The following is a 115343-nucleotide window of genomic DNA, read 5'->3' as shown; positions in this document are numbered from 1 at the left end:
AATTTAGGTAAAGACCAGCGCTACAGGTCTTGTTTATAAAAGCGACAAATGGTCGTCGAGTTATAAGCAAAAGTAAGTTAAAATATTCGTTTAAATTAAGTGTTTTCTCGCACTATCAATCAAATTTTGAGGTAATCAAAACTACCATGGATACATTACGTCCAATTCGTCGCGCTTTATTAAGCGTTTCAGACAAAACCGGTATTGTAGAATTTGCTCGCGCGCTTTCAGAGAAAGGCGTTGAACTTCTTTCAACTGGCGGCACATGTAAGCTACTTGCAGACAACGGCATCGCGGTAACAGAAGTTTCAGACCACACAGGTCACCCTGAGATCATGGATGGTCGTGTTAAAACATTACACCCAAAAATTCACGGCGGCATTTTAGCACGTCGCGGTACTGACGAAGGTGTAATGGAAGCAAATAATATTTCTGCAATCGACATGGTAGTTGTTAACCTTTACCCATTCGCACAAACCGTTGCAAAAGAAGGCTGTTCACTTGAAGACGCTATCGAAAACATCGATATCGGCGGCCCAACAATGGTACGCGCTGCGGCTAAAAACAATAAAGACGTAACTATTATTGTAAATGCCGGCGATTACGAGCGCGTTATCGCTGAAATGAATGCAAACAACGGTGCAACAACGTATGAAACACGTTTTGACCTAGCGATTGCTGCATTTGAGCATACTGCACAGTACGATGGCATGATCGCGAACTACTTCGGTACACAAGTACCTGATTACAGCGAAAATGCAGCGGAAACTGAAGAGTCTAAGTTCCCACGCACTATCAACTTCCAATTCACTAAAAAGCAAGATATGCGTTACGGTGAAAACTCGCACCAAGATGCTGCATTTTATGTTGAAAACGACATTGAAGAAGCATCAGTTGCCACGGCAAAACAGTTACAAGGCAAAGCCCTTTCGTACAATAACATTGCAGACACAGACGCAGCACTTGAATGTGTTAAAGAATTTGACGCGCCAGCATGTGTAATCGTTAAACACGCTAACCCGTGTGGTGTGTCAATTGGCGACAACCTGCTTGACGCATACGACCGTGCTTTCAAAACTGATCCAACGTCAGCGTTTGGTGGCATCATTGCATTCAACCGTGAACTCGATGCTGATACAGCTGAAGCAATCGTATCTCGACAATTTGTTGAAGTTATTATCGCACCAAGCGTATCAGATGCTGCGGCACAAATTGTGTCAGCAAAACAAAACGTACGTTTACTTGAGTGTGGCCAGTGGTCAAACAAAACAACGGGCGTTGATATCAAACGTGTTAACGGCGGTATCTTAGTACAAGACCGTGACCAAGGCATGGTTGATATGGGCGACCTACGCGTAGTATCTAAAAAACAGCCTACTGAGCAAGAATTAAAAGATTTAATGTTCTGCTGGAAAGTGGCTAAGTTTGTTAAATCAAATGCCATTGTATATGCAAAAGACGGCATGACAATTGGTGTAGGCGCAGGCCAAATGAGCCGCGTTTACTCAGCGAAAATTGCAGGCATTAAAGCTGCCGACGAAAACCTAGAAGTTGCAGGTTCTGTAATGGCATCTGACGCTTTCTTCCCATTCCGTGACGGTATCGACGCGGCTGCTGAAGCGGGTATTACTGCGGTAATTCAGCCAGGTGGTTCAATGCGCGATGAAGAAGTTATCGCTGCTGCGGATGAACACGGCATGGCAATGGTATTTACTGGCATGCGTCATTTCCGCCATTAATATTTACTTGCAAACTTATTAGTGCAAGCACTTTGCTCGCTTGCACTAAGCTGTTAATTTTACTTAATGTTGCTTAATAAAAATAAAAACTAGGAAGAAAATGAAATTCACAGTAAAAGCCTTAGTAACTGCCCTGTCGCTTACTTTAGCTGGATGTGCATCGACCGATATCGATACATTGCTTACCAAAACTGCGACTGCTGAAAATCGTTCAAACGACAATAAAGCGCGCGATCAATACCGTCACCCAAAAGAAACATTGGAATTTTTTGGCCTACAGCCAGAGATGACCGTTGTTGAAGTATGGCCTGGCGGCGGTTGGTATACTGAAATACTGGCACCAGTATTACAGCAAAATGGTCAATATTTCGCAGCTCATTTTCCTTCCGATTCAGAAGTGAAATACTACCAACGCTCGCTTAATCAATTCCAAGATAAATTAGCAAGCGATGATGTATATGAAAACGTTACACTTTCTGAGTTTTATCCTGGTACTCACCATAACATTGCGCCTGCCGAAAGCGCTGATATGGTACTGACCTTTCGCAATTTACATAACTGGTATATGCAAAAAGACATTGAAGGCATTAACGAAGCCTTTAAAGCATTTTACAGCGCATTAAAACCAGGCGGCATTCTTGGCGTTGTTGATCATCGCCTACCAGAAAACCGCGATAGCGCAAAAGCCAAGCGTTCTGGTTATGTAAAACAAAGCTGGGTTATTGAGTATGCCGAAAAAGCAGGGTTTGTTTTAGAAGCTGTAAGTGAAGTTAACGCCAATCCATTAGATACAGCCGATCACGAAAAAGGTGTTTGGACCTTACCACCACGCTTAGCCTTGGGCGAAAAAGATATCGCCAAGTACCAAGTTATTGGTGAAAGTGATCGTATGACATTAAAGTTTAGAAAACCTCAATAGGTAGGATAGTCCAATGAACGTATTAGTAATTGGTAGTGGTGGTCGCGAACACGCTCTTGCGTTTAAAGCGGCGCAGTCAGCGAAAGTAAGCACGGTATTTGTAGCACCAGGTAACGCAGGTACTGCGCTTGAACCTAAGCTTGAGAACATCGCAATTGGCGTTGAAGACATTGATGCACTTGTGGCATTTGCTAAAGAGAACAATGTTGAGCTGACCATTGTTGGTCCGGAAGCACCGCTTGTAATTGGTGTAGTTGATAAGTTCCGTGAAGAAGGTCTTGCGATCTTCGGCCCAACAGCCGCAGCTGCACAGCTTGAAGGTTCTAAGTCTTTCACTAAAGATTTCTTAGCACGCCATAAAATCCCAACAGCGGATTATCAAACGTTTGAACAAATCGAGCCAGCACTTGTTTACCTAAAAGAAAAAGGCGCGCCAATTGTTGTTAAAGCCGACGGCTTAGCAGCTGGTAAAGGCGTAATCGTTGCCATGACTGAGCAAGAAGCAGAAGATGCAATTCGCGATATGCTTGCAGGCAATGCGTTTGGCGATGCAGGTAGCCGCGTAGTAATTGAAGAATTCTTAGAAGGTGAAGAAGCATCATTTATCGTAATGGTAGATGGCGAAAACGTACTTCCGTTTGCTACCTCTCAAGATCATAAACGCGCATATAACGAAGATAAAGGCCCAAATACTGGCGGTATGGGTGCATATTCACCAGCACCAGTTGTTACCGCTGACATCCACCAGCGTATTATGGACGAAGTAATCTACCCTACTGTTAAAGGTATGAGTGATGAAGGCCACCCTTACACAGGTTTCTTATACGCAGGTTTAATGATTACTGCTGATGGCACACCTAAAGTAATTGAATATAACTGCCGTTTTGGCGATCCTGAAACACAACCAATTATGCTTCGCTTGCAGTCAGATTTAGTTGAGTTGATTGAAGCGGCCAACCGTGTTGAACTTGATAAAACTGACATTCAGTTTGATTCTCGCGCAGCTGTGGGTGTCGTACTAGCAGCTGCTGGTTACCCTGGTTCTTACCCGAAAGGTGATGCTATCTCTGGTTTACGTGTTGATTACGCAGAAGGCACAAAAGTATTCCACGCAGGCACTAAGCAAGATGGCGACAATGTCGTTACAGCAGGTGGTCGCGTATTATGCGCAACAGCACTTGGCAACACAGTAACTGAAGCGCAGCAAAACGCTTATAAACTGGTTGATGAAATTAACTGGCAAGGTGTTGAGTTCCGTACCGATATCGCTTATCGCGCTATTGCTCGCGAAAATAACAGCTAATAGCCACTATAAACCAGTTCAAAAAATCAACCTACGCTGAGTAGGTTGATTTTTTTTGTCTTAAACGCACACAGCAGCCATACTAAATTGGTATTATTCGCTACCTATTTATTAAAAATTCATCTAACCTTTAAAAACCCTTAAATATCAAGGAAGCCCATGAATCAGTTAAAGCCTATTTTTTTATTTATAGCATGTTTGCTATTTATGGCTTTATCCTTGGTAATAGGCTCATTGCTATTTAATATTGGCGATCCAACAACCAACTCAATTGAACGCACCCATGCGATTTATTTAAACTCATCATATTGGATTGATGAGCAAAGCAACGCCACGTTTGATGATGCTTTAAAACAAAAGTTTCAAAATTCAGAAATTGCCGATATTCCATGGCAATTTGGTACGCAAAGCTACTGGGTAAAAGTAGCCGTAACCAATCGTACCGATGCAACAGAGATCCTCACTGCACATTTTGACAACCCGATGCTTGACCAACTTGAGGTTTGGCAGCTTGATGAAAATAATCGGGTGATAAGTCATAAGCAACTGGGTGATACGGTTGCCAATTTAAATATTCACCAACAAGCTTTCCCACACCTTGAATTTTCCCTTGCTGCGAAAGGCAATACCAGCATCCTGGCGCGTATTAAAACCAGCGGAATTAGCAAAACGCCCATTTACATCTATCAAGTAGATAACTTTCAAAGCGTACGAAAGTTTAGCTATTTGATCTGGGGGTTATTTATCGGCGTTGCCGTGATGATTGCGCTGTATAACCTAATTCTGTTTATCAGTATTCGCGACAGTGTTTATCTCGCGTATATTGGCTATATCATTTCTACCTTGATGATGATGGGTTCTGTGTTAGGCTTTGGCTATTATATTTGGCCGACTTCCATGCAATACCTATTGCAAAAATACGTAGTAACCAGCAACTTTAGTGTGGCTATCTGCGCGTTGATTTTCGGCTCGTTATTTTTGCGCTATGCCACCATTAAAACAAAATTCAATACACTGATCCGTGGCACCTTAGTTATTTTATGTCTTGGTGCACTGGCCAGTTTAGTATTACCTGAATACCAAGCCGCACCGGTATTTTTTGTTTGCATGGTACCGCTTTATATCACTATCGTACTTATCGTGTTCAACCGCTTGCTTACCGACTTTGTGTGGGCTAAGTACTACTTCTTTTCTTGGTTACCACTAATAATTAGCGGTGCAATGCAACCTCTTGTTTTAGTAGGCGTGCTCGAACACACCTTCTTAACACGTCATGCATTCTTAATCGGCGTGCTACTTGAAGTACTGTTAATGGCAATGGCGTTAGCTGATAAGTTTTCACACCAACAGCGTGAAAGTTACTTTAAAGCCACTCACGATTCGAGCTCGCAGCTGCCTAATGAAACCCTATACAAATACAAAATCACCCAGTTGATTGAACAGCAACACAACTTTATTACCTGCTTTATTGAGCTGAAAAACTTTGGCCAATTTATTCCTTATATGGCCCCTAAAGCGAAGAAAGATTTAGTTAATCAGGTGTGTTCTTCGCTGCAACCCATTTTAAAAAATCAATCCAGTGTTTTAACCATTGAAGAGCAAGGGCTAAACACCGTAAAGCTCGCCTACTTACGTGACGGTGTATTCGCGCTACTACTCAACCATGGCACTAACCGAGAAGCGCTAAATAAACACTTACAGACGATTCAAGCGCATATCCCGTCATCGCTTATGATTGATGGTATTTTGCTTAATTTATCGAGCCATATTGTCACGTGTTCGAGTATTTATAGCAACCAACGTAGCGGTTTATTGCTACGTAAAACATGGCAAACGCTGTTTCAGGCGAAGCAGCAAGGCGTTGCACTATTGCATTATAAAAAAGAAAGCGGCACGGATATTGGGCAACAATTCAATCTTGCCTCAGAGTTACACAACGCCATCGAACAAAAACAGCTAACATTAAGTTTCACCCCGGTCTATCACGTAAAAAATAAAAAACTAGTGTCAGTAAGTTGTCAGTTTGCTTGGCCGCATGAAGAATTTGGCGAAATTAGCCAACAAGAAATTATAAAACTCGCGATTGATACAGGTTTAAATGTGCACCTTAATCGCTGGTTATTTTCAGAGCTGTTTGATGCGATATCAACATTAAAAGACAGCCATTTAAACTGTCAGTTGTCGCTTACTCTGTCACTCAGTCAACTAAACCATAGTGGCTTTGTCGGTTGGTTATCTGAAAAGGTAACGCATATTGATACTGAAGATATCATGATCTACACCCAACAACCGATCAACAGTGAAATGAGCCAGTTAAAAGAGACACTGCAAAAGCTCACTGATTTAGGCTTCAAATTCGGTTTAGACAATTTCCACGGTGACCTAGATCGCTTGTTCGAAGCGCCAGATTCAGGCTTTAGTGACGTCAGAATTGGCCACTTATTTACCAAAGGTAATATGCAAGGCCATAAGCTTACCTTATTACTTAGCGCAATGGTTGAAGTTGCCAAAGGGCTAGATCTAACCGTAACCGCCATCGATGTTGATAACCAAGAATTTGCCGATATTGTCAATCAGTGTCAATGCGACTTTATGCAAGGTGAGTTGCTTGCACCAACTATGAACTTTAGAGTTTTAAACTCATTTCTGCTGGCGCAACAATCTCGCATTGGTAATCTCAGCGAGCTTTGATACGATAGCCTTTTTTGCTTGATTAGGGGCTATAAATGCAAGCAACACCAATAACCGGCACTTTGCGTAAAATGCAAAGCAGTCTTACTTCGCCGATCAGTTACCAATTACCGGTGGGCGATCAAACCGTTGACTTAAACGCCTTAATTGGCAAGTCCATCACCCTGACTTACAGCGGTAATATCTTTTGTAGCAACTGCGGCAAAAAAACCAAGAAGAGTTATTCACAAGGCCATTGCTTTGTTTGTATGCGCAAGCTCGCTAGTTGCGATATGTGTATTATGAAGCCAGAAACCTGCCACTTCGACCAAGGCACCTGTCGCGAGCCAGAGTGGGGCGAAGAAAACTGCATGATCCCGCACTATGTGTATCTTGCAAATACGACCGCAATTAAAGTAGGTATTACGCGCCATACGCAAATCCCAACGCGTTGGATTGACCAAGGTGCAACTCAAGCTTTACCTATTTTTAAAGTGGCAACACGTCATCAATCAGGTTTATTAGAAGTTGCTTTAGCTGAGTTTATCGCCGATAAAACCAATTGGCGCAATATGCTTAAAGGGAATGGCGAAGTAATCGACTTAAAAAGCCAAGGCGCTGCGCTTATCGAGCAAATTAGGCCAAAGCTAACAGAGTTAAGCGAACTCTTTGGTGCAACGGCCATCACAGAACTAGACGAAGAGGTAGTTGAACTGGATTTCCCTATCTCAGAGTTCCCAAGCAAAATCAGCTCGTTTAATTTCGACAAGACCCCTGAAGTAACAGGTGTGTTAAAAGGCATTAAAGGCCAATACCTGATTTTCGATACTGGCGTGATTAATATTCGAAAGTTTACCTCATACGAAGTGACTGTGAGTTATTAGAACTCAAATCCATTTGCTGTTTTGCTGGGCGATGCGCCTCGCAAAACAGCTCAAATTGCTGTGCCGTAAGCGGTTTACTAAAGAAATACCCCTGAATTGCATGGCAATCTAGCTCTTGTAAAAAAGCCAGCTGATGGGCTTGTTCCACACCTTCTGCGACAAGGCTTAATTCTAAACTATGCGCCATTGCCACAATCGCTTTCACTATTTGGCTATTGCCGTATTCGTCTGGAACTTTGGCAATAAAACTGGCATCTATTTTTAACGTATCAATCGGTAAACGAGCTAAATAACTCAGCGCCGAATAACCTGTACCAAAGTCATCCAGCGATAAGCTCACACCAAGTTTTTTGAGTGCTTTAAGCACTTTTTTCGCGTCTTCTAACGAGCGAATAAAGCTACTTTCGGTTATTTCAATTTCAAGAAAACGCCCATCCACCTGCCAGATACTCAGAGCATTTTGCACTGTTTGTGCTAAATCACCTTGCGTAAAGTGAAGTGCCGATACGTTGACGGAAATACGTTTATCAAAAAGGCCATTTTTTTGCCAAATTTGAATTTGTTTACACGCAGCATTAATTACCCAAATATCAATATCCACAATTAAACCTAGCTCTTCCGCTAAAGGGATAAAGTTTGCAGGCGAGATAAACCCTAACTCGTTATCATGCCAACGCAATAGGGCTTCTGCGCCTACTACATGATGAGTAAAACTATCTATTTTAGGTTGGTAATAGAGACTGAATTCATTATTAATTAAGGCATGCTTTAGTTTGCTCTCAATTGCCATACGCTCTAATGAGCGCGCATTCATCGCTGGTTTATACAGTTGAAATGAGTTGCGACCAATTTCTTTTGAGCGATACATGGCAATATCAGCGTGCTTTAATAGCGTTTCTGCGTCTTCACCATCGTCGGGATACACCGCCCCACCAATAGAGGTAGTGATTACAATTTCCGTATTACCCACTTGAATTGGCGCTTTTAATGCTTCAATTAAGTTGGCTGCACAGCGATGGATGTTTTTCACCTCATCAATTTCAGTAAGTAATAAAGTGAACTCATCACCACCTAAGCGCGCCAGCGTATCGCCTTCATGCATGCAACTTTGTAAACGTTTTGCCACTTGTTTAAGTAATAAGTCACCAGCGCTGTGGCCTAATGTATCGTTTACTTGCTTAAAATGATCTAGATCGAGAAACATCACCGCTATTTTTGTGTCATCACGATGTGCCGTTGCCAACGCCATCTCTAAGCGGTCATTAAACAAGCGTCGGTTGGGTAAGTGAGTTAACTCATCAAAATAAGCGAGCGTTTTAATGCGTTTTTCATTGCGCTTTCGCTCGGTAATATCACTAAAAATTGCCGCGTATAGCGCCTCTTCTTCATCGCTTTCGCGAATGCAGATAATTGTTAGCCATTCTAAATAGGTTTCACCATTGCGCTTACGATTGTAAATCTCTCCTTGCCACACCCCTTTTTGCCTTAATTGCGCCCACATTTTATCGTAAAAGCTCTTATCATGACGGCCAGAGCTCAACATTGACGGTTTTTGGCCAAGTACTTCCTGCTCGCTGTAACCAGTAAGTTGGGTGAAAGCTGGATTGACTTGCAAAATGGTATTGTGCGAATCCGTAATCATAATGCCATCAGGCGATGCGTTGATGATTTGCTCGGCTAAGTACAAGTTCTTTTGTGACTTTTGCAACGCTCTGTCGCGTTGATGTAATACCGTTTCTAGCTCCTGCATATACGCAGATTCAATTTCGCTGAGAATATTACGAAGCGCTAATACCCCCAGTATTTTGCCATTGTCATCTTCTACAATTAGATGCCGTATTTGCTTTAGCTTGAGAATTTGATAAGCCTTATAAAGGCTTGTTTGATAATGTACCGTTAAAAGAGGCCAGCTCGCGTAATGCCAAGCTTGCTGGTCAACTTGTTGACGGCTAAGCATAGTAAGCAAATCGCGCTCAGTAATAATGCCGGTTTGACCTACCGCAGGATTATCCAGTAAAACAAAGTTAGAATGACGCTGACGCATAATTTCGCTAATCTGGGCAATTGGTAAATCACTCTTCGCAATAGGTACTTCTGATACGTAGCTGCTTTCTATGGTTTTAAAGTGAAGATAATGCTCAAGACCCTGACTGCGCACAACATCACTTAAACTAATAACACCTACAGGTTCACTTCCCCCGTCTTTCATCACTAATAAATGGCGAAAACCATAACTATGGAACAGAACAGTTACTTCAGATAACTGAGTTAGATGATCAACCGTTTTAACTGGCGATGTCATATGCGCTTTAACTGGCTGATGAAAAATGCTTGGATCCGAAAAATCAACTTTAGCGCAATCCCCTTCGGTCCACACCCCAATGATCTTGCCATCGTGTTTAACAAAAATAGAGCTTACATTATCGTTTCGCATGCGGCATGCACAATCGGCGAGACTTTGCTCGGGGTCGCATACCAGGAGCTCAGTTGACATAACATCTTCAACACGCAGCTTTTTGCTTGATTGGGGCATAGTAGAAACCAATTAAACTTTGTCAGGTAATGGGATTCTACGTGGATTTACTGAAATTAATTTTGATACAGAACAAGTAACGCCAATTTTATAAATTATACAGCGATTGCGTAATAGAAGTGTGTACCTAACTAGGGACTATAAGTTGAGAAATTAGAGTTCAGCCAACGCCTTAACATGCGTGGCAACAGAACGCCCAAGTGCTGAATTATTGTAGCCGCCTTCCAACATCGAAATAATCCCTTTGCAGTTTACTTGCTTACATAACGATACCACTTGTTCGGTAAACCAAGCGTAGTCACTTTCAACAAGCTGCAAGCCGCCCATATCATCTTCGTAATGGGCATCAAACCCTGCGCTGATAAAAATAAGCTCAGGCTCAAACTGCTTTAACTTTGGAAACCACGTATGCAAAAGTGCACGTTCAAAATCATCCCCCGCCATACCGGCAGTCATGGGGGTATTAATCACATGCTCATTACTGTCAATTGCGGTATTAGGGTAAAATGGGTGCTGGAAAATAGAACAAAACAACACATCCATATCGTCGATAAAAATATCTTGAGTGCCATTGCCGTGGTGTACATCAATATCTAGTATCGCAATGCGCTTAATACCCTGTTGCTGAGCATAACGTACCGCAACCGCAACATTATTGAAGATGCAAAAGCCTGAAGAGGTTGTTTTTGTCGCATGATGACCAGGTGGTCTTACCGCACAAAATGCCGCATCTAACTCACCTGCTAAAATCTTATCAACTGCTAACAAACCAGAGCCCGCAGCTCGTTTTGCCGCAAGTAAACTGTCAGGGCAGAGCCAAGTATCACCATCAAGATCAACCAACCCTTGCTCTGGAATTTTATCTTCAACAGATTTAATCAAGCTTTCACTGTGTGCCATTAATAATTGTTGACGCTCAACCAGTGGTGCATCTAAGTGCGTTAAAGCGATATCTATACCAGCAGCTAAAATACGGTCATTGATTGCATCAAGGCGTGAAGCACACTCTGGGTGGTCTTCAATCATCTTATGCTTTCGACAGTCTGTATGTGAAATTATCGCGGTGCGCATGCTGGTCTCCAAACCTTATGTCGCGGCTCAGTGTAGCAAAGTCAGGTTATCCCGACTTTGCTACTTTGGTCGGTTAAGACTTATCGCTTTTGACTGGCGTAAGGTGCAGATTATGAAAATCAAAACTGAAGTCAGTTACGCTTGGTGCAACAGCACGCATTTTTGCGCTACGCACTTGATTTGTTGGGCTCATTTCAAACTCAATAAATGCATCAGCTTCAAGTAATTTTTCCTGCCAACGTATAATAAAGGTATTACCGTTAAAGTGTTCTAGCGTACCTTTTAAACGTGCTGAATGGGTAAAGTCGATTGTCAGCTTGCCATTTTGCTCTGCAATCACAATATCGCCATACCAATTATCGTTGTACCTTGTGGCATACACTGACAATGGCAAGACTTTTTGAATCTGCTTTGGCTGTTCTACTTCCGCTTTTTCGTACGCTTTCTTTTTACGTTCAAAATGCTTTTTAGCAAGATCTTCAACCCAGTCTTTATTTGGTAAATCGAGCGCATCTTCTAGTACTTCGTGAGTAATTGCACTTAAGGCACTAAACGCTTGTTGGTTCGACAACACAACAATACCTAATTGCTTCTCTGGTACTAACGTCACTTGTGACACCATACCTAAAATACCGCCGCCATGGCCGACTTTTTTATAGCCTTGATAGTCTTCAATTGACCAACCTAAGCCGTAACCACGAAATTGTTGACGATAATCATTAAACGCATTTTTTGATGCCATGCTCGTAATATGCGGATGCCACATTTGTGCTTGCTGTTTTTCAGTAAAAAGCACATTACCAGATGGCATTTCACCACCCGCTAATTGTGTTTTTAGCCAATTAGCCATTTCATCAACATTTGATGCAATCGCCCCTGCCCCTCTAAAATCTTCAAGGTAATTAACAAAAAATGGGTGTAGCTTTCCGTCCATCGGAATATGACCGGTTGCCCAATTTTTATTAGATTTTGGAATACGTGAAAAGCCCGCTTTTGAAAGCGGCATACCAAGCGGGGCTAGCATTTCTTGCTCAATAAATTCTTGCCACGATTTTCCCGATACACGTGCGACAACTTCACCCGCAGTTACAAACATTAAGTTGTTATAGGTATACTTACTGCGAAAGCTTGACACTGGCTTTAAATAGCGAATGCCATGAATTACATCTTCCACGGGTTTGTCGGTATCAGGCCAAATGGTTAAATCACCCGCTCCTAAACCTAGTCCGGCACGATGACTTAACAAATCGCGAATAGTCACTTCACGTGTTGCATATGGGTCGTACATACGAAATTCAGGTAGGTGATCAATTACTTTGTCATCCCAGTTTAATTTCCCTTGATCAACAAGCATTGCAAGTGCTGCAGCGGTAAATGCTTTGGTATTTGACGCTATACCAAACAACGTATGCTTATTTACTTTTTCACCTGACGCTAGGTGTCTAACACCAAACCCTTTAGAAAATACCACTTCACCATTTTCTACAACAGCAACCGCCATACCCGGTACATCAAAGCGCGTCATTGACTGCGTAATGGTCTGTTCAAGTTGCTTACTATCAATTGTTGCATACACCTGACTCGACGCGATTACGCTAAGAGCTAGGGTTAATTTACTCACTAATTTTTTCATAATGTTCTTATTTATATATTGAAAATTCACGTTCTGCGCGCGCTAAATCGGTATCTGTTTGTGTTGCTTGCGCGCGAATATTGTCGATGTATTGCTGCGGTAGTTTTGCCTCTAAGGCTCCGGTTAATACATGTTTTAAATACCAGTCATACGGTAAATGTTGCTGGCACAGCGTATTGGCAACATAGCAGTATGCATTAAATTGCTTACCACATTCATTGGTTACAACGATTTGCTGGTTGTCGTAACGCGGCCCTTCTATTTCATCAAGAATCGCTTTTTCATCACTGTTAATTTGATACAGCACACCGTATAACACATCATCGTGATTATCGGTTTTCAGCGCATTACATTTACCCGAGCCGTCAAACCCTTGCTTATCAAATGTTAAGGTAAACCCTGTTACAGTAGATACACCAATACGGGTAGCGTTAGGCAGCCTTGCTAATAGTCGGTTCAGCGACATATTTGAACCATACGCTAGGTTGTAATAAATCATACCCACACCACTCTAATTGCTAACCCAATTAACACCACACCGATGCCGCGATCAAACCAATGTCCGGCACGCAAGAAAAACGCACGTACCTTTGAACGACTCAAAACGACAGATAAAAAGCTAAACCACACTAAAGTTGCAACAGCCATATATAATCCATAGCCCACTTGCACTGTAATCGGTGTTTCGACACTAATAACCAAGGTAAATAAACTTAAGAAAAACAAGGTTGCTTTAGGGTTAAGTGCATTAACTAAAAAGCCACGACTAAACGCTTTAACCATGGATTCGGCCTGTGTATTACTTGGTACCTGCTGCGCTTGCTGATCTGCAGGCTTCGCTCGCAACGCCATGACACCAATATACGCTAAGTACGCCGCCGCCAAATATTTAAGTGCTGCAAACACGGTAGGTGATTGCGAAATCACAATCGCCACACCGAGCACACAATAACTTACATGTACTAAAATCCCTGTTGCGATGCCCGCACTTGTTACAAGCGCATTGTTTCGCCCCTTTTGAATGCTCTGCTTGAGCACTAGCGCAAAATCAGGGCCTGGACTTGCGACTGCAAAAAAGTGACTAATTGCAATTAATAAAAATTCGTCGAGATAGTTCACTTAACCTCCGTTAATGCGATCAGAATTGGATTTGCCGATTGCTCTATGGTGTTCTCTAATTGTTTATTTGCACGCTTTAACATGGTACGAAGATGCGGTTTCAAGTGCGATGAAATATGCGATAACGGTAATTTTTTGGCCTTTAACAACAAAGCCAAAATGTAAATTAGCTCAGATTCATTCAAGGTCGCACTGCGATTGGCGTATGGGTTGTAACACGAACCACAGCCACCGCGAAATTGATACGCCGTATTTGCCATCATCACACCAAAGCCCATAAAGCACGACAACAAATCAACGGCTTGTGGCACAAATTCCTGACCGCCTGGTGGCAAGCTTCGATTTTGCAACACATTGATATGCGCTAACGATTGTGAAAAAGACGCGATTAAGTCTTGCGGCTGATTTATTTGATTGGGATTGAAAGATATATTTAATGAACCGCTCGCAGCGATCAACTCTGCGCTTTCACCGCGTTTAACATTGGCAAATTCTAAACGTGGAAAACTCTGTTCTGATATTTGATGTGGCGCCACCAGCTGAATGGGCCAAGCCTGCATACCAGCATACTGTTTTACCTGAGTAAACACATAGCTGGCCATTTGCTCAATACTACTGACCTGCTCGGGGAAAAACTCAGCATTTGGTAAAACAAAACGCATATCGTTTAACAGCACATCACCATCAAATTCTTGATATACCCATAAAAATGTATCCAAGATCCATGCTTCGCTTTGCTGATCCACCACAGGTTGGGTTTTGATAATATTGAGTAGTGTATTTTTGAATCCAGAAATCATAGCGTACAACGTTTAAAAACCTAGTTATTCATATTAATCCAGCCTCACCGCGAAAATAAACCTTTTACGACAAACAGGCTGAAATTTTATTCAAAAGCGTATACTCTTCATTACGTTGAGTATTTTTAGGAATAGGAAATCAGATGCGCGCTAAGCTTTCACTCGCAACTATTTTGCTCACTTTGAGTTTTTCGAGCACCGCCGACATTGCCATAGCGGGTTACTATGGACAATCGTTAAACCAAGAATTAGAAACCGAAAACGGCACAAAAATAGACATTAAAGACGATGCTAACTTTGGCTTTAGCCTTGATAAACATGATGGTATTTCTAAATACGGTTTGTATTACTCGCGCATGTCGAGTAGTCAGCGAAATGCAGCTAACTATGAGCTAGACCTAAATTATTTATTATTTCAAAGCGCAGTTGTTTTACCTGTTAATAAACAGCTTTCAAGCTATCTTGGTGCGCAAGTAGGTGTTAATCATATTTCATCTAACTTTTCCGATTCAGATAGTTTTTTTGCCACCGGTTTATACGGTGGCTTAGAGTATAAAATTACCGACAATATCATTGCATTAGGTGAAGCCCGTTGGTTAGCCACTATTTTAAAAAATGATTCAACCACCGTATGCCAAATCGACCCTAACGGCACGCAATGTGATTGGTATTTTGATGGTGAGGTGCTAAACCAATTCCAGTTTAATTTAGGCGTGATGTATCGCTTCTAAAAATATACAAAAAAGGGGCTTAGGCCCCTTTTCTTTTACTCATAGTCTTTGCGCATTCGTTTAATATCGACTTGCGGCGATTCATAACCCGTAAACAACAACCACTGTTTGCTTGGCACAAAACTCATACCGCGCGAGCGCGAGAATGCACGTTCAGGCACACGCAATACGTCTTTATCTTGATTATTAGCAAAATCATAAAAACTCAAACGATAGTCATGGCCACGTACTTTAAAGTAATAAATCCCTCGTTCAGTAACGTGCCAACCTGTGCTATTTGCCAACTTTAAATTCTTAATTAATGGCTGTTCGTCAATTAACTCGCCATTAATTGATACCTGCCAAAGTCCTTTACCTTCTTTATAAACAATCAACTGATTTTCTTTTACTTCTATTGCATGCGCCCCACGAGTAATTCGTGTCGTAATACCAGACTCAATTTCAATGCGATAGATGTCTCCAACCGATGCCGAATACAGCGCACGACCATCTTGCGACCAACGTGCTTTACCATAATAATTAAGCTCTGTTTTAATTTGCTTTAGCTGACTGGTTAGCGCATCAAGTACATACAACCGGCTTTCTTGACCATTATTTGCGGTAAATGCTATTTGTTTACCATCGGGCGACCAAATAGGGTTACGAGCATGAAATTTTAACTGAGTTAACTGCTTGCGCCGGGTACCATCAAGACTTGATGTCCACACTTCATCAAAACCCGACTCATTAGAAATAAACGTTAACTTGTCTGCAGCCTGAGAGTAATCGGGATAACGAAAATTAAATTCAGATTGAATTAGCGGAAATGGAGAGGCAGCCACATCACTATCAAGCTCCAAGCGCATAATTGAGGTGTCTATTTTCCAATCGTGATAATACAGGTTACCTGCTCTATCAAATGCCGGATAGCTAAACCCTTCAACATTTAAATTGGTTTGGTGTTTATTATTTAAGTCCAACTCAAAGCCATGGCGGTTGCCATGCTTTATGGCTGAAAATACAATTTTTTCAGCATCAGGTTGCCATGCTAAACCACGAATATCAGGCATCCCGGTCACTACTCGCTGCTCTGTTTTACTCTGTATATCGTAAATAAAAATATCTTCGTTACCATTTGCCAAATTACGTGAAATAGCTAATCGTTTACTATCGGGGCTAAAATCAATTGCTTCGCTTTCCCCCGGTTCACAATTGTTACAACGAATACGTCTTGCGGGCTCATTTAAATCAAGCTGTTTAATATAAACACCACGCGTGGTGTTTTCAGGATCAACCCCCACATAAGCGAGCAATTTACCATCTGGCGATACCGCCACATCATTCGATGAATTTGAACATTCACCATGTTTTTCAATGGCAAAATCATTCATATTTACGCTTAATACTTCGCAACGTGAACTTAGTCTTCGATAATAATAGAGTTTTGAATCATCATGAGCCCATACAGAACGAGATTCACTGCCGGGGGTATGTGTTATTTTTGTGTGTTTAAGATCTGGCTGTTGTAGATCTTTACGATACAGATCTATTTTTCGGTCCATTTGTCGCCAAGAATAAACCAAGTAACGGCCATCATTTGATACGCTTGGAAATAGCTCTCGCCCGGGATACTGAGTTATCAACTCAGGTTGTTGATAGACTTTTTGTTGTGGCTCTGGCCAAAGTAGCCACGCAAAAACGATACTCAGTACAAAACCAAAAAATAAGCCTAGCTGCTTAATATTGCGAGAAGATATTTGCAGAAAAACAGTATCTTGCTGCTCAGCAAATACTGGCGCTACTAGCAGTCGATAACCTGACTTTCGCACTGTTTCAATAAACTCTTGTTCGCTATCGAGTTCTTTCAAAGCTTTTCGCAGGTGCCAAATCGCATTGGTAAGCGCTTTTTCGCCAACATAATTATTACCATCCCACACATGATCAATAATTTGCTGACGCGTCAATAGCTCAGGCTGTTGCTCTGTCAAATAACAAAGTAACTCTATAAACTTTGGTTGCAATGAAATGGTTCGTTCATCACGCACTAAAGTGTGTTCTAACGGGTTAACTTCTACCCGACCTAAAAAATATGGCGCAGCGCTATTCATTATCGATTTAATCTTCATTTTTATGCGTTCAAGCTTACCTAAAAACATGGTTTAGTTGCAAAATTATTGCGTCTAACTGCATATTTCATGTCTGTTTCCAAATCAATTACACACCTCAAAAACAAAACTAAATATCTGTTATAAATAGAAAATATTAAAATAGATATTAAATAGACATTAAAAAGTGGAAGAATAGAGAGCCTGAGTATTGAGCTCAGATAACCACTGCTTTAAAACCATGATAGGCCTCCTTGGCTCACTCAAATCATTTATGTAGCGCAAATGCTTTGAGCTGACTAGTAACAGCAGTATCACAGTTAACAGCAACGATGTGCTGTTACTAGTCAAATTTTACAATAACTAAAATGATTGCTCTGGCAAACAGGGCGAACAAATCCTCAAGGGGAAATCAACGTGGGAATTAATACTAAAAAATGCTCAATTGCAGCAGCAATTGCATTTGCTATTTCTGGCAATGCATGGGCTGATGCAGAGGTCGAGCGTCAAGCTGTTGCACAATCAAATAACGTGCCACAACAAACCAGCGAAAAAGACGCACCAGAAAAAATTACCGTTACTGGTTCACGTATTAAACGTGATAGTTTTTCAGTTGCAACACCATTGGTAACAATGGATAAAGCAGCTATTGAAGACACAGGTCTTGGTAGCTTAGCTGAAATTCTTGTTGAGAATATGCCAGCGATTAACGCCACATTAAGTAATACTACGACTCAATCAAGCGTAACAGGAACAGGTTTATCAACCATTGACTTACGTGATCTAGGTACCGACCGTACACTAACATTGATTGATGGACGCCGAGTAGTTTCAAATAGTTACAATGGTAACTACGTTAGTTTAAGCACCATACCAAGTAGTATGGTTGAGCGAGTCGAAGTAATTACTGGTGGCGCCTCAGCAACATATGGTTCGGATGCTATCGCAGGTGTTGTTAACATCATTACCGAAAAAGACAAAGTTGGGACCTCATTTTCTGTAAAATCAGGTCAATCTACTGACGGTGGCGCAGAAGAATTATCATTCGACTTCGACCACGGCAGCACATTCGCCAATGAAAAAGGTTACGTATTCTTTAGTTCATCTTACGACCGTGATTTTGGTTTATCGTTCTATGACCGTAAACGTGCACAAGTAGAAGATTCATATTTATACGATTTCGATGAAATGTGTAATACCATGTTAACTGCCGATGGTCGTCAATGTATGCGCGATATTACGCAAGCTGATTGGGTGAGCAAAAGCGATGGTACATTAGGTGGCGTGTTCTTAGAAAATAGCCGCAACGACAAACAGTTTTGGTATGACGGTCAAACATTACGTGATGACTGGAAAGGCAATGAAGAAATTTATGGTTTAAATACACAACAATACGTTCAACTAAAAGTGCCACAAGATAACTTATCGGCGGCAGTGAAAGTTGATTTTGAACTAACCGATGAAACAAAAGCCTACGCACAAGTTCATTACAGCCGCAGCGAAACATTCAATCTAAAATCACCAGAAGATGATTACGAAGGCGCCGCCGTTTCAGTATTAGATCCTGAAACAGGTGACCCTGCAGGTTTTGTGCGCCCAGGTTATATTCCAATTGATAACCCTTATGTACCGCAAGAAATTCTTGATAGTAACCCTTACCGAGACCGTATCTATTGGGACCGTCGCTTTGCTGAAGTTGGCCCTGTATCAACCGATAATACCCGTGAAACTATCCGTACTTGGGCTGGTTTACAAGGCTATGCGTTTAATGGCGAATGGGAATGGGATATTTCGGTAGGTTACGGTAAATTCCACCAAAACCAAGTGCGATTAAATGAACTTGATATCTTCAAAGTAAAAGAAGCGCTAAATGCAGAGCAACTTGCTGACGGCACAATTCAATGTAAAAACCCAGACGCACGCGCTGATGGATGTGTTGCACTGAATCTATTTGGTGAAGGTTCAATTACTCCAGAAATGGCAGACTACATTCGCGTAAATCCAACGCTTGATAACTACAACGAGCAAATGAACGCTATGGGTTATATCACAGGTGATTTATTTGAGTTACCTGCTGGTGCAGTTTCTGCAGTATTTGGTGCTGAATATAGAAAAGACACCCAAGAAATGAAAACTGACGCAACAATGAAGCGCGGCGGTATCACTTGGAACGTTGTACCTGCGTTTAAAGGCAGTGTTGATGTGCGAGAAGCATTTGCAGAATTCTCTGTACCGCTTTTACGTGACCAATTTGCAGCTAAAAACCTATCTGCTGATGTATCAGCTCGTTTTGCTGATTACAACTGGTCAAATACAGGGTTAGTACAAAGTTATAAAGTTGGCTTAATCTATGAGCCGTTCGATGGTTATATGTTACGTGCAAATTGGGCAACAGCTCAACGCGCTCCGTCAATTACTGAATTGCTTTCACCTGAACGTGGTGACTATGACTCGTTTGACGATATCTGTGAGGGATTAACAGCAACATCAACTGCACCAGGTCACGATGCATGTCGTCAAGAACCTACTATTGCAGCACAGTTAGCTGAAAACCCTGATTTTGAATTTGAAGATGAAAATAGTGGTTATTCACCAAACGTGGGTAACGACCAATTAAAAGAAGAAAGTGCGACAACCATTACTTATGGTTTAACACTGAGCCCTGAGTTTTTAGGTGGCGTTCGCTTAGCTGTTGATTACTACGACATTACCGTTGAAGACGTAATTTCAGTATTAAGTAATGAGCGCATTCTAGAGCTTTGCTACGACTCAAGCATTCCTTGGGGTGGCGACAACACCTATTGTAACGATGTAAGTCGAGACTCTGAGGGTCAAATTCAGAAAATAGTACAGCGTGAATATAACCTCAATGAGTTAACTTCTCGCGGTGTTGATTTCTCAGCAGCTTATAAGTTTGATTTGAATGATTTCGGCTCACTATCATTTAAAGCAGATTACACTCAAGTTATTGAAAATGCTTTAACTAATGAAACATCAGCGGGTATTGTAACTGACCATTATGCCGGTTACGGTTCACCAGACAAAAAAGGCTCAGCATCACTAACTTGGCGCTACAATGACTTACGTATTCGTTGGAGTACAAAGTACCTTGGCGAGTTCAAAATGAGCCAGTCTCTCGAAGAGGATTACCAAGAAGCGTTACTAGAAAACACAGAGGCATGCGCAAACCAAGCTGACTCATGTATTTCTAACCCTGAAGCACTCGCTTTCCAAGATTATGGTTCGTACGTTCGTCACGATCTATCAGTATCATATAAGTTGGATTTAGGTGGTTCAGAAGTACGTGTATACGGCGGTGTAAATAACTTAGCGAATAACTATGGCCGCTTTACACCAGGCGGACGTGGTAACTACTACAGCCAATACGGTGGTGGTCGCGGTCGCTACGTTTATTTAGGTGCACAATACAGCTTCTAATTTAACATTTCCCAATGTTTGTTGCTTAAAAGCCAGTAAAGCTAAGCTTTACTGGCTTTTTTTATATCTCTGCGTATACTCCCGCTATTATTTTTGGTTCCGTAATAAGCACTGCCATGACGATTAAATTTCCTTGCCGCCTTGATAAATTTTTAAGCCATTTTGCTGAAGTACCGCGCTCAAAAGCAAAAATTGGCATTAAAAGAAAACACGCAACAATTAATGGCGAGGTGATAATCAAAGCCGATAAACAAGTAACCCGCGATGACGCTGTTACTTGGTATGGTGAAGAGATCACCGCTGTAGGTGAGCGCTATTACATGCTAAATAAACCCGAAGACTTTATTTGCGCCAATAGCGATGAAATGCATCAAACCGTATTTGATCTACTTGATGAACCTATGATGGATAAACTCCATGTTGCAGGGCGACTCGATATCGATACGACAGGGCTTGTGTTAATTACATCAGACGGCGATTGGAGCCACAAAATCACTTCACCGCGCCATCAAAAATACAAAGTGTATTTAATTGAAACAGAACAGCCAATTACAGACGAAATGTGCGAGCAACTAACTGATGGCGTGATGTTGCATGGTGAAAAAAGTGCAACAAAGCCAGCTATCGTTGAAAAAATCGCTGATTATTCTATGCGCCTTTCAATTTATGAAGGTAAATATCACCAAGTTAAACGCATGCTAGCTGCTGTTGATAACCGTGTAGTAGCGCTTCATCGTGAAAAAATTGGCACTGTGGCGCTTGATCCAAACTTAGCCCCCGGTGAATACCGCCCACTAACTCAGCACGAAGTTGAAACAATTGCCAGTTAGTAACACTACTTTGGGAACATGAAATTTAACCAACGATTAACGCTTGATTAAACATTAATGAGCAGTTAGTGTTTAATCAAACGGTATCTAAGAATTGACTAAATAAAAATTAAACTTCAACAAAATTAATCAATTCCTCTCTCACTTTGCATACCACAACAGGATGGCGCTAGCAGCTTAGCAACAGCGCTATGATGTACCACTTATAAAGGTAGATGTGAGGAAACGCCTATGAATTCACTAACCTTAAAGAATAAAATAGTCATTTTTACGGTTGTTTTATTTCTCTCGCTAATTTCACTTGCAGGGCTTGGTTTAAAAGCCTTACGACAAGCCAGTGAAATGGACAATATTGCCCGTATTAACCAACTGATGAAAAGTACAGTTAATATCGTCAACCAATTTGAACTTGCTAGCAAAAATGGTTCGCTCAACGAAGAGCAAGCAAAGCAACTCGCCACACAAATGCTCAGAGAAAACAAATACCACGACTCTGAATACGTTTATGTGGTAGATAAACAACTCAATTTCGTAGCCACGCCTCACGACCCTCAACTACATGGTACAAGCTTCAACGACTTTAAAGATGCCAGTGGTGGCAGTATTGGCGCTATGGTGGAACGTTTAGTTGGCAATAAAACCGGACAAATCATTACCTATCATTGGGATTCTGAGCGCGAAGGCGAAGTGGTCGATTTAACGTCTGTAGTACAAAAAACAAAAGATTGGGGCTGGTACATAGGTACGGGCATTAGCTACAAAGAAGTAGACGAGCGATACTGGCAAACGGCAAGTTGGCTACTTACACTGTCAATTTTCATAGCCGTTGTGCTATCAGTCGTACTTGCCAAATTTGGCCTAAATTTAAATAAATCCTTGGGTGGTGAAATTAACCATGTTCAATCCGCCGTAATGAGCGCTTCTCGCGGTAACTTAAAAACCACCCATGCATTTCAAAGCGCAGATGAAAACAGTGTTGCCGGCGCAATTAACTATATGCAACTCGGTTTGCAAGAAGTGGTTGGTGGTATCAAAAATGTATCTGATGCGCTGCAAGATGAAGTACGCGCTTCTGAAACACGTTCGCAAGAACTCGATCAGCTCACTAATTCACTGAGTAAAGAAACCCATGTGGTTGCCTCTGCAATTACCGAACTAACCGCATCAGCCGCAACGGTCGCCGACCACGCTGAGCAAGCTGCGTATTCAGTAAAAGAAGCTGAAGAACAAGGCAAAAGCGCGAATATTCTTACTAAAGAAGCGGCCAAAACAATTGAGCTGCTCGAAAAGCAAATTGAAAATGCAGGCGATAATATTCAAACCTTAGATGACGAAGTAAATAATATCGAAAGCGTGTTAAGCGTTATCCAAGGCATTGCCGAGCAAACCAACTTGCTTGCCCTTAATGCCGCAATTGAGGCAGCCCGTGCAGGCGACCAAGGACGCGGTTTTGCGGTTGTTGCCGACGAAGTACGTCAGCTAGCCCAGCGTACTCAGGCCAGCACCGAAGAAATTCAACACATGATTGCTAAACTACAATCGGCAACCAAAGATGCCAAATCATCAGTAACGCAAAGTATTAGCACCAGCGAAGAAACCGTTACCAAATCGCAAAAAGCCGCCGAAGAACTTACGCGTATTGCCGAGTCGCTCTCGGCGATTACGGAAATGAGCCATCAGATCTCTGTTGCAGCAAAAGAGCAGCTGCAAGCAGGTGAAGATACAGCGCAGCGAGTAGTGCATATTTCTGATACCGCTGAAAATACCGCGCGCGTTTCTCTCGATGCGCATAAAGCCACAGATCAAATTAAATCATTTACTAAAAATCTGGAAAAAGAAATCGCCAAATTTGAAGTATGACGTTAATTCAAAGCCGAAAGCACTAATTGCTTTCGGCTTGTAATGAGGTAATCAGATTATACAAACCCGTTAAGCAGTTCACTTGATAGGTAGCACCTACCGTATCTAATTCTTTATCACCTGCATGATTAATCCAGCAAGTATCAAGGCCTGCATTTTTACCACCTAAAATATCTGAACTCAACGTATCACCAACCATTAATACGTTTGATTTATCTGGATTGCCAAACAGCTGCAGCGCATGGTCGAAAATTGCGATATTCGGTTTTGCCACACCCACTTGCTCAGAAATAATCACATGCTCAAAAAAGTGGGTTAAATCAGTGCGAGCTAGACGCACCTGCTGCAGTGCGGTAAAGCCGTTCGTGATAATCGCAAGCTTTGCTTTACCATGCAGTAACTCAAGTAATTTACGCGCACCCGGCAAACACTGACAAATATCAGCCATGGCTGCAATAAATTGTTGATTAAGTAATTCAGGTGCCACATCTAACGTTTCACCCCAACGTGTAAAACGCTTTATTTGTAATTCTTTAGCGGTAATTGTGCCATTTTGATAATCCACCCAAAGCGGCTTATTAACGGCTTGAAACGCATCAAAATCAGATTTTTCAAATACGATATCGTAGTTTGAAAATAGCTGCTTTAAACCTGAAAATGCATCAAAATGAAACAAGGTTTCATCGGCATCAAAAACGATCCATTGGTACTTCATTAATTATCCATTTTACAAATTAAACAGTTGTTGATTAACAAATGGTGCAAGCGCGGTAGTAATGGCCATGGTATAAACGCTCTCTCGGGTGACTAAGTTATTTGTTAATAACGCCATTGCCCCGCCCTTTTGTTTAATATTCTCAGTGTCAAATAACCTATCCATTACATGACCCAGCTCTTCACCGTCGCAAAGCGCACGATAAACCACGTTTGGCATAGGTAAATTGCTACTGCGGCCAACCTGAGCTTGTTGTTTGTTATCAATCACAATGTAAGCAAAAGTCGCAGGACCATAACTAAAGTTATCTACACCGCCTTCTATCGCAACATACCAATCCGCCTGAAAATGCGCTTTTGTGTAAGCAACTCGGTTTTTTGCACCTAGCAAGGTTTCTTCTGCGGTCATTGGTTGGTCTGCCACCTCGGATGGTGCAAATACACCTTCACAGGTAAATTCAATGTTTGGAAACATGGCAGAAAATGCATTGCTTACTGCATTTATTTTTACGGGATTAGTCGACCCAACAATAATTTTTTGGCTTTCTTTACTCATTTCTTACAATTCTTTGTCAATTAAAAGTCGCCTATCGCTTTCTAAATGCGCTGCGAGTTTTTATAATATCGCCATTGTGCTGACTGCCTACTGAATTAGCAAGTCGGTGGTTTAGCGAAACTTATGTTTTAGGAAAGTTTATGAGCCAAGCTCGTGGTAATTTGTTTATTTTGTCAGCACCTTCTGGTGCAGGTAAATCAAGCCTTATCAACGCACTATTAGAACGCCATAGCGATATGAAAGTATCGGTATCACACACCACACGCTCACCTCGTCCGGGTGAAGAAAACGGCGTGCACTACCATTTTGTAACGCAAGATGAATTTAAACAAGTCATTGCTGACGATGGCTTTTTTGAATGGGCACAAGTGTTTGATAACTACTATGGCACGTCAAAACAAAGTATTGAAACGCAATTAGCGAATGGTATTGATGTATTTTTAGATATTGATTGGCAAGGCGCGCGTCAAGTAAGAGAGCTTGTTTCAGATGTACGCACTATTTTTATTTTGCCACCATCAAAGCAAGAACTTGAAGCGCGTTTAAATAGCCGAGGTCAAGACAGCGCCGAAGTCATCGCGAGCCGTATGGCAAAAGCACAATCAGAAACCTCTCATTACAATGAATACGATTATCTCATTGTGAATGATGATTTTGATACCGCACTTTACCAGCTGGAATCCATTGTCTTTGCCTCGCGCTTGGCACAAACCAATCAAGCGCATAAACACCAGCAACTGCTGAACGACTTATTAGCGGATTAAATTAATCCAAGTATTGGCTATTTTCTTCGCATCAAGTAAACTACGCTTTTGCGAATAATAAATTTTTGGAGTGCCTGATGGCTCGAGTAACTGTTGAAGATGCAGTAGATAAGATTGGTAACCGTTTTGACCTTATTTTAGTTGCGGCTCGCCGTGCGCGCCAAATCGCAACTGGTGGCAAAGATCCTATGGTTGATGCTGAAAACGACAAGCCAACTGTAATCGCACTACGTGAAATTGAAAAAGGTTTCATCACCAATGATTCTTTAGATTCACTAGAGCGTGAAGATCAGCAAAACCAAGAAGCGGCTGAGCTAGCTGCGGTTGCTGCTATTGTTGGTGGTGGTCACCAATAAGCAATAATTATTGCTCCCTACTCACGCTTTCCTTGGCGGAGTAGCTTTTCCAGCGACTGTTCGACTTTTTAATAAGAAACAGTCGTTGGCAATCCCTTCCAATTCATCGTATATTGTTATCAATTCCCCTCTATAGCTAGTATTGGAGCATCAATGTATCTTTTTGAAGGTCTTAAAAAGAACATCTCAGAATATTTAACGCCAGAGCAAGTTGAACTTGTGCAAAAGGCCTATGTGGTTGCGCGTGACGCACACGAAGGTCAAACACGTTCAAGTGGTGAACCCTACATCACCCACCCTGTAGAGGTGACACAAATACTTGCCAATATGCGCTTAGATCACGAAACCTTAATGGCTGCATTAATGCATGACGTGATTGAAGATACCGATTTCAGCCAACAAGACCTTGCTGAAATTTTTGGCGATACCGTAGCCGAACTGGTTGAGGGTGTATCAAAGCTCGATAAACTTAGCTTTAAAGACCAAAAAGAATTCCAAGCAGAAAACTATCGCAAAATGATTATGGCAATGACGCAAGATATTCGCGTTATTCTTATCAAACTTGCAGACCGCACGCACAATATGCGAACACTTGGCGCACTGCGTCCTGAAAAACGTCGCCGCATTGCCCGTGAAACACTCGAGATTTTTGCCCCAATAGCCAACCGCCTTGGTATTCATGACATTAAAAATGAGTTGGAAGATTTAGGTTTTCAAGCACTTTACCCTATGCGTCACCGCGCGCTAAAAAATGAAGTCACTAAAGCACGTGGCAACCGTAAAGAGATTATTCATAATATTCAAAATGAAATTATCTCGCGCATTGAAGAATCTGGCATTGAAGTTGACGTATCTGGCCGCGAAAAACACCTGTACAGCATCTACCGTAAAATGCTTAATAAAGAGTTAATGTTCAATGAAGTAATGGACATTTACGCGTTTCGCATCGTTGTTGACTCAATGGACACCTGCTACCGGGTCCTCGGTGTAGTACACAATTTATTCAAGCCGATAGAAACACGTTTTAAAGATTACATTGCGGTACCTAAAACCAATGGCTACCAGTCTTTGCATACCTCGCTTGTAGGTCCACACGGCATTCCCGTTGAAATTCAAATTCGCACGAACGAAATGGACCAAATGGCTGATAAAGGGGTTGCTGCCCATTGGCTTTACAAAAAAGCAGGCGATAGTGCTGGTAATACAGCGCAGCAACGTGCTCGCCAGTGGATGCAAAGCTTGCTTGAACTGCAACAAAGCGCAGGTTCATCATTCGAATTTGTTGAAAACGTTAAAACCGAACTCTTCCCTGAAGAGATTTATGTATTCACGCCAGATGGTCGCATTATTGAATTACCAATGGGCGCCACAGCGGTCGATTTTGCCTACGCAGTACATACAGATGTTGGTAACACCTGTGTTGGCGTGCGGGTTAACAGAAAGCCTTATCCACTAAGCGCAGCGCTTGATACCGGCCAAACGGTTGAGGTTATTACTAGCTCAGGTGCTCACCCTAACGCGACTTGGCTTAATTTTATTGTTACCGCAAAAGCGCGTATGGGCGTGCAAAAATACCTTAAGAAGCAAGAGCACGAAGAAGCACTGCAATTAGGCCGTCGCCTTTTAGATTCAGCACTTGGCGAGCACCATTTAAGCGATGTAAGTGAAGAAGCGCTGGCACGCACAGTGGAAGAACATAATGTTGATTCACTAGATAAATTATTAATAGAAATTGGTTCAGGTAACATTTTAAGCCTACTGGTCGCAAAGCGTTTGCTACAAGAACAAGGCGAAGATGTCGGCGAACTAAACCACAACAAAAAAGCGGCCATTATAGGTACTGAAGGGATGTTAATTAACTACTCTAAGTGCTGCCGCCCAGTTCCTGGTGATGAGATTGTTGCGCATATTAGTCAAGGTAAAGGCCTTACGGTTCATCGCCAAGAATGTAAGAACATTCGCGGTTGGCAGCAAGAACGCTCTAAATATTTTGTTGTGAAATGGGAAGACAACCCAGAAAAAGAATATATTGCAGCACTACGTGTTGAAATTATAAACCACCAAGGCGCACTCGCTAAATTAACGAATTTAGTATCAACGACCGCGGCAAACATTGTTGAAATCAGTACCGAAGAAAAAGAGAGTAACTTATACCTAATCGATCTAGGTATCACAGTGAAAGACCGCATCCATGTCGCTAACATAATGCGCCGAATTCGAGTAATGCCAGATGTACAAAAAGTATATCGCCGAAAATAATTAAGAAGATAAATTATGACAAAATCAATTATTAGCACTGATACAGCACCCGCAGCAATTGGCACATATAGCCAAGCAGTAAAAGTAGGTACTACGGTTTACCTTTCAGGCCAAATTCCACTTGTTCCTGAAACAATGGAAATGGTATCAGACGATTTCACTGAGCAAACACACCAAGTATTTAAAAACCTCGTGTCTGTATGTCAGGCTGCTGGCGGCGAAATTCAAAACATGGTTAAAGTGAATATTTTCTTAACTGACTTATCTAACTTCGCAACCGTAAATGAAGTGATGAGCCAGTATTTTAACGAGCCATATCCAGCGCGTGCTGCGATTGGTGTTGCGCAGCTGCCAAAAGGTTCACAAATCGAAATTGATGGTATTTTAGAGTTACCATCAACTAATTAATTTAATTCATTAATAAAATAATGAAAAAATTAAATATAAAGGGCTGTTATGCCCTTTTTTTTATGCTAAAAAAACATGTATAGTTTGTTAATCATAATGGCCTAGGAGCTTAAGTGTTTACTCTTAATAACGAAAATCAAGTTGTACTGACAGTTTCTGAGCAAACGCCCATGCCGCCGAGTGCTGACTTTGTCTTTCAAGCACTCGCTAACTCTGAATTCGCCGATTGTTATGTTTTAACAAAAGAAGTGAAAGAGGCTTTTCGCGATCCTGATTTTGACGAATTGATTGTTGCGGAAAAGCACGATGCAACACTTACAGTATCGGTCAGTGAAGACAAAATGGCTGCAACCGCTGTGTTAACCACTGCCTATGGCGGTGAATTGATGAGCATGGAGCAGGCTGTTGAAATCATTAAACAAACCAATATCACCCGTGGTTACAAGCAAGTATGGTTAGAGTCGTTACTAGGTAAGCAATTTGAGGCAATGCCAGGCAAAGAGCTTTCGGGCGTAATTGCCAAAGGGCAAATTCCTGTTGCCGGTAAAAACGGTTCGCTTGAAAAGAATGTACAAACCCTTGCCGACCGCGTTCGTCAACCGAAGCGCCGCGAAGATGGTTCGGTTGATATGCGCGACTTTGGCGCACTCGCCAGTGTAAAACCTGGTGATACCCTAATGACGCACCACTTTGCTACATTAGGCAAAGACGGATTTAACGTACTTGGTGAAACACTAAAAGCCAAACCCGGCGATGAAGTAAAATTAATTGCGGGTGACGGCACTGAACTTAGTGGCACCGACGATAAGTACCTGGTTGCTACTATTGCCGGCGTTCCTGTTGATGACAAATACGGTATGCGTGTTGACGATGTATTTACCATTCCTAATGTCGATGTAAAATCAGGCCATATTGATTTTGACGGTTCAGTGATCATTACTGAGAATATTGAACCGGGTATGAAAGTAACCGCAAAAGGCGATATTACCGTATTTGGCAGCGTTGAATCTGCGGAGCTAAACGCCACAGGCAGCATAGAAATTAAAGAAGGCTGTTTAGGCCACCACAAAGAGAACGATGAGCTTTCGAATAAAATTAGCTGTGAAGGCAACTTAACCATCAGCTACGCACAATATACATACTTATCTGGCAATCAGGTTAAAATTAAAAGCCAGGCAAGCCACTGCCACATTAAAGCGAAAAATGAGCTAATGATCGGCAACCCTGAAAAAGGGGATGGCAAACTCATTGGCGGTAAAGTGCTTGATGCTAAAACCATGATCTGTGGTGAAGTGGGCACCGATAAAGGTGCGCATACAGAAATTCACTTAGGTCATGCAGCTGTATTACTGAAAAACCGCACCGATGAGATTTTTGAACAAGTGCGCTTATGTAATCAGCAGCTAGAAGCGCTCGAGTCTGAGTTTGATAAAGCACTGTCGATCGAAGATGCCGATAAACAACAAAACCTGTTAATTGAAATCTCTGATAAGCAAAACCTTAACGAACAGTTAATTGAGTTACTGCCAAATAAAGCCGCCAAGCTAGAACGTGCCATTCATATGCTCCGTGATTACTGCTATCTCGAAGTACAAAAAGCACTACACTCAAACGTAGAGCTGCGTATTTTTAACAAAGTACTCAAAACGGCGCGCACTTACCCACCCCTTACGGCACGTATCGATAAAAACAAAATCGAATTAGAGTTTAAAACAACCTAGCCAAAATTATGACCCAATACAAAATGGATAATCTCGACAAATCGATTCTGCACGCGTTGATGGACAACGCGCGCGTGCCTTATGCTGAGCTAGCAAAAAAGTTTGAAGTCAGTGCCGGCACAATTCACGTACGTGTTGAGAAAATGAAACAAGCCAATATTATTACGGGCACAAAAGTTTCTATTAACGAAAAAAATCTAGGTTACGACGTATGTTGTTTTATTGGTATTAACTTAAAAAATGCTAAAGATTACCCTGACACCATCAAACGCTTAGAAGCGTTAGAAGAAGTGGTAGAAGCCTATTACACCACAGGTAATTACAGTATTTTTATTAAGGTTGTGACACGTTCAATTGATCACCTGCAAGACGTGCTAATCAATAAAATACAAGCTATTGACGTAATCCAATCAACCGAGACCTTAATCTCCCTACAAAACCCAATAAACCGAGATGTAACGCCATAACATTTCACTGCGGTGCAGAATAATTGCGAGAGACACATCAGCTAGGTATAATCGCCGCGAATTTTCCGGAGAATAACCATGGCCGATAACCGCTACAAACGCGTAAAATCTGTACTCGATAAACGTCAACTTGATTTAACTGTGTGCTTAGACGAAGTGCACAAACATCATAACTTATCAGCAATTGTTAGAACCGCTGACGCCGTTGGTTGTCACCATGTTCATGCAGTTTGGCCAAGAGAACAGCGTCGTTTAACTAATAATACATCGGGTGGTAGTAAAAACTGGGTGGAAACCCATATGCACGATGATATTGATGATGCGGTAAAAGCACTTCGTGAACAAATTCCAGGCGTGCAAATTTTGGCAACAAACCTATCAGATAGCGCCGTTGATTTTCGTGAAATTGATTACACTAAGCCAACTGCCGTTATTGTTGGCCAAGAACGCGATGGTATTTCCGACAAAGCACTCGCTCATGCGGACCAGCATATTATCATTCCAATGGAAGGCATGGTGCAGTCATTGAATGTATCCGTTGCTGCAGCGTTAATTCTTTACGAAGCCCAGCGCCAGCGCGAAAATGCAGACATGTATCAGCCTAATGACCACTTAGATAAAAACACCAAGCACACCCTGCTATTTGAAGGCTGTCACCCTATTATCGCGCAACAGTGCCGCTTAAAAGGCCTGCCATACCCTGAACTTGATGACGAGGGTGAAATTGTGGCTGATGAAGCATTTTGGAATACCCTACGTTTCGTTAAAAAAGCCTAAGCTAAACACTGGTTATTTTTACAGTTATCTATTGCAACTTTAAACTTAACCTGTTAAAAACCAAGGACGGTAAAAACGAAAGGACAGCTATGGCAATTGATCTTGCCTCATACCCCATCACTGAACTGAAAGGTGCTGGGCCTAAAATTGCAGAGCGTTTAGCAAAGCTGCATATTTTTACCGTACAAGACTTACTCTTTCATTTACCGCTGCGCTATGAAGATCGCACTCGCATTTATCCTATTTGCGAGCTGCAAGCGCACTATCATGTCAGCATTGAAGCGACTATTGAAAATACCAATATCAGCTTTGGTAAACGCCGCATGCTTAATTGCCAAGTTAACGATGGCACTGGCAGACTAACCTTACGCTTTTTCACTTTTACCGCTGCACAAAAAAATAATTTAACTGCGGGTAGTAGAATACGCTGTTTTGGTGAAATTCGCCGCGGTAGGAACGGCTACGAAATGGCTCATCCCGAGTATAAAATCATCGATGAGAATGTCACAAGCCAAGTTGAAGAATCACTTACGCCCGTTTACCCAACAACGGAAGGCTTAAAGCAGCTTTCGTTACGCAAACTGAGCAGCCAGGCCGTAGCCTTACTAGAGCGCTATGATATTCAAGAACTCTTGCCAGCTCAGTACCAACCACAAGGGTACAGCTTAAAAAAAGCCTTGCTAACGCTTCACAAACCGAGTCCTGAAGAAAGTACACTACTGCTTGAGCAAGGGCTTCACCCTGCTCAGCAACGACTCGCATTTGAAGAAATACTGGCGCAAAATTTAAGCCTCTTAAAACTGCGTGCCAAAGGACAAGTGCATCAGGCGGTAACCTTGCCACCAACCAATTCTCTTGAGCCACAACTACTTGCCCAGCTACCTTTCAAACCAACTAATGCGCAACAGCGTGTAGTGGCAGAAATTAAACACGATCTGACTCAGCCCTACCCTATGATGCGATTAGTGCAAGGCGATGTTGGTTCGGGAAAAACGTTGGTAGCGGCAATGTCAGCACTTACGGCAATTAGCCAAGGTTATCAAGTTGCCTTAATGGCACCTACCGAGATTTTAGCCGAGCAGCACGCTAACGCTTTTCGAGCTTGGTTTGAGCCATTAGGCGTTAAAATTGCGTGGTTAGCGGGTAAAACTAAAGGTAAAGAACGCACTGTAGTACTTGAGCAAATAGCCTCCGGCGAAGCACAAATGATTGTCGGCACCCATGCGTTATTCCAAGAACAAGTGAGCTTTAATAATCTCGCACTGATTATTATTGATGAACAACACCGCTTTGGCGTACACCAACGTTTAGAATTACGTGAAAAAGGCCGTAATGGCAATTGCTATCCACACCAGTTAGTTATGACCGCAACCCCTATTCCACGCACCTTAGCAATGACCGCCTATGCCGATTTAGAAACATCGATTATTGACGAATTACCACCTGGCAGAACACCTATTACAACGGTGGCTATTCCTGATACCCGCCGCCAAGACATTATTAACCGTGTACAGCAGTCGGTACTGCAAGACAAGCGTCAGGTTTATTGGGTTTGTACGCTAATAGAAGAATCAGAAGCATTGCAATGCCAAGCTGCGGAGGATAGCGCAAAAGAATTAGCTAAAGCACTACCTGATGTTGCTATCGAATTGGTACACGGCCGCATGAAACCAAGTGAAAAGCAGTTCATCATGTCGGAGTTTAAAGCGGGCAAAATAGACGTACTGGTTGCTACAACCGTAATAGAAGTCGGGGTAGATGTACCTAACGCTAGCTTAATTATTATTGAAAACCCAGAACGTTTAGGGCTTGCCCAATTACACCAGTTACGCGGTCGTGTTGGCCGTGGCTCAGTCGCATCGCACTGCGTACTACTATATCACCCTCCACTATCTAACACAGGTCAAAAACGCTTAGGAGTGCTGCGCGATAGCAATGACGGATTTGTCATTGCAGAGCGAGATTTGGAGATCCGTGGGCCCGGCGAAGTGCTTGGTACAAAGCAGACGGGACTTGCGGAATTTAGAATTGCTGACCTTGTGCGAGACAAAGCACTAGTAGAACAAGTTAGGCCCGTCGCTAAACGCTTTTTAACTGAACATAGCGATCTTGCGGAACATATTATTGCCCGTTGGCTGCCCGATAAAGAGCAGTTCGCACAGGCATAATCATTAAGCTAAATGACATTCTATTTTTTAGCACGGGCTAACGCACTCGGTGGCATTTTTTCAGCAAGTAATGCGAGCTTTTTCGCGACTTCTTGATGGCGCTTTTTGTCGTAAATTAAAGCGCCATTGAGCCAGCGGTATGCATCTTCAAAATCGCGAGGGCTACCAAGCCCCGCGTTAAACAAATCAACAAGCCTAATTTGTGCATTTAGATTACCAAGCGATGCGGCCTCGCGTAGATAAATAATGGCTTTATTGATATCGCGCTGCACTAATTGGCCAACATGGTAATAGCGACCAAGTTGCTCTAGTGCCGCCGCTAAGCCTTGATCTGCCGCTTCACGCATGTAATACACGCCAAGGTCAACATCACGTTCTACACATACTGCGTATGCCAACATATCGCCATATAAAAACTGATATGCAGGGACTTTCATTTTACTTGCACGCGCTTCGATATCTTGCACAAGTTGGCAATCGTCGAGCTTTACTCGTGTTAAATGTTCATTTTTATTTATGAGTTTAATGAGTTCATCTTGGCTGTAGATTTGCACTGCTTGCAGCTCAGGGTTTTCGGCAAGCACATTTGCAGAGCTAAAAATTAACCCTGTTGCAGCAAAGGTTTGACACAGTGTTCGCATAAATAAACGCATAATAATTCTCAGATATTCGAAGCCAATTAAGTCAATTCACTTAACTCGTTAATCATTCAGTGAGCTAACTACCGCACTACACTTATAGCTAGCGCGATAAACGTGTTCAACTATTTAACACAACTAGAGCTCATACCAATTTAAAATAATTGATACAAAATATATACCAACCTTTGAATTTTAGGCATAAAAAAAGCTGCAAACTGCAGCTTTTTTCTAGAAACTAAATTTACTCACCGAATGGGTTACGTACAATCATTGTTTCTACACGATCTGGGCCAGTCGAGATGATATCGATTGGTACACCAGTGATTTCTTCTAAACGCTTGATGTAGTTACGTGCAGCTTGTGGTAAGCCTTCGTAAGTTGTTACACCGAACGTATTTTCGCTCCAACCTGGCATCTCTTCGTATACTGGTGTTACTTTCTCGTAACCTTCAGCAGCAAGTGGTGTTACGTTTGTAACTGTACCATCTTCAAGCTGGTAACCAGTACAGATTTTGATTGTTTCTAAACCGTCTAATACATCTAGTTTAGTTAAACAGAAGCCTGTAATAGAGTTAATTTGTACCGCACGACGCATTGCAACAGCATCGAACCAACCTGTACGACGTAAACGACCAGTTGTTGCGCCAAACTCGTGACCTTTGTCACCTAAGTGTTTACCAACAGGGTCTTGCTTATCTAGACCGTCATAAAGTTCAGTTGGGAAAGGACCTGAACCAACACGTGTTGTGTATGCTTTCACGATACCTAATACGTAATCTAGGTTTAATGGACCAAAACCAGCACCCGTAGCAACACCGCCAGCCGTTGTATTTGAAGACGTAACGTATGGGTATGTACCGTGGTCGATATCAAGCAGCGTACCTTGCGCACCTTCAAATAAGATGTGCTCGCCATTAGTACGTGCTTGGTCAAGTAACTCAGTAACGTCAACAACCATAGACTTAAGAATGTCAGCAACAGCCATTGCTGCGTCTAATGTTTCTTGGTAATCAACTGGATCCACTTTGTAGTAATTAACTAGTGTAAAGTTATGATACTCAAGTACTTCTTTTAGTTTTTCAGCGAATAACTCTGGGTTAAATAAATCGCCAACACGTAAGCCACGACGCGCCACTTTATCTTCGTAAGCTGGACCAATACCACGACCTGTAGTACCGATAGCTTTAGCGCCACGTGCTTCTTCACGAGCCATGTCTAATGCTACGTGATACGGTAGGATTAGTGGACATGCTTCAGAAATTAATAAACGCTCTCTAACCGGAACGCCACGCTCTTCAAGCATGCCGATTTCGCGCATAAGTGCATCTGGTGCTAATACTACACCGTTACCGATTACACATTTAACATTGTCACGTAGAACACCTGATGGGATAAGGTGAAGAACTGTTTTCTCACCGTTAATAACGAGTGTGTGACCTGCGTTGTGACCACCTTGATAACGTACAACTAAAGACGCTTTATCTGTTAGTAGGTCAACAACCTTACCTTTACCTTCGTCACCCCATTGGGTGCCTAATACAACGACGTTTTTACCCATTGTAACTTCACTTAAAGAAAATTAGGCGCAGATTCTATCAAAAAATGGGGGCAAAGATCACCCCGTTTAGCAGCTTTTTTCATCATTTTATCTAAATAACTTCAATTAAATTGGTATATACAAGCTCATTAAGCACTGTTGTTTTTAGATAATTTACTAATAAATTTAATTTTTATTTTATCTCTTGGTTGTTTTTTATTTTATGGTTTTAACCACATAAAAAGCAGCCAACCAATCAAGATTAAAGCAACGCCTATCATCCGCAATTGCGGATCAGCTAATTGCGCTATTTCGCGTAAATACTCGCGCCATTTCGCTGGAAATAAAGCAGGCCCAAGCCCTTCAAAAATTAACAACACAGCAAACGCCAATAACAATACATCAAAGCTCATTATTTTCTCCATAAAAAAGCCCTGCAAGTGCAGGGCTTTCAATATTATATTGCAACTGGGTAATTTACTTACCGGTTTGCTTCATATACTTAAAGAAGTCACTATCAGGGCTCAGCACCATAACGTCTTCTTTATTTTTAAAGGTTGCTTTGTAAGCATCTAAGCTGCGTAAAAAGCTATAGAATTCAGCGTCTTTGTTGTACGCATCAGCATAAATTTTTGCTGCTAACGCATCACCTTCACCACGTACACTTCGTGCATTACGCTCTGCATCAGCAAGCATAACCGTTACACGACGGTCTACGTCAGCGCGAATTTCCTCGGCCTTCTCCATACCTTCAGAACGGTGTTCTTTCGCTACAGCAGAACGCTCAGCGCGCATACGTTGGAAAATTGAGTTACTTACTTCTGTCGGTAAATTAATTTTCTTCACTCGTACGTCAAGTACTTCAATACCTAACTCAGCAGCACTTTCAGAAGCTTGCGATAATGCCTCTTCCATTAGTGCACTACGCTCACCTGACACAATCTCGCGAATTGTGCGCGAACCAAAGTTAGTTCTTAAACCATTGTTCACCTTTTGCTTAAGTAGTGTTTCAGCATATTGCTTATCACCACGTGCACGCAGGTAAAACTTACTGAAGTCTTTAACACGCCATTTAACATACGAATCAACAATTAAGTCTTTCTTTTCGCTTGTTACAAAGCGATCTGGTGAACCGTCCAGTGTTTGAATACGCGAATCTAGCTTACGTACTTGAGAGATAAACGGCATTTTAAATTGCAGACCTGGCTCATACACAACCGGGTTACCTTCGCTATCTTTCTTGACTTTACTAAACTCTAATACAATTGCCTTTTGACCTTCTGGCACCACAAACAGGCCAGAAAAACTAAGCATCGCTAGAATAACAACAATAACTAAACCAAAGTTTTTCATTGATTGTATCTCCCAGAGTTGTAACGGTCGCTAGAGTAGCGGTCATTCGCTGAATTTAGCTGACTGTTTTTCGTTGTACCTAGTTGCTGTCTTAAGTTATCAACATCATTGCGTTGACGAGCAGGCATTGCGTTTTCTTTCGATTGCTGAATAATTTTATCGAGCGGTAAATACATCATATTATTACCACCTTCTACATCAACAATTACCTTTGACGTATTACCTAATACTTCTTCCATCGCATCGATATAAAGACGCTGACGCGTTACTTCTTTAGCAGCTTGGTATTCTGGTAATAGGCGTTCAAAACGTGCGATTTCACCCTGCGCTTCAAGCGTTACACGCTCTTTATACGCTTCTGCTTCTTGCGTCATACGTGTTACACGACCACGCGCAGTTGGTTCAATCTCACGTTGATATGCTTCAGCTTCACGAATAAAACGCTCTTCATCTTCTTGTGCTGCAATTGCATCATCAAACGCATCTTTTACTTCTGCCGGTGGACGCGCATCTTTAAAGTTAACGTCTGTCAGTACGATACCTAAATTATATGGCGTGATAATTTTCTCAAGTTCCTGCCAAGTGTCTTGACGCACCTGCTCACGACCTTTCGTTAATACATCATCCATTTTTGCGTGACCAACAACATAACGCAGTGCACTATCAAGCGCTTGCTGTAAGCTGTGATCTGCATCCGTTACGCTGAAGCGGTATAAATATGCATCGGTAACACGGTACTGAACCACAAACTCAACACTTACCACGTTTTCATCTTCGGTAAGCATAAAGCCTGACGCAGAAAGTGAACGCACTGCTTCAATATCAACAGGGATGACACGATCAACAAACGTCATTTTCCAACGCAAACCAGGTAAGGCTATGTCGTGAAACTGACCGAAGCGTAATACAACACCACGCTCTGCTTCTTTCACCGTGTAAAAACCACTAATAGCCCAAACGGTAATAGCGATAATTAAAACAAATACCAGTGCAGGGCCACTTAAACCGCCGTTGCTTGATCCTTTTTTGCCGCCAAATAAGCCACCAAAGCGGTCGCCGTATTTACGAAATACTTCATCTAAATCAGGTGGACCCTGATCTCGACCGCCCTTGTTATTCCATGGGTCTTTGTCGTTGCCATTGTTACCCGGCTCGTTCCAGGCCATAGCGTCACTCCAATATTAATAATTAAAATTAAACTTTGGTAAATTTACCAAAACCTTAGGGGATTTTCTAATTTTTACGGTAAACAAATATTTTTGAAAAGTTAAACCACTAATTCTTGTATTTGCTCACCGAACTCTTTTTTCAAGCGCTGCCAGTCTGACATAGGTAACCTGACATCTAATAGCCAATTACCCAACTCATCAAAGTTTTCAGCTTGCACCGCATTTAATCGATAAAGCGCACCTTGTAAGCGACCTAATTGCGGCGGAATGCGCATATTTTCATGGAACATTTGTTCCGCCAAGCATTCGCCAATCGCTTCAAGCAATAGTTCACAACCTACCCCAGTTTGTGCCGATAACCAAACGCGAATAGGTCGACCTTCATCGTTGCGATCAATACGTGGAGACACCTCTTCCACTAAATCGATTTTGTTGTAAACCAATAGCTGCGGTACTTCATCAGCATCGATTTCTCTCAGTACATCTTGTACTTGTTCGATATTTTCTTGACGCCTTGCATCTGCGACATCAATTACGTGAAGTTGTAAATCAGCTTCACGGGTCTCAGCTAACGTTGATTTAAACGCAGCGACTAAGTCATGGGGTAAATGCCTAATAAAACCAACAGTATCAGCAAGAATTGTTGGCCCCAAATCTGGCACCTCAATTTTTCTAAGCGTTGGATCAAGCGTTGCAAACAACTGATCCGCCGCATATACATCGCTATCGGTGATGCGATTAAACAAGGTTGATTTACCCGCATTGGTATAGCCAACTAATGATACGGTTGGAATTTCATTTCGGTTTCGTGCGCGGCGTCCTTGTTCACGTTGCTTAGCTACTTTTTCTAAGCGTTTTAAAATATTTTTAATTTTACCACGAATTAAACGACGGTCGGTTTCAAGCTGGGTTTCACCCGGACCTCGTAAACCTATGCCCCCTTTTTGCCTCTCAAGGTGCGTCCAACCTCGAATCAATCGGGTAGAAATATGGCGTAATTGCGCAAGTTCTACTTGTAGCTTACCTTCATGAGTACGCGCTCTTTGCGCAAAGATATCAAGAATCAAACTAGTTCTATCAAGCACGCGACATTTACATATCGCCTCTAAGTTGCGTTCTTGTGAGGGGGATAATTCGTGATTAAAGATGATTACATCTGCATCATGGATTTTGACAATCTCAGCAATTTCCTCAGCCTTACCGCTTCCGACGAAGTATTTGGCATGCGGTGATTGACGACTGCCTTGCACAATCGTCAATGCATTTACACCAGCTGAAGAAACGAGCATTTCCAATTCTTGCAAATCTTCACGATCGCCTTCATTTGGAAATTCGATATGAACTAAGACTGCCTGTTCACCGGCTTCATAACGGTCAAACAAGCATTAAACTCCTATTAATTAGTAGTTACCGCTCTCGTCTTCTGCACCGCCCTGAGTTGCTTGGAAATTAACAGCTCGCGCAGGTACAACAGTTGAAATAGCGTGTTTGTAAACCATTTGGTTTACAGTGTTTTCTAGTAAAATTACAAATTGGTCAAATGACTGAATTTTGCCTTGTAGCTTGATGCCGTTAACTAAATAAATTGCTACAGGAATACGTTCACGGCGTAACGCGTTCAAAAATGGGTCTTGTAATGATTGGCCTTTTGCCATTGTTATTTTCCTTAGTTCTAGGTGTTCTTATAAAATTCGATAACTCTAACGAATTCAATTATTTTTACTGCACCACTTTACTAGCTTAGCGAACTTAACACGCGTTGCAAGTTTTCTTCATCGCCTGATTCTAGCCAAGTAATATTTTGCCAGCCACGTAACCAAGTCAACTGACGTTTAGCAAGCTGACGCGTAGCAGCTATGCCCTTAAAAACCATTTCATCATAATCATCCTCGCCAGCGAGATAATCCCACATTTGACGATAACCTACACAGCGAATAGACGGTAGGTCTGGATGTAAGTCCTTTCTTGTATATAAGGCCAGAACTTCTTTTTCAAACCCCATATCGAGCATTATTTTAAATCTTTTTTCAATACGTTGGTGTAACACAGCGCGATCGCTCGGTGCAATCGCAAACTGTAAAACATCAAAAGGTAAGGGTTCTGACTTAACCTTTTGTAGCTCACTCATTGGTTTACCCGTTAAGCGGTATACCTCTAAAGCGCGATTAATACGCTGTGAGTCATTTTCATTAATTTTTGCAGCTGCAACTGGGTCGACATGTGTCAGCTCTTGATGCAGTAGAGGCCAGCCCTTCACCTGCGCTTCTTGCTCAAGTTCTGCACGAATTGCTTGGTCTGCATTTGGTAATGGTGACAAGCCTTCAAGTAACGCTTTGAAATACATCATGGTGCCACCCACCAAGAGCGGAATTTTACCTTGGCTATGCAACTGGGCAATATTATCTAGCGCATCACGGCGAAAGTCAGCTGCAGAATAACTATCAGCAGGATCGATTAAATCGATGAGTCGGTGCGGTGCTAATGCCAACTCTTCAGAATTAGGCTTCGCGGAACCAATATCCATGCCTTTGTATACCAACGCAGAATCGACACTAATCACTTCGGTATTTAAATGCTGACAAAGCTGAATCGCTAAATCGGTTTTACCGGAAGCAGTCGGTCCCATTAAGCAAATAATTGGCAATTGTTGCAACGTTTTTCCTTGCTAAACTAAAAATTAATCGGTTAGTCAAAAAGACTGTTTTCTATGTCAATTTTAACAGTTTTCGTTTTAAAACTGGCAATTAATTCAGGCTTTTTTACCACTAACTCGACTAATTGCTTAGTAATTGTGTAGCCCAGAGGCTGAACTAAGGCAATATTTTTCAGCCAAGTCAGCCAAAACGTCAGATCGGTTTTTTCATTTTTTTCCAATACATGGTCAAACAAGTTATCTAAGATTTGATTAACATCCACTGAATATAAAACCTCAGGTAATTTTTTCACTAACAAAAACTGAGAGTTGACGGCAATATCAAAACCAAGAATTCCTAACCATGAAAGGTTGTCTTGCACTTTATCAAGCAAGTCTGAGGATAAATTGATACGTACAGGTAACAGCAGACTTTTACTTTCAAGTTGCCCTTGTTGTTCAACATGCGTTTGCCAAAGGGTAAGGATTGCTGGCGTAAGATCGACCAACTGCGGTTCACCATTTACACTGCGCAGTGCTTTGCCTTGGCGTAGCGGCAACAATTCAATGCACTCAGCGCTATTAGTTGATTGCGGTATATCATTAATCGTGTGATGAACCGCTGATTCAATGACCTGGTCAGCAACCCCCTGATAAAATGCATTTACCGAATGCTGTTTTGCGCTATCTGGTACTTTATGATGCTGCATTAGCGGCTTTTTGTAACCTGAACCACCACTAGACGCGGAAAAAGAAGCACTTTGTTCACGCACTTGCGGCATAGTCACCTTGCTAGGTTCATGCCCAGCATCAAATTGATGCATTTGCTGTAGTGCATAATCACTAGTCTCATTGCTTGGCGCGAGATCGAGCGGCTGTTCAAAGCTAATCGCTTGCCTCACTGCTTGTACAATAAAGTCATGAACTAAACGCCCCTGATGAAAGCGTACTTCGTGTTTCGCTGGGTGTACGTTCACATCGACTTGGCGCGGCTCTATTTCAAGGTAAATAACAAAACCCGGAATATCATAGCCTGAAGCATATTCTTCAAATGTTTGACGAATAGCGTGAAAAATTAACTTATCACGCATCATTCGACCATTAACATAGGTGTACTGCGGCTCTGTTTTATCGCCAACGGGTAATACCCAGCCATACAGGCGTAAGCGCTCATCACCAGAATCGACATACACAGCCTGCTGTTCAAAGACTTTTCCCGCAACTTGGGCAACACGCTTGACGTAATTTTCTTGCTGCATTTGCGCACGATATTGACGTACTGTTTTGCCGTTATGCTTAAGCGTAATTGCCACATCAAAACGCGACAATGCAATGCGCTTCAGTAGTTCATCAATATGGTGAAATTCAGTTTTCTCGGTGCGTAAAAACTTACGGCGAGCCGGCGTGTTAAAAAATAAATCAACGACTTCAATGGTTGTGCCATTGGGATGAGAGGCTGGCGTAATTTGTACCGCCATATCTCGCCCTTCAGCATAAGCTTGCCACGCTTCGTTTTGTGCCTCAGTTTTAGAGGTTAATGTTAAGCGCGATACTGAGCTAATTGACGCCAAGGCTTCGCCACGAAAGCCTAGTGATGCGATTTGCTCTAAGTCATCGAGTGATTTTATTTTGCTGGTTGCATGGCGTGACAACGCTAAAGTAAGTTGGTCTTTGTCGATACCAAAGCCATTATCGCGAATACGTATTAGTTTGTGACCACCGCGTTCAATATCAATTTGAATGCGCGTTGCTCCCGCATCTAAACTGTTTTCCACCAGCTCTTTAACCACTGATGCGGGGCGTTCTACTACTTCACCAGCAGCTATTTGGTTGGCAAGGCGAGCGGGTAATATTTGTATAGACATAATTACAAATTCAAAAATCGAGGCACTATTAGCTACGTGGAATAGCTAAATTTTGCCCGATATATAACGTATTCGACGATAACTTATTAGCCTTTTTCAAAGAGCTAACCGTTACCCCATAACGACTCGCAAGCACACTGAGGGACTCGCCTGAGCGTACCTTATGAAAACGCGGTTGATCTTTTTTCAACTTGGCAAAATATGAATCTTCAGGAGGGTTATTTCTAAAATACGCCTTTACCGATTTAAAAATTGCCGTCGCGAGCTTTTCTTGGTGGTCTCTAGTTTTTAGTAAGCGCTCTTCTGTTGGATTAGATATAAAGCCCGTCTCAACCAAAATAGAGGGAATATCAGGTGATTTTAATACAGCCAAACTCGCCGCCTGCGGCACTTTTTTATGCATGCGTGTGACTTTTCGCATTTCACTAATTACATCTTCAGCCACTTCAAAGCCGGTTTTCATTGAATGATCCATCGACATATCGAGTAATGCTTGCGCCAAGTAACGTTCTTGCTGGGTATCTTTTAAAACGTCTGCCGCACCACCTAATAACTCAGAGTGTTGCTCACGATTCTCTATCCATTTACCAATTTCTGAATTTGCACGTCTTAACGAAAGCACCCAAACAGAGCCACCGCGCGGTTGCGGCGACGTAAATGCGTCTGCGTGAATTGAAATTAAGAAATCCGCTTTTTTGGTTCGAGCTCGCTCGGTGCGTGTATTTAATTTTACATAGTAATCACCGGTACGCGGCAAGACAGCAGACATTCCTTTTTCTGCATTAATCTTAGCTGCCAAACGCTTTGCAATTTGCAGCGTGATAGTTTTTTCATAGGTACCTGAAGGGCCGATAGAGCCAGGGTCTTCACCACCATGCCCCGCTACAACAGCAACGACAATGTCTCTATCACTGCTAATATCGCGACTTTTAACAACGGTTTGTGCTTTCGGTTTTTCTTTACTGTATAAATCAAATACAAGTCGGTCGCTATACGGGCCTGTTGGTGCGAGCGAAAAGATAACCGGTTTAACAGGTGCTAGTAGTTCAAATACTAAGCGCGTATCGGATTTTCGCTTTGGTGTACTATAGCGAATTTTTTTAATTAATTGATGTTTTTTATCAATTTTTGGAAATGTAGCTGCGCGTCCTGGTGTTGATTTTATATCAACTACCAAGCGCAATGGATTTTTCAAAAAGAAATAGCTGTATTCAGGCTTCTCTTTCATATCGAGTACCACGCGGGTGCTCTCAGGAGACGGCCAAACACGTACACTGTCAATTTTGTTTGCAGCGTACAAGTTAACACTCACAAACATCATGACAATAATCATTACTCGAAATAGAGATTTAATATTGTACCAATCGCTAGTCATTCTTCAGCTTATTTATTATTGTTTTGCCACTTTGACTGTTCGCCATTATGGTTATTCTACGCGCATTATCGACATATTCCATTGTAATCTCTAGATCTGCCTGTGCAAGCATTCCAGCGCCTTTTTCTGGCCATTCAATTAAACACACTGAATTATTTTCAAAGTAGTCTCGAATGCCCATAAACTCCAATTCTTCGGGATCTGCAAGGCGATATAAATCGAAGTGATAAACATTTTGTGAAGCTAACTCGTAGGGCTCAACCAAGGTATAGGTTGGACTTTTTACTTTACCGGTATGACCAAAACCTTGCACAACGCCGCGTGTAAGCGTCGTTTTGCCCGCACCTAAGTCGCCATGTAAAAAGATAACAGCACCTTCATGTATGCATGAAGACAATTTACTGCCCATGGCAACTGTTTCAGTTTCATCGGCCAAAAAGCAATTAAAAACCCCATCTTGCTGATCCATTTACTTCTCCACTAATCAACCAGTTTTCTAATTAAAGGGTACAGATCTGAGACTAACATGCCACGCTTACCCTGTTGCTCTGCAATTTCCGCTGCGCGGCCGTGAATATTAACAGCCAATTGAACAGCTTCAAAATTCGGCATGCCCTGCGCAATTAAGCCAGCAATTATACCAGATAAACAATCGCCCATCCCAGCACTTGCCATACTAGCGCTGCCCGACGTATTAATTACCGTATAATGACTATTAGAAACTAAGCTGCCCGCCCCTTTTAATAAGGCTATTGCGTTAAATTGCTTTGCTAATTTAGAGACTGAATCAAAACGATTAAGTTCAATTTCATGGCTTGGGATACCCAGTAATCTTGAAGCCTCTCCGCTGTGAGGGGTAATAATCATTTGCGCTAGGTTAATTGGTTTATGAGCTAACAAGTTAAGCCCATCCGCATCAATAATAATTGGTTTATTGACCTGCTCGATTGCCTGCCATACGGTCTTACTCCAATTTGATTGACCAAGGCCTGGACCAATCACACACACATCAGCTTTTTCAATTAGTGGTTCCAACTCTGTTGTATGCTCTATGGCGTGTACCATCAGTTCATAACGCCCTTGCACCACAATGGCGCGATTTTCTGGATGCGTAGCGACACTTACAAGTCCAGCTCCGGCACGTAGACAAGACTCAGCCGCAATGCGAATAGCCCCCGGCATAGGTTTATCGCCACCAATTAATAAAACATGGCCAAGTTGTTGTTTATAACTATTGCTATGACGAGTAGGTAGTGATGCTTTTAATGCGTCATAATTTACTAACTGAGAGAGTGGTTTGACATATTCTATAAAAGCATCGGCTAACCCAAGTCCTGCAAAGTATAAATTGCCAACATGCTGCTTAGCATTACCACTTAATAATCCTTGCTTAAGAGCGATAAAGCTCACTGTATAATTAGCATTGATACAGGCCTTTGCCACTTCGCCTGTTGTCGCATTCAGACCTGAAGGTAAATCTACCGCAATAATAGGTTTACTCTGTTGGTTAATGTGATTGATAACATCTGAATATTCACCACTTAACTCACCGCAAAAACCGATGCCCAACAGTGCATCAATATAAACGTCGGCACTGGTATCTAAGCTATCAACTACTTCGCCGCCTTGCTTTATGTAATCTAAGTAAGCGCGCTTAGCGTCACCGGCTAACTGATTTACATCCTTAACACTAAATACTGTAACATCAAGCTCATACTGCAAAGCATAATTAGCCACCCAGTAACCATCACCTCCATTGTTACCACCACCAGCAATCACGTGAACTTTATCGCAATTACCATATTTCAACATCAGTAACTGAAAAACCGATGCGGCAGCCTGTTGCATTAGCGCATACATCTCAACGTTGTGCTGCGATGCAACTATCGCTTCATTATCTTTTACTTGTTGGGCGCTATATGCAAACTGTGGTAAATTAGTGGTTAATTCTGGCGTCATTTATTTCACCTACTGGTATGTCTACTCTTAACTATCCGAATTTGGTAGAAAAAATCAAGCTTTGGGCAACAGAGCTTGGTTTTGATCAAGTGAGTATCACCGATATTGACCTATCTCAGCACGAAGCACAATTACAACGGTGGTTAGATGCGGGCTACCATGGCGAAATGGAGTATATGGCTGCACACGGCATGAAGCGCGCACGCCCTGCTGAACTTGTGCCAGGCACACAAAGAGTTATTTCTGTGCGCATGAATTACCTGCCACCAGATGCGAGTTTTGCTAAAGATTTAAAAAACAAACATTCCGCATATATAAGTCGTTATGCTCTTGGCCGCGATTATCATAAATTAATGCGTAATCGCTTAAAGCAACTCGGTAAAAAGTTAGAACAAGAACTAGAACAGCATCAAATTACCTTAGGATTTAGACCCTTTGTTGATTCAGCCCCCGTATTAGAGCGCCAACTAGCTGAAAAAGCAGGGCTCGGCTGGACCGGAAAACACACTCTAATACTGAATCAAGAAGCGGGTTCTTGGTTTTTTTTAGGTGAATTATTTGTGGATTTACCGCTACCGGTAAACGAAGAGACGGTAGAGAACAAATGCGGTAGTTGCGTTGCATGCATTACCTCGTGTCCTACTGGCGCAATCGTCGAACCTTATGTGGTCGATGCAAGGCGCTGTATTTCATACTTAACAATTGAAAAACAAGGCGCTATTCCAGAAGAATTCCGTTCATTATTGGGCAATCGAATTTACGGTTGCGATGATTGTCAGTTAGTGTGCCCTTGGAACCGCTACGGACAGCTTACCGCCGAAGATGACTTCCATATTCGTAAACAGTTAAAAAGTCAGGACTTACTTACGCTTTTTGCATGGGACGAAGCGACCTTTCTAAAAAATACCGAAGGCAGCGCTATTCGCCGTATTGGTGTTGAGCGCTGGCGACGCAATATCGCAGTAGCGCTAGGAAATGCAGATGCAAACAGCGATATTATAAACGCATTAGAGAGCGCACAAAACGACGCTTCTGAAATGCTGCTTGAACACATTCATTGGGCACTCGCACAACAACACAATAAAACAGCGCAAAGAGACAATAAAACAAAACGCTTAATTCGTATTATTGAGAAAGGCTTACCAAGAGATGCTTAACCCTTGGTAAGTAACCTCAGATGTAAATCGCAAATATGCCTCTAGCAGTTGCTGTTCTTAAACTTAAGTAATTTCGCTATCTCTTATTCAAAACTAAAGTTAAGTAATTGAAGTTGAAATAGAGAGTGTTTACTTCAGCATAACACTTAGATCATTTTCAAGCTCAGTAAAGGCGCGTGTTATATCTTGCAATAAGTCCTCGCGAGCAACCGATTTTTGAATTGTGTCATCCACTTTTTTATAAATGTATTGCTCCTGATCTTCATCTAAGCCCATCAGTGGTATCCGATCTTCAAACTCTTCCTGTAATTCTCTAAAAATTGCCTCATTCATTTCATGACTGAGATTGAGCACACCCACTAAATCTTCAAATTTATCGCGGACCATTGAAAACGCTTGTCGTAACTTAAGCTTTTGGTTGCCTAGTTGCTTACGGGTTAAAATGGCATCAAGTTGGTGCTCTGTTACGCCCACCACAAAACAAATATTATCGCGAATACGTCCTAGTTTTTCGGGATCATCACTTGGTAAGTTCATAATGAGTAAGCTTACCCTTGGGTAATTTACTAGAATTCTCGGCATAAACTCATATAAACGCCCTTTATTTTGCAACAACTCAAATAGCTCGACCACCATAGGTGAGCAAATTCCCTCCGAACTGTATTGAGAGCGATTGTTTTTAGTACGAAACTCAATGCTCGTTTTAAGGCCAAAACCACGCATGCAATTAATGAGCGCTTGCGCGAGCTCTTCTTTTTCATCAATTTTGCCGATTTGCTCAACATACTGCACTATGCTGCCCATTTCGCTACTATTGGCCATTGCATTAAATGCAGTGTCAGTAGCATCTTGCAGTTGTTGTTCTAGCATACGTTTGTTTTCGACGACCTTAAACAAGGTGTCTAATTTGCCTTGTAACTCTTGTTGGCCAAACGGTTTAACTATGTAGTCTTCGGCGCCAACGTTATAACCCTCGATGCGCTCTTCAACAGATCCTCTGGCAGAGACAAACATCACAGTGATGTTAGACGTTTCAGGATCTTCTTTTAAGCGTCGACACACCTCATAACCATCCATATCGGGCATACTGACATCTAACAAAATCACGCTTGGATTAATTCTACGAACCGCCTCTAAGCATTCTGGCCCGCTTGCAACACAATGCAGATCGTAATGATCTTCCAGTATTTCCTCGATTATTTCCAAGTTAAACGGTTCGTCATCAACAGCAAGTACTGTGTTTGAATTCATGACTTACTCCTTGTTTTCCATTAATTTATACTGAACTAAATTTAGCTTAGTCAAAAGTATTAGAAACTGGCAAACTAACAAATACACTCGCACCTTTTTCAAGGTTGTTTTCGGCCCAAATACGGCCGTGGTGCAAATCGACAAACTCTTTACAAATCGCCAGACCAAGCCCTGTGCCACCGGCGCCACGATTAGTTTTGCTACTTTGTTCAAACTTGTTAAAGATTGTGTCTAATTCTTCATCAGGAATGCCTAATCCACTGTCGCGTACAGCTAATTGCACCATGTCATTGTGATGGTCAATTACGACTTCAATTTCACTGTGTTCATCGCTAAATTTAATTGCATTACCTAGTAAATTTCGGATCACTTGCGCGATTTGATCACAATCACAATCGACAAAAAACGGGTCTTTTTCTGGTACAAAATGCACATTAATAGTTTTTGCTAATAGTGCGCCCGACATATCGTCGATACTGGTTCGCACTAATTGATTCAAATTGTGCTTACTGGGATTAAACGGAAACTTACCCGCATCCAACTTAGATAGGTCGAGCAAATTGTTTAATAAAGACAGAAGTCGCTGCCCTGAGCTTTCGATACGAGAAAGGTATTTTTGCAGTTTATCTTTAGGAATTGGTTCGCTATTGAGTTTATCCAAGCCAAACTGAGAAAAACTCAAAATTGAATGCATTGGCGTACGCAATTCATGAGACATATTTGCCAAAAATTCCGACTTACTTTTGTTAGCAAACTCCGCTTGGTTTTTCGCAGCCTCGAGTTCTTGGGTACGAATATTTACTTTTTCTTCAAGTAATTGCTTTGCTTCTTCTAGTAGCTTTTGTTTGCGCTTAAGATGAGCAATATTTTTTAAGATAACCGCTGTCGATGGCTCGCCATGCACATCAATTTCACTAAACGAGCCTGAAAACGGTACTATGTCATCTTTTGCTGTTGTAACCACAAACTCAAAATTAAACTGAGGTTGAAAGCTGGCAATATTGTTTTTAATTTCATTCGAAATAGCACCGTCTAGCAATTCAAAAAATGATAAGTCATGTACTTCATCTTGTTCTCTGGCAAATAAACTTAAAAATGCATCATTGGCTTCTAATATTGTGCCGTCGTTACTAAAGATAGCAATCGCATCAGGCGTATTTTTATAGATAACGCGTAGTAAGCTGTCTTTTTCGATAAGCGCATCAACGGTGTCTTGTAACCGAGATACCAGCTCTTGGTTGCTTTGTTCAAGCTGCTCACTGTGCCATAGTTTATAAATGGCTTGTAACAACACACTTTCATCAAGTGGTTTTTCAAGTACATCGTCAACGCCTAACCGCACCGCTTCAATTAGCGCACTTTGGTGTGGTTTAGAGGTTACTAGAATGCAACGACAACCTGAATTGATCGATTTAATTTGGCGAAATATATCAATACCAGTGATTTCCCCCATATTAAAATCACTTACCAGTAAATCAATTTGGTGTAGTGCCGCACGTCCAATCGCTGAGAATTCAGTATCTGCGGTAATAACATCAAAGTGCGCCCCTTTTAAACTTGATTCTAAACGCATTAAGCGAGTCTCGTTGTCATCCACCAATAAAATTTTAGGTAATTTAATATCAAGATTAGCGGCGCCTATCGATAACCCTTCTTCAAGTAGGCCTATAACTTCCTTATTGTTATAAAATGGATGAATTACCAGGGCGCGAGGTAGCGCACTAACCAGTTTGGTAAAACTATCACTGAGTTTGCTGCCTTCAACATTAGGGGCCAGTAAAAATACATGCACATCACCGTATAACTGCTGAGTTTGCAGTACTAATTTCTCGGGAACGCCTGAGGCAAAAACAATTGCTTCATAAAATGTGGGTTCGCTACTTGGTTCAAAATCGCTGTAATGATGTAGATCTACTTGGCACGTCAATAACTCCAGTAAAACTTTTAAGCGCATTGCCAAAACACTTGAGTTATCTAGAATTAAAATCCTTTTTTGCATGTTGTTTTTGCTGTTTTCGCTGTTGACATAAATTAAGCGTAGTTCGCTTTTGCGATAAACTCATACTCGACCAAGATAAAATCTCTTCTAAGGTACGAAAACAGCCCAAACAAACATCATCTTCATTTAAGCAACAGTTTTCAACACACGGACTTTTAACTGTTTGTTGCGACATAAAATTTAGTTTATTTTCATATTTTTACTTACTTATAGTTTAGAACATTGCGATATACTCGCGGTAAATGACGCGAATAATTGCGGAGACATCATGAAAAAAGCACTGTTACTAGCGACCACTTTCGCCACTACTTTAACAGCCTGTGATCTTGCAGAAGATCCTAAGAAGGCATTGGAACGCCAATATTTTGCAGAGCATCAAGAGTTACAAGAAGTAATTGAAGCAATCCGTGCTCAAGGCCTTGAAGCCGTTAAACAAGGCTCTGAAGCTGGCTCAGTTGCAGCATGTGTTGCAGGTAAGCTAGATGCGGACCCGATGGGCGCATTAGTTGAGGTAGAAGGTGCGTTGCAGGATTCAATGGATTTATCTCAATTCATTGAAACGCTGTCAAACCTATCTGAACAAGAGCTTTCTCTCGAAAGCCTGCCTGAGCTTATCCGCCAAGGTGGCGATGTATTAACTTACGTAAAGCATATGCTATCGCAGTACGATGTTGCTGAAATTCAACAGCAAACCTCTGAGTTAGTTGCTAATGGCAAAACAAAAACACAAGATTTAGGGCAGCACCTACGCTCACTTGTTGAGCAATGTGAATAGGGGTTGTTGTACCTTGCTTTAATATCACTAAATATTAGTGACGCTAATTCAAGTAAAATAAAAAAATGGTCAGCAATAGCTGACCATTTTTATTGATTAGTTATTATCTGGGTCGTCTTCAGGTTTTGTTTTAAATACCTTTTCCGGAGTTGGCTTAGGCGCCCAATCTGGATCGAGCTGTAAGTTAGAAAATGGTGACGGTTTTTCACTGTCATTTTTATCAGCCTCACTGTCTTGATCAGTCTTGTTAAGTTCATCGCCAATTTCATCATTTACTTGTTCTTTTAATGCTCGCCAGCTTGATTTAGGTTGTTCATCTTGCGATTCACTTTCTACTGAAGGCGGCAAAATCTCATCGTTAGATTGCTCATCCATTTGCGCTTTAATTGCACGCCAACCGCCTTGATTCAAATCGCTGCTATCATTCTCTGCACTTTCAACGCTATCATTGATAGCCGGATGATTATCAACTAGGTCTTGCTCGAGTGCATTAATATCAAACTCATTAAGCTCTTGTTGTAAGTTTGTGTCAGGCTGCTCAAGAAGATCGTTATCAGCTGATAAATTAGCTTGCTCTTGATCTAAGTTGATTTCAACTGGAGCTAACATATCCGAGTCATCGCGCGCTGGTAATTTTGGCTCTTCATCAAGAGAATCATCTTTTTGCTCTAACCCCGACAAAAATCCCTTACCCGCAGCAAGGCTTTGCGCCAACTCTTCTTCAAGCGAATATTCGCCATCTGCTTGCTCGTCGTTTTCCGCAGGTTTGTCATAGTGATTTAAATAATCAAACATTCCGTCATCAACTGCACGTTTTGCCGCGCGACGTTTAAACTCGGAGTGAGGAACCATATTTTCAGGCGCATCGTCATCAGCTGACTTAAAATAATCAGGGTCAGTATATGCTGTAGCAGGTTCACCGCTATCTGGTGGCAATAAGTTATCATCATCCTGAGGTTGCGCTTTAGGTTGACCTGATTCATTCTGTAACGCGTTGGGCTGTGCAATCGTATCACTGTCGCCCATTGGTTCGTTATCTAACGTGTTACTCGTTGGTTCGTCATTATCCAAACCTGGTGCACTGGCTTCGTTAAATGGCATATCAAATGATTCATCAGATGAAAGTGATTGCGTTGTTTTTTCAAATTCTGCATTGGTATCAGGCCTAAAGTCATTAGATAAATCGTTTGCCTCTGACTCTAAAATACTTTCGTCCGAAGTTGACGGTGCACATGGTTGCTCAGCTTCATAATTTAATGGCTCTACGTCCTGTGCGCTTAGTGTCGGAGATTGCGTTTCATCATCGCTAGTTTTCGGAGTTGCACTGCTAATATCGTCTAACTTTTCAGTAAACTGTTTTGCTTTATTGAGAATTGCATCAAGCTCCGCAATATGATCAACAGCAGGTTTGTCTGCCTCTTCTGCACGATGAACATCGTGATTATCAGGCGTAATTTCAGACACCGAGTTTTCATATGAGCCTGGTTCTGGGTAAACAGTTTCTTGCTGTTTTTCTTGCATTTCTTGTTCGGCAACTTCCGCTGGCGATGGCGCTGTAGTATCAAATTTAGGCTCATTGTGACGATTCATATTCTCTTCACGTTGACGCTCTTCAGCACGTTTTTTCTCTTCTCGCTTCGCTTCGTTGTGGCTATCAATCAACGCCATCCATTCGTCAACTTGCTGGTCGCTAAATCTCAGCTCTTTAAAGCCTAGAATGTATGGATTCACTTGCTTTTTATGCATCACTACAATTGGAAATTGTGATTTAAATACCGCCATATCGTTAAACGCAACAATCGGCTCTATTTCATCATTTAATCCTAAAATCTGCGCAACGGCGTGGCAGCATTGATTCACGACTTGTAATGGGCTCTCAAAACCAATAAGTTCTTCCCCAACTTGCTCTTTCCACTCTGGTAAGGTTGCGCTACCGATAATTGCGCCACGTTGCTTTTGCGGCAGTACAACGAAAATACCGTATTGCGATGCAATAACACTGTCTAATACTACTTCCTGACCATTTGCGAGTGTTACTTCAACACGTTGACGACGGAAGTATAAATCAGGGTCGAGTGCGCCTTTTGGTAACTTGTTCTTTTTCTTTTCAGCAACTTTTGAACCCATTGCAGCAATGTCTTTTGACATTTCTTGGGCTTTTTCTTTGGCTTTCTCTTTAATTTCGTCCATGCGTGAACGTACAAATTTCACATAAACAAATATGGCAACCAATACGACAAGCAATAAAATAATCGGCAGCATCATCGCTTCTAATAAGCTCGATTCTTCTACTGGAATATCATTTTGCCACGTAACAGGAGCTCTTTTAACTGGCGCAGCAGGTTGAGCTTTAGGCGTTTCTTTTACTTCGGTTTGCGTTTTTGAGTCAAGTTCAACGGCCTGCTGTTCGTTGCTATTGGTTGCATCTTCATTATTAGTTAGCTCACCACTAGCATCTTCTTTGGTTTCAACAGTTTGTTGTTCTTGCTGCTTAGCTTCAATAGCTTCAAATCGCTCTTGTGCTAAACGCTTTTCTTCTTCGCTTAAACTAGTTTGTTGCGTTTTTGCGCTTTCTGTTGGTTTATCTTCAACTACTTCAGGTTGATTACACAGGCGTTCATAGTCACGCTGAGCTCGGCGATAGGTTGGGTGGGTTTTGCTATGCTGATAATTGCTCATTTGTTGTTTCAGCAATATACAAGCAGCTGAATTAGCATTACTTTCTGACGAAAAAAATGCACAAAATATCACAATAGAAAGTAATAAAACTCTAACTTTACCCATCGACTATGTAACCAAACTTTAACCAAATTAACGACTTGTTATAAGCTTACGCATTTCACGCATTATTGCCAATATATCCGTTCGCAAATTTATCTAATTAAAGCAATATTTGTGATTTAAGTTCAGATATATAACCCATGAATAGTTCAAATTAAACAATAAAAGCTTTTTAGAACGCTTGGTTATATAAAAATAAAGGAGGGTTTACGAATTAACAGCTATTGTTGATTTAACTAAAAACAAAATCAAAGGTAGCCAATGGTTTTTCACATTTACACTACTTAAGGCCAAACTTTTTATTGTATTGTTCAAGTGCAATTTGAACACGATTTACAATTTGCTTGTCAGTTGCTTTGCTGAACGCCATACATGCTGTGCGGTCGCTTACATTAGCTACTTCAAGGCTGCGCACGACATCAGAGTAATCTCGTTTTACTCGCTTAAGCGATTCAGACATTTCCCATTCAGATTGCACCAGAAAATCCACCCGCCCTGCTAGAAACTTCCTTAATTCGGCGTTAGGGTCTGCAGATACGTCTAAATGTTGCCCTTCAACAAAGCCTTTTTCGACTAAGGCTTCATGACTTTGCGCGTTTCTTCCCACAGAAATAGTATAGTTCTTAGCATCTTCAAGTGATGTAACATTAATATCATCACGCTCGGAAAGGTAAAACAAATACACTTTTACAGGCGCCATAAGCGGACATACCCATTGGTATTTGTGCTCTCGTTCTGGCGTTCTAAAAATTGAATATATAAGTGTATTTGCGTCATTTTCAGCCATACTCATGGCGCGCGTCCAAGGGTAGCTTCGAATATTATAGTTGTATCCCAAGCTATCGAGTATTGTTTTTACTTTTGTTGTAGAGCGCCCGACGATAACACCGCTATCGTCGGTATAATTAAATGGTCGCCACTCTTCGGTAACAACCGCTAATGTAACCTCATTTGAGGCTTTCAGCCCATAACTAAATAGTAAAAGTAATACTGCCACAATTGAACGCACTGGCGAGTAACTCCTTGCTTTATGTTGCCGCTTGATTAACTTGCGATTCTTTTAAAATAGACATTTTCGGCGGTTGTAGCGCAATAACAGAATCGCCCTCTTCCGGTTTTTGTTCACTGCCAATTTGCACTGGTTCGATAAATTTTTGCTGACGCCAAATAAACAGCGGAATCGCATCTTTATTTACTTCCAAATAATCTTCCCAAGTAAATGCATCAGCAATGCGTGTTGCACTTACTTTACCGCCTTTCGCTATCATGCCGGAAAGACGCGCAAACGTAGCATCTTGTGCAAATAAATTCTGGCGCGATAAGAAAGTCGCACTGTCTTTATTTGCTTTCGCGTGCACATCAGACGATTTCAATGAAAACACCTTATCCTCGCCGATTAAATGCGCGAAGTGTTGAATGCCTAATGCGTTGTAAAGGCGGTTTGGCGATAAGCCTAGCACTTTACTAATGTCAGTTAGCGGCAGATAACGTTCGGCATGCTCTGATTGCGGGTTACCGTAGTAGCAAGGAAAGCCATCCATACGTGCCATTTTGCAGTTTTCCCATGCAGGATCTGAAAGGTAAACACTCACACCGATATCTTTAAGGCCCTTTGCCACTTCACGTGCCACATGGTTTGCACCAATAATAAGTACTGTTGCTGGTTCAGGCTGGCGCAGCTTTAACAACTTGGTAAGTGGCACAGCGGTTAAACTTTGCAGAACAACCGTCACAATAATAACGGTAAAGATAAGCGGCACTAACTTCTCTGAAGTGGGCACACCGGCTTTAACCATACTAAGCGCAAATACCGAGCCTACCGCGGCAGCAACAATGCCACGCGGAGCAATCCAGCTAAGTAATGCACGAGCGCGATAATTGAGGTCTGAGCCAAATGTTGATAACAAAATCGATAGCGGACGTGCCGCAAACAACACAAATGCCATAAAAATAAGTACATTGGCGCCAAGTTGTTTAATATCGTCAACGTGTAATCGCGCTGCGAGTAAAATAAACAAGCTTGAAATTAAGATCATTGATAAATCTTCTTTAAATTCAAGCACAGCATCAATTTCTAAGTCATCTTGGTTCGCAAGCCAAATACCAAAAACGGTTACGGCAAGTAATCCCGATTCATGGCTAAGATAATTTGAAACACTGAAGGTTGCTAATACCAACGCTAAAATACCAAATTTATGCAATTCATACGGCAGCCACTGACGGCGAATTAATAAACTCGTAAACCAACCCGCAAAGAGACCCAGTGATAACCCCACCACTAATGTCATAAATAATGCGCCAAGTGTGTGGTTAAAAATACTTTCTTGGCCTGTCAACATTACCGCTTCGAATACTAGTACGGCGAATAAAGCACCAATAGGATCAATTACGATGCCTTCCCAACGTAATACTTTATCAATGTCTTTATGCGGCCTCATGGCATTTAATAACGGTGCGATAACCGTTGGGCCGGTTACAACTAGCACTGCACCAAGTACGGCAGCTACGCGCCAATCGAGGTCTAACACAAAATAAGCGGCGCAGCCGATCACCACAAACGATGCCAACATACCGATGGAGCACAGGTTGCGCACGACTTTTTCGAGCCCTTTTAATTCTCGAAAATGGAGGGTAAGTGCACCTTCAAATAAAATAACGGCAACGGCTAAGGAAATTATCGGAAACAGTAAGTCACCAAATAACGCATCTGGATCAATTACATTAAAACCAGGCCCTAATAAAAGACCGGTAACAAGTAGGAATAAAATAGCTGGTACTTTAAAAATCCATGCTAACCACTGCGCTGCTACTGAAAACAAAGCAACCAGTGCAATATATACCGCTGACATTGAGAATTCACAAATTTATAAATTGAATATTACAATAGTATATCTTGGATAATTAATTCTATAGCTTTTTCACAATAAAATTTTATTTCAAATCAAGTGTATTAACGTTTGTTTCACGCACCAGCACTTGCATTCTAAATCACTCTCACGCTACAGTAATTGCAACAATTTAAGCCGTATTTTCAGCCAAATATTTCATGTTAAGCGCCAGCGAAAAAGAAAAAATTGAACTAGAGCATCAAGCAGCTAAGCTCTTTTTACGCCTTTATGAAAAACAATTTAACTTACCCATGCGCCATATTTGGCATAACCAACCGAGCAAACCTGATGTAAGCTGTTACCAAGGCGAAGATAAGCTCGATATTGAAATTGCTCACCTCTATGGCAGCGAGAAAGAAGCAATGGCAATTCTGCACCGAGAACTCAGCAGCGAAACCAAAGAAAACCTAAAAGCACTGTTACTCGAGCCAATAGAAACTCGTTTAACCAAAGCTCTGCAGCGTATTTTAGCTAACAAAGCATTAAAACATTACGATTCTAAACGCATGTGGCTGGTGATCCGCAACGCAAATCCATTTTGGCGCAATGACGATATTCAAGCTCTGCAACATCATTTTGCTATGCCAACCCCACACCCATTCGAACAAGTTTGGATTATTGGCGATATGCAAGGGCACTCTGGTTTAACCCAAATTTATCCCTAGGGATTGTGATCGTTACAATTTTATTTTTGCTCTCTTTGAGCGTTTTTGTTGCTGCGTTCAATATGCGGCTAAGCAATTTAGGCAAATGTAAAGCAAAACTGCGTATCCTTCTCACGCCCCTAATTGACATTCACCTAGCTAACAATGAGAAAAGCGTACGCAAGAGCACCTTTGGAAAACACTTAATTGACCAATGTAAATTAATTTGTTGTAATCATTTTAATTTAAAATTGAATACAATATACCAATGAAAAAATTAGCACTGTTATCCAGCTTTTTATTTACAACTTATGCCTGTGCAGCCACGCCCAGTGTGGACGACGTTTTAGTCAATGTGAAAAATTGCAGTAAAACCATCGTACTGCGTCATCAAGCGCTTAGCAAAGAACAAGAAAATGCTGCATGTAAAATGCTGTCTGCACAAGAAGCTCGTTTTCATAGTGTTTTTAATACTCAAGATAAGCCTGTAGCGAATGATAATAATCACCGCTTGCGAGCCAATATTTATCAAAATCGCGATGCCTATGTGCAGTATGTAACTAAACACTTTGATGTTCCAAGCGATAATGGCGGCATGTATCTGGAAGGTTTACCGCATTTATCCAATAACTCAGCTGAATTCGTCGCTTACCAAAAGAAAGGTCAAATTTGGAATTTAAGCCATGAGTATGTGCATTACCTGGATGGCCGCTTTAATATGTATGGTGACTTTTGCGCTAACCTACACGACTCTCATTCGGGCCCAGAATACTGCCCAAAACCAGCACCGTTATTGCCTCATTTAGTGTGGTGGAGTGAAGGAATTGCTGAGTACATCGCAAAAGGCAAAGATAACGAACGCGCAGTAAAAGCAGCAAAAAAACAAATCATTCATTTAAGCGAACTATTTAACACCAGTTATGAGCAAAATGGCGGTTCTGAACGCGTTTATGTTTGGGGTTATTTAGCATCGCGCTATATGATGGAAAAACAGCGCGACAAAGTTGAACAAATGCTGGCACTAACGCGCAAAGGTCAATATACCCGCTACCAAGCGCTGGTAAAACAATGGGGTAAATCAATGGATAATGATTTTAGCCAATGGCTAGCAGAGCTTAAGTAGTAACTTCTCTGAGCTATCCCTAGGGTCTGTTGACCTTTCAAGTTCGTTTTTGCAGCAGTTTAATTGGGTTTTATACAAGGCAGAGGCTGCGTAGCATAGTTATTCTATGTGAGTCAGCCGATAACACAGTAGAAAGCCCAATCAAGCGCTGCCGAATGGTTCTTTTGAGCGCACTTTTCTCATTGTTGCCTATATGGATGTAGGTAAGGGGCGTGAGCAGGACGCGGAAGCTTTGCTCGATATTCGCTTAGATTGCTAGGCCACATATCGAGCGCCGCGATAAAAGCACGCTCAAGCAGAACAAAAATAGAACAGCAAAGATCAACAGACCCTAACAAACGCTTTAATGTTAAATATTAAAGCCTTTTTTAAACTTAATTTTCATCTACTCGCTTACCTAAAATCGTTAAGCTGTATTCTTTTTCATCCATTTTTGCCACATTTGGTAGCTCACCCCATACGGCAAAATCATTTTTAATAAAAAGTCGCATGCTGGGTGTATTGTGGCTAAAAATAAATGCCAACAAACTTTTGATTTGAAGCTTAGGTGCAAGAGACTCTGCAAACTGCAATAACGTTTGCCCAATCTGCTTACCGCGCTGATTGCTGTCAACATAAATGGCAATTTCAACAGTACCATTATATGCAGGGCGACCGTAAAACGACTTAAAGCTTAACCAAGCAACCACCTGTTCATTATCTTCAACAACATAAATTGGCCGAGTGTCAGTATGGCTATCAAACCATGCTTGTTTACTTGCCACTGATTGTGGTTCGGTATCCGCGGTTACCATTCGACTGTCTATCGTTTGGTTATAAATGTCGACTATTGCGGGTAAATCGATTTGTTTTGCTATACGCGTTTTCATTTTAAGTTCTAAATAAAATTGTCACTGCCAAGCCATAGTATCACTCGCCAAGACCTGATATAAATAACTAAATTTCATATTAAGCGAGAGCTACTTATGCAACTTTATGGTTCGCTAACCTCCCCTTATGTACGCCGCCTTCGCGCACTGGCTATCGAAAAAGATATCGAATTCGACTTTTTAAACCTTAATATTTTTGCCGAGAAAGACCGAGAAACCTTAGTTAAACTCAACCCAACGCGAAAAATTCCTATGTTGGTTGACGGTGAGCAGGTGATTTTTGATTCAAACGTTATTTACCGTTACTTAGCCCAAAAATTGGATTTCACTCCGTTAAGCTGGAACCAAGAAAATACCCTGACTCTAATTAACTCTGCGAACGATTCATTGGTTGAGCTTTTAATTTGTCAGCGCTCGGAATTCGACACCAATGACGACAAACTGTTTTTCAATTTACAACGTGAGCGCATAAACGGCGTTTTATCAGTATTAAATGATACTGCAGAACAAGGCGCATTTAGCGATTATAACTACGTCGCTTTATCACTATTTTGCTTACTGGATTGGATTATCTTCAGAAACTTAACCGATTTGACTCGCTTTAGTGCGCTTCAAGTATTCCATTCAGAACATAAAAATCGCGCTTCGAGTATCGAAACAGCACCAAGAGATTAGGCACTATGAGCGAACATTTAGAACGCATTAATGACTTTGTAAACCAGTTAAAACAGTCACAACAAGCATTTGTGCTATCAAGTGAAAGTGGTTTACTAATCGCGCAATCAGAATTTAATGATGAGCGCGATGCACTGTTAATTTGGTCATCATCAGAAATGGCGCAACAACAGTGCAAAGGCGAGTGGCAACACTTTAACGTTATCGAAATCAACTTTGATGACGTAGTGGATTTATTACCGCACCTTAGAGAAGATGAGCTACTTATTGGTTTAGACTTAAGTGACGAACAAATCGCAATTGAGCTAGAAGCTGATTCATTGCTTGAAGCACTTTCAAATGATTAAAATTATCCCTCTTACTGAACAGTATTATCAGCAAGCGATTGCGCTTGCTAACTTAGTTCACGGCGACAACTACCTTGATTTGGCAAACTTAATTAAAATGCAAAGTAAGGCTACCAAAAATGGTATCAATGCCAACTTTGTTGCATTAGAAGATGACAGCGTCGTGGGCCTACGCTTAAGTTATGCAGCCAATCAATGGCCACTTGATGAATGGTGTAGCCCGTCTTTATGGCCTTGCCAACAAGATAAAATGGCATACTTTAAATGTATTGCCGTTGATCCTAATCAACAAGGTAAAGGCATTGGCCCTAAGCTATTAAATGCATCAATCGAAGCACTTAAGCAACAAGGTGCGAAAGCGGGTATTGGCCACTTATGGCAACAAAGCCCTGGCAATGGTGCGGTAAAATATTTTACTAATGCAGGCGGAAAATTGATTAAAGAGCACAAAAATCGCTGGTATAACTACAGCATTGAAGAGAATTATCACTGCACTATTTGCGGCGTACCTTGCTACTGCAGTGCGGCAGAAATGGTGATTGAATTTTCATGAGCCAATTATACGATCCGCTGCAACATCCTCACTGCCAAGGACAAGCCTTTGCCCCTAGTTATTGGGCCAGTACTATTGATTTGCCAACGGCTAGATCAAGCGTAACCAGTCAACAGCAGTTTGATGTTGCAATAATTGGCGGCGGTTATTCGGGGCTTTTAACTGCATATCATTTAGCAACTGAACATCACTTAGATGTATGCGTACTTGAAGCCAATCAGGTAGGTTTTGGTGCCAGTGCGCGAAATGCAGGCTTTGTACTTAAAGGCTCAGGTCGCTTAAGTTACCCTCAAATGACCGAGAAGTGGGGAATCGATGTTAGCAAAGGGATTTATGCCGAATTCAGTAATGCTGTAAATCGCGTCGAGCAACTTATTGCAAAACATAATATTGCATGTGATAAACAAGAAAATGGTTATTTAAAAATTGCACATAATCAAAATGCATTGCAAACCTTAAATGCCCAAGCTGAATACATTCAAACACACTTACAAAATTCAAGCACACCGCCTTGCCAATGGCTGAGCCAAGACGAGCTCAGTGCGCACTACATGAAAAATCAACAAGCCTATGGCGCACTGCGCTACAGCGATAGTTTTGGTGTGAATCCATTAAAGTTATTACTTGGCTATCGTACTGCGATGCTTGAGAGCGGTGTCACCCTGTTTGAAAACGCGTTAGTTGACAATATAACGGAAACAGCAAGTGGCTTTCAGTTATCAATTAATGGCTGCCAACTAAGCTGCAATAAATTAGTTATCGCGGGCAATGCATACAATAGCAAACTAACACATAAGGCTATTAACAACCGATACTTGCCTATTTTAAGCAGCATATTTGTCTCTAAGCCACTTACAGCACAACAATTAGCAGAATCAGGCCTACAAACCAACCAAGTATGTATGGACACGCGAACACTAAAATACTATTACCGATTATTGCCAGACAACCGGCTTTTATTCGGTGGTCGCGGGGCTGTTTATGCCAAACATCAAAATAAAACAGTGTATTTAGCCAACTTAAAAAAGGGCCTAAGCGATTGTTTTCCAAGCCTTGGTAATATCGAGCATGATTATTACTGGAATGGTTTTATTGCCGCCGCACTCGATGATATGCCGCACATTAATTTTGACGGCAAACTTGGCTTTATACTGGGTTATTGTGGTGCTGGTGTGTCGTTTAGTGCGCAGGCAGGCTATCGCATGGCACAAATGGTAGCAGGTAAAACAGTACCAAACTTACCTCTTTACAACACACCTCTCCCCTACTTACCTTTTCCTCATTTTAGACGATTAGGGCAGTTTGCTTATTATCAATATGCACAAGTGAAAGACCGCTTTTATTAAATAGTGCGCCTATGCGCATTATTTAACGATTTCACTCAGTAATAACCCAAGCCCTAGTTATTCCACCAATATTTGCTAAAATAGTTGCTAACTCATTCATTTATTGGATATTCAGTGAAAACCCATTTAGGCCGCCGCCCTTTTACTAATATGGAAATTCATACCTTATTCAAAGGGTATATTTATGGCGACCACAAAATGCCACGAGAACAAGCTAAGCATTGGCACTTTTGGCTGCCATTAATAAGCTATTACACTGGCACATTTAGTGACGAAATTGGTCAACTCACACTGGATAATGTAACGAAGCAAGATGGTCATTACTTTTTTGACTTTCATACCAATAACAAAATAAAACCACGTCGTATTCCTGTGCACCCCATGCTTATTGAGCATGGTTTTTTAGACTATCTTCACTTTTTAAAGCAACAAGGGCAGCAACGCTTAATGTTCGACTTGCCTGCAAAGTCTGGCCGTTACAGTGAAAAAGTGCGCATATGGTTCTCAGGTGAAGGTGAACGTGCGGGTTACTTGCAAAAATGCCATATCCCTAATATTGATTTAGATGGCAGAAAAGCGGCCATTAGCTCGTTTCGATTGAACTTTGAAGCGCAAATTCGCATTTCATCCATTCAAGCTGGTAGCAAAGATGCATTTAATTATTTAATGGGGTTTAAGGACTACGCACAGACCGAGTTCGAAAACAGCAAATTATTGTGGCAGATTATCCGTGGTGTGAGAGCGCTGCCAGGCAGTATTTCATGGCAACGCTTTTGTGATAGGCACTAGGCTTTGATTTTTAACCCCAAAAACTAACTTCTATCACAAACAAAAGCCAATAATTCAGTCTCTTTTTGATACTTTAATCGCGTAATTTTATGTTCACAGTGTGCACTTAAATCAAGCCATTTAGTTGGTTTTTTAGCACTGTTTAATGACCAACGATAAATTACATTTCCTTTACCATAAATCAGTGCATCATCACCTTGCCATGCATAATAATCAATACCTTCGGGCAGCTGTAATACAGGTTTAAATGAATGATCTTTGCTATTAAATAACGTAATCCACTGCTGATTATTTTTATATTGGCTAAATGAGTACACATTTAGCGTTTGATTAAACGCTAAAGTACGGCCAATATTGCCAGCAACAGGTTTACCCGTTTGTTTTTGTGTATTACCAAAATAAAGGGAATGTGGCTCTCCAAGCACAAAGGTAATTAAGTCGTAATTTCTTCCCCAAGCGTGATACCCTATTTTGCCTACTTCCTTGCGTAGTAATTTGGCAGGCTTTGCCTTATTTAAACCGTATTGCCACAACTCCTGGCTACCATCATACCCTTCTAAAATAACTGAAAAGCTGTCTTCATTTGGCACTTTTGTTGGCGAATATTCACTAACTTTGGTGTTGGTTAAATTCGTTGTTTGCTTGGTTTTGAAATCGTAAAGCATTACGTCTGTTTGCCACGATTCACCCGTCTGTAGCCCTGTGGTATAAAGCAAACCACCATCAATAAAGTTTGGTTGATTATCATATCCAAGGCGGTTAGAGATATTTTTAGCGCTAACGAGTTTATTGTTGTTGAGTTTAACTAAAAACACATCGGTATTTGGTAAACTCGATGCTGTATTACTAGCAAAAACAGTGCTACATACAGATGCCAAGAAAGCAAAGGTCACGGTTTTTTTCATTATTATTTTCAAACTACTATGCATATTTTTTTCCATTAATATCACAGCTATTATAATAAAGACAAACTTGACCAATCACTGCCGCCCAGATATAAACACATAAACAACTAAAAATAGTGTGCTCTATGTCAGCCAAACACCCCATTATTGCAATCACGGGTTCTTCCGGTGCAGGAACAACCACATCAACCAATGCAATTAAACACATCTTCCGCAGTTTAAATATTAATGCGGCATTTGTTGAGGGAGATAGCTTTCACCGCTATACACGCCCTGAAATGGATAAGCGTATTCGCGAAGCGCATCAAGAAGGCAAGCATATTAGCTATTTTGGTACAGAAGCCAATGATCTTGCATCGTTAGAACAGTTATTTACTGACTACGGCAATACTGGTTCGGGTAAAAGCCGTCGCTATTTGCATACCTTTGACGAAGCTGTTCCTTACAACCAGCTACCCGGCACATTTACGCCGTGGCAAGACCTTGAAAATGACACTGATATTTTATTCTATGAAGGATTACATGGCGGCGCAGTAGACAACGATGTGGATGTTGCACGCCATGTTGATTTGCTAATCGGTATGGTTCCTATCATTAACCTTGAGTGGATACAAAAACTTATTCGCGATACACAAGACCGAGGCCATTCACATGAAGCTGTAATGGGCTCTATCGTGCGCTCTATGGATGATTATATTAACCATATTACACCACAGTTTTCTCGCACCCATATTAACTTTCAGCGCGTGCCGACTGTAGATACATCAAACCCTTTTAGTGCAAAAGATATCCCGTCACTTGATGAAAGCTTTGTGGTTATTCGTTTTCGCGGCATTGATGATGTAGATTTTCCATACTATTTGCAAATGATCAATGGCGCGTTTATGTCACGCATGAATACCATGGTGGTACCAGGCGGAAAAATGGGCTTAGCAATGGAGCTAATCCTGCGACCGCTTATTGAAGATATCATTAATAAAAAGCGTGCTTTGCAAGATTTAAGGCAAAACTCTTTGCCAATTTAAAACTAGGTTTCAGGTTTCAGGTTTCAGGTTTCAGGTTTCAGGTTTCAGGTTTCAGGTTTCAGGTTTCAGGTTTCAAAAAAATTTTCAGATTACGATTCTGAATCCTGAAATCTTTATATCTAATTTCACACAAACTGAAATAAAGTTAGAACTCTTGGTACTGAAGTTTAGTTCTTAACAATTATTTTTCTGAAATAACTTAAGGAAGATTTGGAGCGAGTAACGAGGTTCGAACTCGTGACCTCGACCTTGGCAAGGTCGCGCTCTACCAGCTGAGCTATACTCGCGTCACATAATGCATTTTTGAATGATTGGAGCGAGTAACGAGGTTCGAACTCGTGACCTCGACCTTGGCAAGGTCGCGCTCTACCAGCTGAGCTATACTCGCATTCCATGTAAACCGTTTTTTAACTTGGCTATAGCGCGACATGTCGCAACTATCACCTCGAGCAGCTAAACTATACTCGCATTACATAATGCATTTTCGAATGATTGGAGCGAGTAACGAGGTTCGAACTCGTGACCTCGACCTTGGCAAGGTCGCGCTCTACCAGCTGAGCTATACTCGCATCATCATGCAGATATAAGATTAAAACGTTCTGGTTGTCTTAATCTATTGTGTAAAAGATTATTTTTAAATCTTTTAAAATTTGGAGCGAGTAACGAGGTTCGAACTCGTGACCTCGACCTTGGCAAGGTCGCGCTCTACCAGCTGAGCTATACTCGCATTCCAATCAACCGTTTTTTAACTTAGCTTTAGCGCAACCTTAGTCACATCTATCACCTCGAGCAGCTGAACTGTACTCGCATACCAATGCTTAAAGTCTTTTATCGTCTAAGCGGGGCGTGATTTTACATAAAGAATTTAGCTTTGCAAGCAGCAAAGCTAAAATTTTTTTAAATTTTGAAGATATTTTGGCGATAAACACGTAATTCGGCGATTGATTCACGAATATCATCAAGCGCTAAGTGTGTGCCTTGCTTTTTAACAAGGTTAAGCATGTCTGGCGACCAACGTCTTACTAGCTCTTTAATTGAGCTAACGTCAATGTTGCGATAGTGAAAGTAATCTTCCAATTCACGCATATACACGTTTAAAAAGCGTCGATCTTGTCCAATTGAGTTACCACACATTGGCGAAACACCTTTTGGCACCCACTTTTCGAGAAACGCGATGGTTTCGCGAATTGCCATTTCTTCGCTGTGCTTACTTTTGCGAACACGCTCAGTTAAACCCGAGTTACCGTGTTGATTGGTGCACCACTCGTCCATACCGGCCAGTACTTCGTCTGACTGATGGACTGCAATTACAGGGCCTTCAGCTAAAACATTAAGCTCAGAGTCTGTTACTACTGTAGCAATTTCTAAGATGCGATCTTGGCTTGGCTCTAATCCGGTCATTTCCAAATCAAGCCAAATTAAATTAGATTCATGAAAAGCCATAACTACCTAGCGGTGCTTTCCTTTCGATTTAATGAATTTGGATATATCATATTATGCTTCTTCAATAGATAAAACGCTTTTTTTAAGTGTTATTTAAGTTATAGGCTAAAAGTGGCAAAACGGAAAAAACTCAGTAAAGGTCAATCTCGCAGAATTAGCGCAAACCATCAAAAGCGTTTAAAGCAGGCTAAAGGTAATCAACAAGCTGAAGAGCAATCTTGGCAAAGCGATAATCTTGGTCCGCAACAAAACGCCAGAGTGATCAGCCGCTTTGGTCAACATGCTGATATTGAAACAGCTGAAGGCGAGATCCTACGCTGTAATATTCGCCGTACAATCAAAAGCCTTGTTTGCGGTGACAACGTTATTTTTCGTCCCGCAAAAGTAAGCGAAGGTGATTTAGCAGGGGTAATTGAACTTGTTGAAGAACGCACCAGCCAGCTTACGCGCCCTGACTTTTACGATGGTGTAAAAGTAGTTGCCGCCAATATTGACCAAATTTTAATGGTGTCAGCCGTATTACCGGAGTTTACTCCCAACATAATCGACCGCTACTTAGTTGCCTGTGAAGATATGGGAATAGAACCCATTTTAGTGCTTAACAAAGTTGATTTACTCGATGACGAAGGCATTGAATACTTAGATGAAGTACTCGATATTTATCGCGACATTGGCTACCAAGTATATTTCATTAGTAATAAAACAGGCCAAGGCGTCGAAGAACTCAAAGCGTTATTAAAAGATAAAAGCAGCATTTTTGTCGGCCAGTCAGGTGTTGGTAAGTCAACACTAGTCAATAGCCTATTACCAGACGCGAATATCTTAACCCAAGAAGTATCTGAAGTTTCAGGCTTAGGTCAGCACACCACAACGGTTTCAACGCTACATCATTTAGCCTCGGGTGGTGATTTAATCGACTCTCCAGGAATTCGAGAGTTTGGCTTATGGCATTTAGATAATGACCGTGTAACTTGGTGCTTTAAAGAGTTCCGTGAGTTTATTGGTGGCTGTAAATTTAGAGACTGTAAACACCTTGATGACCCGGGTTGCATTATCCGTGAAGCCGTTGACGAAGGTAAAATCAGCGAATTACGCTTTGATAGCTACCATCGCATTTTAGAATCAATGGAAGATGGTCGTGCAGGCGCGCGTAATCCAAGAGTATAGAGTCATTCAACAACTTAATGTAAAATACGAAAAATTTTTTAGGGATACGACCTCGTGAGTTTAGATAAATTCAAAATTGGCGCGCAGTACGCCATGCCAAAACACCTTATATCTCGCTTAGTGGGTAAATTAGCAGCAGCACAAGCAGGCAAGCTAACTACCAGCTTAATTAAAGGCTTTATTAAGCAGTACGGCATAGATATGAGCGAAGCCAAATACGAAGATCCAGCTCACTATAAAACCTTTAACGAATTTTTTACCCGTCCATTAAAAGACGGCCTGCGCCCAATTGCGGAAGATAAAGACATTATCGCTCACCCTGTAGACGGTAAAATTTCGCAACTTGGCGATGTAGTTGATGACCGCTTAATTCAAGCAAAAGGCCACGACTTTAGCTTACAAGAATTACTTGGCGGTGATGAAAATGTAGCAGCGCCGTTTCAAGGCGGTAAATTTGCAACGATTTACTTAGCACCAAAAGACTACCACCGTATTCATATGCCAATTGGCGGTAAACTGCGCAAAATGGTGTATGTACCGGGTGATTTATTCTCGGTAAACCCACTTACCGCTGAAAATGTACCAAACTTATTCTCACGCAATGAGCGTGTAGTTGCTATTTTTGATACTGAAATTGGCCCTCTTGCTATGGTATTAGTTGGTGCAACCATTGTAGCTAGCATCGAAACTATTTGGGCTGGCACGGTAACTCCACCAGCAGGTAAAGACGTATTCACATGGGATTACCCTGAAAATGGCCATAATCAACTTATCTTAAATAAAGGTGATGAAATGGGCCGCTTTAAACTTGGCTCTACCGTTATCTTAGCGTGGGGTTCTGAAGTAGCAGACTTTCTTGATGGTGAAGTTGCAGGCACAGTAACGCGCATGGGTACGCCATTTGCGAAAATCAAAAATAAAGAAGAGCAAAGCGAACAAGCTGAAACCCCTACTGAAGATTAATCAGTATTAAAGTCAAAAAAGGGAGCAACCGCTCCCTTTTTTAATGCTTTACGCGCTGCCTTCTTATCAGTGCGCCAGCAGTAAGAATAAACAACATTAACCATGAGTTACTGCCAGACGAATCCTTTTTAACGTCATCTGGTACCTCAGGAAGAGGTACGGGCTCTGGCTCAGCTTCAACTTGTAAATCAAACTCATAACGCGTCGCTTGCTCATGTTCATCAGTGACCACTAACTCAACTTTATAGCTGCCTGCTTGAGAGAAGTTATGCGAGAATACCATGCCACTCGCCGATGCGTTTTCCGCTTTCCAAGCATAGCTTAACGTGTTGCTATCAGCATCTGTACTAAGCGATGCATCAAACTCACACGCTAAATAGTTACACAGGTGTGAAGCAACTACTTCTGGCGCAAATAACTCTGTAACATTAAAGTCTATAGCTAAGCTATTTGACACACCAATAGAGTTAGTCACAACAAGGGTTGCTGAATAGCCACCAAGTGAAGGCAATATATGTGTCGCCTCTTCCCCTTCGAGCACATCACCGCCAGACAGTTGCCATTTGTAGTTGAAGCCACTTACTGGGTTTTCCACATTAAATTGGCATTTAGCACCTGAACACACAACCTTGCCTGCAACACTTGGCGGATTCGTATCAATACTTTGTGCCGTAATGGCCCCCCAATAACCGTCATTATCCTGCGCTTGCATATACACAATTGCTTTTTTGTCGATTAGTTGATTGTCGTTAATCACAATCTCAAACTGCTCAGTGATGCTATCTGCGTTACCATCACTAAACATCGCCAACTGTTGATTGTCATCTGACACCAGCTGATTAACCGCATACCTTACCTTAGTAATATTTTGCATTGGCCAGGAGCTATTGTTTTTAAAGCGTGTATCCGTTGCGTTCGCTTTTAAAACTATTTGCTGCTGCGCATTCAACGCCAAACTTATATCGGCAATATCTGGACCCTGTGTTAACTGATAAGGCGCTTTTGTAACTTTAGCTGCATAAAGTAGTGCCTTTAAGTTATCAGGCTTGATTAACGCACCATAATAACCACACGATTGGAAAAATGCGGTACCTAATTCAAAGGTAATATGCGCAATACCAAGTTCACCATAAGCTAAACTATCTGAAGTACCATCGGTCGGGTATAAACCTACCGATTGCATTGGCCGATAGTCATTAAAATATGCAAGTTTTCGACCTAACGATTCTAACCCTTTGGCATTTGGTGCAGCATCATAGCTGCCACCCCAAGGCCATAAAATAAGCTGGCTGTAGCTGTGAATGTCTAAGTACAAGCCTTGAGTATTTTCAGGCGCAGCATCGCTAATATTTGGCCCGCGTTGATCAGGGAAAATACTACGAACATAATTCTCAACTGCGGCCACTTCAGGCTCTGAACCTGGGCTATCTCCCCGATACGTTGCAGAGCATGCATCACCACTAGAGCCACCATCAACCGAGCCCCAGCCAAAGCTAAAGTTACGATTTAAATCAACACCAACATTGGCCTCTAAACAATGATTTTCGTTAACATTTTTACGTTGTGAAACGCCTGTTTCCGCAATTTTTCGTCCATCAGGGTTTGTTTGAAAGAGAATATGAATTTGCTGTGTTTCTAAAATCCAGTTGATATCGGCATTGGTTTCACGCTCTGCTAATAACTGTTTGGCAAAATCTAATGTCAATGCGGCTGTAGCTAGCTCGCGGGCATGCATGGCGCTTTGAATAAATAAAATTGGCGGATTAACTAAATCTTTTTTACCGATTTTTAAAACTTTTAAATCGTAGCCTTCTCCTTTATTTTGCTTTTGCCATGAATCACCAATATCTACCAGTTCTGTGTATTCAGGGTGAGCTGCTACTAAATCATCTACTTGCTGAAAAGTTTCTTCAACCGTTGCGTAGCAGCTAAAACCTGGTATTCCTGTGCTGTTGCTAGTCAACTTATCAAAAATATTTTGTTGCTTGGTTAAAAATTGCTTTGCCAGATGTTCTGCTGGTTGCAATGTGGCACCAAAGCGTTTTAGTAAGGATTGTTCTTCATTGGAGAGTGTAAACAACACACCATTTGGACGATCGCCAATTAAATTATGATGCAAACTTATCTTAGCTTTGGCTTCAATATCTGAATTAGGAAAAGTGACTAAATAGTGTTGTGATGGCTGCACACTTGCAATTGCATTTGTAGCACCAAGCATTAAACCCGAAATTAATAATTTTCTAAGCATGTTCCCTCCAATTATTAATCTAAAATACCTAATTCGGGTAAAAACACAAATATCATAACGTTGGGAAATGTAAATGAAAGGTAGTATTACGTAGAATCGTATCTACTCTAACTGGGTATGAATTCAGCCAGTCTTATACGTTGTTACACACTGTACAGGTTTTTGACGTGGTAAATGCAAAAGCGCTTTGTTTAAAGCTCTGTGCATCAAATTGTAAAAATTGTGGAAGTCTTTGCTCGCCTAATATTAACTGTATTGCGGCAATTGCCTGCTGTGCGCCAATTACACCTAGCAACGGGCTGATAACCCCCAAAGTATCGCAATTCTGAGCATTGCTCACATCTTGGTTTGGGAACAAGCATTCATAGCAAGGTGCACTATTATCTCTATTATCTACTATACAAACTTGCCCCTGCCAGCCCATAGCTGCACCGGAAACAAGCGGCTTAGCAAACTGCTTAGCAAAGCGATTAACTAAATAGCGTGTTTTGAAATTATCACTGCAATCGAGTACTAAATCACAATTTTCGATAAGCGATTTCGCATTTTGCTCATCCAACTTTTCTGAGATTGAAGATAGTGATACTTGGTTATTCAGCGCTTGCAGCGTTTTGCCCGCGGCTTTGCTTTTACTTTGCCCAATATGACTAACTTTATAGAGAATTTGCCGCTGCAAATTAGACAGCTCAACCTCATCATGGTCGACCAACGTTAGCTGTCCGATACCCGACGCTGCCAAATAAAACGCTGCTGGAGAACCAAGCCCGCCCAAACCAATAATTAATACGCGTGCCGCTTTTAATTTAAGTTGCGCATTCTCGTCAATTTCTGGCAATAGTAACTGGCGAGAATAACGAATTAATTCTTGGTTTGATAACGATGACATAGCTAGTTCAGCACACTCTCAAGTTCAACAATGGCCGCTTCAGGATTATCGGCTTCTGTAATTGCGCGCACAACAGCAATACTGCCAACGCCTGTCTTTGCAACTTCTTCAGCACGGGCTAGGTCGATACCGCCAATTGCCACTACAGGGTAATCATGCATTAGTGGTACAAAGTGTTTTAACTTTTCAAGGCCTTGAATTTGCCCCGTCATATCTTTGGTTGTGGTTGGATATATTGCACCAAAAGCCAAATAACTTGGGCGATAATTATGCGCGCGCAGCATTTCATAAAAGCCATGGGTAGATACCCCCAATCGAATGCCTGCTTGCTTAATTTCAGCCAAATTAGCGACTGAAATATCTTCTTGGCCAAGGTGGATACCGTAAGCACTATGCTTTATCGCTAATTGCCAGTAGTCATTGATAAATAAGCGCGCGTCGTATTTTTTGCCAAGGGTAATCGCGGTTGCGATTTTTTCTTCAAGATCAGCATCGCTGCTATCTTTGATACGCAGCTGAATGGTCTTAATGCCCGCTTTTAAGCAGCGCTCAATCCAATCAACGGAATCAACCACAGGGTAAATACCTAAGTTACGCGTTTCAATTTTTGCAAAACCACGGGCACTGACTTGTTCTGGATCCACTGCCAGATCAAGTTCCTGACCAAGCCATGAATCTGCTTCAATCACTTCTGGGTAGTCATTTATATCATGTGGGAATCCACAATGAGCAACAGGGCCAATGCCCTGCCCAAAACGCTCTGCATGTTTTAAGCCTTGATTAATATAAGCTTTAGCAAGAATAAACGCATCTTTTAGCGGGTAGTCTTTGGCAAGGTTGGCAGCAATACTAGAAGCAAAAGAACACCCTGTACCATGGCTATGCGGTGTGTTAATTGCTTTATTGCCTAGCCAACATTCTTCACCTTGATGAGCACCATAATCGATGCAATAGCCTTTAGGATAATCCCAATGACCGCCTTTTATCAGCACACTTGGCACACCCAACTCGTTAAACGCTTTCGCTGCATCTTGCACTGCGCTTGGACCAATTAAATACACACCGGTAAGAATTTGCGTTTCTTGGGTATTAGGCGTAATCACATCTACTTGAGGTAATAAGTGGGTTTTAATAGCCGGTAAAATATCTTCCTCGGTTAAGCTATCACCGCTTGATGCAACCGCTACAGGGTCGTAAACAACAAGTGGTGGTGTTTGCCATGTTGTTTTATAGCGTTTAAGTGTATTAGCGATAAACTCCACTTGCTGCTCATTAGCAAGCATGCCAATTTTAATCACTTTTGGTTGTACATCTTGCTCAAGGGCATCAAGTTGGGATTCAATCACCTTGATTGCAACGCCATTAATCTCTTCAACCCCCATGCTATTTTGCGCAGTAAGTGCCGTAATAACACTACATGCATGCACACCAAAACTTTGCGCTGCTTTTATATCAGCTTGTATACCCGCGCCGCCACCAGCATCAGAGCCAGCAATAGTCCAAATTAATGCCATAGTTTCCTAGATTTCAGATTTCAGATTTCAGATTTCAGATTTCAGATTTCAGATTTCAGATTTCAAAAATATTACTTCGTTTATATTTTATGATTGCCACTATCATGGCGGTTATTTGTTTTACTTCATCAATTAATGAAAAACCAACACTTGACTCAATAAGGCCTATCTTTATGCCAATATATAACTGCGTTACGAGCTCACCTGCCGAACCCTTTGCAATCACATAAAAGCGCACCATATCTTTAATGGTTTCTCTTTCTTCACCTTCGGCAATATTTGAAGGTATCGAAAGCGCTGATCGCGTTATTTGATTTTTTAATACATTATCCTTGCACAAGGCCATCGCTTTATAAACTTCGCAAGTAACACGACAAGCCCGCTGCCAAACCGCTAAACTTTCAAACCTCATAACTCACTCCTTAAGTTATCTAAAGCATACTCAATGAGTGTAGCATCTGAAATCTGAACGCTTTTTTCTTTACCCTATTACTGATGCCAAAAGGGCATGCCCATTGTCGGGGTTGACGGTTTTGCAACCTCTTTTTCGGGCATTGCTTTAGCTTCATAAGCGATTCTGCCTGCGTCTACCGCAAGTGAAAAAGCCTTTGCCATTGCTATTGGGTCGCCCGCTTGCGCTACCGCACTATTTAATAATACCGCATCATACCCCATTTCCATTGCGGCTGCTGCGTGTGAAGGCAAGCCAAGTCCTGCATCCACAAGCAATGTGGTATTGGGTAAACGCTCACGAATGGTTTTTAACGCATACGGATTTAACAACCCTTTACCTGTGCCAATTGGTGCGCCCCACGGCATCAGTACTTCACAACCTAAATCGACTAATTTTTGGCAAATAACTAAGTCGTCGGTGCAATAAGGTAAAACTTCGAAACCGTCGTCAATTAGTTGCTTTGTCGCCTCAAGTAAACCAATCGGATCGGGCTGTAAATTATATTCATCACCAATAAGCTCGAGCTTAATCCAATTAGTTTGAAACACTTCGCGGCACATTTTGGCAAGGGTTACGGCTTCTTGCACACTGTGGCAACCTGCGGTATTGGGTAATACTTTAAGGCCGGTATCTTTAATTAATTGCCAGAAATCATTACCGGCTTCAAGGGTACCTTGCCTACGCAACGATACTGTCACAACCTCAGCACCCGATGCCTTAATTGATTGCTGCATTACTGCAGGAGATGGATATAAGGCTGAACCAATAAATAAACGGCTCGACAGCGTTTGGCCATAAATAGTTAACGGCTTATCCATTAGCCCCCCTGTATTGGCGAGAGAATTTCAATCTGATCGCCATCAGCCAAAGTAACGCCTTCGCATTGTTCACGCGGCACAAAGCTTTGATTTAAAGCCACCGCGTAGGGTTCACTAGCGCCAAGCTGAGATAGCAAAGCAAGCAACGTCATATTGCTTTCAACATCGCGCTTTTCGCCATTAATTATTAAATTCATTTTGCACTCTTAGTTAATCTGCTCAAGCGCCATTTCAACCACTTTTGGCGCCAGTAAATAACCATGTCTATACAAGCCATTAATCACAATGCGCTTGCCTTGCTTTTCAACCAGTGGGCGGTTATCAGGCATACTTGGCCTTAGCCCTGCTTGCATTTCCAGTATTTCGGCTTCAGCAAAGCCACTGTGCACTGTATATGCAGCTGACAACAGCTCCATTGCTGAACGCAGCGTCATTGGCTTTGTTGATTGCGATTCAATTTCTGTCGCGCCAATTACAAACTCATGATTCGGTTTTGGCACAATGTAAATCGGATAGCGCGGGTGCATTAAGCGCACAGGGCGATTTAGCGTCACTTCTGGCGCATATAAGCGCACCACTTCACCGCGTACACCGCGAAGGTTTTGAAGCTCAGGTTTTGCACCTAAGCCACGGCAATCCAAAATCACATCAAAGTGGTTTTCGTTAATATTGCCTGAAAACGACTCAAAGAAAGTAACCTTGTCTTTTACTTGTTGGTAACTGGCGGCATAAAACGCACGGTTATCAAGTTGCCCTTCGCACGGCAAGTAAATGCCTTGGTAAAAACGCCCAGCAAGTGCTGGTTCTAACTTTGATAGCTGTTCACCACCAAGATGAATAGCACTTTGCCCAGCAAGTGGTTTTAAACGATTGGCAAACGAGTCTAAGTCACCTTTATCTTGCTGATGTGCAACCACTAAGCTGCCGTGTTGTTGGAAAAACACAGGTTCATCCAACAACTCAAGGACCGACTGCCAAAGCGACATCGCTTGCAAGCCAAGCTCGGCTAAATCAGCTTCACATAGTACCGATTCAGCTAATGGCGCAAGCATGGCTGCAGCAACAAAACCTGCACTTTGTTCACCGCTCACTTTACCTGACTCAAATACCGATACCTGATGCTGTTGATAAAGCTGCAATGCCGCTAAGCGACCCGTTAAACCGTAACCCAAAATCGCGATTTTTTTTCGCTGTGAACTTGCTGTCATAATACGCCCAAGCAGTAAAATAGGTGTCAGAATTCAGACGTTTACTTACTGAATTCTGAATACTTATTGCTGATTTATACTTTCTGATAAATCTCAGAACCAGCCGATTTAAACTCTTCTGATTTCGCTTTCATTTCTGCTTCAACATCAATCATTTTGATTTCAATTGCATTCGCATCAGAAATATCTACGCCCTGATTTTCTAAGTCTTTCGCATAATCACGCACTTCTTGGGTGATTTTCATCGAACAGAATTTAGGACCACACATTGAGCAAAAATGTGCAACTTTGCCTGACTCTTGTGGAAGGGTTTCATCGTGATACTCAAGCGCGCGTTCAGGATCTAAACCAAGGTTAAACTGATCGTGCCAACGGAACTCAAAACGTGCTTTAGAAAGTGCGTTATCACGAATTTGCGCACCTGGATGACCTTTTGCTAAATCTGCTGCATGAGCAGCAATCTTATAAGTAATAAGGCCTTCTTTAACATCATCTTTATTTGGTAAACCTAGATGCTCTTTTGGCGTTACATAACACAGCATTGCTGTGCCGTACCAAGCAATTTGCGCAGCACCAATACCTGATGTGAAGTGATCGTAACCCGGTGCAATATCGGTAGTTAGTGGCCCTAAGGTATAAAACGGCGCTTCATGACAATGTTTAAGTTGCTCGTCCATATTAGCTTTGATCATGTGCATTGGCACGTGACCTGGGCCTTCAATAAACACCTGAACATCATGTTTCCAAGCAATTTGAGTTAGCTCACCTAGCGTGCGTAATTCTGAGAATTGCGCTTCATCGTTTGCATCGGCAACAGATCCTGGGCGCAGGCCATCACCGAGAGAGAAACACACATCGTATTGCTTTAAAATTTCACAGATTTCTTCAAAGTGAGTGTATAAGAAATTTTCTTTATGGTGCGCTAAACACCATTTCGCCATAATAGAACCACCACGCGATACAATGCCGGTGACACGTTTAGCCGTCATTGGTACATAGCGAAGTAGAACACCCGCGTGAATAGTAAAGTAATCCACCCCTTGCTCAGCTTGTTCAATGAGCGTATCACGGAAGATTTCCCAAGTTAGGTCTTCTGCGACACCGTTTACTTTTTCAAGTGCTTGGTAAATTGGCACAGTACCAATTGGCACTGGCGAGTTACGTACAATCCATTCACGTGTTTCGTGAATATAACGGCCTGTCGATAAATCCATTACCGTATCTGCGCCCCAGCGAGTTGACCATACAAGCTTTTCAACTTCTTCTTCTATTGAGCTTGAAACTGACGAGTTACCGATATTTGAATTTACTTTAACCAAGAAATTACGGCCAATGATCATTGGCTCAGATTCTGGGTGGTTAATATTATTTGGTAATACCGCACGGCCGCGTGCAATTTCATCTCGGACAAATTCTGGTGTAATAAAATCTGGCAGCTCCGCACCAAACGATTCGCCTTTGTGTTGCTGCGCTAAAATTTCTTCACGAATTTTTTCACGGCCCATATTTTCACGAATAGCAACGTATTCCATTTCGGGTGTGATAATACCCTGGCGCGCATAGTGCATTTGCGTAACATTTTTACCCGCTTTAGCACAGCGCACTTTTGGTAAATTCTCAAAACGTAAATGATCTAACCCTTCGTCAGCCATTCGCTGCTGTGTGTATTGTGAGGTTACAGACACTAGCTCTTCAGTATCATCACGGCCCTCAATCCACGCTTGGCGGAATTTTGGTAAACCTACTTCAACATTCAGTTCAGCATTCGGATCGGTATAAGGGCCTGATGTGTCGTAAACACGTACCGGTTCGTTCTTTTCGAAAATTGGGTTTTCTTCTGTACCACCAGCAAAAGTATCACTTAACGTAATTTCACGCATACCTACGCGTACGCCCGGGTTTTCACCTTCCACATAAATTTTTTGTGAATTAGGAAATGGCTGGGTTTTAAGGTTGTATATGTAATCAGATGCCGCTTGTCGCGCTTCGCGACGGCTCATTTGATTTGCTGGCTTAGTATTACTTTGTGACATGACGCACCTTTAAATAATTAAATCGAGTGACGGTCTTGCCAAAGTTCGTGATGATTGAAGCGCATACAGCGCCTAGGAGGCAGTGCTTAAAATAAATTAAGACAAAAGTGAAAAGGTTTTTTGCCAAATGGCAAACAAACGCTTGCCACCAAGCTGCTTGTTTCCTACGTAGATACTAATCTATTCAGGTTCACGGATCCCGCTAATGCGATCTCAGCCTTAGTTTTACTCAAAAAGTAAAAGGCACTCCGACAAGTAACGATTGAATTCTATGTGTTTATGCTAAACGACGCAATAAAAGATTACGCTGATAAGACCAATGGAGAAGTAATTGACTGTGCCAAATAAGAATTGGCGCTCTCGCTAGGGATCGAACCTAGAACTCGGCCTCCGGAGGGCCACGTGATATCCATTTCACCACGAGAGCACGGCGACAATAATAATGGCTAAACCTTCGAATTACCAGCTAATGAAAACTCACTTGGCTAATATATCAACAAGATAGTTACAATTAAGTTGTAATTTACTCGCATTTTTTAATAAAAAACGCTTTAATTAAAAGATTCACTTGAAGCATGCCTAGGGTCTGTTGACCTTTGCGGTTCTATTTTTGCTCTCTTTGAGCGTGCTTTTATCGCGGCGTTCGATGTGTGGCCTAGTCATCTAAGCGAATATCGAACAACAACAAGAAAAGTGCGCTCAAAAGAGCCGAGAGGCAGCGCTTGATTGGCTTTTCTACAGTGTTATCGGCTGACTCACATGGAATAACCATGCCACGCAGCCTCTGCCTTGTATAAAAGCCAGTCAAACTGCTGCAAAAACGAACTTTAAAGATCAACAGACCCTAATTACTAGGAGAACAAAATGGCATTAATGACTACAGAACAAGTTGCAGAATTTCTTGGTGTAAAAGAAGAACGCGTCCGTCGTTTAGAGCGTGAAAGCTTGTTAATTGCGGCTGAAAAAGACGATGCGGGCAACGCTAAATTTAACGAAGACGACGTTAAACGCTATAAAGAATTAGCTGAACGTATTGGTGGTATTTAATCGTTTATAAACGGCTTTAGCGCTTGAGCATGGCTTGTAAAGCCATGCTTTAAATACCACAAGTAACAAATTAAATTGTAAAGCTGCTGATATAAGTCTAGCTTTTCTAGTTGCTGTGACGACACGCTTGGTAGCTTAAAATAGCAGGCTAACAAATATTTTTTGTCACTGAGGTTAAGTGTTAATGAGCTACAAAGTGCTGCCAAATCAAAATACACATCATTTAGTCCCACATATTCAAAATCAATAATCCAACTATCGTTGTCTGAGAAAAGTAAATTTTCGAGTACTAAATCGTTATGACATACGCCAAGTTCATAGGGGTAATTTTTTAGCTTCGCTAGTAATTGATTAATTGTTGTTTGATAGTTTTTATATTCTGCTAGCTCAGTGTAACTATTAAAGAGTGTAATTAGATTTATCTCTTCATAGTCATAATCACTTTTTAAATTATGTAAAACAACTAGCTTTGTTACTAACGATTGAAGGTGGATCGGTTTGTTAAATTCTACGCTTTCAATAAATTGATAAGCAATCAGCTTATGTTTTTCGCTAGTTGCTATAACGTTCGGTACAACACCTTCTTTTGCTAAATGTTGCTCAACTAAAGTCACTTTGAAGTTATTTTCACGATCAAAATGCTTTAATAGCAGAGTTTTTCCACAGTGGGTTTCAACTCGAAAACAAGTATTATTAACGCCTTGAGTAAGATAAAGCGTTTTTTTAGCTACAAACTCTAACCCAAGTTTAACTAGGTAGTCTTGGCATTGATTAAGCAAAGGCTTGCTCTTTATCTGGTTCATAATGCTGACGCCATTGCATATAACCCCAAATCACCACCCCAGTGTAAATAGCAAATAACACCACTGTTGGATAGTAGCCCTTTTGAAGGTAAAGGTAGATGGACGCGGCATCAATTACAAACCAATAGAGCCAGTTCTCAAGCACTTTTTTAGCAACTAAATAAGTAGTCATCACAGCAAAACAAGTTGTAAATGAATCTAAGTAGGCAAATTCAGCATGCGTGAAGTTATCCATCACATAGCCTAATACAATTGCAATTAAACTGGTGATTATAATAATGCTCAGATGGGTATAGAGTTTCCAACTAGTAATTGGTAGCTCTTTCTTTTCTTTACCGTTTTTCCAGCAATAAAAGCCATAGACCGCCATTGCTAAATAATAAAAGTTAAGCAATGACTCCATTAACAGCGCACCATTCCAAAACAAAATGGTGTAAATAAAGGTACTTACAAAGGCACAGGGCCACGCCCACAAGCTTTCTTTCATCACAAACACTAAGTAAGCAAGGCCAAGCGCTACCGCGATATATTCCCAATAGCTCATTGCTGTAAAACCGCTTAAGGCTTGTGATAAAAATTCCATTTACACCTCTTTGTTAGGTGATAAATCACCACCAATAAATTTACACACAAAAATCGCTTTACCAAATTCTTGGTGAGAACGTTTAATTTCACTCGTTACTGCGTTCATTACCTCATCGTAGTCACCAAACACCTGCGTAGACATGGTGTTAGTAATCACTTCTAGGTTTGCGTTCGCGTTTAAACGGTCAATAAACCCTTTGATAAATGGAATATAATCTTGGTGCAACGGGTATTTACTAATTTCTACAGATAATTTCATAGCTTTTGGTTTCAGGTTTCAGGTTTCAGGTTTCAGGTTTCAGGTTTCAGGTTTCAGGTTTCAGAAGAGCCTAACAGCCACATCTGAAACCCAAACACATTACTTATAATTGAATTAATACTGATAGGTAAAACTTACGCCAGCCATACGAGGCTCAGCAAATTGCACATAAGTGTGCGTCTCGTAAAAGTCACGTGGGTCATTACCAAACTCAAAACCTCGGGTTGCGTAATCTTGATTAAACATATTGCGCACCCAAGCACTTACTTCCCATGCATTGCGGTTATAACCAATCTTAGCATTAACCAGATTTACGCTTTCAGCCCTTGAATCGTGACTATCTGAGAAGTAGTAGTCATCTTTGCCTTCAATACCTAAATTAACATACAGGTTATCGGTTGCATCAAAACGCGCCGAGAACGCATAGTTGTAGCGCGGTGCCTGCGCTTGTTCGCGGCCATCTTTGCTCTCGCCATCAGCATTAACAAAGTCATCCATTCGGGTGCGTAAATAACCTACTGCACCATTTAAACTAATGCGGTCAGTTAATTGATAACGTCCATCGATTTCAATACCGTAGTTACGGCCACTAGCTGCGTTATCAAGGTAACCAACGAATACAGGCTCTGACGTTTCATCGGCTTTGTATTCTTTGTACGCCTTAACTTGCATATTATCGCGGTACATATAAAACGCAGCTAAACGAAGTACCAGTCGCTTATCTTTAGACATACCTTTAACGCCAAACTCACCGCTCCATAAATACTCTGGATCAAAATATTTAATGGTTTCAAAGAAACTTTGATCTACGCCTTCATCCCGCGCTTTCGCTAGTGCTTCACCATTGATGCCTCCTGCTTTGTAACCACTCGTGAAGCTGGTATAGATCATCGCCTGCTGATTTACTTGATGCTCAAGTGCAAGTTTTCCGCCTACCATTGAATCATCAACAGATTCTGAAAAGCCGTTGTTATCAACATAATCACCTTGGTAATTTTCTGCACGCAAACCCGTAATCAAAACCGTACGAGAATCAATGCGCGTTTCTATTTGGCCAAATACAGCAATATTATCTACTTGATAATTTGACATAAAGTCTTGTACTTGCCATGTATAAGCGCGTGTTAAGTCGACGTCTTTGCTTTGATAATATACGCCGCCAATCCAAGTCCCTTCTTTGCTTTGCACATTTAATTCAACGGAACGGTCTTTACGCTCTCGATCATACGCATCGGTCGAACTATAACCCCAAGAATGAAGGCCCGCACTGCATAGTTCAGCTTCTTCTGGATCATTGCATACCCAATCTTCATCGTAGCTATACAATAAATCAGCATTAAGCGCGTTGACATTGAAATTGATATCGAAACTATCAAAACCTGAAAAATTATTACGCCAGCTAACGCCGTAACTTTCCTGATTATCTTGTCCTGGCTGATCAGCTACTGATTTACGTGAGTTATCGAGGGTAAAGGCATCATAACCATTTTCAATATCGATATAATGTAAATTCAACTCGCTAACAAACACATCGCTGAAATCTGTTTTTGCTTTAAAACGTGCAACCAGTTCATCTTGATCTTGGGTAGACTCATTTAAGTAAATGTTATCAACATAACCATCTGAGCTATTTTGGTACACGCTAGCACGCATACCAACAGCATTATCAATACCGCCACCAGCAGCAATACCTAGGTTATAGGAATTGTAATTTCCGGCACCGAGCTGCAACTTGGCGCGCGCATCGGTTGTAGCTTCGCTTGTATCAATGTGGATCATGCCTGCCAGAGCGTCTGCGCCAAAGCGCGTTCCCTGAGGACCACGGTAAATTTCAGCTTGCTGTGTATCAAACAACAACGCTGCGCCACCTAGACCTGAGTAATTAATACCATCAATTAATAACCCTACTGATGGATTAATCGGGTCAACAAATTGCGAACGTAAACCAATACCACGAATTTGAATAAAACGTCCACGCGATGCGCCAGACGTATAATTAACGTTAGCAGCCGTATTTAACATTTCATCCAAATGCACGGCATTACGCATTGCAATATCTTGCTCACCAAGGACATGCACACTTGCGCTTAACGTTTGAATACTTTCTTTTTTAAAGTCACCAGTAACGGTAATCACTTCAATATTGTCTGGTTCTTGATTAGCAACACTGGTTGCTGAAATTGACGCGAGAATAGCTGTAGAAACGAGTTTTAAGCTGGTTTTCACTTTGGCATCCCATCTTTGATACATAGTAATTGCCGCATAGTTTATAAGAAGTTAATTGTGTAAGCGAGAAAAGTTCGTATTTGCGAGCATAAGTCATACCTCTTTAATCAAAGATTTAGGTAAACTACTAAAAAAGAATTTGAGTACTAGATTTATGACCTTTCGAATCGAACTAAAAGTAAGAGATTACGAATGTGACTTACAAGGCATTGTAAACAACGGCGTATATTTTAATTACCTAGAACATGCACGCCACGAGTTTTTATATGCCAACAATGTCGATTTTGCCAAGCTAGCAGCCGATAAAATTAACTTGGTGGTAATACGCAGCGAAATTGACTTTAAAACTTCATTGCAACCAGGCGACGAGTTTTATGTTGAAGTGGCCCCAGAGCGCCTTTCAAAACTGAAATTTGGTTTTCGCCAACGCGTTGTGCGAAAAAAAGATAACAAAGTAGCTGTAGAAGCACTTGTAATTGGCACATCAGTAAATGAAAAAGGCAGGCCCTTTTTACCCGATGAGATCAATGACCTGTTCCCTTTAAGTGGCAGCGAGTAATAGTCATTAAAAAAGGATGCGTAAGCATCCTTTTTATTAATTAGTTGTCAGCGTAACCATTAGGGTTTTGACTTTGCCAACGCCATGCATCAACCATCATATCGTCTAGCCCGCGCTGTGCTACCCAGCCTAATTCTTTTTTAGCTTTTTCAGGGTTTGCATAACTCATTGCGATATCTCCCGAACGACGTGGCATTATTTCAAACTTTACGGTTCTTTTGGAGGCCGCCTCAAAAGCTTTGACCATCTCAAGTACAGAGAAACCATTTCCAGTACCTAGGTTATACACTAACGCCCCATTCGCTGATTCTAATTTATTAAGCGCTTTCAAATGACCAAGTGCAAGGTCAACCACATGAATATAATCACGTACACCTGTACCATCCGGCGTGTCGTAGTCATCACCGAACACGCCTAAGCAATCTAATTTGCCGATAGCAACTTGTGAAATGTAAGGCAACAAATTGTTTGGAATATCGTTAGGATCTTCACCAATCTGACCCGATTTATGCGCACCTACTGGATTGAAATAACGTAAAATTGCAAAACGCCATTTTTCATTTGATGCAGCTAAATCTTGTAAAATACGTTCAACCATGTATTTGGATGTTCCGTAAGGGTTGCTTGTCCCTCCTACCGGAGCAGTCTCGACGACAGGTAGCGATTCTGGTGTGCCATAAACATTTGCAGACGAGCTAAAGACTAATTTGTTAACACCTGCTCTATCCATTGCTGTAAGCAGATTAAGCGTGCCTTGAACGTTATTTTCATAATACTTATACGGCATGGTAATAGACTCATTCACAGATTTAAGTCCTGCAAAGTGAACAACACTATCAATACTATGCTTAGTAAAAATTGAATCTAACAGCTCAGAATCTAAAATATCACCTTGATAAAATGTTACTGACTTATCTGTGATGTGCTGAACACGCTTTAACGCTTCTTCGGATGAATTTGATAAGTTATCAATGACAACAACATCAAGATTCGTTTGCAAAAGCTCAACTACAGTATGCGAGCCAATATATCCCGCCCCACCAGTAACCAGTACCGTCATGTGTTAAATCCTTAAACGTTATGAGTAGTAATCGCCAAATACTTGATAAAATCGTGTGAGTTCATTTTCACTTAGTTGGTTTATTCCAGCTGCTGCTGCTCGCCCACCACCGGTCGCAAATTGAGTTACTACTTTGTCTGCACCTTGCTTATTATTTAATGGTGCCCTAATACTCACAGTATAGCCCGACTCTTGATGACGAGTGAGTACCGCATGCGCTTTATTTGGTGATTGGTTTGCGAGTTCATTGCCTAAAACGCCACTTACACGCCTTGCCCATGGTGCATCTTCCAATAAAATAACTTTAACCGCATTATTTTCATACATCACTTGCGCAGCTTGCGCCTTTGCCATGTCGGCGTCATATAACGATTCCAATTGGTAAAAAATCGAATCTTTCTGCTCTATAACTTGCAAAGGTGATGAATAATCAAGCAATAGTTCAAACAACGCTTCTGGGTGGAAATGTAAATCCTCAATCGAACTCCCATAGCCGTTATAGTTAATATAAACCCCTAACGCTTTTAGCTTGTCTTTTTGCTCTTGTGTTAATCCGAGTTTATCTGCCTCAATATCGGCAGTAGCAACCATATTATCGCCATAAGCCGCTGTAATTGCCCAAAGGTGATATTGCTTATCGAGTAAATTACTCACAATTAAACTAGTACAGGTATTTGCATCCAAATCAATATGGGCTTTTAGTTTATCATTTTGCGGAATATCACCTGCGCGATGGTGGTCGACATAAAATACTTCTGCACCAGTATCTAAACACTTATGAAGCGCTTCCATGTTTTTTTCCATTGAGATATCAAGCACGCGAATTTTATCATCTGGCTTAACATCTACCTGTTTAAGCAATTGAATATCGCGTTTTACACCAGTAATTTTTTTACTTTCAGTAGGGTTTGCAAGCTGCAATTGAAGAAGAGCGATAATGCCATCGGCGTCACCGTTAAATACGTCGTAGTTCATAGCTTTGAATAATAAGAGTACATTTTAAAAAATTATCCTCTACTGGGAGTAATAATTAAAATAACAAATTGCTTTAAACTAGAATGATAATTTTTTATAGATATAGAAAGTGACAAAGCACTATGCTTTATCACTCATTTACTAAGAATAAAACTCTTTAGTCAACTCTTTTGGCGTTTTTTCGCTCTGACCAGTTGCACTAAGCAAAACACCATTTAATTGTTCAGCGAGAATATCTCGAGAAAATTGTTCTATTGCGAGTTTTTTTGCTGCCTGTGCAGAACTTTGTAACCACTCTTCATTATGCAAATGCTTTTCTAGGTCTTGTGCAACTTGCGGCAGTGGCTTTTGCCATGCGACGTAACCAGCCGACTTTTCAGTTAACAAATCAGCCATCCAACCACCATAATTGATAAAAAGTGGCTTGCTAGCAGCTAACGCATCAAAGAATTTATTCGCGGAATTCGCTCGCATTTCTGGCTTATCAATAAACAAAGCTGACGCCATGGTAGCTGCATTCAATAAAGCTGGAATTTCTTTTTTTGGTAATGCAGGTTCAATGAATAAGTTTCTTCCTAAAACTCTTTGTTGTTCTGCTTGTTGCTTAACCTGCTCATACTCTTTGCCTGAGCCGACAAGTAAGATTCGGATATCCGAGCCGAATTTTTCAAGTTCTGTGGCTAAATCAACCAAATAACTAACGCCATTTATAAGGCCAAATGTACCAGTATAAACTAGTAATGGTCGATTATCATTCCAATTGCGTTGTTCTAAAAAAGCTTTTCCTAAAGAGTCTGGGACTTCAAACAGATCATTATCAGAACTATTTGGAATAACAGCGATTTGCTGTTCATTATAACCTGAAGAAAGAACACCATCTCTCATGCCTGGCGACAGAGCCACAACTGCACGTGCATTTTTGTAAGCAAACAATTCGAGCTGTTTAGCTAACCATTTTGTTACAGGGTTTTTAAGCGCCCCCATCGCAATTGGTAACTCTGGCCATAAATCCCGCACTTCAAATACCATAGGGATTTTATTTTTTAGTGCAGTCAAGTAGCCCGGAATTACAATTGTTAGTGGAGTACTTGTAGCAAAGACAACATCTCCCTTTAAGGATTGCGCCTTTTTACTCGCAGCAATTGCAAACCTTACAAAAGCTTTTATACGCTCAGAGAAGCTCATCTCATTTGAATAAGTAACAGGGAACCAATGAACATTAATTCCCGCCTCTTTTGATTCAAACCAATCAGCTTTTTCTGAAACTTTCTGATAAGAGGTTACCATATGGACTTCATGCCCTTTGGAAGCTAAACGACGAGCCATTTCATAAGAGCGTGTTCCACCTGCCATATCAGGCGTCACAAAATACTGGTGGAGATAAATGACTCTCATTAAATTGATTCAGCAAGTTTACCTAACTGCTCTAATGAATGTGCGAGTGCATAACATTTACCTAGAATTCCCATTTTTTTGAATTCGATTAGAGACTTTTGAGATAAGTTTTCGATAGCACCTTTATCAAGAATATAGAAACTCGGTAATTGAATAGTCTCTTCGCCTTTTTTAATTGAAAATTGACGCTCTGTAATTAGCTTTTTATCTACAAGTATGCGTGTAAACTGCTCTGTTAAATTTGATTGCTGAACACACATCATTAAATGTTTCTTCCGCTCAAGCATAGCCTCGCTTTCCGAACCATCATCATTAAAAATTGAAAGACCTTCACTCTCGTTAACAAACGAATGTTCTATATTCAAAGCTACGATATATTTACCTGATTTATCATCTAAAGATAAAGCAAAAGGTTGACTAACTAGAGCATGCGGAACAATTCTAGATTGCCAGCTGTCATCAGAGATATATTTATTATCTTTGGTTAAAGAGAGTAAAGCTGCAGGTGACAGTTCATTATTTTCATTTTTAACAAAAACAATCGGAAACTCTGATGCTACCCTTTCAAATTCATTAAGAACTACAGGAACGATATTGCTACTTTTAAATGCATCAAGCGCTATTCCGGGCTTTATTAATAATTTTCCGTGTTTCGCGTAATTTAATGCTTCATAATTACGACTCATTGTTTATCTCCAAATTTTTAAATTTATTAATTTGTTAAACTACCGAACGATCAACTTCTTTATCACTTAAATAAAGATCGACAACATCACTTTTTGGTGTGAAAGCTAAATGAGCACCAACTAAAATTTCTCTTACTTGCTGAACATCATGACTTAAACACGCCATTTTTAGATTACCTAGCAATGTTTTTAGCTCTTCCAAGGGAAGAAACTCTTCATTCGCAGTTAGTATTCTTGCATGACTAGTTGGCTTAACATTGTCCCCAATCAACAACTCTTCATATAGTTTTTCACCTGGCCTTAAACCAGTACACTTTATTTCAATATCACCATAAGGGTGGTCTTCATCTTTCACCTGTAAGCCTGAAAGATGAATTAATTTCACCGCTAAGTCTTTTATCTTAACAGACTCACCCATGTCGAGTACAAAAACATCACCGCCCTGACCCATTGCCCCAGCTTGAATTACAAGCTGAGCGGCTTCTGGGATTGTCATAAAATAACGTGTAATCTCTTCATGTGTTAACGTTAATGGTCCGCCAGTAGCAATTTGCTTTCTAAATAAAGGAACAACAGAGCCAGATGACCCAAGAACATTACCAAACCGAACCATACAGAAACGAGTATTATTTTGGTTTTGCGCATACGCTTGTAAGATTGTTTCAGCACAACGCTTGCTTGCACCCATTACATTAGTTGGGCGAACGGCTTTATCGGTTGATACAAGTACAAAAGTGTCTACTTTGTGCTGAATTGCAGCTTCAGCCATAATAAGCGTACCAAATACGTTATTCTCAACCCCTTCAACCATATTATATTCCACAAGAGGAACATGTTTATAAGCTGCTGCATGATACAGCGTGTCGACCTGATAGCGTTCTAAAATAGCATTAACTCGGTTTTTATTTTGCACTGAGCCAATAAAAGGTAGTAACTCTATTTCCAAACCTGAATTCGTTATCTGATTGCGTAATTCTTTTTCTATGGAGTATAAATTATACTCCGATATCTCGAGCAAAATTAAAGCGCTTGGTTTAGCACTAAAAATCTGACGACAAAGCTCAGAGCCTATAGAACCACCCGCACCTGTCACCATGACTACTTTATTTGTAATATCAGCTTGCATTAACTCTGGCACAGGAGGAACAGGGTCTCGTCCTAATAAGTCTTCTATGCCAACTTCTTTGATTTCATTAACTTGATGAGTACCATTCACAATGTCATCAACACTCGGAATACTAAACACTTTTACTGATAAGTGTTCCAAGCTAAGTAAAATTTCCTTTCGCCTTGCCGCTTCAACACTCGGAATCGCAAGTAAAATTTTATTAACCGCTTTGCGTTCAATAACCTTTTCAAGTTCTTTGCTATGGTAAACCTTTACACCTTGTAAAATAGTGCCTGTTAAATTTCGGTCATCGTCAATAAATGCTACTGGTTGATAATCAGTGCTGTTATGTAGCGCATTAGATAGTTGTCGACCTGCAGAGCCAGCACCATAAATAATTACGGGTTCTTTTCTGCGAACCTGAACGCGGCCGAATAATGCTCGCAATGTAATGCGTGAACCACCAATAAACAACAAGCAAAAAATGCCATAAATTAATGGTTGGCTTGTTGGCACAGCAAGATCTAACCACAACGCAGCAATAACGAAAGAGATTGTAGAAAAGGTAACACCAAGTAACACGGCACCTAATGCTTGTGAACTCATATATCGCATTACGGCGTGATACAAGCCCAATTTAATAAACGCCAATAGGCTTATCGGCAAAATAGTCGCGATTAATAGCCACACTTGTGAATCAGCTATCACCGCAATTTCATTACTTCGAGTGATAAACGATGCTAAAACTGCTAAAGAAACAAAAATGGAATCAATAATAAGTGTAATAAGTCTTTTGTAAACTCGAGGGAGATTAAGGATCCGTCTAATCATCTTCATATTTATTAGTCCAATTCACACAATACGTATTACAGTTAGCAAGGCGAGGGATTATAGCATAACTGTAATAAAAATCTAAAAAGCGGTAAGGAAATTAGGCAACGTTGCTAAGATATTGAAAGCCAATAGATTCACCGTCAAACCAACGTTTGACGGTGAAATAACTTCTATTTTGTAGCTAAACTAAGTACGTCTGAAACTGCACTTGTCGTTTTAGCTATTTCTTGTTCTGTAAGCGTAGGATGAACCAGAAACATTAAGCTTCTTTCACCAACTTGTTGTGTCTGTGTTAAAGGCTCTGACGGTCTAAACGACGTATTGTCAAACGCCTTTTCTAAATAAACCTCTGAGCATGAACCTTGAAAGCAAGGCACCCCTTTAGCTACGATTTCTTCTACAATTCGGTCGCGGGTCCAACCTTCAGCAAGCAATTCAGGCTTAACATAAGCATAAAGTTTGTATTGTGCATGCTCGATTGTCTCTGGATATTCGGGTACAAATGCAACTTGTGACTCATTAACGGCATTAATAATCGCATTTGCATTAGCATTTCGCTTTGCAAACCAAGATGGCATTTGTTTTAACTGGTAACGGCCAATTGCTGCCTGAATTTCAGTCATACGGTAGTTGGTGCCAAAACTATTGTGTAGCCATCTAAAACCTGGGGGGTGCTGTGTATTATAAACAGCATCAAAGTCCTTTCCGTGATCTTTAAATGACCACATTTTTTGCCAATATTCCTTGTTATTAGTGGTAATCATACCCCCCTCACCAGCAGTGCTCATAATTTTGTCTTGGCAGAACGACCAACAACCAATATCACCGATACTACCAACAGGTTTACCCTTGTAAGTTGCACCATGGGCTTGAGCACAATCTTCAATCACTCGCAGATTATGCTCTTTTGCAATTGCCATAATGGCATCCATATCGCATGGCCAACCCGCTAAATGAACACAAATTATTGTTTTAGTTTTAGGCGAAATGTGTTTTTTGATAGATTCAGGGCAAATATTACCTGAGTCAATTTCTACATCTGCAAATACGGGTATACCACCCCAAGTAACAACGCTTGACGCGGTTGCTAAAAAGGTACGTGGTGGCACGATTACTTCGTCGCCAGGTTGAATATCGATGGCCTTTAACGCTAACTCAAGCGCGGTAGTGCCATTGCTTACGGCAATGGCATACTCAGTGTGAACAAATGAGGCGAACTCTTTTTCAAACTCACGGCATTCATTACCCGTCCAATAGTTTACTTTATTAGACAGTAAAACATTTTTTGCAATTTCTGCTTCTTGTTCACTAAACGAAGGCCAAGGACTAAATGGGGTGTTTAACATAATTAACCAAATTTAACCAAATTATCATCATTTTACCCTTAGGTGATTCAGAAAACCATGATTTAGTAAAATAATGAAATTAACTAGGGGTTTTACGGTAAAGGCAATTGCTTGTTGTTTAAGCACTTAAGCTAAATTTAGAGGGGTATCTAAGCTGAATATATTAAGCATAATAAACGAACAATTATTAATCTTATAGCAACGGGATCTTCGATTTAGATATAGTTTGGTAATTTAAAAGCTCGGAATGAGTAATAGCTATTCAGTATTGATATTAAAAAACTATAAGCTTCGGCGCATTATCCTTTAAACCAATAGCTTCTTTAGCAAACAAAAAAGAGCGCCGAAGCGCTCTTTTTAAATAACTTTAGCTAAAGCTAAAATTATTGCCATACACGGCCATCAACTGTACGTGATGTACAAGTTGTAGTAGCATCACCAGCAACAAGATTTGAACCTGCACCTGTTGTTACTTGATAATTAACACAGTTATCAACTGATTGTTGGTTGATGTTGTAAAGAACTGGAGAGTCTGCGCGACCTTCTGGGTTCTTGTTCTGAGCAGCTACGTGAACTTTGTTTTGTGCAGCTTCTACTAGCATTGTGATTTCAATGTGGTAGTTAGTTGCAACTTGCTCAGCGTCTGCACCGAAGATTTTCTCGATGATGTGCTGACCATTGAACGTTACGTGGCCTTCAGCAGGAACAATAGCTAGAGATTCAATGTTGAATGTCTCACCAGCTAGGTCTGTACCGTCGAACTCAGCCCAATCTGTACCAGCAACAGCCATTGCTTTAGTTTGAACACCGTTCTCGTCAACTACAGATGCAGCGTTACCTAGTGCAGAAAGTACAACGTCAGCAGAAATGTTTGCAGAGTTGCTAGCTTCGTTTACAACTTTAACAACTGAAGACCAGTCGCTTGAGTTGATGTGGTATAGGTAAGGGATCTTAGCCTGAAGACCGTTGATTGACCATAAGTGAGTTTCACCGTCACCAGTTACTGGAACAACTAGTGTTTCAGCTGAACCAGCTTCACCGTCATCTGCGCCGTCGTTGTTTACAGAAACAGTTGTTACCCAGTCAAAAGACTCAACGTTAGGGTAAAGAATGTTTTCTTCGTCTACAGTGATTTCAATTTCAGCACCAGTTTCAAGTGCAATTGAGTTAGCACCAGTGAAGTTGATGTCTTCTAGTTTCCAAACACCGTTAGCACCAACCATTTCTTGGCCATCAATAGTGATTGTTTCAACACCATCTACGTTTTCGCCATCTGGACGAGAAATAGCAACTTCAAAGCTATCGCCTGCGTCTAGAGTTACGCCATAATCAGCAGTGTTAACTAGCTTAATTGTCGCACGTGACTTATCAAGGTCAGTATCACCTGCACCTGCAAGACCTTCTGCAACAAACTGTAAGCGAGAACCTTTCTCAGCTTCAACGTCGATTAGAGAAGTTGCTTTGCTTGTGATATCTACACGTAGACCGTTAACGATAGTGATTGCTAGCTCTTCTTCAGCTAAAGCAGCTGCGATAGGAAGACCTGCGGTGTTCGCTGCTTCGTCTACTTCGATGCTAACAGTTGAATTTACAGCTGCACCTTCAGAAACTACGAAATCAATTGGCGTGTACTCACCTGCTGCTGCTGGCTCTTGAGCAACATACATTTGAATATCACGTGGTAGTGAATCACCTTGAATGAAAGTACCGTCAGATACGCGTAAACCAGTGAAGCTTGTACCTGTACCGTCAGCTAGGCTGTTATAACCTAGAGTGTACACGTCACCAGCTGCATCTGTACCAGCTTCACCAGTAGTTTTAGCGAAACCTACACCAGCAACACCTGAAGACAGGTTGCTATCAAGTACAAAGCGATCGTTATCTGTTAATTGGTCAGTATCAATCTGGAAAGTGATGTATTCAACATCCGGATCTTCTGCACCGTTTGTGTTCGCGTAGTCAAATGATTGACCTACTTGAACAAACTCAACAGAACCTGCAGAGCCAGCACCACCTGCAACATCAACTACTGTAGTTAGCGTAGAAGCTGCTACAGCTGGAGCTTGAGCAACACCACCGATTGTTACGATATCACCAGTATTGAATGTACCACTACCATCAACATCAGTCCAAGAATCACCAAAAGTAATAGCTACTGGTGCGCCAGCGCCAGCGCCATCAGCATCATATTCAGCATCGCCAGCACCGATTGTTGGTAATGAAACTTTCTGTGCCATTAGTACAGCTGTTTTAGCTGTTGCTGGGTTAAAACCACCTGCAGCGCCAACGATTGAGAACTTAAGCGTACCTTCGTCCGGTAGTTGAACGTCAGTTGAGTAAACAACCGATACGTTTTCACGACCAACTGTAGAAGGCATTGGGCCGTCTAACTTGATTACGTTAGTGTTAGCAGTATTGTCGCCATTATCACGAACGTATACTTCATCAACAGTAACGTCGTCGTTAGATGCTGATGCAGCGAAAGTACGAATACCAAGACCAACTACCTGAGCTTTAGGGCCGTCTAAGATGTCTTGTTGTGATAAAGGAAGACCTTCAGTTGAATCGTTAACTACGATTTGCGCTTTTGCATTTACAACAGCTGGAGTTGCTAGCGCACCTGCAACTGCTAAAGAAAGCAGAGCTTTATTAAATTTCATTTCATTCTCCATGAATATTTTTGGAATTTTGGTTAACCAAAATGCCCTATGATCAAATTAAGGCTCAGTAATTAAACCATAATCTGACTAGGTGTCAAATTTTTATTGTAATTTTACTGCTCTTTTAAGCAGCGCTTACAATAAAACATCTGACCATAAGTTTCAATCTACTTTATTATTACATAAAGCAGTATTACAAACTTAAATGGCATTGAGCTGCAACTCCTACTAAGCACTTAATTTACATGATTGTAACGATGCACTTAAGTGAGTTAACGCTGCCATTTAAGCATAAATTGATTTCCTTTGTAAATAACTTGTTAGCTTATTTATTGTGCCGGAAAGAGATTTTCAAAATCCCCAGTAACTAACTCTAACAATTCATCAATATCTTGATCACTTTTGATAATACGCGGAGTAATCATAACCACTAATTCAACCCGATTACTGCTATCACTTTGCGTTTTAAATAGCTGTCCAAGTATCGGAATATCACCCAAAACAGGTACTTGGCTAGAACCTTCAGATTTGTTTTCACTAATTAAACCACCCAGTACCACAGTTTGACCGTCACGACTCAATAGCTCTGTATTAAAAGCTCGATTTAAAATCAGCGGTGAATCAACACCACTTAACTTGTTTTCACCTGCTTCAGATACCGTTTGACTCACCTTTAGACTAATAACACCTTGCGCATTAATGGTTGGCGTAACGCTTAAATTAACACCTGTTGTACGGTATTGAACATTTTGTACAACTCTATCACTATTAGGGTCTAAGTCTGTTGACGTTTGCGTTAAAAGTGGCACTTCCGTACCTATATTAAGCGTTGCTGATTTACCGTCTTTAACTAAAATACGTGGGCGAGATAAGATATTTACTTTAGATTGCCCCTGCAGAAACGCCATTGTGACGCTGTAATCAAGGCCTGTAAGCTGATATGTTAAACCACCACCAATTTCACCTAAGCCCCCTTGTGTACCAGTTTTGAAGTTACCACTGGCTAATGACCAATCAACCCCCATACTAAAGTTACCCTCAAGTGTTACTTCAGTTATGGCAGCTTCAATGAGTACTTGGCTTGGCAAAATATCTATTTGCTCGATAAGGTTCACTATCTCGTGATATTGTGATGGTGTTGTGTAAAACATTAACGCATTTTGGGTTTCATCAACAGCCATCGCAAGGTCTTTACTTAGCATTCCACCTTTGGAGTTAACAGTTGCTGCTCTTTTACCGTTTTCTGATTGCTCTGATGCCTGCTTTAAACCAAATAGCTGACTAATGCTCTCACCGATTTGCTTGGCCTCTACATTTTGAGGAAAGTAAGTAAAATAACGTTTACCGTCACTTGATGTTGGCACATCGAGTTGTTTAGCCCAATATTCAACACGTTTTAATAAATTCTTTGAATTTGTATGAATTAAAATTGAGCGCATTCGAGGCAAAGGGGTAATAACCATTGCACCGTCGTTACCGCTGCTACTAAATGTAATTCCTTCAGCATCAAATACAACTTTCAATTGTTCTTTGAATTCATCAGGCGTCATATACACAAGCTCGATTAGAGTGATATTTCTCCCTCGAACTGAAACCTTATCAAATGTGTTTACAACACGAACGACCTGCTCTATTTCTTTACGTGTGCCAGTCATCATTATTGCATTTTGACTATCTACAAACTGAACTTTGGCGTTTGTAAGCTGCCTAAGCATGCGGTTTAGTGATCCCCAATCTACGTACTCTATTGGGATAAGTTGTAATATTTGGCCCGCAGTTACAGGTATGTCTGCAAGGGCTTTACCGACGCCTAAAGTATACTGACTTGTCGCATTTGATGGCTGAGGCAAAACAAATAAAATCCCATCTTTCGACTCGAGCTTGATTTCTTTCTCTTTTAATAATTGCACCGTAAGACGATACAAGCGCTCAGCCGTAACCGCTGTAGGTAAGTTTAAAGTAATTTCGTTACGCTTATTCTTTACACTATCATCAATTACGTAGTTGATGCCTAACTTTTCGCCCAACACTAAATGTAAGAAATCAGCTAATCCGAGATCATTTGCAGAAACTGATAGTGTGCTCATTTTATCGACTTTAAACTCAGGAATATGGAGTTCCGCAGCAGCCTCCAGTGTAATTTCCTGAGCAAGTAAAGGGTCGAGAGTTGTTACTTTGCTTTTAGTTTCACTTTTGTCATATTCAATATTTCTATCTTTTACAACCAACGATTCTTTGCTCAAAATAGACGGCTGAATCATTACTTTATCGCTTGTCGCTGAACACGCTGATAAAAAACAAGTTGCTACCAATAGCGAACTGAACCTTAATTTATTTGCCATCTTAAACTTAACTCTCTTCTTTTGACTTTTTCGCTTCAAATAACTTAATGGAAACGCGAGTTTGATCTTTTGTAAACACAACTTGATTAAGTGTGAGGTTTTCAACTTTGTAACCTAAAAAGTCTACACCTTGTTCTATTTTTACTAATCCGCCGACAGTTGATTTATTATCGCCCTGGTAATTATCAACAGCAATTAAGGCTATGCGTTTCTGCTCTTCTAGGACGATAGCTTTAAGGGTCACTTTTGAATCACCAAGCATCGCTTCTCTCGGCCCCTTTGGCTTTTTAGGTTCTACTTTAGGTTTAGACACTCTCGGTGCTCCAAAAATACTATCGGATAGCGTGTATTCAGCCTGGTAGAGTGCTGGCCTATTGGGCAACTCAACCTCCTCACGTTTAGCTAACTTTGCTTCCCCAATTAAACTACTCAACTTTAGAGTATCTAAAAATACCAGCACTAAAATGACGCCTACTACTAAAGGCTTATAAGTCAGTTTCTTCATAAAACACTTGAAAATTTAAGTTTGCGACAGTCTGATCAGATGTACCTTGCGATCTCAAAAACATGGTTAAAATTACTTTGCGAGGGACTTGCTGCTCAAACTCATCGATTACTTTTTGAATGTCAATTGCCGAACCACGAATTGCAATGCTAACACCTAACGCTTTGATTGTGCCTTCACTTTCGATTGGAGTCCAAGTAATCTTTTGCTGTTGTAGATTATCTTTTTTAAGGCGTTTTGAAATTGCTTTTTCTAAATCAAGCTGCAATCTTTGCAAATTGGGGACTTTGTATATAAAGTCTGAATACGCCTTTTCAAGTTCTTCAAGCTGAGAAGTGGTTTCTTTATAATCTCGAATCGACTCTTCAACACTTCTTATATTACGCTTTTGTAATGCAAGCGTTTCGACTTCTTCAATACTTTTTTGACGCACATCGTAAAGAGGGACAATTATAAATTTTATAAACACTATGATGGTTAATATGAATAAATAATCAATTTGTGCTTTTGGTGTTTGGGGTAACTTATTTTCTAAAAACCTTATTATAGAAAACATTATGCCCCCTCCTTAATATTAAAACCTATATTAAATGTCGCATAACGCCCTCGTTGAAACGTAGGATTAACATAACGAACATTCTCAATTTTAGAATTATTCGTTAGGGCTTCAAATACAGCAACAGCGTTTTCCGTTTTCCCTTTGATAACGATGCCACTGCGCGTGTAAGTTAATTGCTCAAGCCTAAAATCAGCTTGGTTGTATGCCTCTGCAATAATACTTAATGCCATAGTTTTTGTTGGCTTATTTCCAAATGGAATGCTCAGCAGATCCAAGTTTGCTTTTTTTTGCTCAAACTCAAATTTATTATCGGCTAATGTCTTAAGGAGCTCTCTCTGCTCGTCTAGATGAGCAGATATTTGAATTTTTTGATACTCAACAAACAAGAAGCTAACGATAATATAAACAGCACAACATGCTAACACACCAGTCGTTACCCCCTCTAGTTTGGGGATTAAACGCTCTCGGTTTTTTTTCTTAATAAGTTGACCAACTAGCAACAGATCTTTTGCATGAAATGACTTTAATAATAAATCACTCCACATTCTCACAGAGTCTACATTTATCGTGTTAGTTTCTTTTGCAACCAGTGTGTCAAAAACCGAGTGATTATTCGCTGATTCGCCAAATTTTATTGTGTTTAATATGCTACCTTGAAAGCTTAATTTTATTTTCTCAGCACCGAGTCGTTCAATAAGCAACTCTTCTGGAATAAGTGCTACATTATACTCCACTTTCTGTAAAACCGATTCAACAACATCGTTTGGAATATAAAACATGGCAACATTGCTCTTCCCGGCCTCAGAGTTCAATACGCGCCAAATCACTTTATCAGCATTAATTGGATTGTTATATTTTATATGAGTTTTTACTAGCTTATTTAAGTTGCGACCAACATCCGGAAACCAGTGAGTATCAACAAAATAAGATTTGGCCCGCAAAATAACAATTGCGCTCCCTTTAACTTGAGCAGTTACTCTACCTTCGCTACCTAAAAGATTTTCACAGTCAAAGTAGTAGCATTTACTAGTTGCAATATCGAGAAGTTTTGAAATAACTGACATACTACTTAGGTACCCAATACCAGTCGTTAAAAGGAGGTTCAGATTTATACTTGAAATCCATATCAAATACAAGAGAGCGCTTTGCTAGAGAGTTACCGACTAGAGCTTGCAATTCAATTTTTACCGTATTTGAAAGCGAATACTGAACACCATATTGCTCTCCTTTTGGAAGGTACTTCCTAATAGTTATTGGGCTACCTTTTTGCCTCAACTCAACAAGCCTTTCTAATGTTATTTCACTTTGAAAATGCGCATCAATCAACTCAGGGTCTGCCATTGTTGGGTGAAATTGGTCTGAAGAAAATAGAGTAACTAAAGAGCTCAAACTTGCAACCAATTCACTATCCCATCCACAAATCAAACCTAGCTCCGAAACACTCTGAATTTGGCCATTTCTAGGAGAAACCTTACCGGCCAATAAGTAATCTGAAGATTCTCCTCCATTGAGTGATTTTAAATCGTTCCAGTCGGTCCAATCAGCCAAGCACTCCATTTTTTCTGCAACATCTCCAGGTGATAGTCCTTTTGACTCCAACCACGATTTTAAAAGATACGTGTTAAGTGGCATGAGCTTTATAAATGATGCATTATCAGTGATAGTGACGGTAACACCTTCCGCGTATTCAAATGGGTCCCCATAGTAATTAAACGTAGATTTGGTTTCATCTACCAAATCAATATCTGTAGAAATTGTGTTAAATGTATTTTTTAGAAGATCTAACTTTAACTTAGCCAACTGACTATCAGCCTCTAATTCAGCCAGAACTCTATTTTCTATTCTCTCAATTAGCTCTAAATTTTGTTTTGATATATACAAGAAATATGATGATATTGTCGCTAATGACAGAGTTACTAGCAGTACGGAAAACAAAGCTATACCATTATTCTTATTAGGAGTCATAAAGAAACCTGCGTTACATCTTTTGTGTACTCTAGTAATTTGACCAAATTGCGTGCTTTTGTTAAAGCAATGAACTCAATACTTTCATCATCTCGACTATATGTTAACGTAACACTTTGCGGTAATAAATGCCTACGAGTAACGAGCTCAACGTTTTGACTGACATCATCATACGCATACACTTCCGGGTGTTGTGTATAACTAAGGTTAAAATTTTGGCCATTCTCAATGAATAAACTTTTCGTACAATTATCGTTATTAAACTCAAACGCTAATTCGAGTGGCAATACTTTGCTGAGAGGGCACTCAATAAGCATTAAATTGTCGTTCTCAGACTCTGCATGAATGTACCATTTAACAATCACATCTCCGGCGTAGCCTGTTATAGAATAGGCGCTTACATATTCTAAACTGACGTCCGAATAATTCACGAGTAATGCGGCATCACCATTATGACTCACATAATAATCTCGCATTGATGATATAGAGTTCCGAAACCTAAACTGACTTACCATTAAGCTTTCAGCTTCTGAAACGATCGACTTGGTTCTCGAAAATGTATTCAAATAAAGAGAAAAAGCCTGAAAAGATAAAGCCATCACCATAGCTAAAATGGTTATACTTATTAGCATTTCAACCAAGGTAAAACCTTGCTTTAACTTTCTTAACTCTTGTTTAACCATTGTAAAGACTTAAAATTGTAGGTTTGAGAGTTTCGTTCTTGTGAATTAACACAATAAAATTCAATAGTATATAAATAATATTCAAATGGCCTTGCTATTTGCCCACCTCTATCAGGATCAAATTCTAAAGGCTGGTATTGTTCTAATTCTTTAATATCCCACGGACACCTATATTCCGATATATTGACCTCACCAGCTTTTTTGGAGTTAATTAGTTCGAGTTCAATTTTATCTTTGACAACCGGTACAATAGAAAGCATTTTTAATTTTCTTTTTGACTTAAACTCAAACGCTACGTAACCACTATAAATTGTCTGGGTGATTGCTATAGAAGAAACGGCTATTGTTACAGCAATTAAAAGCTCTACCAAAGAAAACCCAGCGTTAGCTTTCACATTTCCCCCTTTTGTCCAGAATTTTCTTTATAAGTTCCGCAGACACTAGACAAGGAGAGTAAGTTCCACTGGGCTCCAAAGTGATTTCATGATTTTCAAAATTGACATAGGATAACTCAAGAAATGAAACAACCTTACCTGTATCTATCACTTCGACTTTATTCTTTGATAAACGAATGAGTTGGGTTTTATTAGTCCAAAACGCGTATTTATAAACCGCATTAATTAAAGAGTCCAATTTCTTTTCATCGCTCTTTCGCCCAATTTTTTCTACTTGTTCAATACCTATTGGTGCAACTAGAGCCATAGTTAACCCTAGCAATGAAAATACTATTAAAATTTCAACAAGCGTAAATCCTTGAGCTCCACCTTTAAATCGCCACATCTTGTACGCTCAAAATGCTCAGCATCATAATAATCACAACACCACCTACCAGAACTCCCATTATTAAAATAAGTAATGGCTCCAGAATTTTAAGTAAGCTATTGAGTTTGAGATTAAAAGCCTCAATTTTTCTGACGCGTATTTCGTTGAATGAAGCTGCTAAATCTCCAGTTTCCTCGCCAATTTCTAAGTAACCTATATCCATACTACTTAGCACACTCGAAGACTCTATAGCTGATGACAATGACTCCCCTCCTTGAATCGCCTTAGATGCACCTTGAACTCGAGAACGGTGCTTTAAACTTGAGAGTGTATTCGCCGAAAGTTTCATTGCATTAGTTAAATTTAAACCGCTAGTCAAAGAAACATACATGGCCGATGAAAAACGCGACTGTTCAGCCAAAACTTGAAGATTACTGACCAACGGGGCCTTCAAGAACCACTGCAACAGTTTGATTTTAATTTTTTTAATTGTCATTGAATTTGAATTTACGAAAAACACTAATAAACCCACGAACAATGCTAAAAACATTAGTCCATACTGTGAATTCACAAAGTCACTTGCTGACAATAAAACCTTGGTATATGCCGGTAATTCTTTATCTCCGTCTAACATGGTCGATAATTGAGGAACAACGACCTTAAGGATGAACAAAAGCGAAGCAAAGCAAACAAACACGATAATAGATGGGTAAGCCATTGCCTGCTTAATTTGATTTTGCATCTGGTTTCTGAATTTAAGCTGCTCACTTAAACCTTTAAGTACTTCACCGATTGTACCTGTGGATTCACCTAATTCTACCAACTTGATGTAAAGCTCATCAAAGTGTTGTGGATGTTTGGATAGTGAAGAGGATAATGCCACGCCACCTCGCACATCATTTTGAATACTTGAGATTAACTCTTCAACTGCGGTATTTTCTGCGGAGCGTGTTAGTAGCTCTAACCCTTTATCAATGTTTACACCGTTAGTGAGCAAAGAAGCTAAGTTTGTTGTAAAGTTCTCGATATCACTCGCTTTAACCTTTGGCTTGAACAAACTGAATTGATCGCCCGGTTTATTTTGTTGTTTAATCGAAACAGGAGTAAACCCAGACTGCACTAATCCTGCGTAAGCATGCTTCTCAGATTTAGCTTGTATTACCTTGCTATGCTGGTGTCCAGAGTCATCAATGTACTCCACCTCGAATTTAAGCAACATTAACCCGCAACCCTAATAACTTCTTCAACAGTGGTATCACCTTGAATAACTTTAAGTAAACCATCTTGTTTTAATGTTCGATAACCACAACGTTGCATATACTTTTCAGCGTTAAGGGTGAACTGGCTATCTTTCGCGTACGATTTTATTTCATCAGTATTTGGCAAGTATTCCAATATTGCTAAACGTCCTTTGTACCCGCTACCACCACACTTTTCACATCCTACAGCCTTGTTTATTATGATTTTATCGATATCATAACGCGACGCTAAAGCGGTAAGTTTGAGTTTTTCAATATGCTCTTGAGCACGTTCGTCTGGCACCTTACAGTGCTCACATAATTTACGTGTTAAACGCTGCGCAATCATCGATACAACAGCTGAGTTTAGTAAAAACTCGTCAACCCCTAAATCGATTAAACGGACATAAGCACTAGGTGCATCATTAGTGTGTACAGTGCTGAAAACCAAGTGTCCTGTCAACGCTGACTGCATCGCAATTCTTGCTGTTTCAGCGTCTCGTATTTCGCCCACCATGATTACATCAGGATCTTGGCGGACAATACTTCGAATACCCGCAGCAAAATCAAAACCTATATCTGGCTTCACTTGAATTTGGTTGATACCCTCTATTTCATATTCCACAGGATCTTCAAGTGTAATTATTTTTTCATGTACATCATTTAGCGAGTCAAGAAATGAATAAAGTGATGTTGTTTTACCAGAGCCTGTTGGGCCCGTCATTAAAATAACACCTGATGTTTTCTTTAAATCTTCTTTTATTTGTGCAATTAAGTCAGGTTGGAAGCCAAGATCATTAAAATTCAATTTCAACGATCCTTTCGCTAAGAAACGCAATACCATGCTTTCGCCGTTATTTAATGGTAAGCACGATACACGAATATCTATATTCTTATGCTTAAGTGCTATTTTACCATCTTGTGGTCGCCTCTTCTCAGCGATATCCATATCTGCCAATATTTTTAAACGAGAAACAACCGCTAATAATAACGAACCAGGTATAGAGTCTAAACGCTGTAGTAAACCATCAACACGAATACGAACCACACCACCTTCTTTTGTTGGCTCAACGTGCATGTCTGACGCGCCAAGGTCAAGAGATCTTGAAATCAAAGAATTTACTAGGTTTACAACAGGCGTTTCAGATGCCAAAGCCCTAATTTTCTCCAGCTCTTCACTCGCCTCTTGCGCTTCGCTTTCAAGTCCCTCAACGATTGAAATTACACGCTGTAGTAAAGCCTTATCTGCCACAAAAACTTTGAATTTCGTTTCAGAAAGCTCTAAAAAATTCGTTGCTACGCTGCATAATGGACGATTAGTAATCACACTAACAACTTGATCTTCTAAATTAAGTGGATACCACGATTTATTTTTTAAAAAAGACCAATTTATATCAGCATTATGTAGTGCATTTTGCACTTTAAATTCATCAATAAATTCATACGCGTTACCAAAACTGACTACTTGGTAATTTGTCTCGTTAGCAATTGCTTCTAAAACTTCTTCTTCACTCAGTCCTGAATATGCAGATAATGTTTCTTCAACTTTATCTACTTTACTTAGACCTTCAGGGTGTTTTTCCGTGAAAGTGGAGCTGTTCGATACTAAATGAACAATTTCTTCAAAATTCATACAATTAGTACACTACATCAGCATCAATATCTTCACCACCTTCTTTTCCGTCTCTACCAAGAGACTTTAAAGAAAACGCCTTTCCTGCTCTTTCATATGAGTATGGATTCTCCCAAGGATCATTCGGAACGTCTTTCGGTAGATACGGACCATCCCAACGCTTGTCATCACTAGCTCTCAATTCAGACAGCTTTTCAGGGTATTCTCCTACATCTAAACGGTACGTATCTAACGCTGTAGCTAAAAGCTCCATTTGAGCTTGGGCTGTTTTTACTTTCGAAGTATCTAATTTACCAAACATTGCAGGACCTACTAATGATGCTAATAGTCCTAAAATAACCATAACGATTAGTAACTCTACTAATGAGAAACCTTTAGCTTGTCTTCTGTTTTTCATAATAAACCTGTAATGATTAAAACTTAATTTTTATGTAATACTTGATTCTGTTGGCACAAATCGAAAAATTCTACCATGGAGCTTAATCGCGGGTTGCCTTTCACCATAGCTTACAGCTCTTATTCTGCGCTCGATTTCCAATGGCGTCATGTTTGGCTCAATTATAAACAAATCATGAAACTCCTTTCGAGTATATGGTAGCCGACTCCATGCGTCCTGTGATGTAGGAAGAGTACCATGCTTCATCATTTCGTCTATGATCTCATAAAAAAGTTCAATTTGATGTTCGTAACTTTTTTGTAGTAATGTTTCAACCGAATCAACGTCCTCAACAGGAAATCGCTTTACTCGGATAATATCACCAGTATCAACAACTTTCTCCATATGATGGCAAGTAACACCATATTCGGATACGCCATCATACAAAGCGAAATTTACACAGCCAATACCTGGGTATTCCGGTGAGGCTGGATGAAAGTTGATTGATGCAAAATTAGCACGTCTCAGCAGGTATTCAGGAACAACCCAACGAGATAAATATGAAATAATCAAATCACCTTGCCATACTTTAGCAGCTTCAGGTAAAGGATCTCCCCATTCACCTAGATGGTGTTCAACTTCACCAAAGTATTTTTGAATATGAGCTAATGCTTGCTCACAAAGCTCATCATTTTTTTTGCCTAAAAAGAGTACTTTTTTGGCTGAAATATCATTCATTTACTTCTCTCATAAACTAACACACCAGTATGCATGTCAGTCATTGCCCTTAAAGTTTTCGGTTGTTGCACAGCCTGTCTTTGTGACACCTTCCCTCTTAAAGACTTTAATAGCTGTAATACACAAAATTTTAATATCCAACCAAAAACTTTGATTGTCTACATACCAAATATCTAATTCAAATTTCTTTTGCCAAGAAATATCATTACGCCCATTAACTTGTGCCCAACCAGTCAAACCTGGTAACACATCATGCCGGCGCATTTGGAAATTGTTGTATAGTTCCAAATAATGCTCTAACAATGGTCTTGGACCTACAAAACTCATTTCACCACGCAAAATATTATACAGCTCCGGCAGTTCGTCTAGAGATAACGCCCGTAAAACTCGTCCAACTCTTGTTAACCTAACTGCATCAGATTGACCTAGCGAGCAACCACTCTCTGTAGACATAGTCCGGAACTTGTAGATATTAAATATTTTACCTTTATATCCTGGGCGTCTTTGCACGAAAAAAATAGGCTTTCCCATGGTGATAATAATTAGCAATGCGATTACTAACAAAAGTGGTAGTAACAACAACAACAACATTACTGCCAAGCAAAAATCAAAGCACCTTTTTAACATAACCTTTATTTAATCTTTTGATCTATACGCAGGAAAAAAGCCTTCACTAGACTCAATATCAATCCCTTTTTCTTCACAAAAAGTAAAATAATGAGCTTCGTCACTAATCATTTTCACAGTATCAAATGAAATGGCTTGTTTCGAAAAACCAAACTTAAAATCAAACAAAGAATCACGCATTCCGCCAAGTCCACCACCTAACAAAAAGCTTTTTTTCCCCATTTCAGTAGCATCAACTCGAACCTTATCAATCATGAGTCGATTTGGCGCAACTCGTTTAAATTCAGCTTTGGTTCCACTCAGGTGGTAGTGAACAAAATCACCATAAAAAACAAAGATACCACCACATGTTATTTCACCATCATGTGACACAAAGTAAAACCGCACATCAGCGCCTTCAATTTTACACAAAGAATCATAGTAATCCCTATCAAAGTAATAGCTCTCGGATGCTTCGAGTGAATCCATTGTTTCATTGTAAATTTGAATAAACGTATCAATTGATTCAGGGGAGTTATCCCAATACGCTTCAAACCCATCCTTAACCAATCTGTTAATTAGGTTCCTATAGTTTTTTCTATAGCGTTTTTTTTGTTCATCCAAGGGGATTGTTAAATCAACTACTACAACCTCACCAGAGTTTTCAACTTCAACTGATGATTCGGGTAGACTAGAGTTCAACAATGGATTCAAACGGGTAAATATTGAAATTACATTGTTTTGTTGAGCCCATAATTTAATAGAGTTCAACAGTAATAACTGTTCTTCATTTGAGAGCTCGGCACTAGTGACCCAACCAGGGTAACCATAAACAGAAGTAGCATCTTTTACATTCTTATAAGTACGTAAAATTAATGGTAGCGCTACTAGTTTTCCATTAAACTCAAGCGTTACCAAAACCGCACTCTCATCTTTTTTGACAGAAAGCTGATGATACTCCCAAGTATGGTACCAATCATGATTTGTCTGAGTTAGTGCTGCACGCCACTCATTTTGACTCTTAACGATATTTATGTCCATAAACTCTTAATGTATTACTTACTAAGAACTTAACAAGCTCTTATAAAATTTAACTAATTTATCAGCTTCACCGCTCCAGCTTACTTTACTTGCTGAATTAATAGCTATTTCACTGTGTTCTTTATAGTTGTCATTATTTTCTTGATAGAATAACAAAGCATTGATGATTGCTTGCTTATCATCTGGATTGACTAATATACCACATTCGAAGTCATCCTTAACCTTTCTATTAATTGGAAAGTCTGATGCAATAAATGGCATACCAAGCGCAATATATTCAAATATTTTTGTCGAGAAGGAGTGTGTGTAATTCGGAGTTCGATCCAATATTGAAACGCCAACATGCGCCTTACTAATTACCTTTATCCCATCAAAGAACGGCAAAAATCCAGGTGCTTCATAAAAATCTAATTGGTCACCAATCCTGTCTAAATCTCCTTTCAGTTCTTTAGAAAGGCACTCTCCGACACAAATAAACCCAATTTCCATACCGAATTTCTGCTTTAATTCTAAAAGAATTTCAGCAACCTTTAAACATCCGCGTTCAAGAGTTACCTGCCCCATATACGCAACAGTAAAAATAGGTAATTTAGGTGTACACTGAAACTCAATTATTTTTTCTGTACGAGGTAAATTTAAGATAGTTTGGTAATTTACAATTTTAGGAAACTCTTTGATGTAGCTAGTCTCTGCATAAATAACCGGCGTACTCTTTAATAAATAAGGCTGTAATAAACTTAAACAACTAGAAGCTAGTGCCTTTAGAGGTTTAGGGATCCAAGGTTTTACATAAACTTGCTGTGCCAACCATTCATGCATATCATAAATAACAACCCGCACATGCCGTTTCAATATTGGAATTAACAGCATTAACTCAGGGTCATGTAGATGAATAATATCTGGTTTTATTGCTTCAACTTGATTCAATATTCTTTTTTTATTTGATCTTAGCCTTTGCCATAAATTTAACTTATCAAGATGGATTATCTTGACGGAGTCACACTGAAATCCAGTTATATTGTTTGCTAACAAATAAATATCAAAGCCATATTCACTTATAGACATGCATTCTCTGAATAGAATTCGGTTATCAGTAGCTTTATGAACCGTAGAAATATGAAGTACTTTTGGCTTATTCATTTATCAGATTTGCCATATCTAGCTTATAGAATTGCTTAAAGAGCGAAATAATATACTCCATATCAAAACGACCATATCGTTGGTCGCAGGGAATTGAGAGTACATTATCGTAAATTTCGTGGTTTAACTCTATATTACATGATTTGATTAAATCAGGAATTGGCCAATGGATGGGGCAATATACTCCATTTGACGCCAAATAACTTCGCAACTCGGCTCTTTCTAGCGAAACTTTCACAAGGAAAAATAAAGGAGTTGCTTGACCACTCAATGGCTTAAACCACATCATTTCTGGAAGGGATCCTGTAAAGAAAGCCTCTAGTGTCATATAGTTTTCTCTGCGTTGATTAACCAGAGACTCAACACTTTGTCTTTTTAAAATCTCAATAGAGAAAGGATCAATACCATTAATCTCTCTTCGCGTATCAAGTAATTGTTCAGCTATAGTAAACTTAGCTAAAAATTCACTTTTAACATCAGGATCATTCGTCTTTAAGTAATCTCGTTTTAGTCCCAACGCAGCTTCTCTAAGCGCAATTATTTCACTGGTATTATATTCATATTTAGGGAGTTTATTTTTGCTATAAGCAGCTCCACCACCAGCAGTACCAAACCACTTTCTAACACTTGCTATATAGTAATCGCTTTCCTGAATACTACGTTTATTGAAAAGAGAGTGGGTTATGTCCTCAATTAATAACACGCCCAGAGCGCTTATCTTTCCTAATATGTCTGGTTTCATTTTCCATTGATTTACACCAAAATAATCAAGATGAAAAACTACATCAATATTATGTTTTTTGACTAGGTTTATTATATCAGTGTCATTGGATTTTATTTCAGAATAAAAGAAAATATTAAAATGAGAATCTACAAATGGAGTAACTACAGATTCACAAATATACACTGGTAATAAAGCGTTTAACTTTGCTCCCTTAACTTGAACAATTTCAGCTAAAACAGCCCTAAGTGCAGCCCTCCCTGATTCAAACAAAGTAAAGTCTGATATAAAATTAAAAACACTGTCTTTAACAAACTCACTGTTGTCACTCAGAGAAAACTCAGAGCCTATCTCTCTAGCCATTAACTACAGCCCAAACTTCGATGTTATGATACTTTCCATTTTTAAAAACCCTGCTTTTCAAAATACCTTCCCTTTGAAAACCACACTTCTTATGAATCGCTATAGATGCTTTGTTATATTCAATGATATTGCTATAAATGACATGTAGATTCATTTCTTGAAATGCATAATCAACCAGGGTCGCGAGTGCTAGAGTACCAACTCCTTTCATGCCATTTAGTTTTTGAGGCAACAGCTTAATGTGAAATTCTGCATTGCGATCCTTCCAATTAATATCTGTAAGCATAACAACTCCTACAGCTCCGAGGTCTTTATGCTCAACAATCGCCCTTAACTCATTACTGCTCGATTTCAAGTTGCTAAACCAGTTTCGTTGACCATAATAAGATACTGGAAAGGAGCTTCCCCCAAGCATATTCTCAATTTCAGGATCGTTAATAATTTTAAAAAGTAACTCTTGGTCTTCCATTTCTATAGCCCGAAGAGTTAAAGGTCCATTTAATACATTCATATTTCTATCTCACTTTATCCCTAATTTCATGTAATGAAATATCTTCAATATCTTCCCCCCTGACAGCAACGTCACTGCCAAGTAGCACTTTTTTGAGCGTTTTGAGTACTATTTTCAAATCTAGCAATAACGATATATTTTCAACATAATGTAAGTCATATTTAAACTTCTCATCCCAAGAAAGGTTATTTCGACCATTAACCTGCGCCCAACCGCTAATACCAGCCCTTACATTGTGACGTTTAAGTTCATCATCAGAGTAATAAGGGTAATAAATAGTTGGAAGAGGTCTTGGACCAATAAAGCTCATATCTCCAATTAAAATGTTAAAAATCTGTGGTAGCTCGTCTAAACTAAATTTTCTAATGTAATAACCAATCTTTAACATTCTTTGTGAATCACTTAGCAACACTCCCTTAGATTCTGTTTGCACACGCATACTTCTAAACTTAAAAACTTTAAATACTTTATTATCCTTGGTTATTCTTGCTTGCCTAAAAAAAACGCCACCCTCAGGATCTTCTAATTTAATTAAAATGCCACAAACAAGCATTACAGGCCAAAGTAAAGTAAACAAAAAAAGTGCACCGATAAGATCCATTAACCTTTTAACGAATAAATACACTTGACTCCCTTATATATCAATATTGAAATGTAAAAGGGGTATTATATAGTAATGACTAAATTTCAGTAGTTATTAATGAGTATTAAAAATGTATTTTGCTTTTGAAAAATAGTACAAATAACAAAGAAAAATACAAACCTGCGTTTGAAAACGCATAAATTTGAAATACCTTGCCCGCATCAAAATAGTAACTCAGTATAATTGAAGCACCTACAATCACTAACTTAATAGCTTCTAAAACAATTTGTAGTCGTTGTAAACCTATCAAATAAAAAGTACCAAGCATTGGTGAAACAACAAACTGTGCGAAGTAAGTTGGTATTAATGCCATAGTAACCCATTCTAAATCTTGCCAATAATCACCATAAATTAAGCTACCAAATAGCTGCAATGTTAACCAAATAGCAAGAAAAGACACTAAACCAATAAGAGTCATTAAAACGCTATTCTTAATTAAGTAAGAGGTACAATTTTGATAATCAAATCGATTGAGAAAGAGTTGAGCTGCAGATTGCGCAAATAATGCACTGGGCAATGCAAGAACGCGTGACGCTAAATAAAACAAAGCTATCAACTTAGAGTCACCTAACAGCACCATCGATAAAACAAAAATATGTAAATTTATTGAATTAAATGAGGACTGAACTAACAGCAAACCAATTCGACGCCTGTTTTCGTTAATGATTTTAAAGCAATACTTGCTGAATACTTTTCCGAGACGAGGTAAAGATGAAATTGAAAAGCTAGGTATGCGAGATAGCGCTTCAGCTAAAACTAAACCAAAAGAATACAACTGTTGCGCTGTTGCTAGTAAAATACAATAGAGAATATTTCTTGTTATTTTTTGAACTCCAACAAGCTTATATTTTTCACATCGAAGTCGGAAGGCGATCGCATTATTATATAAACAAAGAGATGTAGCCAGCGCGAGTAGTGCAGAAAAAGAAAAAATCAACTCACTATGAAAACCCATCAACCAAACACACAGCAGCATTAGCAAAGAGCTGAACAGTATTATTTGTAGATAAAACATTAAGGAAAAATACAAGCGAGTACATGAAAGTCTAGTTAGCCCATGGTTTAAAATATCAAATTTAAACCCAACCAAATTCGACAAAAAAACAGAGATTGAGATTAAAGATGCCAATAAAGCAATATCCTCAACCTGATAACTATGCGCTAAAATGGGAATGGAAATTAATTGGAGAGCCAGTGCTAACCCGCTATATAGTGCCTGTTCGCTTAATCGCTTAAGCATACTAAAATCTAGAGATTAACTTCGCATTCAATAAGCTCTCGTTTATAACAAGCTGCAAGCTTACTAAATAACTGCGCGAAGTCATTTTCAAAATAATCAGGCCACACAAATAATGGGTGCCTTGTACGTGTGGTGTTAGGGCCAACATATGTAGCCAATGCATGCCCGCTCAATGGGAACCTTGAAGCCATTTTTCTCATGCCTTGCGCATACACATCTGACTCCATAAATACGTAATACCCAATAAAGAGAGTGCCTGATAATTGGTGAGGAGCATAACCATTGTTTTCTCCTTGAGTTTCGAACTGATAACGATAGACTCCATTATGTCCATCAGCATAATTAGTCATAACAAAATAGCCTGCTTCACTATCTTCTTGCCATTGAAATACGTTTTCTTCAAATGCTTTTCGAAAACCGTCAAGCGCATTACTGAAAACACTTTTCTTGGAAGAAATTTCAGTAAAAGATTTCAGCCACAGCGGCACTCGGTGTAAATGAGAAGAATCAATTGCTAAGTGTTCAATTTGGCTAAACTCTAAACCGTTTTTAATTTCAAAATGTCCCGCGTAGCTATAATCTGGATGATCCCACCAAACTCCATTTTGAAAGTACCATTTATCACCTTTAAACTCGCCCCAAAAAGTGATCAATTTTTGATTATATGAATCTTGTAATGCTGTATCAAACAATGAGTTTGTACCCACTTTGTTATGAATAGCAATTACATCTGATATCGCAGCTAATACAAACCAATCTTCATCAAAGACTGCTCGATAAAAATCGTAGGGAGTTTCAGGGTTACTGAAATTCCAATCAAGCCTGCCTTTAACACCGACAAGGTCTAAATTTTTATCCCAATGTATAGCTTTCTTTTCCGTCCATACATACATCAGATGCCGCTCTACCTCTTCCAGCAAGTCAGTCAAATAAGATTCGCCCCAAGAGCTATCTGACTTTAATTTCAAATATTGAGTTATAAAGTAAACAAACTGACTTCTACGTGTAAAGTTTGTGTCAGTATTTGGATCATATGACGCGTAAAGCGCTTTAAAAAAATCATCAAACTTTAACTGAGGATCATGTTTAAATCTTGATTGGTAATTGAACGCATAGTGCATAGGTAGCATTAAACTTGCTGCAGCATCGTATTTATTATCATTTTCCCATAATGGGTCCTGCAAAGATTGCTCAATAATTTCGGCCCACATGCTATGAAAGTTCTCATCATGAATTTTTGGTAAATTATCCTCTTTGCGCTCCTCACCAGAACAACCGGTAAGTATTAAAAACAAAAAGAGAATAAGATAACTACGCATTATTTGATTCACTTTTAAACCCCTTCGAATAAATGTAGACCACAATCAATGTAGCGAAGACGAATATAGAAAATACTATTGTATAAGTACTAAAGCTAGTGAGGAGGAGTAAACATCCCGATGCACTTGCAACCAATATGCTTTCCAATTTAAGCGTTAAACTAAACTGTTTCTTACTCCAAAAGTAGAACTTTATAAACGACCACAAAACAACAGAGAAGCAAAGTACTGATTGCACAATTAAATCATATGGTAAAACCGAAAGAGGAATTAGGTCGGCGAATAAATGCAACACAGCAAGACATCCAACAATTGCCAACATGTGAAATATAAATACTTGTATAAACTTTTTTGTGAAGTTAACTACAAAGGTCTCTTTACTTTTAATAACCGAATAAAATCGGTTAGGAAATACCATGACTAACTGCCAAATAGCCTCTGATACGGATATTACTATCGAGTAATAATCTAGATCTGCGCCACTTAGTGTATCTTTATTAAACAATATATAGAAGCGAAGCATAAATAATTGCAAAATTGAAGATAAAACTATACTCGCCAATTGCTTAAGCTCTCTAACTCCTAATTTTGTTCTGACATTCTCACTAATATCAATTTGCCTATATTTACCAAAGAAGTAAGCTAGATAGCACATGACAATAATAATCTGAGAGATGAAAAGTAGCTGCACCATGTGCACTAGGGTGACATCAGGATTAAACAAAATACTTAATGAAAATATAATCCACGGAACATTGGAGATCACTTCAAAAGCACTTGGAATGATGGTTCTTAAAACTCCTATTAGAATCTGACATATCGCCAAAGTGACCGCTAACCCAACAACAAGTCCTAATTCATATTTTGAAAAAAGAAAGAAAATGGCAAACGGTATAACAACTAGCAAATAAAGTGGCCTAATATACCGCTTTGCTTTCTCTTCTGCTCCTTCAATGATGTTTGGCAAATAATCCATTAAGCCAATTGATAAAATACGCGAGAAAATCAATGCGCTAGACAATATAAAGAAATACGCACCAAATACTCCCTCATTCATCAGAGGAACAGCGACAAATAAAAATAACATTTTTGATAGCAGTGCTAAAACCTTTAATAATAGGCCGATGTATGGAATTTTCATGTTTTATTAGCTTTGTAAGCAACAAGCATATTCAAATATGCAAACAGGTATAAAAAACGAGAATCTAATAAGTCGCCACTTACCAGATGACTTAATAGAAAGAATAACCAAACAAAGAAAAAGGCATTTACTTTAAACTTGAAAAAACACAAAGCTGGTAGCAGCATAAAAAAGCCAAGTAATAAACCAAACTCACTAATCAGCTCTAAAATTATATTGTGTGGGTAATTAATCCCTAACTGTTGGTTATAAGAAGCCCAACTCCCAATACCAACCCCAAATGGAGAATTGCTAATCAGTAAAACCGTAGCATTAAAGGCGTCAATCCGACTGCCAAAACTTCCATAGTTTTGCCCTGAAACATTGCCTTGAAGCGCATCAACGATTAGAAAAATACGCGATAATTCCTCAACCTCTTGTAGCACTTCAAAATTAATAAAAATCAACATTATTGCAACAAGGCCAACAAGTAATGCAATAACTCTTTGTTTAAAGGTTGCGACGAATAACATCAGTATTGCAAAAACAACAAAAACACTTAGGGCGGGTCCTTTTGACTGCGTCCACAAAATTGCAAAGAAAAACAAAAAGGCAAGTGCGCTGCGTTTAACCCCTTTGAAATAAGCAATGGTCAAAAATAAGCCGACTCCCATTAAACGTGCAAATACTATTGGTCCATTTAAAAGAAACCTGACTTGTCGGTCAAAGAAACCAAACAAAAGCTTATAAATAATAGTTAAAATTAACAATACAGCTAAAAAGTAGACAACATTTTGAGAGAAACTCTCTATTTCACCTTTGTTCAACACTATTGATACAGCAATACAAAGTAGAGCTGTTACACAAACAAAGTTTACTAGTTTGTAAGTCGCGTATTCAAAGTCTAAAGAGAAATATAGATAGAAAAAGCCTATACAAAAGGGGATTAAAAAATAGCTTAACAGCTCGATTTCGACAAAGCCCCTATTACGAACTATATAGCTAGATACTATAAACAATATTATGAAATTAAGGGAAAAAAATTCAAAGCCTAAAGATAAACGTTCTTCATAAAAGATTGAACCAATCATCAATAAGCCTAAAATAGCTCCATGAAAAAACGCCGCCTCAAAAGTCAACGACGTTTCATTAGACTTATTATTAAACATTTTTACGAGGTGAGTAAACTATAAAAGACAACAGAACACCAAAAACTAAACCTACAATCCAACCTAGTATCACCATAAAAACTTTCTTCGGTTCAACAGGCTTTTCAGATAAGTATGGCGGCTCGATAACATCAAATAGATAATTAGACTGCGTCTTGATATACGATAGTTTTTCTAAGCTTTGTTGCTGAATTTGATACAACAAGACTTTAACTTCCGTTGATTTTATTTTCTCAAGCTCTTGGTTTAGGTAAGTTATATGCTTTGAGGTGTTTTCTATCTCTCGCTTTTTAAGTAATTCAGATAATTCATTGATAAAACTATCAAGCAATTTCTTAGCTAACACAGATGATGTTAGTTTTATGGAAATAGACACAAAACCAGTCATATTATCCTTACTAACACCAAGTACTTTAGTGACAAACTCTTCATAAGCCAGTTCAATGTAAGCTGGATTATCTTGGATAAACTGCGTCGTAAATTGGTTGTTCACTTCATCATAAATTTCACTGTCAAAAAGATAGGTACCAGTCTCTTTATTAAAGCTTTCTACAGCTAGCAAAATAGGCAATAGCTCGTGCTTTTCAATAAATTGATTAACAAAATATCTTGTTTTTGCCGTCGCTATTGCCTTATCTATTTGAGAAGCATCACCACCTAAATTAATTCCCGCTAGTGATGCGAGCCCACCTAATTGTCCAGCCATACCAGCAAATCCACCCGACATAGACGAGCTAGATGGCGCCAGTAAAGCACTAGAACGATATTTTTCTGGCGTCAATATCCCCAATATTAAAGCCAAACAGGCAAAAATAATTGAGCACAAAGCAATCTGGAATTTAAATCGCCAAACTGCTGATTTCAAAATGTTATATTCACTCATTGATACGTCTCTAACCATTTCTAAAATGAAGCTATCGCAGCTGCGGC

At 40.4% G+C, this 115343-nt stretch carries 104 protein-coding genes, 5 tRNA genes, 1 pseudogene and 1 riboswitch (1 of these 111 only partly in view); of the genes and pseudogenes, 31 read left to right on the top strand and 79 right to left on the bottom strand.

Annotated features, from left to right (window positions below; genetic code table 11):
* Nucleotides 1–146: 146 nt before the first annotated feature.
* The 5 genes from purH (at nt 147) to ACXAFE_RS02265 (ending at nt 7515) form a co-directional block, all read left to right on the top strand.
* On the top strand, nt 147–1739 hold the full coding sequence (gene purH, locus ACXAFE_RS02285; protein WP_475147981.1) for a bifunctional phosphoribosylaminoimidazolecarboxamide formyltransferase/IMP cyclohydrolase: 1593 nt from the start codon (nt 147–149) through the stop codon (nt 1737–1739).
* Nucleotides 1740–1839: 100 nt separating this feature from the next.
* Nucleotides 1840–2658 carry a class I SAM-dependent methyltransferase gene (locus ACXAFE_RS02280; RefSeq protein ID WP_475147978.1) on the top strand — a complete coding sequence of 273 codons (819 nt, stop codon included), beginning with the start codon at nt 1840–1842 and terminating at the stop codon, nt 2656–2658.
* Between the two features lie 13 nt (nt 2659–2671).
* The gene (gene purD / locus ACXAFE_RS02275) at nt 2672–3961 is read left to right on the top strand and encodes a phosphoribosylamine--glycine ligase (RefSeq protein WP_475147973.1); all 1290 of its coding nucleotides are present in this window, start codon (nt 2672–2674) and stop codon (nt 3959–3961) included.
* Nucleotides 3962–4120: 159 nt separating this feature from the next.
* Nucleotides 4121–6652, top strand: a complete 2532-nt coding sequence (locus ACXAFE_RS02270; protein WP_475147970.1) for an EAL domain-containing protein — start codon at nt 4121–4123, stop codon at nt 6650–6652.
* A gap of 50 nt (nt 6653–6702) precedes the next feature.
* Entirely contained in the window at nt 6703–7515 is an 813-nt protein-coding gene (locus ACXAFE_RS02265; RefSeq protein ID WP_475153585.1) for a DUF2797 domain-containing protein, read from the top strand.
* Here ACXAFE_RS02265 and ACXAFE_RS02260 read toward each other — a convergent pair.
* From ACXAFE_RS02260 to ACXAFE_RS02235, 6 genes are all read right to left on the bottom strand, one after another.
* The gene (locus ACXAFE_RS02260) at nt 7484–10048 is read right to left on the bottom strand and encodes an EAL domain-containing protein (RefSeq protein WP_475147968.1); all 2565 of its coding nucleotides are present in this window, start codon (nt 10046–10048) and stop codon (nt 7484–7486) included. The two genes, ACXAFE_RS02265 and ACXAFE_RS02260, sit on opposite strands and share 32 nt — an antisense overlap.
* 153 nt (nt 10049–10201) lie before the next feature.
* Entirely contained in the window at nt 10202–11119 is a 918-nt protein-coding gene (locus ACXAFE_RS02255; RefSeq protein WP_105170964.1) for a histone deacetylase family protein, read from the bottom strand.
* Between the two features lie 73 nt (nt 11120–11192).
* Nucleotides 11193–12752, bottom strand: coding sequence for a serine hydrolase (locus ACXAFE_RS02250; protein WP_475147964.1), 1560 nt, complete (start codon nt 12750–12752; stop codon nt 11193–11195).
* A gap of 7 nt (nt 12753–12759) precedes the next feature.
* Entirely contained in the window at nt 12760–13251 is a 492-nt protein-coding gene (locus ACXAFE_RS02245) for a gamma-glutamylcyclotransferase family protein (RefSeq protein WP_475147961.1), read from the bottom strand.
* A complete protein-coding gene (locus ACXAFE_RS02240; protein WP_475147957.1) occupies nt 13248–13871 on the bottom strand; it encodes a LysE family transporter in 624 nt (207 codons plus the stop codon). Before ACXAFE_RS02240 ends, ACXAFE_RS02245 begins: the two co-directional genes overlap by 4 nt.
* On the bottom strand, nt 13868–14671 hold the full coding sequence (locus ACXAFE_RS02235) for a hypothetical protein (protein ID WP_475147954.1): 804 nt from the start codon (nt 14669–14671) through the stop codon (nt 13868–13870). The genes ACXAFE_RS02240 and ACXAFE_RS02235 overlap by 4 nt, the downstream gene beginning before the upstream one ends.
* A 143-nt stretch (nt 14672–14814) precedes the next feature.
* Between ACXAFE_RS02235 and ACXAFE_RS02230 the strand changes: the two genes are divergently transcribed.
* Complete coding sequence (locus tag ACXAFE_RS02230; protein ID WP_475147951.1) at nt 14815–15402, top strand: hypothetical protein; 588 nt, start codon at nt 14815–14817, stop codon at nt 15400–15402.
* Nucleotides 15403–15437: 35 nt separating this feature from the next.
* Here ACXAFE_RS02230 and ACXAFE_RS02225 read toward each other — a convergent pair whose 3' ends face one another.
* A complete protein-coding gene (locus tag ACXAFE_RS02225) occupies nt 15438–17507 on the bottom strand; it encodes a winged helix-turn-helix domain-containing protein (RefSeq protein WP_475147948.1) in 2070 nt (689 codons plus the stop codon).
* Between the two features lie 396 nt (nt 17508–17903).
* Here ACXAFE_RS02225 and ACXAFE_RS02220 point away from each other — a divergent pair, with 396 nt between their 5' ends.
* The 3 genes from ACXAFE_RS02220 (at nt 17904) to ACXAFE_RS02210 (ending at nt 23614) form a co-directional block, all read left to right on the top strand.
* Entirely contained in the window at nt 17904–20924 is a 3021-nt protein-coding gene (locus ACXAFE_RS02220) for a TonB-dependent receptor domain-containing protein (RefSeq protein WP_475147945.1), read from the top strand.
* A 122-nt stretch (nt 20925–21046) separates the two neighbouring features.
* On the top strand, nt 21047–21754 hold the full coding sequence (gene rsuA / locus ACXAFE_RS02215) for a 16S rRNA pseudouridine(516) synthase RsuA (protein ID WP_475153584.1): 708 nt from the start codon (nt 21047–21049) through the stop codon (nt 21752–21754).
* A gap of 231 nt (nt 21755–21985) precedes the next feature.
* Nucleotides 21986–23614: a methyl-accepting chemotaxis protein gene (locus ACXAFE_RS02210; protein WP_475147943.1), complete on the top strand. Its 1629-nt coding sequence runs from the start codon at nt 21986–21988 to the stop codon at nt 23612–23614.
* A gap of 22 nt (nt 23615–23636) precedes the next feature.
* Here ACXAFE_RS02210 and yjjG read toward each other — a convergent pair whose 3' ends face one another.
* Together yjjG and yjjX are read right to left on the bottom strand one after the other, a co-directional pair.
* Nucleotides 23637–24329: a pyrimidine 5'-nucleotidase gene (yjjG, locus tag ACXAFE_RS02205; protein ID WP_475147940.1), complete on the bottom strand. Its 693-nt coding sequence runs from the start codon at nt 24327–24329 to the stop codon at nt 23637–23639.
* 12 nt (nt 24330–24341) lie between these two features.
* Entirely contained in the window at nt 24342–24884 is a 543-nt protein-coding gene (gene yjjX, locus ACXAFE_RS02200) for an inosine/xanthosine triphosphatase (RefSeq protein WP_475147937.1), read from the bottom strand.
* A gap of 140 nt (nt 24885–25024) precedes the next feature.
* Here yjjX and gmk point away from each other — a divergent pair, with 140 nt between their 5' ends.
* The 8 genes from gmk (at nt 25025) to recG (ending at nt 33804) form a co-directional block, all read left to right on the top strand.
* Nucleotides 25025–25648, top strand: a complete 624-nt coding sequence (gene gmk / locus ACXAFE_RS02195; RefSeq protein ID WP_475147932.1) for a guanylate kinase — start codon at nt 25025–25027, stop codon at nt 25646–25648.
* A 77-nt stretch (nt 25649–25725) separates the two neighbouring features.
* Nucleotides 25726–26004, top strand: a complete 279-nt coding sequence (rpoZ, locus tag ACXAFE_RS02190) for a DNA-directed RNA polymerase subunit omega (protein WP_010561050.1) — start codon at nt 25726–25728, stop codon at nt 26002–26004.
* Nucleotides 26005–26157: 153 nt separating this feature from the next.
* Nucleotides 26158–28263 carry a bifunctional GTP diphosphokinase/guanosine-3',5'-bis pyrophosphate 3'-pyrophosphohydrolase gene (spoT, locus tag ACXAFE_RS02185; protein ID WP_475147927.1) on the top strand — a complete coding sequence of 702 codons (2106 nt, stop codon included), beginning with the start codon at nt 26158–26160 and terminating at the stop codon, nt 28261–28263.
* A gap of 15 nt (nt 28264–28278) precedes the next feature.
* Nucleotides 28279–28671 (top strand): RidA family protein, encoded by a 393-nt coding sequence (locus ACXAFE_RS02180; RefSeq protein ID WP_475147924.1) that lies wholly within the window; start codon nt 28279–28281, stop codon nt 28669–28671.
* Between the two features lie 113 nt (nt 28672–28784).
* On the top strand, nt 28785–30392 hold the full coding sequence (locus ACXAFE_RS02175; protein WP_475147920.1) for a DUF342 domain-containing protein: 1608 nt from the start codon (nt 28785–28787) through the stop codon (nt 30390–30392).
* Between the two features lie 8 nt (nt 30393–30400).
* The gene (asnC, locus tag ACXAFE_RS02170; RefSeq protein ID WP_010561054.1) at nt 30401–30859 is read left to right on the top strand and encodes a transcriptional regulator AsnC; all 459 of its coding nucleotides are present in this window, start codon (nt 30401–30403) and stop codon (nt 30857–30859) included.
* A 78-nt stretch (nt 30860–30937) separates the two neighbouring features.
* Nucleotides 30938–31636 (top strand): tRNA (guanosine(18)-2'-O)-methyltransferase TrmH, encoded by a 699-nt coding sequence (gene trmH / locus ACXAFE_RS02165; RefSeq protein WP_475147916.1) that lies wholly within the window; start codon nt 30938–30940, stop codon nt 31634–31636.
* Between the two features lie 50 nt (nt 31637–31686).
* Nucleotides 31687–33804, top strand: coding sequence for an ATP-dependent DNA helicase RecG (gene recG, locus ACXAFE_RS02160; protein WP_475153583.1), 2118 nt, complete (start codon nt 31687–31689; stop codon nt 33802–33804).
* Nucleotides 33805–33824: 20 nt separating this feature from the next.
* Here recG and ACXAFE_RS02155 read toward each other — a convergent pair whose 3' ends face one another.
* From ACXAFE_RS02155 to ACXAFE_RS02100, 12 genes are all read right to left on the bottom strand, one after another.
* Entirely contained in the window at nt 33825–34457 is a 633-nt protein-coding gene (locus tag ACXAFE_RS02155; RefSeq protein ID WP_475147913.1) for a tetratricopeptide repeat protein, read from the bottom strand.
* Nucleotides 34458–34686: 229 nt separating this feature from the next.
* Nucleotides 34687–36003, bottom strand: coding sequence for an adenylosuccinate synthase (locus ACXAFE_RS02150; RefSeq protein ID WP_010561058.1), 1317 nt, complete (start codon nt 36001–36003; stop codon nt 34687–34689).
* A 200-nt stretch (nt 36004–36203) separates the two neighbouring features.
* The gene (locus ACXAFE_RS02145) at nt 36204–36395 is read right to left on the bottom strand and encodes a DUF2065 domain-containing protein (protein WP_475147904.1); all 192 of its coding nucleotides are present in this window, start codon (nt 36393–36395) and stop codon (nt 36204–36206) included.
* A 64-nt stretch (nt 36396–36459) separates the two neighbouring features.
* A complete protein-coding gene (hflC, locus tag ACXAFE_RS02140) occupies nt 36460–37335 on the bottom strand; it encodes a protease modulator HflC (RefSeq protein WP_054979086.1) in 876 nt (291 codons plus the stop codon).
* The gene (hflK, locus tag ACXAFE_RS02135; RefSeq protein ID WP_475147900.1) at nt 37332–38501 is read right to left on the bottom strand and encodes an FtsH protease activity modulator HflK; all 1170 of its coding nucleotides are present in this window, start codon (nt 38499–38501) and stop codon (nt 37332–37334) included. Before hflK ends, hflC begins: the two co-directional genes overlap by 4 nt.
* 101 nt (nt 38502–38602) lie before the next feature.
* On the bottom strand, nt 38603–39886 hold the full coding sequence (gene hflX / locus ACXAFE_RS02130; protein WP_100912634.1) for a ribosome rescue GTPase HflX: 1284 nt from the start codon (nt 39884–39886) through the stop codon (nt 38603–38605).
* Nucleotides 39887–39904: 18 nt separating this feature from the next.
* A complete protein-coding gene (gene hfq / locus ACXAFE_RS02125; protein WP_010561063.1) occupies nt 39905–40159 on the bottom strand; it encodes an RNA chaperone Hfq in 255 nt (84 codons plus the stop codon).
* Nucleotides 40160–40239: 80 nt separating this feature from the next.
* Nucleotides 40240–41157 (bottom strand): tRNA (adenosine(37)-N6)-dimethylallyltransferase MiaA, encoded by a 918-nt coding sequence (gene miaA / locus ACXAFE_RS02120; RefSeq protein WP_475147894.1) that lies wholly within the window; start codon nt 41155–41157, stop codon nt 40240–40242.
* Between the two features lie 32 nt (nt 41158–41189).
* Nucleotides 41190–43001 (bottom strand): DNA mismatch repair endonuclease MutL, encoded by a 1812-nt coding sequence (gene mutL, locus ACXAFE_RS02115; protein ID WP_475147891.1) that lies wholly within the window; start codon nt 42999–43001, stop codon nt 41190–41192.
* 28 nt (nt 43002–43029) lie between these two features.
* Nucleotides 43030–44376 carry an N-acetylmuramoyl-L-alanine amidase gene (locus tag ACXAFE_RS02110; protein WP_475147888.1) on the bottom strand — a complete coding sequence of 449 codons (1347 nt, stop codon included), beginning with the start codon at nt 44374–44376 and terminating at the stop codon, nt 43030–43032.
* On the bottom strand, nt 44369–44845 hold the full coding sequence (gene tsaE, locus ACXAFE_RS02105) for a tRNA (adenosine(37)-N6)-threonylcarbamoyltransferase complex ATPase subunit type 1 TsaE (RefSeq protein ID WP_054979081.1): 477 nt from the start codon (nt 44843–44845) through the stop codon (nt 44369–44371). Before tsaE ends, ACXAFE_RS02110 begins: the two co-directional genes overlap by 8 nt.
* 11 nt (nt 44846–44856) lie before the next feature.
* Complete coding sequence (locus ACXAFE_RS02100) at nt 44857–46335, bottom strand: NAD(P)H-hydrate dehydratase (protein ID WP_475147886.1); 1479 nt, start codon at nt 46333–46335, stop codon at nt 44857–44859.
* Nucleotides 46336–46352: 17 nt separating this feature from the next.
* Here ACXAFE_RS02100 and queG point away from each other — a divergent pair, with 17 nt between their 5' ends.
* Nucleotides 46353–47492 carry a tRNA epoxyqueuosine(34) reductase QueG gene (queG, locus tag ACXAFE_RS02095; protein WP_475147883.1) on the top strand — a complete coding sequence of 380 codons (1140 nt, stop codon included), beginning with the start codon at nt 46353–46355 and terminating at the stop codon, nt 47490–47492.
* A 129-nt stretch (nt 47493–47621) separates the two neighbouring features.
* Here the strand turns inward: queG and ACXAFE_RS02090 are convergent, their stop codons facing one another.
* Genes ACXAFE_RS02090 through ACXAFE_RS02080 form a run of 3 tightly spaced genes read right to left on the bottom strand, consistent with a single transcriptional unit; the run spans nt 47622 to nt 50917 of the window.
* Entirely contained in the window at nt 47622–48743 is a 1122-nt protein-coding gene (locus tag ACXAFE_RS02090; RefSeq protein ID WP_475147881.1) for a response regulator, read from the bottom strand.
* A 46-nt stretch (nt 48744–48789) separates the two neighbouring features.
* Complete coding sequence (locus ACXAFE_RS02085; RefSeq protein WP_475147877.1) at nt 48790–50742, bottom strand: PAS domain-containing sensor histidine kinase; 1953 nt, start codon at nt 50740–50742, stop codon at nt 48790–48792.
* A complete protein-coding gene (locus ACXAFE_RS02080; RefSeq protein WP_054979076.1) occupies nt 50714–50917 on the bottom strand; it encodes a DUF1289 domain-containing protein in 204 nt (67 codons plus the stop codon). Before ACXAFE_RS02080 ends, ACXAFE_RS02085 begins: the two co-directional genes overlap by 29 nt.
* 93 nt (nt 50918–51010) lie before the next feature.
* Here ACXAFE_RS02080 and ACXAFE_RS02075 point away from each other — a divergent pair, with 93 nt between their 5' ends.
* Nucleotides 51011–51517, top strand: coding sequence for a hypothetical protein (locus tag ACXAFE_RS02075; RefSeq protein WP_475147874.1), 507 nt, complete (start codon nt 51011–51013; stop codon nt 51515–51517).
* A gap of 96 nt (nt 51518–51613) precedes the next feature.
* Here the strand turns inward: ACXAFE_RS02075 and ACXAFE_RS02070 are convergent, their stop codons facing one another.
* From ACXAFE_RS02070 to ACXAFE_RS02060, 3 genes are all read right to left on the bottom strand, one after another.
* A complete protein-coding gene (locus ACXAFE_RS02070) occupies nt 51614–54196 on the bottom strand; it encodes a hypothetical protein (protein WP_475147870.1) in 2583 nt (860 codons plus the stop codon).
* A gap of 382 nt (nt 54197–54578) precedes the next feature.
* Complete coding sequence (locus ACXAFE_RS02065) at nt 54579–55307, bottom strand: substrate-binding periplasmic protein (protein WP_475147867.1); 729 nt, start codon at nt 55305–55307, stop codon at nt 54579–54581.
* A 19-nt stretch (nt 55308–55326) separates the two neighbouring features.
* Nucleotides 55327–57147, bottom strand: coding sequence for a cation:proton antiporter (locus tag ACXAFE_RS02060; RefSeq protein WP_475147865.1), 1821 nt, complete (start codon nt 57145–57147; stop codon nt 55327–55329).
* A 197-nt stretch (nt 57148–57344) separates the two neighbouring features.
* Here ACXAFE_RS02060 and ACXAFE_RS02055 point away from each other — a divergent pair, with 197 nt between their 5' ends.
* Both ACXAFE_RS02055 and ACXAFE_RS02050 read left to right on the top strand, forming a co-directional pair.
* Nucleotides 57345–57851 carry a hypothetical protein gene (locus tag ACXAFE_RS02055; RefSeq protein WP_475147863.1) on the top strand — a complete coding sequence of 169 codons (507 nt, stop codon included), beginning with the start codon at nt 57345–57347 and terminating at the stop codon, nt 57849–57851.
* A 247-nt stretch (nt 57852–58098) separates the two neighbouring features.
* Nucleotides 58099–58953 (top strand): collagenase, encoded by an 855-nt coding sequence (locus tag ACXAFE_RS02050; RefSeq protein WP_475147860.1) that lies wholly within the window; start codon nt 58099–58101, stop codon nt 58951–58953.
* Between the two features lie 374 nt (nt 58954–59327).
* Here the strand turns inward: ACXAFE_RS02050 and ACXAFE_RS02045 are convergent, their stop codons facing one another.
* Nucleotides 59328–59822: an N-acetyltransferase family protein gene (locus tag ACXAFE_RS02045; RefSeq protein ID WP_475147858.1), complete on the bottom strand. Its 495-nt coding sequence runs from the start codon at nt 59820–59822 to the stop codon at nt 59328–59330.
* 96 nt (nt 59823–59918) lie between these two features.
* On the opposite strand from ACXAFE_RS02045, the gene ACXAFE_RS02040 reads away from it, so the two are divergent.
* The 5 genes from ACXAFE_RS02040 (at nt 59919) to ACXAFE_RS02020 (ending at nt 63532) form a co-directional block, all read left to right on the top strand.
* Nucleotides 59919–60497 (top strand): glutathione S-transferase family protein, encoded by a 579-nt coding sequence (locus tag ACXAFE_RS02040; protein ID WP_475147854.1) that lies wholly within the window; start codon nt 59919–59921, stop codon nt 60495–60497.
* A gap of 5 nt (nt 60498–60502) precedes the next feature.
* Nucleotides 60503–60844 (top strand): DUF2750 domain-containing protein, encoded by a 342-nt coding sequence (locus tag ACXAFE_RS02035; protein WP_237130503.1) that lies wholly within the window; start codon nt 60503–60505, stop codon nt 60842–60844.
* Nucleotides 60837–61397: a GNAT family N-acetyltransferase gene (locus ACXAFE_RS02030; RefSeq protein ID WP_475147851.1), complete on the top strand. Its 561-nt coding sequence runs from the start codon at nt 60837–60839 to the stop codon at nt 61395–61397. Before ACXAFE_RS02035 ends, ACXAFE_RS02030 begins: the two co-directional genes overlap by 8 nt.
* Nucleotides 61394–62743 carry an NAD(P)/FAD-dependent oxidoreductase gene (locus tag ACXAFE_RS02025; RefSeq protein WP_475147848.1) on the top strand — a complete coding sequence of 450 codons (1350 nt, stop codon included), beginning with the start codon at nt 61394–61396 and terminating at the stop codon, nt 62741–62743. Before ACXAFE_RS02030 ends, ACXAFE_RS02025 begins: the two co-directional genes overlap by 4 nt.
* 114 nt (nt 62744–62857) lie before the next feature.
* The gene (locus ACXAFE_RS02020; protein WP_054979065.1) at nt 62858–63532 is read left to right on the top strand and encodes a site-specific integrase; all 675 of its coding nucleotides are present in this window, start codon (nt 62858–62860) and stop codon (nt 63530–63532) included.
* A 23-nt stretch (nt 63533–63555) separates the two neighbouring features.
* On the opposite strand, the gene ACXAFE_RS02015 is transcribed toward ACXAFE_RS02020, so the two are convergent.
* The gene (locus tag ACXAFE_RS02015) at nt 63556–64437 is read right to left on the bottom strand and encodes a hypothetical protein (protein WP_475147845.1); all 882 of its coding nucleotides are present in this window, start codon (nt 64435–64437) and stop codon (nt 63556–63558) included.
* Between the two features lie 125 nt (nt 64438–64562).
* Between ACXAFE_RS02015 and ACXAFE_RS02010 the strand changes: the two genes are divergently transcribed.
* Nucleotides 64563–65462 (top strand): phosphoribulokinase, encoded by a 900-nt coding sequence (locus tag ACXAFE_RS02010; RefSeq protein WP_100912614.1) that lies wholly within the window; start codon nt 64563–64565, stop codon nt 65460–65462.
* A 211-nt stretch (nt 65463–65673) separates the two neighbouring features.
* Here the strand turns inward: ACXAFE_RS02010 and ACXAFE_RS02005 are convergent.
* The 5 genes from ACXAFE_RS02005 to orn form a co-directional block, all read right to left on the bottom strand.
* Nucleotides 65674–65749, bottom strand: a tRNA-Gly gene (locus tag ACXAFE_RS02005).
* Between the two features lie 25 nt (nt 65750–65774).
* Nucleotides 65775–65850: transfer RNA gene (locus tag ACXAFE_RS02000), tRNA-Gly, on the bottom strand.
* Between the two features lie 105 nt (nt 65851–65955).
* Nucleotides 65956–66031, bottom strand: a tRNA-Gly gene (locus tag ACXAFE_RS01995).
* Between the two features lie 82 nt (nt 66032–66113).
* A tRNA-Gly gene (locus tag ACXAFE_RS01990) sits at nt 66114–66189 on the bottom strand.
* 170 nt (nt 66190–66359) lie between these two features.
* Complete coding sequence (gene orn / locus ACXAFE_RS01985; protein WP_010561087.1) at nt 66360–66905, bottom strand: oligoribonuclease; 546 nt, start codon at nt 66903–66905, stop codon at nt 66360–66362.
* Between the two features lie 111 nt (nt 66906–67016).
* Here orn and rsgA point away from each other — a divergent pair, with 111 nt between their 5' ends.
* Nucleotides 67017–68072 carry a small ribosomal subunit biogenesis GTPase RsgA gene (gene rsgA / locus ACXAFE_RS01980; protein WP_475147842.1) on the top strand — a complete coding sequence of 352 codons (1056 nt, stop codon included), beginning with the start codon at nt 67017–67019 and terminating at the stop codon, nt 68070–68072.
* A 54-nt stretch (nt 68073–68126) separates the two neighbouring features.
* Nucleotides 68127–69035, top strand: coding sequence for an archaetidylserine decarboxylase (gene asd / locus ACXAFE_RS01975; protein WP_475147839.1), 909 nt, complete (start codon nt 68127–68129; stop codon nt 69033–69035).
* 40 nt (nt 69036–69075) lie between these two features.
* Here the strand turns inward: asd and ACXAFE_RS01970 are convergent, their stop codons facing one another.
* From ACXAFE_RS01970 to ACXAFE_RS01930, 9 genes are all read right to left on the bottom strand, one after another.
* Nucleotides 69076–71283, bottom strand: a complete 2208-nt coding sequence (locus ACXAFE_RS01970) for a M14 family zinc carboxypeptidase (RefSeq protein ID WP_475147837.1) — start codon at nt 71281–71283, stop codon at nt 69076–69078.
* Nucleotides 71284–71416: 133 nt separating this feature from the next.
* A complete protein-coding gene (locus ACXAFE_RS01965) occupies nt 71417–72169 on the bottom strand; it encodes a HesA/MoeB/ThiF family protein (RefSeq protein ID WP_475147835.1) in 753 nt (250 codons plus the stop codon).
* 2 nt (nt 72170–72171) lie between these two features.
* Complete coding sequence (gene thiE / locus ACXAFE_RS01960; RefSeq protein ID WP_475147832.1) at nt 72172–73683, bottom strand: thiamine phosphate synthase; 1512 nt, start codon at nt 73681–73683, stop codon at nt 72172–72174.
* Between the two features lie 55 nt (nt 73684–73738).
* Nucleotides 73739–74095, bottom strand: a complete 357-nt coding sequence (locus tag ACXAFE_RS01955; protein WP_475147829.1) for a four helix bundle protein — start codon at nt 74093–74095, stop codon at nt 73739–73741.
* Between the two features lie 77 nt (nt 74096–74172).
* Entirely contained in the window at nt 74173–74955 is a 783-nt protein-coding gene (locus ACXAFE_RS01950) for a thiazole synthase (protein WP_475147826.1), read from the bottom strand.
* Nucleotides 74955–75152 (bottom strand): sulfur carrier protein ThiS, encoded by a 198-nt coding sequence (gene thiS, locus ACXAFE_RS01945; RefSeq protein WP_475147823.1) that lies wholly within the window; start codon nt 75150–75152, stop codon nt 74955–74957. Before thiS ends, ACXAFE_RS01950 begins: the two co-directional genes overlap by 1 nt.
* A 9-nt stretch (nt 75153–75161) precedes the next feature.
* Nucleotides 75162–76163, bottom strand: coding sequence for an FAD-dependent oxidoreductase (locus ACXAFE_RS01940; RefSeq protein WP_475147820.1), 1002 nt, complete (start codon nt 76161–76163; stop codon nt 75162–75164).
* A gap of 74 nt (nt 76164–76237) precedes the next feature.
* Nucleotides 76238–78196, bottom strand: coding sequence for a phosphomethylpyrimidine synthase ThiC (gene thiC, locus ACXAFE_RS01935; RefSeq protein ID WP_475147817.1), 1959 nt, complete (start codon nt 78194–78196; stop codon nt 76238–76240).
* 144 nt (nt 78197–78340) lie between these two features.
* A riboswitch (TPP riboswitch) is annotated at nt 78341–78457 on the bottom strand.
* A gap of 91 nt (nt 78458–78548) precedes the next feature.
* Nucleotides 78549–78623, bottom strand: a tRNA-Arg gene (locus ACXAFE_RS01930).
* 437 nt (nt 78624–79060) lie between these two features.
* Here ACXAFE_RS01930 and ACXAFE_RS01925 point away from each other — a divergent pair.
* Nucleotides 79061–79243 (top strand): helix-turn-helix domain-containing protein, encoded by a 183-nt coding sequence (locus ACXAFE_RS01925; RefSeq protein WP_010561097.1) that lies wholly within the window; start codon nt 79061–79063, stop codon nt 79241–79243.
* Here ACXAFE_RS01925 and ACXAFE_RS01920 read toward each other — a convergent pair.
* From ACXAFE_RS01920 to ACXAFE_RS01905, 4 genes are all read right to left on the bottom strand, one after another.
* The gene (locus tag ACXAFE_RS01920) at nt 79240–80046 is read right to left on the bottom strand and encodes a phosphotransferase (protein WP_475147813.1); all 807 of its coding nucleotides are present in this window, start codon (nt 80044–80046) and stop codon (nt 79240–79242) included. The two genes, ACXAFE_RS01925 and ACXAFE_RS01920, sit on opposite strands and share 4 nt — an antisense overlap.
* On the bottom strand, nt 80015–80629 hold the full coding sequence (gene pnuC, locus ACXAFE_RS01915; RefSeq protein WP_475147810.1) for a nicotinamide riboside transporter PnuC: 615 nt from the start codon (nt 80627–80629) through the stop codon (nt 80015–80017). The genes ACXAFE_RS01920 and pnuC overlap by 32 nt, the downstream gene beginning before the upstream one ends.
* Nucleotides 80630–80890, bottom strand: a complete 261-nt coding sequence (locus tag ACXAFE_RS01910; RefSeq protein ID WP_100912601.1) for a YkoF family thiamine/hydroxymethylpyrimidine-binding protein — start codon at nt 80888–80890, stop codon at nt 80630–80632.
* A 114-nt stretch (nt 80891–81004) separates the two neighbouring features.
* The gene (locus ACXAFE_RS01905; protein ID WP_475147805.1) at nt 81005–83140 is read right to left on the bottom strand and encodes a TonB-dependent receptor; all 2136 of its coding nucleotides are present in this window, start codon (nt 83138–83140) and stop codon (nt 81005–81007) included.
* Between the two features lie 130 nt (nt 83141–83270).
* On the opposite strand from ACXAFE_RS01905, the gene ACXAFE_RS01900 reads away from it, so the two are divergent.
* A complete protein-coding gene (locus tag ACXAFE_RS01900) occupies nt 83271–83675 on the top strand; it encodes an acyl-CoA thioesterase (protein ID WP_475147802.1) in 405 nt (134 codons plus the stop codon).
* Nucleotides 83676–83715: 40 nt separating this feature from the next.
* On the opposite strand, the gene galE is transcribed toward ACXAFE_RS01900, so the two are convergent.
* The 32 genes and pseudogenes from galE to ACXAFE_RS01740 all read right to left on the bottom strand — a co-directional run.
* Nucleotides 83716–84735, bottom strand: a complete 1020-nt coding sequence (gene galE / locus ACXAFE_RS01895; protein ID WP_475147799.1) for a UDP-glucose 4-epimerase GalE — start codon at nt 84733–84735, stop codon at nt 83716–83718.
* Nucleotides 84736–84753: 18 nt separating this feature from the next.
* Entirely contained in the window at nt 84754–85710 is a 957-nt protein-coding gene (locus ACXAFE_RS01890) for a DHH family phosphoesterase (protein ID WP_475147796.1), read from the bottom strand.
* A 141-nt stretch (nt 85711–85851) separates the two neighbouring features.
* Nucleotides 85852–87063, bottom strand: a complete 1212-nt coding sequence (locus tag ACXAFE_RS01885) for a glycosyltransferase family 4 protein (RefSeq protein ID WP_475147792.1) — start codon at nt 87061–87063, stop codon at nt 85852–85854.
* A 41-nt stretch (nt 87064–87104) separates the two neighbouring features.
* Nucleotides 87105–87791, bottom strand: a complete 687-nt coding sequence (locus tag ACXAFE_RS01880; protein ID WP_475147788.1) for a SapC family protein — start codon at nt 87789–87791, stop codon at nt 87105–87107.
* A gap of 34 nt (nt 87792–87825) precedes the next feature.
* Nucleotides 87826–89607: a polysaccharide biosynthesis protein gene (locus tag ACXAFE_RS01875; protein WP_475147785.1), complete on the bottom strand. Its 1782-nt coding sequence runs from the start codon at nt 89605–89607 to the stop codon at nt 87826–87828.
* 296 nt (nt 89608–89903) lie between these two features.
* Nucleotides 89904–91079, bottom strand: coding sequence for a DegT/DnrJ/EryC1/StrS family aminotransferase (locus ACXAFE_RS01870; RefSeq protein ID WP_475147783.1), 1176 nt, complete (start codon nt 91077–91079; stop codon nt 89904–89906).
* A 383-nt stretch (nt 91080–91462) separates the two neighbouring features.
* Entirely contained in the window at nt 91463–93739 is a 2277-nt protein-coding gene (locus tag ACXAFE_RS01865; RefSeq protein ID WP_475147780.1) for a hypothetical protein, read from the bottom strand.
* 329 nt (nt 93740–94068) lie between these two features.
* Nucleotides 94069–96000: a secretin N-terminal domain-containing protein gene (locus ACXAFE_RS01860; protein ID WP_475147778.1), complete on the bottom strand. Its 1932-nt coding sequence runs from the start codon at nt 95998–96000 to the stop codon at nt 94069–94071.
* Nucleotides 96001–96088: 88 nt separating this feature from the next.
* Nucleotides 96089–96586, bottom strand: a complete 498-nt coding sequence (locus ACXAFE_RS01855) for a hypothetical protein (RefSeq protein ID WP_475147776.1) — start codon at nt 96584–96586, stop codon at nt 96089–96091.
* On the bottom strand, nt 96567–97142 hold the full coding sequence (locus tag ACXAFE_RS01850; RefSeq protein ID WP_475147773.1) for a hypothetical protein: 576 nt from the start codon (nt 97140–97142) through the stop codon (nt 96567–96569). The genes ACXAFE_RS01855 and ACXAFE_RS01850 overlap by 20 nt, the downstream gene beginning before the upstream one ends.
* Nucleotides 97142–98209, bottom strand: a complete 1068-nt coding sequence (locus ACXAFE_RS01845) for a hypothetical protein (RefSeq protein ID WP_475147770.1) — start codon at nt 98207–98209, stop codon at nt 97142–97144. Before ACXAFE_RS01845 ends, ACXAFE_RS01850 begins: the two co-directional genes overlap by 1 nt.
* 1 nt (nt 98210) lies before the next feature.
* Nucleotides 98211–99110: a hypothetical protein gene (locus tag ACXAFE_RS01840; protein WP_475147767.1), complete on the bottom strand. Its 900-nt coding sequence runs from the start codon at nt 99108–99110 to the stop codon at nt 98211–98213.
* Nucleotides 99107–99586, bottom strand: coding sequence for a hypothetical protein (locus ACXAFE_RS01835; RefSeq protein WP_475153614.1), 480 nt, complete (start codon nt 99584–99586; stop codon nt 99107–99109). Before ACXAFE_RS01835 ends, ACXAFE_RS01840 begins: the two co-directional genes overlap by 4 nt.
* 120 nt (nt 99587–99706) lie before the next feature.
* Nucleotides 99707–99793, bottom strand: a pseudogene (locus tag ACXAFE_RS01830) (type II secretion system protein); the annotation flags it as partial.
* Complete coding sequence (locus ACXAFE_RS01825) at nt 99775–100188, bottom strand: prepilin-type N-terminal cleavage/methylation domain-containing protein (RefSeq protein ID WP_475147765.1); 414 nt, start codon at nt 100186–100188, stop codon at nt 99775–99777. The gene ACXAFE_RS01825 and the pseudogene ACXAFE_RS01830, both read right to left, overlap by 19 nt.
* Nucleotides 100178–100573 carry a type II secretion system protein gene (locus ACXAFE_RS01820; RefSeq protein WP_475147763.1) on the bottom strand — a complete coding sequence of 132 codons (396 nt, stop codon included), beginning with the start codon at nt 100571–100573 and terminating at the stop codon, nt 100178–100180. The genes ACXAFE_RS01825 and ACXAFE_RS01820 overlap by 11 nt, the downstream gene beginning before the upstream one ends.
* Nucleotides 100560–101774 (bottom strand): type II secretion system F family protein, encoded by a 1215-nt coding sequence (locus tag ACXAFE_RS01815; protein WP_475147760.1) that lies wholly within the window; start codon nt 101772–101774, stop codon nt 100560–100562. Before ACXAFE_RS01815 ends, ACXAFE_RS01820 begins: the two co-directional genes overlap by 14 nt.
* Nucleotides 101774–103426, bottom strand: coding sequence for a GspE/PulE family protein (locus ACXAFE_RS01810; protein ID WP_475147758.1), 1653 nt, complete (start codon nt 103424–103426; stop codon nt 101774–101776). Before ACXAFE_RS01810 ends, ACXAFE_RS01815 begins: the two co-directional genes overlap by 1 nt.
* Nucleotides 103427–103430: 4 nt before the next feature.
* Nucleotides 103431–103823, bottom strand: a complete 393-nt coding sequence (gene gspG / locus ACXAFE_RS01805; RefSeq protein WP_475147756.1) for a type II secretion system major pseudopilin GspG — start codon at nt 103821–103823, stop codon at nt 103431–103433.
* A 30-nt stretch (nt 103824–103853) separates the two neighbouring features.
* Nucleotides 103854–104540: a formyltransferase family protein gene (locus ACXAFE_RS01800; RefSeq protein WP_475147754.1), complete on the bottom strand. Its 687-nt coding sequence runs from the start codon at nt 104538–104540 to the stop codon at nt 103854–103856.
* 36 nt (nt 104541–104576) lie between these two features.
* Nucleotides 104577–105167, bottom strand: a complete 591-nt coding sequence (locus ACXAFE_RS01795) for a sugar transferase (protein WP_475147751.1) — start codon at nt 105165–105167, stop codon at nt 104577–104579.
* A 9-nt stretch (nt 105168–105176) separates the two neighbouring features.
* Nucleotides 105177–106187, bottom strand: a complete 1011-nt coding sequence (locus ACXAFE_RS01790; RefSeq protein ID WP_475147746.1) for a GNAT family N-acetyltransferase — start codon at nt 106185–106187, stop codon at nt 105177–105179.
* A 21-nt stretch (nt 106188–106208) separates the two neighbouring features.
* On the bottom strand, nt 106209–107327 hold the full coding sequence (locus ACXAFE_RS01785) for a glycosyltransferase (protein ID WP_475147742.1): 1119 nt from the start codon (nt 107325–107327) through the stop codon (nt 106209–106211).
* Nucleotides 107320–108411: a hypothetical protein gene (locus ACXAFE_RS01780; RefSeq protein WP_475147740.1), complete on the bottom strand. Its 1092-nt coding sequence runs from the start codon at nt 108409–108411 to the stop codon at nt 107320–107322. The genes ACXAFE_RS01785 and ACXAFE_RS01780 overlap by 8 nt, the downstream gene beginning before the upstream one ends.
* Nucleotides 108404–108922, bottom strand: coding sequence for a GNAT family N-acetyltransferase (locus ACXAFE_RS01775; protein WP_475147736.1), 519 nt, complete (start codon nt 108920–108922; stop codon nt 108404–108406). Before ACXAFE_RS01775 ends, ACXAFE_RS01780 begins: the two co-directional genes overlap by 8 nt.
* Nucleotides 108923–108926: 4 nt before the next feature.
* Nucleotides 108927–109547, bottom strand: a complete 621-nt coding sequence (locus tag ACXAFE_RS01770) for a sugar transferase (protein WP_475147733.1) — start codon at nt 109545–109547, stop codon at nt 108927–108929.
* An 82-nt stretch (nt 109548–109629) separates the two neighbouring features.
* Nucleotides 109630–110805, bottom strand: a complete 1176-nt coding sequence (locus ACXAFE_RS01765) for a hypothetical protein (protein WP_475147730.1) — start codon at nt 110803–110805, stop codon at nt 109630–109632.
* 8 nt (nt 110806–110813) lie between these two features.
* Complete coding sequence (locus ACXAFE_RS01760) at nt 110814–112136, bottom strand: hypothetical protein (protein ID WP_475147728.1); 1323 nt, start codon at nt 112134–112136, stop codon at nt 110814–110816.
* Nucleotides 112117–113265 (bottom strand): hypothetical protein, encoded by a 1149-nt coding sequence (locus ACXAFE_RS01755; protein WP_475147726.1) that lies wholly within the window; start codon nt 113263–113265, stop codon nt 112117–112119. The genes ACXAFE_RS01760 and ACXAFE_RS01755 overlap by 20 nt, the downstream gene beginning before the upstream one ends.
* Complete coding sequence (locus ACXAFE_RS01750) at nt 113262–114383, bottom strand: O-antigen ligase family protein (protein WP_475147723.1); 1122 nt, start codon at nt 114381–114383, stop codon at nt 113262–113264. Before ACXAFE_RS01750 ends, ACXAFE_RS01755 begins: the two co-directional genes overlap by 4 nt.
* Nucleotides 114384–114405: 22 nt before the next feature.
* On the bottom strand, nt 114406–115296 hold the full coding sequence (locus ACXAFE_RS01745) for a Wzz/FepE/Etk N-terminal domain-containing protein (RefSeq protein WP_475147716.1): 891 nt from the start codon (nt 115294–115296) through the stop codon (nt 114406–114408).
* A 20-nt stretch (nt 115297–115316) separates the two neighbouring features.
* Nucleotides 115317–115343 carry the final stretch of an SLBB domain-containing protein gene (locus tag ACXAFE_RS01740; RefSeq protein WP_475147709.1) on the bottom strand. Its footprint extends 2625 nt past the window's final position, so 27 of the gene's 2652 nt are visible here — the last part of the coding sequence; its start codon lies off the right edge, out of view — the gene reads right to left on this strand; the stop codon is at nt 115317–115319.

Source organism: Pseudoalteromonas sp. ABV4_021, assembly GCF_056159365.1.
Note: the sequence above shows the minus strand (reverse complement) of the source record. Positions and strands in the feature narration are given on the sequence as shown.

Coding starts and splice junctions, on each gene's coding strand:
- purH (WP_475147981.1), top strand. CDS start 147: ATGGATACATTACGTCCAATTCGTCGCGCTTTATTAAGCGTTTCAGAC.
- ACXAFE_RS02280 (WP_475147978.1), top strand. CDS start 1,840: ATGAAATTCACAGTAAAAGCCTTAGTAACTGCCCTGTCGCTTACTTTA.
- purD (WP_475147973.1), top strand. CDS start 2,672: ATGAACGTATTAGTAATTGGTAGTGGTGGTCGCGAACACGCTCTTGCG.
- ACXAFE_RS02270 (WP_475147970.1), top strand. CDS start 4,121: ATGAATCAGTTAAAGCCTATTTTTTTATTTATAGCATGTTTGCTATTT.
- ACXAFE_RS02260 (WP_475147968.1), bottom strand. CDS start 10,048: ATGCCCCAATCAAGCAAAAAGCTGCGTGTTGAAGATGTTATGTCAACT.
- ACXAFE_RS02255 (WP_105170964.1), bottom strand. CDS start 11,119: ATGCGCACCGCGATAATTTCACATACAGACTGTCGAAAGCATAAGATG.
- ACXAFE_RS02250 (WP_475147964.1), bottom strand. CDS start 12,752: ATGAAAAAATTAGTGAGTAAATTAACCCTAGCTCTTAGCGTAATCGCG.
- ACXAFE_RS02245 (WP_475147961.1), bottom strand. CDS start 13,251: ATGATTTATTACAACCTAGCGTATGGTTCAAATATGTCGCTGAACCGA.
- ACXAFE_RS02235 (WP_475147954.1), bottom strand. CDS start 14,671: ATGATTTCTGGATTCAAAAATACACTACTCAATATTATCAAAACCCAA.
- ACXAFE_RS02230 (WP_475147951.1), top strand. CDS start 14,815: ATGCGCGCTAAGCTTTCACTCGCAACTATTTTGCTCACTTTGAGTTTT.
- ACXAFE_RS02225 (WP_475147948.1), bottom strand. CDS start 17,507: ATGAAGATTAAATCGATAATGAATAGCGCTGCGCCATATTTTTTAGGT.
- ACXAFE_RS02210 (WP_475147943.1), top strand. CDS start 21,986: ATGAATTCACTAACCTTAAAGAATAAAATAGTCATTTTTACGGTTGTT.
- yjjG (WP_475147940.1), bottom strand. CDS start 24,329: ATGAAGTACCAATGGATCGTTTTTGATGCCGATGAAACCTTGTTTCAT.
- yjjX (WP_475147937.1), bottom strand. CDS start 24,884: ATGAGTAAAGAAAGCCAAAAAATTATTGTTGGGTCGACTAATCCCGTA.
- gmk (WP_475147932.1), top strand. CDS start 25,025: ATGAGCCAAGCTCGTGGTAATTTGTTTATTTTGTCAGCACCTTCTGGT.
- rpoZ (WP_010561050.1), top strand. CDS start 25,726: ATGGCTCGAGTAACTGTTGAAGATGCAGTAGATAAGATTGGTAACCGT.
- spoT (WP_475147927.1), top strand. CDS start 26,158: ATGTATCTTTTTGAAGGTCTTAAAAAGAACATCTCAGAATATTTAACG.
- ACXAFE_RS02180 (WP_475147924.1), top strand. CDS start 28,279: ATGACAAAATCAATTATTAGCACTGATACAGCACCCGCAGCAATTGGC.
- asnC (WP_010561054.1), top strand. CDS start 30,401: ATGACCCAATACAAAATGGATAATCTCGACAAATCGATTCTGCACGCG.
- trmH (WP_475147916.1), top strand. CDS start 30,938: ATGGCCGATAACCGCTACAAACGCGTAAAATCTGTACTCGATAAACGT.
- ACXAFE_RS02155 (WP_475147913.1), bottom strand. CDS start 34,457: ATGCGTTTATTTATGCGAACACTGTGTCAAACCTTTGCTGCAACAGGG.
- ACXAFE_RS02150 (WP_010561058.1), bottom strand. CDS start 36,003: ATGGGTAAAAACGTCGTTGTATTAGGCACCCAATGGGGTGACGAAGGT.
- ACXAFE_RS02145 (WP_475147904.1), bottom strand. CDS start 36,395: ATGAGCTTTGATGTATTGTTATTGGCGTTTGCTGTGTTGTTAATTTTT.
- hflC (WP_054979086.1), bottom strand. CDS start 37,335: ATGAAAAACTTTGGTTTAGTTATTGTTGTTATTCTAGCGATGCTTAGT.
- hflK (WP_475147900.1), bottom strand. CDS start 38,501: ATGGCCTGGAACGAGCCGGGTAACAATGGCAACGACAAAGACCCATGG.
- hfq (WP_010561063.1), bottom strand. CDS start 40,159: ATGGCAAAAGGCCAATCATTACAAGACCCATTTTTGAACGCGTTACGC.
- mutL (WP_475147891.1), bottom strand. CDS start 43,001: ATGTCTATACAAATATTACCCGCTCGCCTTGCCAACCAAATAGCTGCT.
- ACXAFE_RS02110 (WP_475147888.1), bottom strand. CDS start 44,376: ATGACTAGCGATTGGTACAATATTAAATCTCTATTTCGAGTAATGATT.
- tsaE (WP_054979081.1), bottom strand. CDS start 44,845: ATGGATCAGCAAGATGGGGTTTTTAATTGCTTTTTGGCCGATGAAACT.
- ACXAFE_RS02100 (WP_475147886.1), bottom strand. CDS start 46,335: ATGACGCCAGAATTAACCACTAATTTACCACAGTTTGCATATAGCGCC.
- queG (WP_475147883.1), top strand. CDS start 46,353: ATGTCTACTCTTAACTATCCGAATTTGGTAGAAAAAATCAAGCTTTGG.
- ACXAFE_RS02090 (WP_475147881.1), bottom strand. CDS start 48,743: ATGAATTCAAACACAGTACTTGCTGTTGATGACGAACCGTTTAACTTG.
- ACXAFE_RS02085 (WP_475147877.1), bottom strand. CDS start 50,742: ATGCAAAAAAGGATTTTAATTCTAGATAACTCAAGTGTTTTGGCAATG.
- ACXAFE_RS02080 (WP_054979076.1), bottom strand. CDS start 50,917: ATGTCGCAACAAACAGTTAAAAGTCCGTGTGTTGAAAACTGTTGCTTA.
- ACXAFE_RS02075 (WP_475147874.1), top strand. CDS start 51,011: ATGAAAAAAGCACTGTTACTAGCGACCACTTTCGCCACTACTTTAACA.
- ACXAFE_RS02070 (WP_475147870.1), bottom strand. CDS start 54,196: ATGAGCAATTATCAGCATAGCAAAACCCACCCAACCTATCGCCGAGCT.
- ACXAFE_RS02060 (WP_475147865.1), bottom strand. CDS start 57,147: ATGTCAGCGGTATATATTGCACTGGTTGCTTTGTTTTCAGTAGCAGCG.
- ACXAFE_RS02055 (WP_475147863.1), top strand. CDS start 57,345: ATGTTAAGCGCCAGCGAAAAAGAAAAAATTGAACTAGAGCATCAAGCA.
- ACXAFE_RS02050 (WP_475147860.1), top strand. CDS start 58,099: ATGAAAAAATTAGCACTGTTATCCAGCTTTTTATTTACAACTTATGCC.
- ACXAFE_RS02045 (WP_475147858.1), bottom strand. CDS start 59,822: ATGAAAACGCGTATAGCAAAACAAATCGATTTACCCGCAATAGTCGAC.
- ACXAFE_RS02040 (WP_475147854.1), top strand. CDS start 59,919: ATGCAACTTTATGGTTCGCTAACCTCCCCTTATGTACGCCGCCTTCGC.
- ACXAFE_RS02035 (WP_237130503.1), top strand. CDS start 60,503: ATGAGCGAACATTTAGAACGCATTAATGACTTTGTAAACCAGTTAAAA.
- ACXAFE_RS02030 (WP_475147851.1), top strand. CDS start 60,837: ATGATTAAAATTATCCCTCTTACTGAACAGTATTATCAGCAAGCGATT.
- ACXAFE_RS02025 (WP_475147848.1), top strand. CDS start 61,394: ATGAGCCAATTATACGATCCGCTGCAACATCCTCACTGCCAAGGACAA.
- ACXAFE_RS02015 (WP_475147845.1), bottom strand. CDS start 64,437: ATGAAAAAAACCGTGACCTTTGCTTTCTTGGCATCTGTATGTAGCACT.
- ACXAFE_RS02010 (WP_100912614.1), top strand. CDS start 64,563: ATGTCAGCCAAACACCCCATTATTGCAATCACGGGTTCTTCCGGTGCA.
- orn (WP_010561087.1), bottom strand. CDS start 66,905: ATGGCTTTTCATGAATCTAATTTAATTTGGCTTGATTTGGAAATGACC.
- ACXAFE_RS01970 (WP_475147837.1), bottom strand. CDS start 71,283: ATGCTTAGAAAATTATTAATTTCGGGTTTAATGCTTGGTGCTACAAAT.
- ACXAFE_RS01965 (WP_475147835.1), bottom strand. CDS start 72,169: ATGTCATCGTTATCAAACCAAGAATTAATTCGTTATTCTCGCCAGTTA.
- thiE (WP_475147832.1), bottom strand. CDS start 73,683: ATGGCATTAATTTGGACTATTGCTGGCTCTGATGCTGGTGGCGGCGCG.
- ACXAFE_RS01955 (WP_475147829.1), bottom strand. CDS start 74,095: ATGAGGTTTGAAAGTTTAGCGGTTTGGCAGCGGGCTTGTCGTGTTACT.
- ACXAFE_RS01950 (WP_475147826.1), bottom strand. CDS start 74,955: ATGGATAAGCCGTTAACTATTTATGGCCAAACGCTGTCGAGCCGTTTA.
- thiS (WP_475147823.1), bottom strand. CDS start 75,152: ATGAATTTAATAATTAATGGCGAAAAGCGCGATGTTGAAAGCAATATG.
- ACXAFE_RS01940 (WP_475147820.1), bottom strand. CDS start 76,163: ATGACAGCAAGTTCACAGCGAAAAAAAATCGCGATTTTGGGTTACGGT.
- thiC (WP_475147817.1), bottom strand. CDS start 78,196: ATGTCACAAAGTAATACTAAGCCAGCAAATCAAATGAGCCGTCGCGAA.
- ACXAFE_RS01925 (WP_010561097.1), top strand. CDS start 79,061: ATGGCATTAATGACTACAGAACAAGTTGCAGAATTTCTTGGTGTAAAA.
- ACXAFE_RS01920 (WP_475147813.1), bottom strand. CDS start 80,046: ATGAACCAGATAAAGAGCAAGCCTTTGCTTAATCAATGCCAAGACTAC.
- pnuC (WP_475147810.1), bottom strand. CDS start 80,629: ATGGAATTTTTATCACAAGCCTTAAGCGGTTTTACAGCAATGAGCTAT.
- ACXAFE_RS01910 (WP_100912601.1), bottom strand. CDS start 80,890: ATGAAATTATCTGTAGAAATTAGTAAATACCCGTTGCACCAAGATTAT.
- ACXAFE_RS01905 (WP_475147805.1), bottom strand. CDS start 83,140: ATGTATCAAAGATGGGATGCCAAAGTGAAAACCAGCTTAAAACTCGTT.
- ACXAFE_RS01900 (WP_475147802.1), top strand. CDS start 83,271: ATGACCTTTCGAATCGAACTAAAAGTAAGAGATTACGAATGTGACTTA.
- galE (WP_475147799.1), bottom strand. CDS start 84,735: ATGACGGTACTGGTTACTGGTGGGGCGGGATATATTGGCTCGCATACT.
- ACXAFE_RS01890 (WP_475147796.1), bottom strand. CDS start 85,710: ATGAACTACGACGTATTTAACGGTGACGCCGATGGCATTATCGCTCTT.
- ACXAFE_RS01885 (WP_475147792.1), bottom strand. CDS start 87,063: ATGGCAGGTGGAACACGCTCTTATGAAATGGCTCGTCGTTTAGCTTCC.
- ACXAFE_RS01880 (WP_475147788.1), bottom strand. CDS start 87,791: ATGAGTCGTAATTATGAAGCATTAAATTACGCGAAACACGGAAAATTA.
- ACXAFE_RS01870 (WP_475147783.1), bottom strand. CDS start 91,079: ATGTTAAACACCCCATTTAGTCCTTGGCCTTCGTTTAGTGAACAAGAA.
- ACXAFE_RS01865 (WP_475147780.1), bottom strand. CDS start 93,739: ATGAAATTTAATAAAGCTCTGCTTTCTTTAGCAGTTGCAGGTGCGCTA.
- ACXAFE_RS01860 (WP_475147778.1), bottom strand. CDS start 96,000: ATGATTCAGCCGTCTATTTTGAGCAAAGAATCGTTGGTTGTAAAAGAT.
- ACXAFE_RS01855 (WP_475147776.1), bottom strand. CDS start 96,586: ATGAAGAAACTGACTTATAAGCCTTTAGTAGTAGGCGTCATTTTAGTG.
- ACXAFE_RS01850 (WP_475147773.1), bottom strand. CDS start 97,142: ATGTTTTCTATAATAAGGTTTTTAGAAAATAAGTTACCCCAAACACCA.
- ACXAFE_RS01845 (WP_475147770.1), bottom strand. CDS start 98,209: ATGTCAGTTATTTCAAAACTTCTCGATATTGCAACTAGTAAATGCTAC.
- ACXAFE_RS01840 (WP_475147767.1), bottom strand. CDS start 99,110: ATGACTCCTAATAAGAATAATGGTATAGCTTTGTTTTCCGTACTGCTA.
- ACXAFE_RS01835 (WP_475153614.1), bottom strand. CDS start 99,586: ATGCGAGATTATTATGTGAGTCATAATGGTGATGCCGCATTACTCGTG.
- ACXAFE_RS01820 (WP_475147763.1), bottom strand. CDS start 100,573: ATGTGGCGATTTAAAGGTGGAGCTCAAGGATTTACGCTTGTTGAAATT.
- ACXAFE_RS01815 (WP_475147760.1), bottom strand. CDS start 101,774: ATGTTGCTTAAATTCGAGGTGGAGTACATTGATGACTCTGGACACCAG.
- ACXAFE_RS01810 (WP_475147758.1), bottom strand. CDS start 103,426: ATGAATTTTGAAGAAATTGTTCATTTAGTATCGAACAGCTCCACTTTC.
- gspG (WP_475147756.1), bottom strand. CDS start 103,823: ATGAAAAACAGAAGACAAGCTAAAGGTTTCTCATTAGTAGAGTTACTA.
- ACXAFE_RS01800 (WP_475147754.1), bottom strand. CDS start 104,540: ATGAATGATATTTCAGCCAAAAAAGTACTCTTTTTAGGCAAAAAAAAT.
- ACXAFE_RS01795 (WP_475147751.1), bottom strand. CDS start 105,167: ATGTTAAAAAGGTGCTTTGATTTTTGCTTGGCAGTAATGTTGTTGTTG.
- ACXAFE_RS01790 (WP_475147746.1), bottom strand. CDS start 106,187: ATGGACATAAATATCGTTAAGAGTCAAAATGAGTGGCGTGCAGCACTA.
- ACXAFE_RS01785 (WP_475147742.1), bottom strand. CDS start 107,327: ATGAATAAGCCAAAAGTACTTCATATTTCTACGGTTCATAAAGCTACT.
- ACXAFE_RS01780 (WP_475147740.1), bottom strand. CDS start 108,411: ATGGCTAGAGAGATAGGCTCTGAGTTTTCTCTGAGTGACAACAGTGAG.
- ACXAFE_RS01775 (WP_475147736.1), bottom strand. CDS start 108,922: ATGAATGTATTAAATGGACCTTTAACTCTTCGGGCTATAGAAATGGAA.
- ACXAFE_RS01765 (WP_475147730.1), bottom strand. CDS start 110,805: ATGCTTAAGCGATTAAGCGAACAGGCACTATATAGCGGGTTAGCACTG.
- ACXAFE_RS01755 (WP_475147726.1), bottom strand. CDS start 113,265: ATGAAAATTCCATACATCGGCCTATTATTAAAGGTTTTAGCACTGCTA.
- ACXAFE_RS01745 (WP_475147716.1), bottom strand. CDS start 115,296: ATGAGTGAATATAACATTTTGAAATCAGCAGTTTGGCGATTTAAATTC.